A 115,343-nucleotide genomic window follows, 5' to 3' on the forward strand; every position below is an offset into this window, starting at 1 on the left:
CACCCCCGGACCGGTCACACCATACGAATCAACGACCCGCGAAGTACGGGTCTAGTCGGCGGAGTGACTTGGACAGGATGTGGTTCAGGCCCCCGGCAAGCCGGCGCGACACCGAGGCAACAGTGACGACTGAAGCTTCAGGACACGCGCAGCACTACCGGGGACTGTTTTGCCCTCGGAGTCTTCGCGCGGGCCTGGCCACGTGCGAAGGCTTTACCACGCCCAAGCCTGTCCCGTGCGGCCGGATCGGTCACACTGCATCGATGTCGGGCTGGATCTCCACGGTGAAGGCCGCGTCCTCGGGGCCGTCGCCTTCCTCGCTCTTCCAGACGATCACGCGCACGTGCCTCTGTCCGGTGCCGCGCACCTCCCACTCGGTCACCAGGTCGGTGACGACGAGGGCGGCGACGTACTCGGCGGTTTCTTTGGGATCATCGGTGATGATGGTCCCTCGCCACCGCTCGGGATGGCCGCTGTAAGGGCGCCAGCCCTGCGAGCCGTGCGGCTCGTCGACCCGGTACACCCAGCCCTTCTCGGTGCCCATGGCACCGATCCTTCCACTCAAGGAGCATCACCCCCGCATCGGATCGACACTGCCTGCCGAACGCGGGTCGCCCGGCTGCATCAACTGTCCCGACGGCATCGAACCGAAGGCAGCCCCGTTGGTCATGCTTCGGCGTGGATAACGGTGTCGGATGGTTCGGCAGCGACGATGGGGACTCCTTTGACCTCAGAGCCCGCTGCGCGGCCGCGCTGGACCACGACAGCGAGCAGTGGGCCAAGCGCACCCTTACGGACGAGGCGTCCTCCCGCTGGGCCGGGTCGATCACGAAGGCCGGTCACGACCAGTGGGCACTGGCCCACCGCGGTCACCTCGCGCACATCCAGTCCCTGGAAACGGGCGTGCACACGATCACGCACCGGCTGTCCCGGCCGATCGGAGAGAAAGGCACCAAGAACGCACCGGGCGGCTACCGCAGCAGGCATGAGTGGTTCGCCAAGTCCCGCCGCCTGCACGTCCTCAGCGACCGGCTGGAGCGGGAACAGGCGGACCGCGCGGCCGGGTGCGTGCATGTTGTACGCGGCGGGAAGCGGCTGCTGCACACCCGCCACGACCTCGACGCCGCCGGGATGACCGAGACTGCCTGGCGGCAGCGGTGGCAGGCCGAGCGCCGGTTCCTCGCCGCGGACGGGGAGTCCGGCAAAAGGTTCGGCAACGAGACCATCCGCGTCACCCCCGACGGCGAGGTCTCGATCAAGCTCCCCGCGCCGCTGGCGCACCTGGCGAACGCCCCGCACGGCCGGTACGTGCTCACCGGCCGCGTGCGGTTCAAGCACCGGGGCGAGCAGTGGCGCGACCGCATCACCGCCAACCGGGCCGTCGCCTACCGCCTCCACGAGGACACCGCCCGGGGCCGCTGGTACCTGACCGCCTCCTTCACCATCCCACCGGTCCAGACCGTGCCCCTGGCCACGGCCCGCGCGAGGGGCATGGTCGGCGTCGACACCAACGCCGACCACCTCGCCGCCTGGCGCCTCGACGCGCACGGCAACCCCGTCGGCGTACCACTGCGCTTCGGCTACGATCTCACCGGCACCGCCGACCACCGCGACGCCCAGGTCCGCCACGCCCTGATCCGCCTGCTGTACTGGGCCAGGCGCCACGGCCTCGCCATCGCCGTCGAGGACCTCGACTGCACCGCCGAGACGACCCGCGAGAAGCACGGCCGCCGCAAACGCTTCCGCAACCTCATCTCCGGCATGCCCGTGAGCAAGCTGCGGGCCCGGCTCGCCAGCATGGCGGCCGAACTCGGCATCCCCATCGTCGCCGTCGACCCGGCCTACACCAGCAAGTGGGGCGCCCAGCACTGGCAGAAGCCCCTCACCACCAAGACCAGGAAGACCACCCGCCACGAGGCGGCCGCCGTGGCGATCGGCAGACGCGCCCTGGGACACCCGATCCGGCTGGGGGTACCTCCCAGGCTCTTAAGGCACTGGGGGAGGACGGCACCGCCCCACGACGACCAGAGCGATCGTCGTGGGCATCGGACCATCCAGGCCCGACCGGTGGCTTCCGAGGGTGAGGGAACCCGCCCCAGGTCGTCGACAACCTTCGGCCGCCTGTCCTGCATCCGCACCAGGGCGTAGAACAGGTCGTTCAGGCCGGTGTGCTGGTGGGTGAGCTTGTTGCGCTTGAGCCCCGCCTCCTGGGCGAGGGACTTGATCGTCAGCCGGCCGTCAGAGCGCAGAGGAATGCCGACCAGCAGACGGATCATCGCGTCGGTGAAGGCGCTTCCGGGGTCCCCGCGACGGCCTCGACGATGCCGTGAAGAGAGCTGTGCGAGCTGCGCTCATCAGGCATGACGTCGACCGCGCTCGCGCGGACCCGCGGGCTTGGGCCGGGGCGACCTTCCGGTCAGAGGCCGGCAGAGTCGTCCCGGTGGCTGGACCGGCTCCCGGCCACCGTGTTCAGGTGCGACTGCGAGTCGCGCTCGGCCGACAACGGTCCCGAGACGGTGAAGTAACGCCGACCGGCGACCAGCAGCTCCTCCGCCGGGAACTTTGTGATCACCTCACACCCTTCCGCGGTCACCACGAGCTCCTCCTCGATCCGGGCCGCGCCCCAGCCGTCCTTTGACGGCCAGTAGGTCTCCAGCGCGAACACCATGCCCTCTTCGAGCACCTCGGGGTGCTCGAAGGACACCAGTCTGGAGAACACAGGCTTCTCCCAGATCGACAGCCCGACTCCATGGCCGTACTGAAGCGCGAAGGCCGCCTCCTCATCGGGGAACCCGAACTCCTGCGCCGTCGGCCACACCGACACGATGTCGGCCGTCGTGGCTCCGGGGCGGACCAGGCTGATCGCTTCGTCCATGTACTCACGGCACCGCGTGTAGGCGTCGCGTTGAGCGGAAGAGGCGCTGCCGACGGCGAAGGTGCGGTAGTAGCAGGTGCGATAGCCGTTGTAGCTGTGGAGGATGTCGAAGAACGCCGGATCCCCGGGCCGCACGATGCGGTCCGAGAAGACGTGGGGGTGTGGTGCACACCGTTCCCCGGAGATCGCGTTGACGCCCTCGACGAACTCCGAGCCGAGGTCGTAGAGAGTCTTGGCCACCACACCCACGCACTCGTTCTCACGCACACCCGGCCGGAGGAACTCGTAGAGGTTCTCGTAGGCGGCGTCGACCATCGAGCATGCATGGGTGAGCAGGTGGATCTCGTCACGTGTCTTGATGCGTCGGGCCTCCAGGAAAACCTGCTGGCCGTCGACCACGGTGATGCCCGCGTTCTGCAGGGCCATCAGGACCGGGAGCTCGACGACGTCGACGCCGAGCGGCTCCCCCAGGAGTCCGTAGAGCTCGAGTTCATGCTTGATCTTCTCGGCGACGGAGTCGGCCATCCCGACCAGGGGGTTGATGGCGCCGCGCAACGTCGAGATGCCGGCGCGAGCGCCGCTGGGGTTGCGGGCATCGGCTCCGTGGTGGGCTCCGTGCGGATCACCGTCCACGTGGGCGTTCGAATAGTCCAGCCAGGGGTTGTACAGCTGGTGGTGCTTGGCGGCTGAACCGAAGTCCCAGACGATCGGCTCACCTCCCCTGACCAGCAGGGAGAACCGGATCATCTTGTCGATCGCCCAGGTCCCGATGTGGGTCGAGGTCATATAGCGGATGTTGGCGAAGTCGAAGGCCAGGACCGCGCCGAGGTCGGACTGCTCCAACGACTTGCGGAGACGGGCCAGTCGCTCGTCGCGGAGCCTGTTCATGTCGACCCGGGTCTCCCAGTCGACCGTGTTCGGTCCAAACGTCGGAATCGCCATCACAAGTCCTTTGCCGGCGTGTAGTTACGGGGATGGAGGGGTGGCACGCGCGCCGTGTGCACTCGGCATGGGCGCACGTTGTCAGGTGGTGCTGAAACAGGCAGGGGTGGGTGACGTCAACTTCCGCTGGGCCGCGGTTGTCGCGAGCCGCCTTCCTGCAGAGCTTCAGGGATGGGCAGGTTTATGTGCAGCGTCACTGAACGCTTGCTTGCTTCACGAACGTCACCTCCACAGTGGTGCCGGTGGGCGCTGCGCCCATGGCGGCCACCGTGTGATCCCGGCACACTTCAAGCGTGCAAGGGTGACCGTCCAGGCATCCGAGATAGAGCCCGGGTGCGGGACGCGCGAACCTGGACGAGATGAGCAACCGGCCTTCGTCGGCAACGACTGCCGGAAGGGTGAGGGAGGCTCCCAGCAGGTCAGCGGCCGATTCGAGGTCGCCGTCGGAGACGAGCCGACGGATGCGCGTGGAGGAGACCGGCTCACCGGCCGGGCCCCGCGTGACGAGAGGGACGACCTGGGTGCTCAGCTCGGGATACCGATCGAAGGTGGCTGCCGTCCCGGCGCCCCAGGCGCCGAACCGGAAACCCTGGCCGACGCTGACGAACTGCGCACCGAGCCGGTCGAGCACGACGCTTTCGACGAAGTCCTCAGCCGAGACTCGCGACCAGGCATGGTCGAACGGGACGATCACCACCTGTCGGATCCCCAGTGAGCCGAGCTTGTGCAGCTTCTGCCGGCGATCGCTCAACAGGCCCGGAACACGGTGCGGTTCGAGTACCTGCATCGGGTGAGGGTCGAAGGTGAGCACGGTGTCGCACCCCTGAAGGACCTGACGGTGACCGAGGTGAACGCCGTCGAAGGTCCCTATCGCGACCTTGGTGCGCGAGCGGGCTCCACCAGCGAGGCTGTGACCACGGAGGCCCCGTCTTCCCTGGGGTGTCTCGAGGCTGAAAACCTCCATCACCCATCCCTCCTTCGTCCTAGGGGGCAGGCTGAGCGCAAGCCAGTATGAGCCTCGCGCCGTTAGCAGTCGGGAAAGCGTGAGGCGGCCCGGCGCTCTCGTGTGAGTCCTGCGTTAACCGCACTTGCCGAGGGCTCGGGGCTCGGTTCTTCTCTCGGAGAAGGACGGAGCCGCCGACTGCAGAAACGTCGGCGTGGTCACAGCAGGATCTGTAGCGGGTGTTCAAGAACGTCCACGAACGCCTTCATCCACTCGGCCGCGGTGGCGCCGTCCACCGACCGGTGGTCGACGGCGAGCGTCAGTCGCAGAACGGACGCGACGGTGACCGCACCTTCCTCGACGACCGCCGCCTGCTGCACCGCGCCGACAGCCAGGATCGCGGCCTGTGGCGGGTTGATGATCGCTGCGAAGTCGTCGGTGCCGTACATGCCGAGGTTGGTGATCGTGATCGTGCCGCCCTCCAGTTCTTCCTGTCGCAGTCGGCGCTCCTTCGCACGGGCGATGAGGTCCTTCGTCGCCGTGGCAACGCCGCTCATCGACAGGGAGCCCACGTCGCGGACCACCGGGGTGACCAAACCGCCGTCGGTGGCGACGGCCACGGCGATGTCGACGCCCGAGAACTGCCGGATCGAGGTGTCGTTCCACTGCACGTTCATCGCGGGAACGATCCCGTGCGTGGACGCGATCGCCTTGACGAGCAGGTCGTTGATCGACACCTTCACACCCTGGCCGGCGTTGATCCGCCGCCGCAGCTCGAGCAACGCGTCGACGCGTGCGCCGGCGCGTAGATAGAAGTGCGGTGTGGTCTGCTTGCTCTCCGTCAGCCGACGGGCGATGGCCCGACGCATCCGCGTGACGGGCACGTCCACGAACCGTGGATCGACTGCCGAAGTCGCCGTCGTCCGGAAGTCTTCGCGCGTGTGGGCCGGCACCTCCTCCTGCGGCTCCGCCGACCTGGCGGCGGCCGCTTCGACGTCGGACCGCCGGATCCGTCCGTGCGGACCGCTCCCGACCACGCCGTTCAGATCGACTTCGAGCTGGCGCGCCAGACGGCGCGCCAGTGGGCTCGCGAAGAGGCGTTCACCCTTGTCCTGTGCCGCCTCCGTGGGCGCCTGAGCGGTCATGGCTGTCGGCGTCGCGCGCTCTTGAGGCGCCGACACCGAGGCGGAGGAAGCCGCCATGGGCACCGCTTCCGTTCCCAGTGAAGCCACCAGGGCGTCCACCGCGGACGCCGACTCGCCCGGCGCCCCCCAGATCGCGATCGGTGTACCCACCGCCACGGTCGAACCCGCATCCACCAGGAGGCGCAGGAGTACGCCGTCGCCCTCGGCCTCCACCTCGACCACGGCTTTCTCGGTCTCCACCGTGACGATCGGATCCCCCGCCGTGTAACGGGCGTTCAAGCCGACGTTCCAGGATTGCAGGATTGCCTCTTCGGTGTTGGCGGCGACCTCGGGCATGCGCAGGACCTCAGCCATCGTTCCGCTCCCCAGAGATCTCGCGGAGCTTGGCGACGACTTCCTCCGTCGAGGCGAACGCGGCACGCTCCAGCACTTTGCTGATACTCGGCGACGCCTCGCCACCGGTCACCCGCTCGATCGGGGCGTCGAGCCAGTCGAACAGCCGCCGCTGGATCTCGTCCGCGAGCCAGCCGCCGTAGGAGGTGCCGATGGCGCCCTGCTCGGCGATGAGCACGTTGTTGGTCTTCATCACCGATCGGGTGATCGTGTCCCAGTCCAGACTGGCCCGGTCCAGCCAGCGCAGGTCGATGACCTCGGCGTCCACGCCCGTCTGGTCGACGGCCGCCAGAACGGCCGGCGTCATCGCCAGATAGGTGAGGACGGTCAGGGCCGCTCCCTCGCGGCGTACGGCGGCCTTGCCGACGGGAAGGTAGTGATCGTAGTTCTCCGGCAGGCCCGGACCGGTCGAGTTGTACAGGTCCACGTGCTCGAGAACCACGACCGGGTCGTCGCAGGCCAAGGCCGTGTTCATCAGGCCGACGTAGTCGAACGGCGTCGACGGTGCGACTATGCGCCAGCCGGGTGCGGTCGCGAGGATGCCGGCCGGGTCCATCGAGTGTTGTGATCCGTAGCCGGTACCCATGGCCACCTTGCTGCGCAGGACGAACGGCACCTTGCCCTCACCTCCGAACATGTGGCGGGCCTTTCCGATCTGGTTGAACAACTGGTCTGCCGCCACCCACATGAAGTCGGCGTACATGAACTCGACGATGGGGCGGAACCGGCCGTCCAGAGCCAGTCCGCCACCGAGGCCGGCGAACGCGTTCTCCGAAATCGGGGTCCCGATCACCCGGTCGGGGAACGCCTCGCTCAGGCCCCGGGTGGCGCCGTTGGTTCCGCCGTTGAGCTTGTGCACGTCCTCGCCCATCACCACGACGCGAGGATCGCTGTCCAGGCGGCGTCCCATCACGCCGGCGACGGCGCCCAGGAACTTGACATCGGTCAGGTCGCCGGCGAAGTCCTCGGTGTCGGTGAACTCGATCCCGGCCAGCTCCGAGAGGTCGCCCCGGACGCCTTCGTCGACGAACGCCGGGTCAGGCCACTCCGAAGGCACGATGCGTCGCTCGCCCGGCTTGCCGCCCGGTCGCGGTTCCAGGAGGACGTCGCCGAGCTCGGACATCAGGGTCCTGGCGCGCTTGATCGTCTCCGCGATCGCCTTCTTGGTGAGGATTCTGCGGCGTACCAGGTGTCCCGCCATGGTGTCGATCGGGTCGCGGGCACGCCACTGCGCTTCCTCTTCCTTGGTGCGGTAGCGGAACGCCGAGCCGGGGAAGGGTCCGTTCTGGTGGAAGTAGCGGTACACATCGGCTTCGATCATCGTCGGACCGTTGCCGTTGCGCATGTGCGCGAGGGCCTGCTGCGTCACGAGGTACACGGCCAGCGGATCCATGCCGTCGACCTTCCAGCTCCGGATGCCGAAGCCCGGGCCGCGGCCGGACAGCCGTGGTTCGGCGGTGACTTCGGACACGTGGGTGGAGACGGCGTACAGGTTGTTCTCGACGAAGAAGCACAAGGGCAGCGACCACGCCGCCGCGAGATTGAGGCTCTCCAGCGTGGATCCGATGTTGATCGCTCCGTCGCCGAAGAAGGTGAAGGTCACCGCGTCGGTGCCGGCCTTCTTGTGGGCCCAGGCGGATCCGGCCGCGAGCGGTACCCCGCCACCGACGATCGCGTTGGTTCCGATGGCGCCGGCCTCGTGCCACTGCAGGTGCATGCTGCCGCCGCGACCGTGGCTGAAACCCCGGTCGAGTCCGCAGATTTCGCGCAGGCTGCGCAGGAGCACGGCCCGCACATCCTCCGGGAACGGCTTCGTCGGGTCGATGCCCTTGGGATGGAGGTGGGCCAGCACCTTGGCGAGGAACTGGTGATGGCCGCGGTGCGAGCCGTTCACGGTGTCCTGCGACGAAAGGGCGAAGCACGCACCGACCGCGCCGCCCTCCTGGCCGATGCTGGAATGCGCGGGGCCGTGGATGAGCCCGTCCGCGGCGAGCTCCAGGACGTACTCCTCAAAGGTCCGGATCAGCACCAACTGGCTGAACATGCCTGTCAGGAGGTCGGGGTCCGCGGCGTCCCAGTCGTCCTGGGTGGCGACGGACTCCGACCATGCGGCCTTTGCTTGGAGTTGGTGTTCGGCAGGCATCGGGAGCCTCCTTCAGTCGACCGGAGTGCACCGACCCTGCCACAGGATTGGATCCAATAACAAGACTTCCCTCGACTTCTGGCGTCGACAGGGTCACTATGGAGCCCACTTTGGATCCAAAGGAGGAAGATCATGGCTCTACCCGGTCTCACCCGCCTTGACCACATCGGCTTCACGGTGCCGGACCTGGAGCAGGCGCACGCCTGGCTCGTGGACGTCCTGGGCTGTGAGTATCTGTATGCGATCGGCCCGTTGAGCTCGGCGGACGACTGGATGTCGGAGCATCTCGACGTGGACGCGCGCACGGTGCTGCGTCAACTGCGCTTCTACCGGTGCGGAGAGCAGGCCGTGTTCGAGGTCTTCGAGTATCGGACGGCTGAGCAGCGGACGGCTGTCCCGCGCAACAGCGACGTCGGCGGTCACCATGTCGCGCTCTACGTCGAGGACCTGGACGAGGCGGTGTCGTGGCTGAGGGCGAGGGGCGTTCCCGTACTGGGAGACCCGACCGTGAGTGCCGGACCGTCCAAGGGGCAGCGGTGGGTCTACTTCCTCTCACCGTGGGGGATGTACTTTGAGCTGGTGTCCTATCCTGACGGCAAGGCCTACGACCACGACCCGTCAGCATTTCAGAGGTGACCGCACTTGAGTCCTGCGCACGCTCGTGATCCGCGCGGGTCGGACAGTGTCAGGAGCCAGCGCATCGCGGGCATCCTCCGTGACGAGATCCTCGCCGGCGATCTGACACCCGGCACGTGGTTGCGCCAGGACGAACTCGCCGCGCGCCTCGGCGCGAGCCGTATCCCGGTCCGCGAAGCGCTGCGGATCCTGGAGTCGGAGGGCCTCACCGAGTCGTTCCCCAACCGGGGTGCGCGGGTTCCCGTGCTCAGCCTCGAGGACGTGAACACGTACTACCGGATGCGTGAGCGACTCGAGCCGCTGACTCTGACGGAGAGCCTCTCCCGTCTCACCGACCAGCATCTCGCCCGCCTCGAGCGCATCCAGGACGAGATCGAGAACCAGAGCGACATCAACCGGTTCCTGCTGCTCGACCGTGACTTCCACATGACCAGCTATTCGGCTTGCCCCAGCGGCCACCTGCTGGCCATGACAGAGCGGCTCTGGAACTCCACCCAGCACTACCGCCGTGCGTTCATGGTCCTCGCCGACCCCGACCGGGCGACGATCGTCAACGCCGAACACCGGCTGATCCTCGACGCCGTGCGGCGCCGCGATCCTGAGGACTGCGAGCGGTACCTCACGGGGCACATCCGCCGGACCAGGGTCGAACTCACGGCCCATCCCGAGCTTTTCGTCGACAGCGACGACGCGAGCGGGAGGCCCGCGGTCTCCTGAGCGGACGAGCAGGATTCCGCCGGGGCGGTTGAAACGGTCCGACCGGTCGAGCCGTCGGCGGACCTGCTGGACGACGAGTCGACCGGGCAGCCGGTCCGGCACCCGATACCGCGACGACGGTCCCCGTCGTGCGCCTTCGGCACATGCGGCGAGGCCGGCTCCCACCATGCGCCGTTGATCGGTCTCTGTCGGCCGGCCGACTGGAATGTATCCAACTTGGTGCGAGCGCATGGTGTTTGCGCCGCAAGAGTACTAGTCCACGGTGAATGCGAAGCCTACGATGGATCCAATCGAGAATCATTGGTGCCCACGCCACGAGGAGAGCGCCGTGCCCATCGCCACCGTCAACCCCGCTACCGGGGAGCTCATCGAAGAGTTCACCCCACTCACGAAGGAGCAGGTCGACCAGCGACTGACGCAAGCAGAGGCTGCGGCCGCGATGCTCCGGGCAACCGACTTCGGCACTCGCGCCCAGTGGATGCGGGCCGCTGCTGACCTGGTCGAGGCCGAGGCGGCCCACACGGCGCGAAGGCTCACGATCGAAATGGGCAAGCCGATCGCGCAGGCCCGCGCCGAGGTCCTCAAGTGCGCGCACGCAATGCGCTTCTACGCCGACAACGCCGAAAGCCTGCTGGCCGACCAGCCGCTCGCCGACCCGAGCACAGTCAAGGCATCGGTTGCCTACACCTCCTACCAGCCTCTCGGCGTCGTTCTGGCCGTGATGCCGTGGAACTATCCGATGTGGCAGGTGATCCGCTTTGCCGCGCCTGCGCTGATGGCCGGCAACGTCGGCCTGCTCAAGCACGCGTCGAACGTGCCGCAGTCCGCGATGTACCTCGACAAGCTCTTCGAACGGGCGGGCTTCCCCGCCGGCTCGTTCCAGACGCTCCTCATCGGAGCAGCCGACGTCGAGGCGGTCCTGCGCGACCGGCGCGTCGCCGCCGCGACGCTGACGGGTTCCGAGCCGGCCGGGCGGTCGGTCGCCGCTGTCGCCGGCTCCGAGGTGAAGAAGGTCGTGCTGGAGCTGGGTGGGTCCGACCCGTTCATCGTGATGCCTTCCGCCGATGTCCGCGCCGCCGCCCGCACCGCCGTGACGGCTCGTACGATCAACAACGGCCAGACCTGCATCGCGGCCAAGCGGTTCATCGTCCACACGGAGGTGTACGAGGAGTTCGTCGAGGCCTTCGTCGCGGGCACAAAGGCGCTGACCATCGGCGACCCGCTCGACGAGGAAACCCAGATCGGGCCGATCGCCACGGAGTCCGGCCGGCGCGAGCTCGTCGAACTCGTCGACGACGCCGTCGCGAAGGGTGCCGTCCTGCGGTGCGGTGGGTCGGCGGTCGGTACCGAGGGGTGGTTCTTCGAGCCGGCGGTGCTGGAGGAGGTCACCGGCGAGATGCGGGTGTACCGGGAGGAGACGTTCGGCCCGTTGGCAGTGGTCCACCGGGTCGACGACATCGAGCAGGCGGCGGAGCTCGCCAACGACACTACTTTCGGTCTCAGTTCGTCGGTGTGGACCACTGACCCGGACGAGGAGCGGTTCCTGATCAACCGCCTCGCGGCCGGTGCCGTCTTCGTCAACGGCATGAGCGTCTCCTACCCCGAGCTGCCCTTCGGCGGCGTCAAGGACTCCGGCATCGGCCGCGAGCTCGCAGCGGAGGGCATCCGGGAGTTCTGCAACCTCAAGTCGATCTGGAAGAGCTGACGCGGACCTTCGGTTTCCTCGGACCGGGCGCGATGGGCGCGGGCACCGCCCGTGGCTCCTCGCACCCGGTCCTGCTGACAGCGCCGGGCGATGTGCCGCACCGCGAGGTTGACTCGCGGTCTCCCCGAAGCATCCCGATCCCGGATTGACGTGTTCATGCCCCGAGAGGCGGTGTCGGCCGCGGCCGGCGCGACCGGGCCCCTCCCGCAACGCCCCGGCCCGCCGTCCGGTCGCAACACAACTCCCAGGGAATCCCCACCCCTTCGAGAACGAGCTCAGGAGAACCCTATGACCGAAGCACCGCCCTCGGCCGCGCCGACGGCCGCCGCGTCCCCGGAAGCACCCTTTCCCCGCTGGTACCACTCCATCCCACGCGAGCACCGGCCCGCGTTCTGGGCCGGGTCCGCCGGATGGGGCCTGGACGCCTTCGACTTCATGACCCTGCCGCTGGCCCTCGGGTCCATCGCCGCGGCATTCGCGCTGACTTCCACCGAGTCGGGCATGATCGTGACCGTGACCGTGCTGGCCTCGGCGGTGGGCGGTGCCCTCGCGGGCATGCTGGCGGACCGGGTGGGACGGGTGCGGGTCCTGATGATCACTATCGCGACCTTCGCGGTCTTCACCGCACTGTCCGGCTTGTCCCAGAACTACGGTCAGATGCTGCTGTTCAAGGGGCTCCAAGGTCTTGGATTCGGTGGCGAGTTCGCAGCCGGCGCGGTCCTGATCGCCGAGATCGCCCCCGCCCGGCATCGCGGCCGGATCATGGGATTCGTCGCCAGCTCCTACGCGGTCGGCTGGGCCCTGGCCGTCCTGGCCTATTCCGTCATCTTCAGCCACGCCGGCCCTGACGCCTGGCGCTATCTGTTCATCCTCGGCATCATCCCCGCCTTCGCGCTGATCTTCATACGGCGCAACGTCAAGGACTCGGACGCCTCGAAGGAGAATCGCCGCCGGGTCAAGGAGGCGTCCGCCACAACGGTGTGGAGCGGATTCGCCGAACTGTTCCGCCGCGACCTACGGCGCACCACGCTGCTGACCCTGCTGGTCGGGATCGGAGCGCAGGGCGGGTACTTCGCCATCTTCACCTGGCTGCCGTCCTACCTGCACAAGGAGCGCGGTCTGACGGTCGTCGGGACCAGCGGCTACCTCTCGGTCATCATCGTCGGCTGCTTCCTCGGCTACACGACCGGCGGGTACCTGCACGACTGGATCGGCCGCCGGAAGACGTACATCCTCTTCGCGTTCAGCGGCGTGGTGTGCGTGGTCGCCTACACCTGGATCCCCGAGGGGGCCAACAGCCTGCTGCTGGTGCTGGGCGTGCCGCTGGGGATGGCGGCGTGCGGATTGCTGGCCGGCTCGGGCGTGTTCTTCAGCGAGTTGTTCCCCAGCCGGGTACGCGGCGCCGGCGTCGGCATCGCCCACAACTTCGGGCGGGGCGTCGCCGCCTTCTTCCCCGCCCTCGTCGGCGTGCTCTCATCGATCCTCGGACTGAAGGCGGCCATGGGCATCGGAGCACTGGGGTACGTCCTGGTGATCGTCGGCGTGCTGGCGCTCCCGGAGACCCGGGGCCGGCAGATCGCGTAGATCCGAGGCCAAGAGGAAGAAGCAGAGCCCTCTGTGCGACGTCCCGGCGAGAACTCACGGGACGTCGCACGGACGTACGCTCCACGCACCGGACCGGGAAAGCGCAAGGTGACGACTACGACGTCGTCATGCGCTTCAGGCGCAGGGCGAGAGCGTCGTGACGGTGGAGCAGGGCTGTGGCGACGCGGGGAAGTTCGGTGGCGCCGCCGCCAGGTACGGCCGCGGTCCGGTTGCCGCGGAGATCCCGGAGTTCGCCCCGCCGGTACGGGGCGAAAGGAAGAGCGCCACACGGCGAGCCGCTCGTGTGACGCCCCGCCCGTGTGCGGTCAGTCGGTGGTCTCAGGTGCGATGTTCTTGTTGAAGCGGAGCAGGTTCTGAGGGTCCCAGGCGGCCTTGATCGAACGCAGCCGCTGGTGTTTGGCCTCGCTGCCGTGCACTCCGCGGCGCCACTCTTCGCCCAGGTCGTCGGTGAGGTTGGCGTAGCCGTTCGTCAGCGTGTGCGGCCGCATCGCCTCGGTGAGGGTCGTCGCCCACTCGTCGTACTGCGCGTCGGACTCGGGTTCGTCCCACTTGCAGATGGCTTCCCACAGCCAGCCGGCTCCCGCACGGGAGAAGGCCACGGCGTCCTCGTCCATGTCCTCGGAGATCGCACCGCCCATGAACGAGATGTTGATCGAGTAGATGTCGCCGGGTCCGGCCGGCACGGTGGCAACGTGCTCCAGCAGCACGTCGACGGCGTCGCCGGACAGTGTCGGCAGGTACCCACCACGCAGGTTCATGCGCATGCCGTAGGGGGCGACGGCGTCGAGCATGCTGTTCGCCTGAACCCACGTGGTCTTCGTGACCAGGTTGGCCAGCGGTTGGCCGAGCGCGGCGAGCGACTCGACGACCTCGTCGGCCGTGGCGGGCTCCCCGGTGTGGACCACGACGAGAATCAGCGCCGGCTTCCCGTGCACTTCATCGGGCAGCATCGGAAGCGGGGGAGCATCAGCGATCGCGACCAGCAGGCCCAGCTCCCGCGGGGCTGTGGCCAGGTGCGCCGAAAGCTTGCCGAGGACATCGGCTGCCTGGTCGAACGGGAATATCAGCTGTCCTGCGACGACGTCGGGGCCGACCGGGTGCGCGCGGTACTCGAGCGAGGTGACGACTCCGAAGTTGCCGCCCCCGCCGCGCAGCGCCCAGAACAGCTCGGAATTCTCGGTCTCGTCGGCGCGGACCTTGCGGCCGTCCACAGTGATCACGTCGCAGGCCAGCAGATTGTCGACGGTGGCGCCGTAGCGGCGCATCAGGAAGCCGATGCCGCCGCCCAGGGTCAGCCCGGCGACGCCGGTGTTGCTGACCGTCCCGGCGGGTACGGCCAGGCCGTGCTGCTGTGCGGCGGCGTCCATCTCGCCGAGCCTGACGCCAGGTTGGGCCCGTACCACCCGGGTCTCCGGGTCGACGATGACGTCCCGCATCGCCGAGAGGTCGATGACCAACGCGCCACCCGGCATCGCATAGCCGTCGGAACCGTGCCCGCCACTGCGTACGGCCACCGGGATGGTGTGTGCGGTGGCGTAGCGCAGGACGGTGGCGACGTCCTCCTCGTCGGCGCACTGCGCGATCAGCGCGGGACCCTCGTCGGCGGCACGGCCTTGGTACACCGCACGTGCCGCGTCGTACTGGTCGTCGCCGGGCCGCAGCACCGCGCCGCGGAATTCGGTCGGGAAGTCGGAGTGAGTGCGGTGGTCTGTCGACACGTGCATGGGGGGCTCCTGTGTCAGGGATGTACAAGACGATGGATGTTCGTCGCCGATGGGCGGCGCCTTCGGCGAGACGCGTATCGGAGGACCCGCAGGACGTGCGCTTCGGCATCCACCCGGTCGCGGGCCGGCTGCTCCGTGACGGGCGGTGCTATGAACCAGCACCACCCGTCACAGCAGCGGCTTGGCAGCAAGATCAGTAATCGAACACCTCGATGAAACGTGGCAGCGAAGCGTCGAGCGCGTCGTCGTATGACATCGATGCGAATTCGTAGACCGAGCGACGGCCAGGGGCACCTGCGCCAGCCGCCCTCAGTGCGTTGTCGAGCCACTCCTGGGCAACCACAGCTGCTCGGCCGGCCTCAACCACGGCCTGCACGAGACCGACCTCGCGGGCTCTCTCGGCGGTGAACGGCTTGCCGGAACCGATGTTCTCGATCGCCAGGCGCGGCCCAAGCCGATGAATGATGGGCACCTGCGCGATCATCGGCCACATCCCGGCGCTGACCTCCACCGTGCCGATTCGCGCACTGTCCACTGCGACGGCGAAGTCGCAGGCCGCTACGAACGAAGCGCCGCTGGCGAGCGCGTCGCCGTTGACGGCAGCCGCGACAGACAAACCCAGATGAGGGAAGATCCGGAGGGCGTCCAGCAACGCCTCGCCGAACAGAGCTGGATCTGCACCAGCTTTGATGGCAGCGATGTCGAGACCGCCGCAGAAGGTGTCACCTGCACCGGTGAGCAGGACGGCGCGGATGTCCGGGTTGTCGTCACACTCCTGCAGGCGGGTGCGGATGTCGGTGAGGATGCCTGGGTTCAGCAGGTTCCGCTCGCCATTGTGAATGGTCAAGATGGCGGTAGCACCGACCGTTTCTTGCTCTACGCCGCCGCTCCAGACGTTGTCCACGCTGTTCATAATCCGAGTCCTCTCACTTTGTTGACGAGGTGCGGTCCGTCTGTCGAAAACGGCGCGCTCGATTCCTGGCATGTCGGACTCACTGCGTCGCGATGCGTCCTACTGCGTCCCCGCCCAGGGCGCTGCGTCACGGTGCCGGAATGCTCGGCGACCTCAGCGTCCTCGACGCGCTTGGAAGAGGTGACCAGCTCGGCGTCTCCGAGCCGCGGGTGGCTCTCGCCTGCCAGTGCTGCCGTCACTCGTGGCCCCTCGACCGTCACGAGCGCGTGGACCGGCGTCGAACTCCCGGAGCCCGGATTGCGCGCCAATCTCGTTGCTGTGCCTGGTCAGTTGCTGACGCCTGCAGCAAGACTTGTATTAGAGGACCCGGAGGATGTCGTCGACGCGGTCCTTGGCGTCGCCGAAGAGCATGGCGGAGTTCTCGCGGTAGAAGAGCGGGTTCTGGACGCCGGCGTATCCGGAGGCCATGGAGCGTTTGAAGACGATGACGTTCTCGGCGTTCCAGACCTGCAGGACGGGCATGCCGGCGATGGGTGAGGCGGGATCCTCGGCGGCGGCCGGGTTGACGGTGTCGTTGGCGCCGATGACGAGGACGACGGCGGTGTCGTCGAAGTCGTCGTTGATCTCGTCCATCTCCAGAACGATGTCGTAGGGGACTTTGGCCTCGGCGAGCAGGACGTTCATGTGGCCCGGCAGCCGGCCTGCGACCGGGTGGATGCCGAAGCGGACGTTGACATCTCGGTCCCTGAGTTTGCGGGTCAGCTCGGCGATGCCGTACTGGGCCTGGGCCACGGCCATGCCGTAGCCGGGGGTGATGATCACCGAGTCGGCCGTCCCGAGGAGCTCGGCGACGCCCTCGGCGGTGATCTCGCGGTGCTCGCCGTAGTCCTTGTCGTCGGCCGGGCCGGCCTCGATGCCGAAGCCGCCGGCGATCACGGAGACGAAGGAACGATTCATCGCCTTGCACATGACGGAGGACAGGTAGGCACCCGAGGAGCCGACCAGGGCGCCGGTGATGATCAGCAGGTCGTTCTCCAGCAGGAATCCCGACGCCGCGGCTGCCCAGCCGGAGTAGGAGTTCAGCATCGAGACGACCACCGGCATGTCGCCGCCGCCGATCGAGGCGACCAGGTGCCAGCCCAGGGCCAGCGCGACGGCCGTGACGGCGATCAGCAGCCACAGCGCCGGGTCGATGACGAACCACGTGGTCAGCACCGCGAACGCGGCCAGGGCACCGAGGTTGAGGTAGTTCTTGCCGGGCAGCATCAGCGGGGACGACTTGATACGTGCCGAGAGCTTGAGGAACGCCACGATCGAGCCGGTGAAGGTGACGGCGCCGATGAAGACGCCGATGAACACCTCGGCGGAATGGATCCCGAGGAGTTCCTGAGCCACCAGCACCTTGACCTCGGCGCTGACAGGGCCGTCAAGGGTGGCCTCGACGTGCAGGTAGCCGTTCCAGCCCACCAGCACCGCAGCCAGACCCACGAACGAGTGCAGCAAGGCGATCAGTTCGGGCATCCCGGTCATCTCCACCACCCGGGCCCGCCACAGCCCGATCGCGGCCCCGACCGCCATGGCGCCGATCATCAGTGCCAGACCGACTCCGGAGATGTGATGGTGGATCGCCAGCGCGATCGTCGCGGCCAAGGCCACCGCCATGCCGCCAACGCCGAAGGACTTGCCGGCCTTGGCGGTCTCGTGACGGGACAGGCCGGCCAGCGCCAGGATGAAGAGCAGGGCCGCGACGATGTAGGCAGCCGCCGCCGCTGTCTCGACAGTCGTCAGATCAGACATGACAGGCCCCCTCAGCTTCTCGAGAACATGGAGAGCATCCGACGGGTCACCGCGAAGCCACCGAAGACGTTGACCGCGGCCAGCAGGATCGCGATCGTCGACAGCACCGTGACCAGCGTGCCGTTCGGGGTCCCCTCGTGCCCGATCTGCAGCAGGGCGCCGACCACGATGATTCCCGAGATCGCGTTGGTCACGCTCATCAACGGCGTGTGCAGGGCGTGGTGCACCTGCCCGATCACGTAGTAGCCGATCACGATCGCCAGGGCGAACACCGTCAGGTGCCCCAGCAGCGCCGCCGGGGACAGAGCCGCGCACAGGAACAGCACCGCGGCGCCGACCCCGGCCACGGTGAACCGGCGCCGGCCCGACATCGGTGACTCGGTTCCGGAAGGGGTCGGCTTCACCTCGGTGCGAGCCGATGCGGGAGCGGCCGCCGGCGCGGCGGAGACCTGGACCGGTGGCGGCGGCCAGGTCAATTCGCCGTCGCGCACCACGGTCATGGACCGTTGCACCACGTCGTCGAAGTCCAGCACCAGCCGGCCGTCCTTGCCCGGGGTCATCAGCTTCATCAGGTTGACCAGGTTGGTGCCGTACAGCTGGGACGCCTGCGCCGGCAGCCGGCCCGGCAGGTCGGTGTAGCCGATGATCGTCACGCCGTTGGCCGTGACCACCGCTTCGTCCCGGACCACGCCCTCGACGTTGCCGCCGTTCGCGGCGGCCATGTCCACGATCACGCTGCCCGGCTTCATCGACGCGACCATCTCCGCGGTGATCAGCGTGGGCGCCTGCCGGCCGGGGATCTGCGCTGTCGTGATCACGATGTCCGTCTCCGTGATCCGCTCTCTGTACAGCTGGGCCGCACGGGTGTTGTAGTCCTCCGACATCTCCTTGGCGTAACCCGTCGCGGACACCTCCACCTCGCCGGTGTCAGCCGCCTCGACCGAGAGGTACTCGCCCCCCAGCGACCTCACCTGGTCGGCGACCTCCGGCCGCGGATCGGTGGCGTGGACGACGGCGCCCAGGCTGCCTGCCGCTCCGATCGCGGCCAGACCCGCCACCCCCGCCCCACAGACCAGCACCTTGGCGGGGGGCACCTTGCCCGCAGCTGTCACCTGACCGGTGAAGAACCGGCCGAAGACGTGCGCGGCCTCCACCACCGCCCGGTAGCCCGCGATGTTCGCCATCGACGACAACACGTCCAACGACTGCGCCCGCGAGATGCGAGGCACCGCATCCATCGCCAACGCCGTGATCGGCCGCTTCGCCAGGTCCTCCACCAGCGCGGGGTTCCACGCCGGGCTCATGATGCCCATGACCGTCGCACCCGGCTTCAACCCGTCCAACTGCTCCGGCGTGAGAGCGTCCACCCCGAACACGATGTCTGCCGCGAGCGGGTCACCAACCCTCGCACCGGCCTCGATATACGCGTCGTCCGGGAAGCTCGACAGCGCACCGGCGCCCGCCTCCACGACGACGTCGTATCCCAGTTTCACCAGCTGGACCACGGTGGCGGGAGTCGCGGCAACGCGCGTCTCGCCACGGTGGGCTTCGCTCACGATTCCGATCAGCATTCCCAACACTCCAGGGTGTCGATGTTGCACAGCACTCGGCGGATACCCACGTGCGCAAACCAGGAGCGCCATCCAAGGCGAGTGCGGGCCTTGGATGGCGCTTGCCTGTGGGCCTGCGATCAGGCGACGGGCTTCGTCATCCCGCCGTCGACGCGCAGCACCTGACCGGTCACGTAGGAGGCGTCGTCGGACGCCAGGAACGCCGCCGCGGCGCCGATTTCGGCGGGCTCGGCCCAGCGGTTGAGGCGAATGCCAAGCCCCTGAGCCATGCCGGCCCGAACCTCTTCGGGGCTCTTGCCCTGCTGCTGGCCCATGGCCTCGGTCTTGGTGAGCCAGCCCTCGGTCTTCGTCATTCCGGGGGAGATCCCGTTGACCCGGATGTTGCTGGGAGCCGCCTCGGCCGCCAGGTAGCTCGTGAGCGCGACCACACCCGAATTCACGATGGCCGCAGCACCGGCATTGGGAATCAGCATGTGTGCGGTCGCGCCGACAACATTGACGATGCTGCCGCTGCCAGTCCGGCTCAAGAACGGGAGAGCGGCCTGCGCGACGCGAATGAACCCGATCAGCTTCGTGTCGAAGACCGACGCGACGATCTTCTCGTCGACCTTGTCCAGGGGGGTCGGGGCGAGCTGCGGACCTGCGTTGTTCACGAGGATGTCGAGGCCGCCCTGCCACGCGTGCGCCTCTGCCAGCGCGCTGTTGACGGAATCCGCGTCGGTGACGTCCGCGACGACGGGGAGCACGCCCTCCGCGTCGGATCCAGTGATGAGGCGACCGGCCGCAGCCTTGACAGCCGCCTCGTCCCTCGCTGCGATCGCCACCTTGGCACCACGCTCGAGCAACGCCTGTGCGATGGCGAAGCCCAGTCCTCGACTACCACCGGTCACAAAAGCCGTGCGGCCTTCCAAGTTCCAACCTGCAGCCATGTTCGGCCCCTCCAGTCAGCGGTCCATTCCTTGCTGCGGAGAGTGGATCCGACGAGCTGAGGCCGCTGCAAGCGCGGCTAACGGAGGGTTCACACGTGGGCAGTCGGGCCACCTCGCACCTTCCCGAGGGTTAACGGTGGGAGGCGCACACTGGCCTGCGTTCAGCCTGTTCCGAGGGTGAAGGAGGGGTGGGTGATGGAGGTCTGCTGCCTCGAGGCACCCCGCGGGAGACGTGGCACGAACGATGGTGGCGTGAGGCCGGAGCGTTGAGGGACACCATGAGCCGGCCTGAGCAAGACCCGCGAACGGAGACTCCCCCTGTCGCCTGGAGCGTGGCGCTGCGCAGTGCCGTACGGGGCAGGTCACTGACGCAGACGATCGTGGCCGCCCTGGCGGTCGGCTCGGTTCTGTTCATGGTCAACCTGTACTCGCAGGTCCGGGACGGCCCGTTCACCTGGGTGCTCGCCTCGCGTGTCGCCCTGACCTTCCTGGTGCCGTGGCTCAACGCGACGATGGGGATCGCGATCGGCCTGCGGAAACCCGGCGCTTCACCGCGCCGCCGGACCTCGCCCGCAGACACGGCCACTCCCTAGGCGTGCCGCCCAGACCTCAACCCGAGCCCAGCCGCTCACCGGCAGGGCCTGTCGAAAGGTGATTCCCATGTCGCTGGTGCCGATCCTCACATCCGATCAGTTCTCATCGGCCGACCAACCCGCCCTCGCCCAGGGGGTGAAGGCTTACGGTGAAGTGCTGAACACTTGGGGCGCCATCGGGAACAGTCCCGGCCTGCTCGCCAAGTACCTCCCCTTCCTCGGGCAGCTCAACGGCCCGGGGGCGTTGGACGGGCGCTTGAAGGACCTGGTCGCCGTACGCATCGCCGTGCTCAACCACTGCCGCTATACCGCGAGTCACCGCTGCACGTCGGCGTTGGCCAAGGGGGTGGAGGTCGACGAGCTCGCGGCCGTTGCGACCGGCAAGCTCGAAGGTTTCGCCAGGCAGGAGCAGTTGGCACTTCAGCTGGCTGAGGAGATGACGGTCTCCCTTCCGACGGTCCCCGCGGACGACGGCCTCACCGGTGTCCCGGCGGGTCTGCGCGACGAAGTGCACCGGGTGTTCGACGCGGCACAGTTGGTCGAGCTGGTCATGTGCATCAGCATGTGGAACGCCTTGTCACGCTTCCATCGTGTCATGGCCTTCGAGCTGGACATGCCGGCGCCGCCCGCACCGGTGGAAGCCCAGCTCTGAAACGTCAGGCCAAGGAGGCCGGTCGGACGGAAGTCCGGCCGGCCTCACGCTGTGCCGGACGAGGAAGGCCTGAAGCCTCTCGGCAGCACTCGTGCGTGACCCCGTCCACCTGTTACCCGTCGCGGCCGTGAAACAGGCCGGCCATTCATGCGCCGGTCGAGCTCCCAATGCCCTGTTACCGGGCTCCCTAACAGAATTGACGGCGCTGTTTCGTAGCGGTTAACACCCCACTAACATCCTGCGGCTAAGCTCAAGGGAATCAACGGCCGAGCGAGTCCCCACTTCTGGGAAAGATGCGCTTTCGTCGATTCTGATCGAGCAGTTCGAGTGCTCAGTCGATAACAGCGCCGATTTCCTGGCTCCTAACGCCTTGAGGCTAAGTTCACAAACGGGTTCGCGGCAGTTTCCCAGTGACGTTCTGTCGAGTGGAACGTGACCGACGGCCGGCAACAACAGTCCATGCACGACGGTACTTGGGTGAAGTGGAGAGGTGGCACTTGATGCGAACTGGCGAGCAGTATCTGGAGTCTCTCAGGGACGGGCGCGTTGTCTGGGTCGGAGGTGAGCGGGTCGACGACGTCACGACCCACCCGCTGACCAGGGCGCAGGCCCAGCGCATGGCGAAGTTCTACGACCTGCATCACGAGCCCGAGATGCAGGACGTCATGACCTTCGTCGATGACGACGGAGTGCGTCGTTCGATGATGTGGTTCACGCACACGGACGCCGCGGGGCTGCGGCGCAAGCGTGTGTATCTGGAGACCGTGGTCCGGGAGCTCGACGGCGGCTCGACGGGGCGGACTCCGTGCGCGAACAACTACGGCCTGATCACCTACGAAGAGGACCCGCAGCCGTGGAGCGACCAGTCCGTGGGCACCGGCGGGCGTGACCTGACCGTCGGCATCCGAAAGTTCCTGGATCAGTTGAAGGAGGAGGACTGGAACTGCGCCTTCGCCTTCATCGACCCTCAGATCGACCGGTCCAAGACACACGCGGCCAAGAGCGCGCTGCGCATCGTGGAGACTCGCGACGACGGCATCGTGGTCAACGGTGTCAAAGCCGTGAGTACCGGTACGCCGTTCGCCGACTACATTCACATCGGCGTCTTCTACCGCCCGGGAATCGAGAGCGAACAGGTCATCTACGGCGTGTGTCCGGCGAACGCGCCGGGCGTCGCGATGGTTTCCCGCGAGGCGACGGTTCGTGACGACCCCGAGAACCACCCGATTTCTTCGGCCGGTGACGAGCTCGAATGCACCGTCATCTTCGACAACGTGTTCATTCCGTGGGAGCACGTTTTCCACATCGGCAGCACCGAGCACGCTTCTCTGTACCCGCAGCGCATTTTCGACTGGGTGCACTACGAGGCGCTCATCCGGACGATGGTCCGGGCCGAGCTCATGGCCGGCCTCGCGATGCTGATGACCGAGCACCTCGGCACCTACCAGCTTCCGCCGGTCCAGGCACGCGTGGCGCGTCTCGTCGAGTTCTACCAGACGATACGAGCCCACGTGATCGCGTCCGAGACGGAAGGGTTCATCTCGCCGGCGGGGCTCTACAAGCCGAACGTCCTGCTCTTCGACTTCGGCCGGTCGTACTACCTGGACCATTACGCGGAAATGAGGAACGAGGTGGTCGACCTCGCCGGTCGTGCCTCGCTGCTGTTCCCCACCGAGGAGCAGTGGAACAATCCCGAGCTCCACGACTGGCTCGCGCCGCTGCAGGCGGGTGCGGTCGGCGAGCCCTACGACCGCATGCGCATCTCGCGTGTCATCCGTGACCTCTTCCTCTCCGACTTCGGCGACCGGGTGAGCACCTTCGAGCAGTTCAACGGGACCCCGTTGCTCCCCACTCGGATGCTCACGATGAAGCGCTCGGAGCTGTCGCCCTCCGGACCGATGGCACAGCTTGCCCGGAAGGTCTGCGGCCTTCCGGAGCCTGAGGCCCCCGAGGTGACGGCTTACACCGAGCAGGCCGAGTATGCCCGACGCCTTGACGGCGTGCGGGCTGAGGGCTCACGGGTCCGCTGAGCCGACGACGGTGCAGGGCGGTCCGCGGCCGTGGCCGGCCGCGGACCGCCGACCTCAGCGTTCTCTCGGGCAAAGGCCCGATGAGGATCAGCAGCAACTGGGCGAGGAATGCCAGCCAGGGCATCTTCGCGTTGGACGGAGGGGTTGACATGGCTTACTACATTGCACGTGCGGCGGATCGGAAGTTCTTCGATGTCGAGGGCGTGCCGGGTCTTCGGCAGGCGCTCCTGGTCGGGCATGAGCAGGGTGCTTCGCACCTGGAGGTGAGCCTGTACAAGCTGGCTCCCGGGGCGACGACGGGCTGGACCCGCTGCCCGTTCGAGGAGTCGTGGTTCATCACGGGCGGAACCGGCGAAGCCGCCTTTGCCGGGCTGCGCTACGAACTCGGCTCCGGCGACTACGGTGTGGCGCCTGTCGGCGTCGCCCATGTGCTGACCGCCGGTGACGAGGGGCTTACGTGGCTCGGAGTACGCGCACCGAAGCCGCCGACGTTCGACGGAGCCCGTAGCAGCATCGCCGCCAAGCCCACTCCGGGTGAGAATCTCGGTCGCCCGTCGGAGACGGACCCCCGGCATCGCTTCGTCGGGCACTTCGAGGACTCGGACATGGCCCCGTACGCGCAGCTGTCGATGCCCGGCTACCACGGTCCCAACGTCAAGAACATCAGCCTCAGGATGATGGTCGACCAGCTCCTGGGGGCACAGCATCACACCGTCTTCGTGTGCGAGATCGCGCCGAAGTCCGGCCCGGGCCAGGCGGCCAAGGTCCACTACCACCCGTTCGAGGAGATCTACTACTTCACCTCCGGCGGCATGCGAGGGACCCTCGACGGCAACGACGAGGTCGTCGAAACAGGCGATCTGGTGTGGGCGGGTACCAACGGCACACATGGGTTCGTCAACGAACATGACGAACCGGCCCGTTGGATCGAAGTTCAGTCGCCGATTCCTCCCACGTCGGATGGGTTCTTCTTCCCGGACGACTGGCGTAAGCTCCCGGAAGAGCACTGAGGATCACGGAGGCGCGACGATCGATGGGTGACTCCGCTCCCGATCGGCCAAGCGGCTCAAAGGGGCCGGGTCGACAGCATCGCGCAATCATCAGGCGAAAACTGGCCATGCCGGAGCCGGCGAAGGACATCGTCGTTCGCGAAAGGCTCAGTCAACGGCTGAGAGGGTTGCTCGACCGCCACACCGTGGTGAACGTCTTCGCGACGGCCGGGGCCGGCAAGACCACGGCAGTGGCTCTGGCCGTCCGCGACCTCGACAGGCCCGTTGCCTGGCTGTCACTCGACGGTACGGAGCAGGCGGCGGGCCGCCTGCTCGTGTACCTCGAGGCGGCCGTCGAAGGCGCCGTCCCCTGCGCAGCCGATGTGGCGTCCGACGCCCTGAGCAGCAGTCTCCACATCGGCGAGGCAGCCGGACTGCTGGCGGAAACCCTTCAGGGGAGTCGGCTCATTCTCGTGTGCGACAACGTGGAACGAATCGCTCCCGACGAGACCTGCATCGCCGTGCTGTCGTTTTTCGCCCGCTACCTGCCGCCCGGCGTCAACCTCGTACTGATTTCGCGCGTCGACGTCAGTCTCGACACGGGCTCGACGAGCGAGCGCGACCGGGTGGGTGAGCTGGTCGAGAGCGATCTCTCTTTCGACGCCCAGGAAGCCGCCGCAGCCCTGCGAACCGTCGGCCGCGTAGACGTGAGCCCGGTTCAGGCGGTTGCGGCGACGGGGGGCTGGGTCACGGGCGTCCTGTTCGAGGGCTGGTGCCATACAAGCTCTCACACGATGGATCCCGATTTGCTGCGGTCCTATGTCGCAGCGAACGTCTTCAACTCGCTTTCCCCGACGGAGAGAACGTTCCTCCTGCACACCAGTCTGCTGGAAGAGGTGTCGGTGGGCGGCGCCCGGGCCCTGGGCCAGGAGAACGCGGCGCAGGTCATGGCGGACCTCCGCGCCCGGCACCTCCCCGTGACGTGGTCCTCGGACGGTTCGCGTATGGCGCCGCACCCGGTGTTCCGCGACTTCCTGCTCGAGGCTCTGGGCCGGGAGGACGCCAAGACGATCAGCGCCGTGCGTCGCAGGCACGCCGAGCTCCTGATCGCGCGCGGCGAGCACGAGGAAGCCATCGACGAGTTGCTCCTGCTCGGCGACCTGGAGGCGGCCGGGCGGCTGGCTGCCGTAGCCCTCCCCAGCCTTGTCGCCCGGATGGACTTCGCGCCGGCGGCACGCTGGCTCGATGCACTGGGGGCGTTGGCTGGGACTCCGCCCCCGGAGATCGGATCGGTCATCCTGCGCGTCGCGTTCGCACTCGAGCAATGTGACCGCGGAGTGGAACTCGTCGATCGCCATGGATACGACTGGCTTCCCAAGCCGGAGACCCCCGACTTCGAGGAGGCCCACGTCCTGGCCTGTTGGTGTCTTTGGCACCATGGGCGGATCGAGGAGGCGCGATCCATCGCCGATCAGCTGCCCCCGGGCCGGAACCGGCACATCGCGTTCACGCTGATCGCAATGGCCACCGGCGAGGAGCCACCGCCCTTCCCCGAGTACTCGACTACGCCGTCCGGCCCGCTCGACGGTCTGCTGATGCGGCTCGCCTTCCTGCGCGGTCGCCTTGAGGGACTCGACGACCCGGGATCGTTCGATCCGTGGCGCACGATACTCGGCGGCCCTTGGGCCGTCGCCGCACTGCGCGCCACCGGGCGACTCGACGCCGCGATGGCGATGTTCGAGCCTCGCCGTGGTTCATCGCAGCCGGTCTGGCTGCATGCCGTCGACGCTGTCGATCTCATGCTCGACCTCGGCCGGGGAGACGAGGCCTGCGCCTCCATCCAGCGAGGCAGAGAGCTCATCTCGGCAACCGGCTCGCAGGTGTACAAGAACATGAGCCTGCTCGTCGAGGCCAAGCTGTGGCTGCGCCTCGAGGGTGACACACAACGTGCCGACGGCGTGCTGGCGGAGGCGGCCGCCAACGGATCCTCGGCGTACACCCTCACACGGGAGACGTGGCAGATGTGGTCGGGTCTGTCGATGCTTCTGCAGAACAGGGATGCCGAGGCGCACGACTACCTCGCGGAATGCCTCCGCAGCATGCAGAAGGGAGACCGCCATCTCGATCTCCCGACGGCCGCCGTGTACCTTGCCGAGGCGCAGTGGCGCCTCGGACTCGAGGACGAGTCCGACGCCACGGCCGACCTCGCGATGGTCTCCGCCTCGGCACATGGAACACAGCACCTGCTGCTGACGGCCCTTGCCGACGTCCCGTCGGTTGCGGCGAGAGCTGCGGACACCAAGTCCAGTCGTATGTCGCCCTGGCACGAGATCCTCGCCGTCCTCTCCGGCCAGCATCCCGTGCGCGTGCACGTGAGTACGCCCCGACTCGTCCTCGAGGAGTTCGGCGAGCCGGCCCTCATGGTCGACGGAAACCTGACCCAGCCTCGGCTGACGAAGAGTGTCGAGCTCCTCAGCTATTTGCTCTGGGCCCCCGACCGCAGGGCTACCCGCGAAGAGCTTCTCGGGGCGCTCTTCGGTGGCCGCAATGATGCTGCCGGCCGCAGCTATCTGCGGCAGGCGCTCTACCGGCTTCGCGAGGTACTGCCCGACGGCTTGGACCCGGCGCAGGACGGTGACGTCTTCCAACTGGTCGGCCCCGCGTTGGCCATGGGTTCGGCGCAACAGGCGGTCGACCTCGTCGCCCAGGCTGGGAGACAGGACGGAGAGATCCGTCTCCAGACGCTGTCGCGCGCCCTCAGCAGCGCTGAGAGGGGGCCCTACCTTGCGACGGTTTCAGGTGAGTGGGTCGCCGAGCGTCGCATCGTTCTGTCCGAGACCTTCTTGGCGGCCCGAGTCGACGCAGCCAGGCTCGCCTATCGAATGAACCGATATCGCGAGGCGAAGGAACTGGTCGACCGCGTGCTCCGCGAAGATCCGTACCGCGAGCAGGCATGGCAGCTCGCCATCAGGCTGGCGCATGCCAGCGGCAGCGATGACGCCGTGCTGGCGCTTTACCAGCGGTACGTCGCGCGGATGCGGGACCTTGGCGTGCCGCCGTCCGACGAGGTCCGCCGGCTCGTCATGCAGTTGCGCCGATAGGCCTGACCGATTTCGCGTCGGTAAACACGTCGTCAGTCACACTCAGGGCACCTGATGACAGGAACGCTCAAGCCATCTCGTTACAGGCAACGGAGGGCATCATGGGTGCATCGACCACGCAGGAAATGAGTGTTATCTATCGCGGAGCAATGGCGAGGTTCACGACCGGCGTCACGATCGTGACCACCAGGACTCCGAACGGGCCGGCAGGGATGACGGCCAGCGCTGTGGCGTCCGTTTCACTGGATCCGCTCATGCTGCTGGTGTGCGTCGGAAACACGCTTGCCACCAGGGACGCGATCTCCGGCTCCGGAGTCTTCGCCGTCAGCGTCCTTTCCCGGGGCCAGGAACGGCACGCGCTTCAGTTCGCGAGCCGGTGTGACGACAAGTTCGCCGGCGTCGGGCTGCGAACCGACCACGATCTCCCCGTGGTTGACGGCTCAGTCGCTCACTTCGCCTGCAACGTGAAGGAAGAGATCGCCGGGGGAGACCACACGATATTCATCGGCGAGGTGGTCAGTTGCGGCTACTCCGCCGACTCGGACCCCCTTGTGTACTTCGGTGGGAAGTTCGGCAGCCTCTGCGATCTCAATTCCCATGCGCAGCTCGCGTTCGACTGGCAGCTCGCTGCGTCGATGTAGCGGGAGGCCGCCGAGGCGCCCGGGCCGGCCATGCGCATCACCTCGCATCGTGGCCCGGGTGCGATCAACAACCCTGTGCGCATGTCGCGCACCTCATACCCAGGAGATGAACGTGGACGTATCCGTGCTGGGTCTCGGTCAGATGGGATCCGCCATTGCCGAACGACTCATCAGCGCGGGCCACAAGGTCAGCGTCTGGAATCGGTCGAAGGGCAAGGCGGACGGCTTGGTTGCCAGGGGCGCGTTCGAGCTGGACGCGCCCTCCGAGGCGTGGGCCCGGTCGGATGTCTGTATCACGATGGTCGCCGACTCCCACGCCTTTGCCGATGTCGCGCTCGCACCCCACGGCGGGCTCGTGCACGCCGCAGCCGGCAGGGGGAAGACGCTCATCGACATGAGCACCGTCTCGGCCGAGGTCTCCGGTCACGTGGCCGCCGCGGCCGCCGTCGGCGGCGTCCGGTACCTGCGCGCTCCGGTGAGCGGAAACCCGGGTGTCGTACGTGCCGGGAACCTCACGATCCTCGCCTCGGGCGAGGAGGCCGTCTTCACGTCCGTCGAAGGTCTCCTTCGCGACATCGGTCCCCATGTGTTCAACGTCGGCGAGGGGGACGCTGCCCGCATCATCAAGCTGGCTCTCAACCTCATGGTCGCCGGGACTGCCGAGCTTCTTGCCGAGTGCGTCGCCTTGGCCGAGGCTCACGACGTACGACGGGACAAGCTTCTGGAGGTCGTCGGAGCCTCGGCGGTGGCGTCGCCGTTGGTCAAGTACAAGATCGGGCCTCTCCTGGCGGACGACTACACATCGACGTTCAGCTCGCGGCTCATGCGCAAGGACTTGGACCTGGCCCTTGAGTCGGCGGCAGCCGGCGGGGTTCCGCTGCCCGTCACCGGCGTCGTGCAGCAGCTGCTTCAGGCGTGCATATCGACCGGCTTGGGTGAGCTGGACTTCATGGCCCTGCTCATCCGGCTGCAGCGTGAGGCTGGTCAGACGTCTGCCTGACCGGCGTCACTGAGCCCTTTCAGCGTTGACGCTCCAGGGTGAGGACGGCCTTGGCGATTGACGTCATTCGATTCGGGCTGCATCGCGCCTTGCGGAAGATCTTCCAGGTCTTCAGGCGGGCCGGTCCGCGTTCGACGGCTGCCCGGGTCCGCGACAGCGCTCGGTTGACGGTCTGCTGGGTCGGGGTCAGCTCGCCTCCGGGAGGGCGCCGTCGTGGGGTGGTGACCCAGGAACCGGCCCCGATGTAGGCGCAGTCGGCCAGGATCGGAACGCCCTGGCGCTCGCAGATCCGGATGATCCGGTGGGTGCGGGCGGCGGTCAGGTCGTGGGTGCGTCCGGGCAGGGCCGGGGAGATCCACAGCAGTCGTCCGTCCGGGTCGCTCACCAGCTGCAGGTTCACTCCGTGCCGGCGGTGCTTGGCGGAGTAGTCGCTGCGGCTGTCGCCGACCCGGTCGCACTCGGCGAGCGTGCCGTCGACCAGCACGTAGTCCGGGTCCGCCTCGCGCAGGGCCTTCAGCAGGCCCGGTGCCCGCTCGGCGAGCAGGCTGACGGCGGCGAGGTGTAGGCGTGGGCCGTGCCGACCGAGATCTGGAAGGCCGCGGCGATCTGTGCCAGGGGCTCGTGCTTGCGCAGGTAGACCAGAGCGACCAGCGCACGCTGGGACGGACGGAGTTTGCAGCGGCGGTCACCCTCACGGGTGACGATGAGCATCGTGAGCCACTCGACGAGAGCGTGCGGCAGGTCGAGTACGGCAGGATGGGGAACCAACAGGGCTCCAGCGCTGATGAGTTGAGACTTCGAACACCTCCCTCAACAGCACCGGGGCCCTGTCGGTTTCGCACCCGCAGCCCGTCACCCGATCGGTGGCCACCCTGAAAGGGCTCACTGACGACTTTGGTGACGATCCACCGTCCAGCAGTTTCTTCGTCTGCTGGTGGTACGCCCTGTGCGGAGCTGTGACCGGGCAAAACGATGGTTGGGCCTGCGGTGCACGGAGTGTTGGCCCGCGTGTGGTCCGGATCTTGGGCTTGGTTTGGTTGGCATCCTCCCCCTCTTAAAAGAGGGGGATTCCAACCCAGTTGGGTTGAGGTTCACGGACGCTCGACCGCTGTGTGGGCGGTGTCGTCCCTCCGGCACAGGCTGAGCGCCCGGGGCGGGGGATTCCGCCCTGTCCTGCCGCGACGTTGTTGGCCGCGTTCTCGTCCGCGTTGCAGGTGAAGCCGCAGGATACGCAGACGAACTCGGCTTGGCTCTTGCGCGAGTTCTTCTCGCACCAGTCCTTGCGCCGGTCCGACTCCCGGGCCTTGACCTTGGCGTACTCGGCGGCCTTGGCAGGGCTGCCCTTGGGCGCGCGTGCGGCTCGGCGCTGGTGCTTGCGGATCTGCGCGCGTTCGTGTCGGGTCTGGGCCTGATGCTGGGCGGTTCGGGTGTAGTGGCGGTGGGCGATGCCGCCGGTGAGGATGATCTCCTCCGGCGGACGCCGCAGCGCGGCCTCGCCCAGCTCGGGCAGGGTGCCGTGGTCGAAGGAGAAGATGAAGTACGACTTCGGCTTCACCTCACCGCCCTCGTTGTCGCTGAGCGCGGACGGGTCGAAGGCCACACCTCCGCGGAGCAGGTCCTCTTTGAAGACGGCCTCCCGCGGCACATGCGGGAAGCGCTCCATCAGATCCTCGACGAGCGCGGTGCGGCTGCCCATCACGTGTCTCCTCCTTGTGGCGATTCCCTGGTGCGACGTTCGACATCTCACGGTATGCCCCCTGCCTCCTCAGGTGCGCAGCCGGGTCCGGCACGGCATGGATGTGTCCGGCATTTCGGGTATCTGGCTGCCTCTGACCGGCGCCCACCGCATCGGCGCCGGTCACCGCAGTGATGTGATGGCCCCGACGTTCTCGACACCTCGGAGAGGGGCCGCCGTATGACCGGGACCGTGACCAACTGGGCCGGCAACATCACGTACACCGCCAAGGAGCTGCACCGCCCGCCCACGCTGGACGCGTTGCGCTCGCTCGTCGCGGACAGTGCGCGGGTGCGGGTGCTGGGCAGCGGGCACTCCTTCAACGCGATCGCCGACCCCGGCACCGAGGGCGCGCTGGTGTCCCTGACCGCGCTGCCGCCCGGGGTCGACGTCGACACGACGGCCCGTACGGTACGGGTCTCCGGTGGCGTCCGGTACGCCGAACTGGCCCGCCGGGTGCACGACCACGGTCTCGCCCTGCCCAACATGGCGTCCCTGCCGCACATCTCGGTGGCCGGCTCGGTGGCCACCGGCACCCATGGTTCGGGGGTCGGCAACGCACCGCTCGCGGCTGCCGTACGGGAGGTGGACCTGGTCACCGGCGACGGTACGACGGTGACCATCGGCCGGGGCGAGGAGCGGTTCGGCGGTGCGGTCACCTCGCTCGGCGCGCTCGGCGTCGTCACCGCGCTCACCCTCGACCTGGAGCCGGCCTTCGAGGTCGAGCAGCACCTGTTCACCGAACTGCCGCTGGCCGGGCTGGACTTCGAGACGGTGATGGCGGCGGCGTACAGCGTGAGCCTGTTCACCGACTGGCGCGAGCCGGGCTTCCGGCAGGTGTGGGTCAAGCGGCGCACGGACCAGCCGCTGCCCGGCTTCCCCTGGGCGGCGCCCGCGACCGAGGCGCTGCACCCCGTGCCGGGGATGCCCGCCGTCAACTGCACCGAGCAGTTCGGCGTGCCCGGGCCGTGGCACGAGCGACTGCCGCACTTCAGGGCGGAGTTCACGCCGAGCAGCGGCGCCGAGTTGCAGTCGGAGTACCTGATGCCGCGCGCGTACGCCGTCGACGCGCTGCACGCGCTCGACGCGATCCGTACGGTCATGGCGCCGGTCGTGCAGACCTGCGAGGTGCGGACGGTCGCCGCCGACGATCAGTGGCTGAGCCCGGCGTACGGACGGGACACCGTGGCCGTGCACTTCACCTGGGTCGAGGACGTGGCGGCCGTGCTGCCGGTGGTGCGGCGGGTGGAGGAGGTGCTGGAGGCATTCGAGGCCCGGCCGCACTGGGGGAAGGTGTTCGCGGTGCCGGGGGCGCAGTTGCGGGAACTGTATCCGCGGCTGGGGGACTTCCGGACGCTGGCGAAGGAGCTCGATCCGGCGGGGAAGTTCACCAACGCCTTCGTCCAAGCCATCCTGCGCGACTGACTCCCCGACTTTCTCCACCCCCTTTCCTAACCCCTTGTCGAAAGGCGCACCAGCCCATAGCCTTGCGCCGCGCCGGTGCCGACGTCGTCCCGGCCTGGTCTGGAAGGGATGGGGGCACCTGCGGTGAAGACTCCGGAGCTGTGCTTTCCCGGGGGACAACCCCCGGATCTCCGGCCGAAGTTCAGCGACCGGTGCTTGTCAGTGAGGGGAGTTCGATGAAGCGCAGCACGTCACGCGACATCCGCACCGCGAACCGCTACGAGGTGCTGCGCCAGATCATCGCCACCTCCCCCACCTCACGGCAGGAGCTCGCCGCCGCGACCGGCCTGAGCCTCGCCACGGTCGCCACGCTCGTCGGGGAACTGCTCGACCTCGGGATGATCACCGAGGTCGGGTTCGAGGACTCGGCGGGCGGCCGGCCGCGCGGCCTCGTGGCCGTCAACGGGTCGGGCGGCGCACTGATCGGCGTCGACATCGCGGAGACATACGTCCATGTCGAGCTGTTCGACCTCGCGCTGACCGTGCTGGCCCGCGCCGACGAGGACATGCGGCCCGGCGAGAGCCGCCCGGAGCAGGTGGTCAGCCATGTCGCCGCCGCCGTCGGCTCGGTGGTCGCGCAGGCCGGGATCGAGGGCGCCCGGGTGCTCGGCGTCGGGGTGAGCGTGCCGGGGCAGGTGGACCGCGACACCGGTGTCTCCGAGTACGCGCCCAACTGGGACTGGCACGACGTGCCCCTGCTCGACCTGCTCGCCGAGCACATCGCCTACCCCCTCTACCTGGACAATCCGCTGCGCGCCTGCGCGGTGGCCGAGCTGTGGTTCGGGGCCGCGCGGGGCCGCGGCGACGCCGTCGTGGTCAACCTCGGGACCGGGGTCGGCGCCGGGCTCGTGCTGGGCGGCGGGCTGCACCGGGGTGTCAGCAACAGTGCCGGCGAATGGGGCCACACCACCCTCGTGCTGGACGGCCGGCTGTGTCACTGCGGCAACCACGGCTGCGTGGAGACCTATGTCGGCGCGCCCGGAATCATGCAGCACCTGCGGGAGTTGAGCCCCGGCAGCACCCTGCTGCACCCCGAGGACCAGACCGCCACCATCGACGCCCTCGCCCGCGCCGTCACCGCGAACGACCCGGTCGCTGTCAAGGTCGTCCGGGACACCGCCCGTTATCTGGCTGCCGGCATCGCCGATCTGGTCAATCTGTTCAACCCCGAAGTGGTCGTGCTCAGCAGCTGGGTCGCGGCCACCCTCGGCGAACCGCTGCTCGCCGAGGTGCGCGAGGCCGTCGCCCGGCACGCGCTGCGCCGGCCGCTGGCCGCCACCGAGATCGTCCTCTCCCCGATCCCCACCGACCCGGTCTCCCTCGGCGCGGCGACGTTCGCGCTCGAGGGCGCCCTGCAGTCCGTCGGGCAGAGGAGTGCACGACGTACCACCACCCCCGCAAGGAGCCGTACCGCACCACCTTCATGACGACGGAAGGGATGCACGTTGCGCACCAGCAGATCGATCCTCACGACAGCCGCGGCCGCACTGGCTGTCTCCGGAGCCCTGATATCCGCACCCCCCGCAGGCGCCGCCGACTCCGCACCCGCCCAGGTCTCCCCCCACGCCGCCCAGACCATCGACAACATCGGCGCCTCGGGCGCCTGGTGGGTCAACGATCTCAAGAACTTCGACCCCAAGGTCCAGGCCCGGGTGGCGAAGCTGCTGTTCTCCTCGAAGGGCCTGGACCTGAGCAGCTACCGCTACAACATCGGCGGCGGCGGTACGGCGGTCACCACACCGTCGCGCGCCCCCGAGGACTTCCGTAACGACGACGGAACGTACGACTGGAGCAAGGACAACGGCGGCCGTACGTTCCTCAAGTACGCCGCCGCTTACGGTGTCGAGGACCTCATCGCCTTCGTCAACAGTGCGCCCGCCGAGTGGAAGACCAACGACAAGAGCTGCGGCGGCTATCTGAAGGCGGAGAACGAGCAGGACTTCGCGGAGTACATCGCCGACGTCACCGACCACTTCGCCGCGCAGGGCGCGAAGTTCGACTACATCAGCCCCTTCAACGAGCCGACGAACAGCTTCGACAGCTGCGGCCAGGAGGGCATGCTCGTCGACGTCCCGCAGCGCGACGACATCGTGCGGGCGCTCGGCGCCGAACAGCAGGACCGGCACCAGAAGACCGGCATCATCGCCGACGAGTCGACCAGCACGGTGAAGTTCAACGACGAGGTCCCACAGTGGATCTCGCAGCCGGGCACGGCGCAGTACGTCGACAAACTGGCCCACCACACCTACGACAACCCGTCCGACGCCAACCGGGCGAGGGTGTACGAGACGTCCAAGTCGGTCGGCAAGACGTCCTGGTCCACGGAGATCTGCTGCTTCGGAAAGGGCGGCACCGGTTGGGCGCAGGAGTACGACCCGACCATCGACGGCGGCCTCAACCTCTCCCGGATCATGTACAAGGACTTCGCCGTCGCCCACGACTCGGCGTTCCACTGGTGGGTCGCCCTGTCGGAGATGATCGGCACCGATCCGTACGCGAAGAACGACCAGGGCTGGAACGACGGCCTGATCTACTACGACCCGGACTACGCCACCAACGGCAACCAGACCCTGTACTTCACGAAGCGGTACTACGCGCTCGGCCAGTACAGCAAGTTCGTGAAGCCCGGCGCGGTCGCGCACAACGTCACCGGCGCGCCCAGCAGTGTCGAGGTGAGCGCGTATGACAGCAAGGGCAAGTGGGTGGTCGTGGTCAACAACCACAACGCCACGGAAACCGCCCTCGATCTGAACTTCAACAGCAAGTCGCCGCTGCGGGCGAGCAAGGCCGTGCGCACCTCGGCGGACGAGAACTGGGCGAACGTCGCGAAGCCGGCGGTGAGCGGTTCGACCGTGTCGGCAACGCTTCCCGCCCGTTCCATCACGACGTACGTCCTCGACCAGAAGGGCCGCGGCAGCTCGGCCGTCACCGGCGCCTGGCAGGGCGAGCAGTCCGGCAAGTGCCTGACGGCGGATGCTTCCGGGGCGGCGATCGGCACCTGCACGGGCGGCGCCGAGCAGTCGTGGTCGTATGACGCGAAGGGTGGCCTGAAGGGCGCGGGCGGGTATCTGACGGCCGGGACTTCGGGCCTCACGAGCGCCGCCGAGTTCACGGGTGACGCCGCGCAGCGCTGGCTGCTGAACTCCAACGGGCAGATCGTGAACGAGGCGTCCGGGAAGTGCCTGGACGTCAGCGGTCAGGCGACGGCCGACGGCAGCCAGGTGATCCTCTACAGCTGCACGGGCGGCACCAACCAGGCCTGGTTCCAGCAGTAGTTCATCCCTTGTGAGGGTCGGCGGGCCGCCGGTGCGGTGGCCCGCCGCTCCCTCACGTTCGGCATCCCGAACCTTACGCAACGCTTCGAACAGGCTTCGTCCAACCCCTTGCCGAAGCCTTAACCGAAGGTTAACGTCCCGCAGCGCAAGTCCATTTGAGCCATCTGGCGCTGAGCCAACCGAGCCGCAGCCGTACTCGAGACAAGGACGTCAGCATGTCGGCATTCAGCAACACCAACTGGGACCGCCGATCCGTACTCCGGGCCGCCATGGGCCTGGCCGCCGCCGGCGGGCTGGCAGCCTGCGGGAGCAACAACGGGCGTGGGGGCGGCTCGGGTTCGGGCACGAACCTGGTGCAGTACTTCCACGCGTACGGCGAGGCGGGGACCGAGCAGGCCATCAAGAAGTACGCGGCGGCCTATGACAAGGCACGGGTGACCACACAGTGGATCACCGGCTCGAACTTCGAGAGCAAGCTGTTCTCCGCGCTGCTCACCGACAACGCGCCGGACGTCTTCGAGTTCCACCCGCAGATCCAGCTCGTCAAGAGCGGCCAGGTGGCGGATCTGAGCGACATCATCAACCCGGTCAAGGACGACTTCAACCAGGCCGACATCGCCTCGCACACCATCGACGGGAAGATATGGGGCGTCCGTATGATCGACGACCCGCAGTTCTTCTACTACCGCAAGTCGATGCTGGAAGACGCGGGCATCGAGCCCCCCGCCACGCTGGACGAGCTGGTCGAGGCGGCGGCCAAGCTCACCACCGACAAGGTCAAGGGCGTCTTCCTCGGCAACTCGGTCACCCCGGTGATGAACCCGCTGATCTGGTCGGCCGGCGCCGACACCCTCGATGACAAGAACCAGATCGCGTACCACACGGACGCGGTCGCCGAGGGCCTGGCCAAGCTCCGCACGATGTTCAAGAGCGGCCACATGCTGCTCGACGCCCCCGCCGACTGGTGGGACCCGTCGGCGCTCACCCAGGGCCTGGTCGCCATGCAGTGGTGCGGCATGTGGGCGATGCCGGTGATCCAGAAGGCGCTCGGCGACGACGTCGGCATCATCCCGTTCCCGTCCTCGGCGGACGGCGCCAAGCCCGCGGTCACCAACGGCGGCTGGTCGATGTTCGTCAACGCCAAGTCGAAGCACCTCGACGAGGCGAAGGAGTACGTCAAGTGGCTGTGGATCGACCAGAAGGAGTACCAGGAGGACTGGTCGCTCTCCTACGGCTTCCACATCCCGCCGCGCACCTCGCTCGCCGAGTCCGCCGACAAGCTGAAGTCGGGTCTGGCCGCCGAGGGCGTGAAGCTCTTCAACGAGTTCGGCCACTTCGACAACCCGGCCTGGACCCAGGCCATGATCGTCGCCCTCGAAGGCGTCATCGCCGACTCCGTCCGTAAGGGCGGAAACCCGGAGGCCGCGCTCGACAAGGCCGACAAGACGGTGAACCGCGAGCTGAAGAAGCTGTTCGGATAGGCCGGCGGACGGACCACGACATGTCGACCACCACCACGCCCGGGGTCGCCAAGAGCCCCGCCGCCGCGCAGACCCCCTCGGTCCCGCGGCGGCGCGGCATCCGCGGCCGCACCCTCAACTTCTGGCTCTTCACCGGCCCGTTCCTCATCGGGCTCGTGATCTTCGTCTACATCCCGATCGGCTGGAGCGCCTACCTCTCCTTCTTCGAGGCCCGCTTCACGGTCACGCCCAGCGAGTTCATCGGCTTCGACAACTACAAGTACATGCTGACGAACGACAAGTTCGTCGACTCCCTCGTCACCTTCACCGTCTTCGCCGCGATCGTCGTACCCATCACCTGGGCGCTCTCGCTGGGCCTCGCGCTGCTGGTGCACCGCATCCGGTTCATGAAGGCGTTCTTCCGGTCGGTGTTCTTCCTTCCGACGGCGGTCAGCTTCGTCGCCGCCTCGCTGATCTGGAAGATGTCCATCTTCAGCGGCGTCCGCTTCGGCCTGATGAACACCGTCCTCAGCTGGTTCGGCATCGACAACATCGCCTGGCTGGCCAACCCCGACCCGCCCTGGTACTGGCTGGTCATCGTCACCGTACGCCTCTGGCTCCAGGCCGGCTTCTACATGATCCTGTTCCTGGCGGCGCTGCAGAACATCCCGAACGAGCTGTACGAGGCCGCCGCCATCGACGGCGCCAAGCCCGGCTGGCAGACCTTCCGGTACGTCACCCTGCCGCAGCTGCGCGCGACCTCGACGGCCGTGATCCTGCTGCTGCTCGTCGCCGCCTACCAGGCCTTCGACGAGTTCTTCAACCTGCTCGCCAAGACCACCTGGGGCCGCCCGCCACTGGTCGAGCTCTACTACACCGCTCTCGGCGAGAACCAGGACTACGGCGCCGGCAGCGCGGGCGCGATGATCCTGACCCTGCTCATCTGCATGGTGACCCTGCTCCAGGGCAGGATCATGGGCTTCGGAAGGGGTGAGGAGTCCAAGTGACCACCACCACGCCCACCGTCAGGAAACCGCGCAAGATCAAGCGCGGCGGTGTCCTCGGCTCCACGGGCCTGTACATCGCAACCGGTATCGCAGCCTTCCTCTTCCTGGTCCCCTTCTATCTGATCGTCCGCAACGCCCTGTCCACGGACGCGGAGATCACCGGCGAGAACTGGAAGTTCTTCCCCACCGACATCCAGTGGGGCAACTTCACCGAGCTGTTCGACGACCCGACGGTCCCCTTCGCCCAGTCCCTGTGGAACTCCACGGTCGTCGGCGTCCTGCACACCATCGGCACCCTCCTGGTGTGCTCGCTCGCCGGATACGGCCTCGCCCGCATCCCGTACAAGCACGCCAACAAGATCTTCTACGCCGTTCTGGTGACCCTGATGGTCCCGACCGCCGTCACCTTCGTCCCCAGCTTCGTGCTCGTCTCGTCACTCGGATGGGTGTCCACACTGCGCGGACTGGTCATTCCGGGGCTGTTCAGCGGTTTCACCTGCTTCCTGTTCCGGCAGTACTTCCTGGGGTTCCCCAAGGAGCTGGAGGAGGCGGCACGCGTGGACGGACTCGGCTACTGGGGCGCGTACTGGCGCATTGTCGTGCCCAACTCGCTGAACTTCTTCGCCGCCATCGCGACCATCACGTTCATCAGCGGCTGGAACGCCTTCCTGTGGCCCCTGGTCATCGGCCAGGACCAGGAGGCGTGGACGGTGCAGGTCGCGCTCTCCTCGTACATGACCAACCAGACCGTGAACTTCCATCTGATCTTCATGGCCACCGCCATTTCCATCCTGCCCCTGGTGTTCGTGTTCCTGTTCCTGCAGCGCTGGCTGGTCCAGGGCGTCGCACAGACCGGCATCAAGGGCTGACCTAGGAGACCGATGTCCTTCCGCACCACCTCCCCCACTCTCGGCTTCGCTCGAGCGGGGGCACCCCCATCCATCGACTACGTCGAGGACGTCGCACCGGGCAGCGGGGCCCTGCCGCCCCGCGCCTGGTACGCGTCCTCCGACGCGGCCTCCCTGTCCCTCAACGGCACCTGGCGCCTGCGCCTGTCGCCGACCGCCGACGCCGAGGACGACTCCTTCGCCGAGCCCGGGTACGACGCCGGCGCCTGGGCGGAGGTCGCCGTCCCCGGCCACTGGGTCCTCCAGGGTCACGGCTCACCCATCTACACCAACCACCTCTACCCCTTCCCGGTCGACCCGCCGCACGTGCCCACCGAGAACCCGACCGGCGACCACCTGCGGGTCTTCGACCTGCCGGACACCTGGCCGGGCGACGGCGACGCCGTCCTGCGCTTCGACGGCGTCGAGTCCTGCGCCCGCGTCTGGCTCAACGGCACGGAGCTCGGCCAGTTCAAGGGCTCCCGCCTGCCCCACGAGTTCGCGGTCGGGCACCTGCTGAAGCCGGCCGGCAATGTGCTCGCCGTCCGGGTCCACCAGTGGTCGGCGGGCTCGTACCTGGAGGACCAGGACCAGTGGTGGCTGCCGGGCATCTTCCGTGACGTCACCCTGCTGCACCGTCCGGCGGGCAGTGTGCGCGACTTCTTCGTGCACGCCTCCTACGACCATGTCACCGGCGAGGGCACCCTGCGCGTCGACTCCGACGTCGAGGGCCGGGTCACCGTGCCCGCCCTGGACATCGATGTCGCGACCGGCGAGCCGGTGACGGTCGCGGTCGAGCCGTGGAGCGCCGAGACACCTCGGTTGTACGACGGCGAGCTGGTCACGGGAGGCGAGCGCGTACCCCTGCGCATCGGCTTCCGCACGGTCGTCCTCGAGGACGGCCTGATCAAGGTCAACGGCAAGGCGATCCTCTTCAAGGGCGTCAACCGCCACGAGTGGCACCCCGAGAAGGGCCGCGCCCTCGACCTGGAGACCATGCGCGAGGACGTGCTGCTGATGAAGCGGCACAACCTCAACGCCGTCCGCACCTCGCACTACCCGCCGCACCCGGCCTTCCTCGACCTGTGCGACGAGTACGGCCTCTGGGTGATCGACGAGTGCGACCTCGAGACGCACGGCTTCACCGAGCAGGCCTGGCGCGACAACCCCGTCGACGACGACCGCTGGACCCCGGCCCTGCTGGACCGCGCGGCCCGCATGGTCGAGCGCGACAAGAACCACCCGTCCGTCGTGTTCTGGTCCCTCGGCAACGAGGCCGGCACCGGGCGCGGGCTGACCGCGATGGCCGAGTGGATCCACGGCCGGGACCCCGACCGGCTCGTGCACTACGAGGGCGACATCAACTGCCGTGACACGGACGTGTACTCGCGGATGTACGCCTTCCACGACGAGGTCGAGAAGATCGGCCGGAAGCTCGACGGCGGCACCCATCAGCGCCGCGAACTCCCCTTCATCCAGTGCGAGTACGGGCATGCCATGGGCAACGGCCCCGGTGGACTCGCCGACTACCAGCGGCTGTACGAGGCGTACAACCGGCTCCAGGGCGGCTTCATCTGGGAGTGGATCGACCACGGCATCAAGCACCCCGAGCTGGGCTACGCCTACGGCGGCGACTTCGGTGAGGAGCTGCACGACGGGAACTTCGTCTGCGACGGGCTGATCTTCCCGGACCGTACGCCCTCCCCCGGGCTCGTCGAGTACAAGAAGGTCATCGAGCCGGTCCGTATCGAGGGCGACGGCGCGGACGGCACCGTACGCGTGACCAACAAGTACGACTTCGCCGACCTGTCGGCGCTGGCCTTCGAGTGGTCGTACCAGGTGGACGGCGAGACGGTCGAAGCGGGCGCGCTGTCGGTGCCGGCCCTCTCCCCCGGCGAGTCGGCCGACGTGAAGCTGCCCGAGCCGCCGGCCGACGCGCGGGGCGGCTCGGAGACCCAGTGGACGGTGCGGGCGCTGCTGGCGTCGGACACGGCGTGGGGCCCGAAGGACCACGAGGTCGCGTGGGGCCAGTTCCCCGTCTCCGCCCGTCCGTTGCCCACGGTGGCCGCGACCGACCGCCCCACCGCGAGCGAGCAGCAGATCCACCTCGGCCCGGCCGCCTTCGACGCCCGCACCGGCGCGCTGAAGACCATCGGCGGCGTCGAGGTGAGCGCGCTGCGCCTGGATGTGTGGCGGGCGCCCACCGACAACGACGACGGCGCCGAGTGGCAGACCGACACCCGGTACGGGCTGTTGTGGCGCAAGTACGGTCTGCACCGTATGCAACACCGCCTGGATGCCGTGGAGTCGGGCGACGACGCGCTGACGGTACGGACCCGGGTGGCGCCCGCCGCCTGGGAGGTGGGCCTGAGCACGGTGTACCGCTGGACCTCCGACGGCACCAGGCTGCGGCTGACCGTGTCCGTGGCGCCGGAGGGCGACTGGACGGTGCCGCTGCCCCGGCTCGGCATCCGGTTCGCTCTCGCGCAAGCAGACGCTGTGCGGTGGTTCGGCGGCGGTCCGGGTGAGGCGTACCCGGACACCAAGTCCGCATCCATGCTGGGTCGTTGGCACTCCACCGTCGACGAGCTGCAGACCCCGTACGTCCGCCCGCAGGAGAACGGCGCCCGCGCCGACGTCCGCTGGGTGGAGATCGGCGGCCTGCGCATCGAGGGCGACCCGGAGTTCTGGTTCACCGCCCGACGCTGGACGACCGAACAACTGGACGCCGCCCGCCACCGCACCGACCTCACGCCGGGCGATACGGCATGGGTCAACCTCGACCACCGCCAGCACGGCATCGGCTCGCAGTCGTGCGGCCCGGGCCCGCTGCCGCAGTACTTCCTGCGGGCGGAGCCGGCGGAGTTCTCGTTCGTGTTCTCGACCGCCGAGTGAGAAGACCGTAAATCGATTGACCGATTGATCGACTTTCCGACACTGTCGGGACGTCGCCAGCGGCCGGTCGGCAGACATGCCAACCGGCCGCAATTTGTGTTCGTCACAAGGGAGTTGATGTCCATTGAGTGGCAGCATCGAGGTTCGTGACCTCTCCCGAACCTTCCACACCACCGTCCGCCGCCCCGGTTTCGCAGGCGCCCTTCGCTCGCTGGTCAACCCGCAGAAGGTCGCCAAACACGCCGTCAGCGACGTGACCTTCTCCGTCGCCCCCGGTGAACTCCTCGCCCTGCTCGGCCCGAACGGCGCCGGCAAGTCCACCACCATCAAGATGCTCACCGGCATCCTCACCCCCACCGCGGGCGAGGCAAGGGTCGCGGGCGTGGTGCCGTACGAGGAGCGGGAGCGCAACGCCCGCAACATCGGCGCCGTGTTCGGGCAGCGCACCCAGCTGTGGTGGGACCTGCCGGTGCGCGAGTCGTTCGCGATCCTGCGGGACGTCTACGAGGTGCCGAAGGCCGAACACGCCGCACGCCTCAAGGAGTTCGACGACCTCCTCGACCTGTCCTCCTTCTGGGACACCCGCGTACGTCACCTCTCCCTCGGCCAGCGGGTGCGCTGCGACCTCGCCGCCGCCCTGCTGCACGACCCGCAGGTCGTCTTCCTCGACGAACCGACCATCGGCATGGACGTGGTGGTCAAGGAGCAGGTGCGGGAGTTCCTGCGGCACCAGGTCGAGGAGCGCGGCCGTACGGTCCTGCTCACCACGCACGACATGACGGAGGTCGAGCGGCTCGCCGAACGGGTGGTCCTGATCAACCACGGCCGCCTGATGCTCGACGGCACGCTCGACGAGATCCGCCGCAAGTTCGGCTCCACCTGGCAGGTGCGGGCCACGCTCGCCGACGCGCACACCGATGCCGTACCACTGCCGGGCATCGCGCTGCTGCGGCAGGACGGCCCGCGGGTGGTGTTCGGCCCGGACGGGCCCGAGGCGCCGACCGTGCACCAAGCGCTGCGGGCGATCATCGAGCGTTACGACGTGACCGACATCGCCATGGACGAGGCGGATCTGGAGGACGTGATGCGGACCGCGTACGTCCAGGCAGTGGGCGACGCCTGATGGCCGTCCTGCACGCCTGGCGAGCCGCCCGCGTCACACCACTCGGCGAGCTGCACGCCCCACCGCGCATCACCGCGGCCCTGCTCCGGCTGACGGTGCAGGTGGTGCTGGTCTGGTCCCTGTGGCGCGGGCTGTACGCGCAGACCGGCAGCACCGCCGGACTCGACCGCGACCAGGCGGTGACATACGCCGTCATGGCCGTACTCGCCCTGCGTCTACGGGAGTTGGACCAGTACGCGGGCCGGGACACCGTGCTCCAGCACATGCACTTCGGCACGATCGTGTACTGGTACCTGCGCCCGCTGCCCCCGCAGCGCTACTACGCGCTGCGGGCGCTGGGCGAGCAGTTGTACGGCCTCGCCTGGGCGCTCACGGGATACGCCGTGTGCCTGGCGGCGGGTGTCGTGGAGCCTCCCGAATCGCCCGCAGTGGCCGGCGTGTTCGCCATCAGCATGCTGCTCGGCCAGTGGGTCCTGTACTACGTCATGCTCGTCATCGACCAGCTGTGTTTCTTCACGCTCCGCAACGGCGCCGCGATGCTCATCCTGATCTTCGCGCAGAACCTGCTGGCCGGGGTGTACGCGCCGCTGTGGTTCTTCCCGGACTGGTTCATCACGCTCAGCGGCTTCCTGCCCTTCCAGGCGACGCTGAACGTGCCGCTGTCGCTGTATGTGGGCCGGATCCCGCTGTCCGAGGCGGGAGCCGAACTCGCCGTACAGGCGGCATGGGTGGTGGCGCTGGCACTGTTCACCCGGCTGGTGTGGTGGCGGGCAGCCCGGCGTGTGATCTCGCAGGGAGGCTGACAAGGTGAACGCGGTGCGTATCGTCTGGCGGATCACCCGCCTCAACTTCCGCGCGCAGCTGGAGTACCGCTCCGAGTTCCTGATGATGATCGCGATCGGCGCGGTCTGGCAGGTCTCGGTGATCGTGTTCGCGACCGTGCTGCTCACCCGGTTCACCGGGATGGGCGGCTGGGACAGCTCGGACGTGCTGCTGATCCCGGCGACGCGGATGCTGGCGCACGGGCTGTTCGTGCTGTTCCTGGGCCGGGTGCACGGTCTGGGCCGGCACATCCAGGAGGGGAGGATCGACGTGTACCTCCTGCGTCCCATGCCGGTCTACCGTCAGGTCCAGCTGGAGTTCTTCCCGACCAACGCGATCGGTGACCTGACGGTCGCGGCGGGCCTGATGTGGGGCGCGCTGGCCCGCTCCGACCTGGACTGGACGGCGGGCCGGATCGGCTATCTGATCGCCGCGGTCCTCGGGGGCATGCTCCTGGAGGCGGCCCTGTTCACGGTGGTGGCCTGCGCGTCGCTGCGCTTCCCGGCCGCCGACTACTGGGGCCGCTGGCTGGAGGAACTCCTCGGCACGTTCGGCAGCTACCCGCTCAACGTCCTCCCGAGGGCGGTGGGCGGCCTGCTGACGTACGGCCTCCCCCTCGCCTTCGTCGCGTACTTCCCGGCGGCGGTCCTCACCGGCCACGACACGAGCGTCCCCCACTGGCTGGCGGCGGCGTCACCGCTGCTGGGTCTGGTCGGGTACCTGGGGGCGAGGCTGCTGTGGCGGTGGAGTCTGAAGCACTACGCGGGGGTGAACGGCTAGGGCGGTACGGCCCCCTGGGGCCGGGTCCGTGATCTGTTCCGACGCACGGCCCTCGCCGCCCGAGCCGATGTCACACGCCGCGCGGCGCGCGCTCGAACGATTCGAAGGACTCCCGCGCCACGCACAGGGACCAGATGATGAACCCCGAGATGGCGATCATCACGACGGACCAGACGGGGTAGTACGGCAGGGAGAGGAAGTTGGCGATGATGACGAGTCCGGCGATGGCCACGCCGGCGACGCGTGCCCACGTCGCCCCCTGGAACAGCCCCAGGCTGACGATGACAGCGAGCGCGCCCAGGGCGAGGTGGATCCAGCCCCACCCGGTGAGGTCGAACTCGAAGATGTAGTTCTGCGTCGAGACGAAGACGTCGTCCTCGACGATCGCCGCGATGCCTCGCATGATGTCGAGCACTCCGGCGATCATGAGCATGACGGCCGCGAAGGCCATCAGGCCGGTGGCCCACGCCTGCTGGGTCGTGTGCGCGCGTGCGGGTTGTGTGGCAGCCATCCTGTTACCTCTTTCGATGTCGTGCTGTCCGGTTGGTGGTCGTCCGGCGATGTTCAGCGACCGGAGGTGGGGTGTGGCGGGTCGGGTGCTCCATGGGGCCCGAGCCGGTCAGGACCAGTTCTTTCGCCCGGCGGAACTCCTCATCCGTGATGTCGCCGCGGGCGCGGATCTCGGACAGTTTGGCGAGTTCGTCGACGCTGCTGGGCCGTCCTGCGCCGCCCTTGGCGGTGTCGCGGATGTAGCTCTCGAACGCCTCCTGTTGCATGCGCGCCTGCGCGATCTCCCGGCGGCCCATGTTCTTGCCGCGGGCGATCACATAGACGAACACACCCAGGAAGGGCAGGACGACGACCAACACCAGCCAGCCGGCCTTGGCCCAGCCACTCAGGGAGTCGTCACGGAAGATGTCGACGACGATCCGGAAGAGCAGGACGAACCACATGATCCACAGGAAGAACCACAGCAGGGTCCAGAAAGCGCTCAACAGCGGAAAGTCGTACGCGAGGTACGTCTGCGCGCTCATGGTCTCGTCTCCGTCCCGGGCGTGCGTCCGGTAGGCGGTGGGTGCCGTTTCTCAGCGTGCCCACGGCAAGGCCCATGCGCCTCACCCGAGGCGGGTGAGCGTGCCCGCCGCCCACGGTCGGCGGCGGGCGTACCGTGCGGCCTGATCACCGTTCGGCATCTGTCGGCCATGGCTCACGGGGCCCGTCGCCCCGGCTCCCCTGCGGCGGTCGCGGCCGGCTCCGGTCCCGCTGCGGCCGCGAGCACCGCCACGACGGCCAGCACGACCAGGACCAGGCCGAGGACGAGCACCACCGCGCCGACCGTGGGGTGGTTCCAGAGCACGAGTGCCACGGCGCCCGCCCCGATGACGACTCCGGTGATCCACGACCGGTGGGCGTCCAGCCACCGTCCGGTCGAGCCGGTGTGCACCCCGACGCGGTGCAGTCCCCGCCCGGTGGCCGTGGTGCCCCGCTGGGCGAGCGTCCGTACGCCGCGGGCCGCGCGTCCGGGACCGAAAAGGTAAGCGGCCAGTGCCGTGATGACGGCCACGACGAGGAGGGTGCGGGTGCTGTCGCGCAGGAAGCGCACGAACGTGTCGAAGATCACCGCAGCGGCGTCGGGGGGCAGGGCCGACGGTGGGACGGCATCGAGGTAGACCCGTCGTACGACGGCCAGCGCAACAAGCAGCACCACCATCATCACGCCGACGCCGATGGCCGCGATCAGGAGCATCACCCGGTGTGCCGGAGCGGTCCACACGGCGAGGGCGGCGAGCAGGACGGTCAGCACGGGCAGCCAGGTGCCCACGATGTCCAGCAACCGCATCGCGTCCTGGGCCTTGCCCAGTTTCTCCGTCTCGAACAGCGTGACCGTCCGGTCGGTGTCCGGGATGGCGGCGGCCTTGTCGAAGCCCGCGTCGACGAGGCGCTGGCGCACCTCGTCGACGACCGCTCCGAGGTTCAGCTTGACGGCGTCGCCTTCGGCGCGCAGGACACCCTCACGCTCTCCGGTGAGCATGTTCACCACCGCGGCGTGGGCACGCCGGTTGGCGCCCTCCCATGCCTGCTCGAAGGTGTCGCTGGTGACCACTCGGCGGATGACGCGGTCGGCCACGGACCTGACCGCGGAGCGCAGCGGGCCGTCGAGCGCCTCGGCTCCCTGCACCACGCGCGGTGGCGCTCCGGCGTCCGCGAGCGCCTTGGCGAGCGCGTCCGTCACCGCCTCGACGCCCACGTTGTCCACCACGCGGTCGGTCAGCCGGTCGATCAGGGCCTCCTGAACCGCCGGATCCGCTGCCAGCGGCGCGACGGTCTGCACGTACCGGTCGGTGTCGGAGACCTCGTCGTCCACCCAGGCGGCGACCACGGCCGCGGGGCGAGCAGCAGGGCCAGCAGCAGGAGGACGGAGGCACCCACCTGGCGCGCCCACCGGTGGCGTGCCTGCGCTGCTCGGCGCAGACGCTCGTACTCCGCGTGTTCGGCGGCCGTCAGAACTCGGCCCTTTTCCGGAGTTCCGCCGGAGGGGGAAGGCCCGGAGGCGTTGTTCGGGACCATGGCTGCTCCTTGGTCGTGCCTGCTGCCCCGGCAGGCGCAGGCACACTGCCACCAGGTGACGGAGGGGGTGGCCACCACCCGGCCAGGCCCGGCCCGGGGCCGCCTGACTCCGCACCGAGCGGGGTGTCACACAGTCGCGGTGGTTCCGCGCGGTGCCGCGGTGCGCGACCTCCCGAGTGCGGCTCGCCGGGCAAGGGCGACCGCCGTCTCGAACAGGCCGGGCAGCCGGGTCGGCGCGCGAGCCGAAGACGTCATCGCGTCAGCGTCCCGCGCGCCGTCAGCCATGTGGTCACCCACAGCGGGTGATCCGTCGGCGACACCTGGGCGATGAGGTGGGAGCGGACGCGTTCACCGGTGTCCGGCAGACCGAACGAAGAGGGCACGAGATGAGCGATCCCCCGGCTGTCCGGGCGGAGGACACCCGGCCCGGCCAGGGCCCCGGTCGGCGGGCGGCGGCCGTGGCCGTCGCGCGCGTCATGTTCATTGCGGCGGGCCTCGTCACCGCGTACTACCTGCTGCCCCTGGAGCGGAGCGACACGATCGGTGCGGCGGCCGTGCTCGCGTGCGGCCTGCTCGTGGTCGCCCTGGTCTTCTCGTGGGAGGTGTGGGCCATTGTGCGCTCGCCCCACCCCCGTCTGAAGGCCGTCGAGGCCCTGGCCGCCACGCTGACGCTGTATCTGGTGCTGTTCGCCGACGTCTACTACCTGCTGGAGCGTTACCTCCCGGGTTCCTTCAGCGAACCGCTGACCAGGACGGACGCCCTGTACTTCACGCTCACCACGTTCACCACTGTCGGCTACGGCGACATCACCGCCCGCTCTCAGACCGGGCGGGTGGCGACGATGGTGCAGATGGCGGGCGGTCTGCTGCTCGTGGGCGTCGCCGTGCGGGTGCTCGCGGGCGCGGTACGGGCAGGGCTGCGGCGGCAGGGCCGGGAGCCGCCGGAGTAGGACTCCCCGGCAAGAGGACGGCGGCCCAGGAGGTTGAGCCATGACCATACCGAGCGCGTTCACGGCCTCTCTGACACCGGCCGAGAGAGCGGCGTACGGCAGGAACGCGCGCAAACGCGCCTCGCGTTCCTGCCACGGCCGGTTCGAGGCAGGACAGGAACGGCCCGACCCCGTCGAGGTGCTGGAGCGGCAATCGGCCACGCGGGTACCGGAATTGGTTCCGATCCGCTACGGCCGGATGCTCGAGTCCCCCTTCCGCTTCTACCGGGGTGCGGCGGCGGTCATGGCCACGGACCTGGGGCCCGTCCCGGACACCGGTCTGACGGTGCAGCTCTGCGGCGATGCCCACCTGCTGAACTTCCGGCTGCTGGCCTCGCCGGAGCGTCGTCTGGTCTTCGACATCAACGACTTCGACGAGACGCTGGCCGGGCCGTTCGAATGGGACGTCAAACGGCTGGCGGCAAGCTTCGCGATCGCGGGCCGTGCCAACGGTTTCCCGGTCAGGGAACAGGACAGAGCGGTGGAGGCATGCGTGCGGGCGTACCGGCGGCGGATGCGGGAGTTCGCCGGCATGCGCACCCTGGACATCTGGTACGCGCAGGACGACGCCGACCACCTACGGGATCTGCTGGCCGCGTCGATGACCAGGGAGGCCAGGAGCCGTACCGCCGAGGCGATGGCGCGCGCCCGCACCCGTACCCATCTGCAGGCCTTCGCGAAACTCACCCGGGCCACGGCCGAGGGCCGCCGGATCGCACCGGACCCTCCACTGATCACCCCGCTGCGGGACATGATGACCGACCCGTCCGAGCAAGCGCAGGAGAAGCTGCTGCACCGCGTTCTGGAGGGATACGCCCGGACCCTGTCGTCCGAGCGCCGGCACCTGTTGCACCACTACCGTCTGGTGGACATGGCCCGCAAAGTGGTGGGCGTCGGCAGTGTCGGTACCCGCTGCTGGATCCTGCTCCTGCTCGGCAGGGACGACGACGACCCCCTTGTGCTGCAGGCCAAGGAGGCGCAGGAGTCGGTGCTCGCCGCCCACACCGGCGGCGATCACTACGACAACCAGGGCCGCCGGGTGGTGGCCGGTCAGCGGCTGATCCAGACGGCCGGCGACATCTTCCTGGGCTGGACGCACGCCGAGGGCCTCGACGGGCGCGGACGCGACTTCTACGTACGCCAGCTGCGGGACTGGAAGGGCATCGCGCGGCCGGACACCATGAGCCCTGCCCTGCTGTGCCTGTTCGCGCGGCTGTGCGGGGCCTGTCTGGCGCGGGCCCACGCCCGCTCCGGCGACCCCGTCGCCATCGCCGCCTACCTGGGCGCCGGCGACCGCTTCGACCGGGCTCTCGCCGGGTTCGCGCAGGGCTACGCCGACCAGAACGAGCGGGACTTCGAGGCGCTGGGCGCCGCCACCCGCTCAGGAAGGATCAGTGCGGAACGCCTCTGACATGCCGATGCGGCCGCCGCGCGGAGGGATCACTCCGGCACCTGGCGCATCTCCACGATCCGCAACCCCAGCGACTGGCAGCGGGCCAGCAGCCCGTACAGGTGCGCCTCGTCGACGACAGGCCCGTACAGGATGGTCTGACCGGACATCACCACGTGGTCCAGCTCCGGGAATACTTTGGCCAGCACCTCCGACATGTTTCCGTCAATGCGGATCTCATAACGCATGAGCTGCTCTCCCCGGACCGCCAAGGGCAGCCGGACGGCGCCCTTGACTGCGATCGTGCGCCTCGATACGCCTCCCGCCCTCACCCGGTACAGGTGATCCGGCGCCGCCGACGCGGACGACCTCTGTCAGTTGTCAGTGCAGGATGATCTTGAACAGGATGATCAGTAGACCCAGCAGCAGGTTCACCAATGCGGTGACGGCCGTCAGACGCCAGGACGTGCCGGCACGCCGTGCCGCGGCCATCGACCAGCCCACCTGCCCGGCCACGGCCACGGCGAGCGCCAGCCAGAGGGCACCGGGCACGTCCAGGCCGAGCAGCGGACTCACGGCGACGGCGACGGCCGGCGGGATCGCGGCCTTCACGATGGTCCACTCATCCCGGAACGCGTGCAGCACGGCCCGGCGGTCCAGGGTCTGCTGCGCCAGGCGCGCCCCGAACAACTGGGCGTGCACATGCGCGCCCCAGAACACCCCGCCGGTGAGCAACAGCAGCAGCACCAGCTGCACACGTGGAAACGAGCCCAGGTGACCGGCGCCCACGATCACGGAGGCGGCGAGCATGGAGCCGTAGACGCCACCGGTGTAGTCGGCGTGGGCGCGGCGTTCGATTCTGCGCTCCCTGGGCGTGCTCTGCTCTGTCTGGTGCATCGCGGTCTCCCTGCGGACTCAGCGCGTCGAGCCCGGCACCTCGGTCGGGGCACCGGTGGCGGGGGTCTGCGTCCCGCTTCCCCGCCCGGCCGGCAGACGCGGGGTGACCAGGAAACTGGCGAGAGTGATCCCACCGGTGGCGAGGATCGCCGCCTTCAGCCCGTCCAGCTGCGCGGATGCATAGGAGTCCGCGAGGGCGTCGACCTCGGCAGGTGGCAGCCCGGCGCGTTCGGCCGCCGAGCGCACCTGCTCGGTGGGGACGAAGCTGATCCCGGCTTCGAGGGCCACGCCCGTCTGCCGACGGGCTTCCTCCGACAGCCGTGGGTCGCCCTCCACGTACGTGGTGAAGGCGTGGGCCAGGGCGCCGATGAGCAGCGACCCGATGAGTGCGGTGCCCAGCGCGGAGCCCAGGTTCTGGGCGGTGAACTGCAGCCCACCCGCCTCGCTGCGCTCCTCCTCGCCCACGCTGGACTGGACGACGTTGCCCAGCTGCGAGGCCAGCAGGCCCATGCCCACGCCCAGCAGGGCCATGGCTGCGGCGAACTGCGCGTCGTCGATGACCGGGTCGATGGTGGCCAGCAGCCATACAACGGCTGCCGCCAGGGTGCCCAGGGCCAGACGGACCACCCGGCGCGGTCCCGCCACCCGCCCCAGCCGGGAGCCGACTGTGGAGGCGACCAGCATGGTGGCGGACACCGGGAGCAGTCGCAGACCGGTCTGGAAGGCGTCGAAGCCCTGCACCACCTGCAAGTACAGCGGGATGGTGAAGAACAGCCCCAGCAGGATGAGGTTCTGGCTGAGCAACGACAACAGTCCGGAGCGCAGCACGGGTTGACGCAGCAGGGACAGGTGCACCAGGGGATCGGTGCCGTGGGCCTCCCGCCGCCGCTCCCAGTGCGCGAAGCCGGCCAGTACGGCCACTGAGGCACCGATGAGGAACAGCGTCGGAGCGAAGCCCAGGACGGTGAAGGGCGGGTTGCGGGGCCGCACCCAGCCCCAGGTGCCGCTCTGCAGCACCCCGAGCACGCCCAGCCCCAGACCGGCAGCCGAGAGGGCGGCGCCGACACCGTCCAGCCGGGGGCGCCGACCGGTCCGGGGGGACACCGCGATCACACGGTGGAAGCACAGAACGGCCACGACGATCACCACCTCACCGGCAAAAACCAGCCGCCAGGTGAGGTACGTCGTCACCCAGCCGCCCAGCAACGGGCCGACCGCGATCCCCGCCCCGGCCAGTCCGCCGATGACGCCGTAGGCGACGGCCCGGTCCCGCCCCCGGTAGTTCTCGGCGACGAGGGCCGCCATGGCCGGCAGCACCATCGCGGCCCCGAGCCCCTCGATGACCGACCAGCCCAGCGCCAGGACCCACAAGGTGGGGGCCATGGCGGTCAGGGCCGACCCGATGGCGTAGACGACGAGCCCCAGGAAGAACATGCGCCGCCGTCCGAGGATGTCCCCGAACCTGCCGCCCACGATCATGAACGCCGCCATGACCAGCGCGTACAGCGTGATGACGGCCTGGATGGCGGTGACCTCGGTGTCGAAGTCGTCGACCAGTTGGCTGATGGAGACGTTCATGACGGACGTGTCCAGGACCATCAAGAACTGGGCGGTACCCAGGGCGATGAGAGCCCGCCAGTGTGTCACGGTGTCCACCTCGCCGAGTCGGCCCGGGCCACGGCACGGGTATCCCGGGCGGCGCCGGGCAGGCCCGCCGCCGCTCCCATCGCACCCGAAACGCCCACCCGGCACCTCACCCGCCGTGGGGGAGAGCGCCGCAACCGCATGGATCCGCCGCGGCTCAGGGCCGGCGCGCGGTCATCGGCGAGTGGGTCACAGCAGCCCCAGCTCCCGTGCCCGCCGCACCGCGTCGTGGCGCCGATTCACCGCCAGCTTTCGGTAGACGCTCTTGAGGTGGGTCTTCACCGTGTTCACCGACACATACAGATCGGCGGCGATGTCCTCGGTCGACATCATCCGGGCGAGCCGCTGCAGCACTTCGCGCTCACGTCCGCTCAGCCGCTCCACCAGCAGGGGCGCCGGCTCGGCTGCGGGACGGAGCGGCTCGCCTCGTGCCGGGGGGCCCGGCGTGAGCCAGCCGGCCGCCAGTTGCTGCAGCGGTGCCGATGCCAGAAAGGGCCCGAGCCACGGTCCGGCTTCCAGGAAGGGACGGCGCAGCCTCTCGCGCCGGGCTTCCTGGAGCGCCTCGGCCAGCAGCCTGCGGGCGGTGGCGACGTCTCCCGCCGTGTTCGCGGCCTGCGCCCGGACCAGCGTGGCGCGGACGCGCACCGCCGGGCCGACGCGCCCCTCGGCGGCGATGCCGTCGAGTGCGTGGACGGCCTCCAGCCGATCGCCTGCCGCGAGATGCGCCCGTGCCGCGCCCACAGCACACGCCGGCTGCCCTCCGGCCACCTGCCGCAGCACCTCGGCGGCCGCGTCCGGGCGGCCTTCGGCCAGGTGGGCGGCCGAGGCGACCAGGGCGGCGTGGCCTTCCGCCCAGGGCGAGGCGACGTCGGCCGAGACGGCCGGATCCGCGGCCGCCAGCGCGGCGCGCGCCTTGCCCCGGGCCAGGAGCAGCCGGGCCGTCACGACGGCCCGGCCCGCAGCCGTCACCGGGTCCCGTGTCACCGCGTCGGGCGTCTGGTCGAGGAGTGCCTGCGCCCGGCCCAGTTCGTCCCGGTCGACGGCCACCGCGGCCAGGACCAGCCGTCCGAGTCCGGAGCCGCACGGCTGGGGCAGGCTGAACCGTTCTGCCTCACTCGTCGCCGCACAGGCGTTGCGCTCCGCCCTGCTCGGCCACCCGTCGAGGTAGTCGATCAGCGCCAGGTGCCCCAGGGACTCTTCCCGAGCAATCGCCGTGGAGGCACCGCCGGGGCTGCCGGCCACCGCGGTGAGGGCGGCTCGCGCCTCGTCGAAGCGCCCGGCCCACAGCTGCGTGGAGGCCAGATGGGTCAGCAGCAGAGCGGGAAGTTCCGGGTGCCGGTCCAGCAGATGGGCGGGGACTTCCCGCTGCAGCTCCCGGGCCGCTGCCGCGGCCTGCTCCGCCCGGCGAGGGGATCCGGCCAGCCGGGCCGCCAGGACCTCGAGCAGGGCGCAGCTCAGCCGGGCCGCCGCGGGCCCGGAAGCGTCCAGCTGCTGCTCGGCATGGTGGAGGTGGGCCAGACCGCGCTCGAGGTCGTGCCGGGACAGCTCGCAAGCCGCGCGGAGCAGGTCCGTCGCGGGGCTCGTCGCCTCAGGTCCCATGCCGGCGAGCAGGTCGGCCAGGTCGTCGGAGCAGAGGCGGGTGAGCAGCTGTCCGATCGCCAGGTCGTCGACCAGGGCACGGGCGGTGAACTCCCAGTCTCCCGCGGCGGCGCCGTGGGTCAGCATCTCCGGCAGCCACCCGGACCGCCGCAGCCACTGCGCGGCCCGTCGGTGCAGTTCCGGCTCCAGGCCGGGACAGCGCTCCCGCAGATGGGCCCGGAGTATTTCCCGGAACAGTGGATGGAGGCGGTACCAGCCGTGTCCGAGGTCCTCGACGAACGCGTTCTCGCGGTGCAGGCCGGCGAGGACGGGCTCGGCATCGGTCCGATCGGTCAGCGCGTTCGCCAGGTCGGCGCAGAAGCGGTCCAGGACACTGACGCGCAGCAGGAGGTCCTGGGTGTGCGGCGTCTGCCGCTTGAGCACCTCGGCCAGCAGGAAGTCGGCGACCGTGCTGTGGCCCGCCTCGAACTCCTTCAGATAGACCTCCGGGTCCGGGCTCTCCTGCGCGGCCAGGGCGCACAGCCGAAGGCCGGCCGCCCAGCCCCGGGTGCGGTCCACCAGAGCACGCGCCGCCGGCACGGAGAGGTGCAGTCCATGGAGCTCCAGCAGCGCGACCGCCTCCTGAGGGGTGAAGGCCAGCTCGGCGTTCCTTATCTCGGTCATCGTGCCGGCCGCCCGGTACCGGTGCAGCGGCAACAGCGGCTCGGTGCGGGTGACGAGGACCAGGCGCAGTGCCGGCCCGGCGTGGTGCAGGACGAACTCCAGCTGTTCCGCGATCTCCGGGGCGATCACGCGGTCGTACTCGTCGAGCACCACGATCACGATCCGGTCGCTGCCACTGAGCTGCGCGGCGAGCCGGGTGAGGAACGTGTGGTTCACCTCGCCCGCGTCGACGGGGAAGCCGGTCTCGCCGGGCACCGTCACACCGCCGGCGCGCAGGGCCTGGAGCAGATGGGCCCAGAACATCACCGGGCCCTGGACCGCCGCGTCGAGGGTGAGCCAGGCGACCGGCCGCCCGAGGCCCGCGGCCCAGTCGGCGACCAGCAGGGTCTTGCCCGCACCGGCGGCACCGTTGACCACCGTCAGGGGTGTCAGCAGGGCCTGATCGAGGTGATCGGCCAGCCGTTCGCGCCGCAGGAACGTGACGGGTCTCGCCGGCACGGCGAACCGTGTCCGCAGAAACGGGTCTCCCAGCGGATCGACGTACGGAATGGCAGGTCCGTGCGGGGTTTCGTCGCTCACTGCCACGACGTTCACCACCCCTGTCTGCGGGGGACTGCTCTCTCCCACCAGCATCACAGTCTTCCCCCGTACGAGCGCGCCGCACAGGGCCGAGGGTCCCTGCCTCAGTCGTCCCGCCGGGAGGCGCCCCGGGTGGGTCGGCCGCTCGTGGGAGCCGGTCGTGAGCGGTGTTCGAGGTACCGACGGCCGAGGACCGCTCCGAGGTGGATGACCACGCCCACCGCCACCAGCCAGGACAGGATGATCATGACGACGCCGATGGGGCCGTACCTCTGCTCGTTGGCCACGATCGCCGCGGAGAAGTAGAAGGCGGAGAAAACCCCGAGGCCCGCCCAGCAGACACCGGTGGCGAGGGCCGACGGGAAAAGGGTGCGCCACCGGACGGCTCCCGCCAGGAGCACATGCATGCTCCACCACCAGAAGAACGTCGCCACAACCAGGCCGCACAGGCTCTGGAGCAGCGGCCCGCCGACGGCTCTGCCGATCGCTGCCTGCGCCGCAGCGTACGCGAGCAGTGTCGCGAGCCAGTAGAGCCGTGCTGCGATGTCCCGCCATCCCCGGACCGGGACGCTGAAAACCATCTGGTACCAGCTCTGCAGGACGCCGGCGACCGCGACGGCCCCGAGAACCAGCAGGAATGCGCTCGGTACCGTGAGGGTGGCCGGACCATGGCCGGGCACGAAGAGGGACGCCACGGCCTGGGCCGCCTGCTTGTTCAGTCCCAGCCAGTTGGCGACCACTGCAGCGGCGTCACGGCCGGCCGCGGCAGTGACGACGATGAGGAAGGGGAAGAAGCACAGCAGGGCGAGTGCGGCCAGTTGGAACGAGTGGCCGAAGAAGTCGACCGCGGTGAGCTGACTCCACAGCCTGCCTGCCTCGCCGGTTCTCAGGCGTTGGGCTGCCGCCCAGCGCCTCGGATCCAGGGACATCCGCTGCACAGGCTTGCCCCCGCGCCGCCCGCGCGGGCCGGGGGACGTCCCGCGGCCTGCCATGGAATCAAGTCAACCTGCTTCCCGGTGCGTCCGCACCAGGCCGACAGGTACTTGGGTGAACGGATGACGTCGGCTGGACGCCGGGTCGTCCGCCGACGAGCGGAAAACAGTGTGATGACAAGAATCACACTGTCTTGAGTAGTCACTGTGCTTGGCGGAGCATCTGGCAAGGCCACACCACGACGGTGAAGAACCGTCGGCGGATGACCGCTCAGGCTCTGTGCAGGGCGATCAACTGATCGTGCACTGCCCGGTTCTGGGCCGCTCGGTCAGCCGACGACAGCGATGATCATCGTGCTGCACAGGCCGAGCATCATCACGGTGATGAGAGTTGCCGCCAGGTATGCGCTCCGGCGCAGCTGTGTACAGCGCTTGGCGTGGTGATCTTCCACCGCGGTGATGTGCTCGGTGATGTGCTGCGTCATCATCCGGCACACCCGGACCTGCTCTTCCACGTACCACCGCTCGATCTCGGCTTTCTGTCTCTCGCTCAGCCCGGCGACCCGTGCGGCGAATGTGGCCGCACGACTTTGAGCGGTACGGCGGTGGGCTTCCCAGAACAGGAATCCTTCAATGTCGGTCAGGCCGCGTGCGGCCTCATCGCTGGCGTCCACAAGGCCCTCCAGGCGGGTGAGGAATTGTCGATCTGCACCGCGGCGCAAGGCGCATCACAACAGGCCGTTCGGACGTGGAAGCAGACCGACGGAACACATGTTGTGACCAGCCACGGATGCCCACGCATGAACGATGCATGACGACAACGCGTCGACTCTCTCCCCGCGCGGAGCACCGGATCAATACCGAAATTCAGCATATCTCCCTGGTGGAAGCGGCAGAGAGTGGGGGGGGCACCGCCGAGTCCGATCCTCCTGGCCGAGATCCCTTGTGCCGGCCCGGCACACATCGTCTTCTGACATCACACGTTATGAAACACACTTTTTCCGTACTACTATGCCTGCGGTTCCGCCCAGGCCGAGAACCACGACCCCCCTTCTGCGTCCGCCCAACCGCACGAGTCCCCCCGTGCTTTGGCTCGGCTGACCGTGCGGATACGGCTTTCGGACGGGGCGTCCGGCCCGCGCGGCACGTTCCCACTCTTCACATCAGAAAGATTCGGATGCGAATCAAAGACGTGAGCATGATGCTCGCCGGCTCCACCCTGATCGCCACGCTGGCGGCCTCCCCTGCCGTCGCGGACAGCTCCGCCCCTCCCGCCCCGGACACCGCTGCGGTGCGCTCCGTTCAGAAGACGGCCGTAGCACAGGGCGCGCCCGGAGCGCTCACCCGGATCGACGATGGCTTCAGGAGCTACCACATCGTCACCGGGGAGGCGAACACCGCCACCCACACCAAGATGGACACCGGCCGCAGGTTCCGGGTGGGCAGCGTCAGCAAGACCTTCACCACCGTGGTGCTGATGCAGCTCGCCGCCGAAGGGCGCGTGGACCTCGACGCCCCTGCCAACAACTACCTGCCCAAGTCGTTGCCCGACGACCGCATCACCCTGCGGCACCTGCTCAGCCACCGCAGCGGCCTGTACGACTACACCAACGACATGTTCTACTACACCGTTCCGGGCTTCGAGTCGGTCCGGAACAAGGTGTTCAGCTACCAGGAGCTCATCGATCTGTCGACCGCCCGCCCTCTGAACAACGCACCGGGCGCGGCCTACAGCTACTCCAACACCAACTTCGTCGTGCTGGGGCAGCTCATCGAGAGCATCACCGGCACGCCCATGGCCACCCACTACCAGCAGCGCATCTTCGGTCCCCTGCGGCTGAGGAACACCTCCTACGTCCACCCGCAGACAACCATCGCCGGCTCCTATGCCCGCGGTTACCTCCGTCAGGACGACACCACCCTGCCACTGGTCGACTCCACCGAGCAGACCGTCTCGTGGGGGCAGTCCGCAGGTGCGGTCATCTCCAACGCAGCAGATCTGAACCGCTTCTTCTCTTCGCTCGTCTCCGGGAAGCTCCTCCCCGCCGAGCAGCTGGAGCAGATGATGACCATGGTTCCGGTCAACGCGGACGGCAGCCAGTCCTACGGCCTGGGTCTGCGCGCCAGGAAGCTGTCCTGCGGCACCACGGTCTACGGCCACACCGGCACCGTGCAGGGCTACTACACCTACGCCTTCACCACCGCCGACGGCACCCGAAGCATGACCTCCCTGGCGAACACCTCCAACAACGGAACCGTCAACGCGACACTCGGTGCGACGCTGGAGGCCACGTTCTGCGGAGCCACCGGCACAAAGGCTGCATCCCCCTCCGGATCCGACACGAACGGATTCACCGAGGACATCGCCCCCCAGGTCGTCCGCCGCTGAGTCAGCCCTCCACCCATGACGGCCCGGTGCGACGTGAGGCTCGCTGTGCGCGGCTTCCCCACCGGGCCGTCCCGTCGCTGCCGCCTTCGCCCGATCGAAGGAATGGTTCTCGGGCTTGTGGTGGTACGGCAGCACCTGTCACACCGTCGCGGCGATGCTGGTCTTACTTGTCGTCCCCTCCGGGCGGGGACGGTTCGGTCGACTACAAGGAGAGAACCTTGACGGTTCGGTCCAAGGAATTCAACTTCGGTATGCCGTGGGAGTCTCTTTACGGGTTCAGCCAGGCCGTGCAGGCCGGCGACACGCTCTACATCTCCGGGCAGTTGTCGCACGACATGACCGGGGCCTTCGTCGGGGCGGGCGACTTCGAGCTCCAGGTGAGGACGACTCTCGACAACCTCGACCGGGTGCTGGAGCACTTCGGCGCCACCCGCGACCAGATCGTCGAGACCACCGTCCTCGTCAGGAACCTTCGGGAGCACTTCGACACGGTCGCCCGTCTGCACGCCGCGTACTGCGGCGACCACCGGCCCACCAGCACCGTCATGGGGGTCTCCGACCTTGCGCTGCCCGACCAGCTCGTCGAGATCGGCGCGGTCGTCCGCCTCGACGTGACGCACCAGTGACCTCAGTGGTCGGCGCAGCAGGGGGTCGGGGCCGGGACCTCGAACGGGACGAGTGTGCCGCCCGCCGCCGGCATGACGGCCAGGACCAGCTCGCCGTTCTGCCACTGCGGGCGTATGTGATCCCGGGTGACGACAGAGGTTTCCGCCGCGGTTTCCGAACCGGCGCCCAGGACCGTCACGCGGTCGATCGCGGAGCCGGACAGCAGCTCCGCGATCGTCAGCGTGCCGGTGAGGGCTTCCGAGCCGGGGTAGAGGACCGCACGGCCGGCCTCGTCGGGGGCGCCGTCCGTCACCTCGTACCCCTTGGCCGTCAGCCACTCGCGGGCCGCGTCCAGGACCTCCTGCGACTCGACCGCGAAGGAGAGGGCCACCCGCGGCCGGTCCCCCCGCACCAGGTGCGTACAGCCGAACGTGCCCTCAGGGAGGGCGAGTTCGGCCGCGAGCGTCAGGAGCAGGTGATCGGCCGCGCGCAGGTCCTGCGTCCCCGCGTCCACCGTGAGGACGTACGGCGTCACGACGGCAGGACCCACACCGGGTTCGAGTAGAACCACAGGTCCGCCCACGGGTCGGCGTCACCGACGACGTCCAGAGCCGGGCCGCCCGGGTCCACGGCCGCGCCCATCGGGCCGACGGCGGTGCGGTTGCCGTCCGTGCCGCGCAGGCGGACGTAGACGGGGCGGTCGACCTGGCCGAGCTCGTAGCTGAGCCGGACGGTGCCGGTGGACTTGTTCACCTCGTACGACTTGACGACCCTGGCCGTCGGCGCGGTGAAGGTGTCCTTGTCGGCGACCTCGCCGGTGACATCGCCCTGGATGACGTCGACGCGGGCCAACTGCGGGACGAAACCGGCCCAGTTGGGGCCGCCGGCCAGGGCCACGTCCACGGTCAGCGTGACCTTCGTGCCCTTGCGGACGTGCAGCGCGCCGCCCAGCGTCGCCCAGCGGCTGCCGCCGGACACCCGGACGTCGAGGCCGCTGATCAGCTGGCCGTGGTCGACCCAGATGCGGCCCGCGCGGATGCCGTCCATCACGGCGGCGTAGGAGAAGCCGTCCGCACCGACGTGGGTGCGGCTGTAGTAGCCGGGCCAGTAGTCGCCCTGGGTGAGGTCGATCTTGCCGCCGTAGACCGGGTCCTCGTACTTGCCGTTGGCGTTGTAGTCGCTGTTCGGGCCGCGCATCGCGGTGTCGGCGTAGACCTGGTGGGAGTCGGAGTTGGCGGTGATCCACCACGGCTTGCCCTCGGCGAGAAGGCTGTCCCACAGGCCGCCGACGGTGGAGGTCATCCAGTCGAAGCCGCCCCAGGTGCGGTAGGACTCCAGGGGGTAGCCGGGGAAGGAGTTGGCGCTGGGGTTGTTGTCGTAGATGCCGCGGGCCCGGGCCATGCCGAGCGGCGCCGGGATGCCGGCGGCCTGGTGGCCGGGCGCGCCCTCGAAGCCGACGGCGATCTGGTGGCTCGCGGGGGTCGCGTCGCGCCAGGCGCGTATCTCGTGCGGGGAGTCGACACCGCGCCGCGCCGGGTGGTTGGCGAGCATCAGCGCGTCCTTGACCTTGCGCCGCCGCACCTGGTCGGAGAGGAAGGCCAGACCTGCGACGGCGAGCGCCTCGTTGGCGGGCGTGGAGTCGGAGGCGCCCTTGACGCTGCCGTCGTAATCGGTTTCGAACTGCTTGAGGACGGAGACCTCGTTCTTGCCGGGGTGCACAAAGACCGTGCCGTGCTCGGCGGCCGGGATGTTCCACTCCAGGCCCTGGAAGACGAGGGTGTCCTCGTACGCGGAGCGAGCCTCCCGGATGTCCGGGTTGACCTTCTCCACACCGATCTTGGCGTGCGTGGCGTTGCCGTGGTCGGTGATGACCAGCCAGTCCATGCCGTGCTTGGCGCCCTGACGGACCTGGTCGACGACGCGGTACTTGCCGTCGTTGCTGTACTGGGTGTGGATGTGGTGGTCGCCGGCCAGCCACAGGAAGCCCTTCCTGCGGCTGCCCGAGGAGGCGGCGTGCGCGGCGGCCTGCGGGGCGAGAACGCTCCCGGCGGCCAGGCCCGCGCCGAGGAGACCGGCGCGGCGCAGCAGCGAACGGCGTGACTGCTGCTCGGGGTTCAGCGCCTCGTCGGGCACGGAGGTGTCGAAGGCGGCGGGGAGCGCCGCGTGCTCGTGGTCATGGTCGTGGTGGTGGTGATGCCCGGGTCCGTGACTGTGGCCGTGCCCCATGATGCGCCTCTCTCACTCCACCGCTGTCTTCTGCGGTGGCCGCCTCCAACGGCACTGCTGCGCCGCGTGAGGAGAATCGAGGCAGAAGATGAACATTGAACGACCGCGGGGTGTGCGGTGGGCGACGCGGGCGCGGCGGCTCATACCGGCATGCACAGTTTCCTCAACTCCCCTTGTACGTCACTCTGGTTGGGCTGGAACCTGAGCACCATTCAACTCTCTTTCGCCTCCCCCACCGGAGACACCCCCCATGAGAAGACTCCTCGGCGCCCTCGCCGCCGGCGCGCTCGCCCTCACCGGCCTCACCGCCACCACCACCCCCGCCCAGGCGGCCACCACCACCGGCACCTTCAACGTCCTGACGTACAACATCGCGGGTCTGCCCCTGGGCCTCGGCGACAGCGACCCGGAGACCAACACCCCGCTGATCGGGCAGCGGCTCGGCGGGTACGACATCGTCAACGTCCAGGAGGACTTCAACTACCACGCCTCCCTCTACGCCAACGACACCCACCCGTACCGCACCGCGACCAGCGGCGGCGCCGGGATCGGCGACGGCCTCAACACCCTCTCCGACCACACCTTCGAGGACTTCCAGCGCGTCGACTGGAACGACTGCACCAACGCCGACTGCCTCACCCCGAAGGGCTTCACCCTCGCCCGCGTCCGCCTCGCCGAGGGCGTCTTCGTGGACCTCTACAACGTCCACACCAACGCCGACGTGACCGACGCGGCCCTCGCCGCCCGCCGCGCCAACATCGAGCAGCTGTCGGACTTCATCCAGGCCAACTCCGCGGGCAACGCCGTGATCGTCATGGGCGACACCAACACGCGGTACACGCGCGCGGGCGACAACATCCGCACCCTCGTCAGCGAGAACGGCCTCAAGGACCCGTGGGTCGACCTGGTCAAGGACGGTACGCCGCCCGCGCAGGGCAGCGACGCACTGGTCTGCGACGCGGCGGCGCCGACGAACGACTGCGAGGTCGTCGACAAGGTCCTCTACCGCGGCAGCGACCTCGTCACCCTCGACGCCACCCGCTACCACAACGAGTGGGCGTCCTTCCTCCGCTCCGACGGCGAGCATCTCTCCGACCACTTCCCGCACACGGTCGACTTCTCCTACACCGTCAACCCGTCCCTGAAGGCGAGCGACTTCTTCGGCGGCCCGCACGGCACGGCCTTCAACGACGCGGACGACCTGCCGGCGGCCCCGTCACCCCGCACGCTGACCCTGCGCGGCGGCTCCCGCCTGGACGCGGTGTCGCTGACGCACGACGGCGGCAGGGTCCTGTCCCACGGCGGTACGGGCGGCACGGCGACGTCCCTGACCCTGGCCTCCGGCGAGCACCTCACCTCGGTGAAGCTGACGCAGGGCCAGAAGGACGGCCGTACGCGGCTCTTCTCCGCGGCATTCACAACGGACAAGGGCCGCACCCTGTCGGCCGGTACGGCGACGACGGCCACCAAGAGCTTCACGGCCCCGTCCGGCTGGCAGATCGTCGGCTTCACCGGCCGCTCCGGCGACGAGATCGACAAGCTCGGCGTGCTGTACGCGCCGATCAACTGATCGGCCGGGGCAGGGTTCGCCCTGGTCGTCGAGGCCCATGACGACCAGGGCGAACCGGATTGTGACGAGGTCACCGCTCACTCACTGTGCAGCGCCTCCGAAACCGTCAACCGCCCCGCCCTCCGCGCCGGAACGAACGCCCCCAGCACCGCGATCGCGAGCCCCGCGAGGGCGAGGAGGCTCAGCGCAGGGACCTGCCAGACGTCCGTCATGTACGACGGCAGGGTGAGATCCACCGCCTCCGCCATCCGCGGGACGACCACCTGGTGGCCCACCACGCCCAGCGGGATGCCGAGCAGAGAGCCGAGTGCGCCGAGCACCGCCATCGACGTCACCGTCATCACCGTGACCTGCCGGGGCGTCATGCCGATGGACTTCAGCATGCCCAAGTCCCTTCGTCGATCATGGGTGTTGAGGACGACACTGTTGAAGACTCCGAGGGACGCGACCACGGCGAGCATCAGGGTGAGCACCGAGGCCGAGCCGACGATGGTCTGTGTGATGGAGTTGGAGCCGTGGACTGTCGGGCTGATTCCGGCGTCGGCGGCCCTGGCCGCGCGGACGTAGGCCGCCGGGTCGGCTCCGTCGCGGAGCTTCACGTGGTAGGCGATGGGCTTCTCGTGCGGGGACAGGGCCGTCATCGTGGACCAGTCGGCGACGATCTGCCGGGCGTTGCTCTCCATGAACTCCCCGACGACGACCGCCGTTTCGTCCCGGTCGCCCTTCTCCAGGACGAGCCGGTCGTCGACCCGCAGGCCGTTCTGGCGCAGGAAGGCCGATCCGGCCACGATCTCGCCGGTGCCGCGCATCCAGCGGCCCTCGGTGAGTACGCCGCCCAGCTGGAGACGGTCACCACGACGGCCCTCGAGCTCGACCTCGTGTGCCGAGCCCGCCACGCGCACGTCGGTGTTCGCCCGGGCGGTGACCTCGAGCGCGCCGGGCAACGAGCCCAACAGCGACTGAAGTTCTAGGTCGTCGTGCTCCGGCTTGATCTCCTTGCCGTCCTTGACGTTGAAGGCGTACGCCGTGACCTGGAAAGCATCCTGGCCCGCGTTCCCGAACCGGGTCATCGTGGTGGCCAGGCCCGTCGCGAACGTCACCGTGGTCACGCCGAGGACCACGGCGGCGAGCGTGAGGGCGCTGCGGCCCGGCCGGGCGAACGGCAGACCCATCCCCAGGCTCACCGAGCGCGGCAGCCTGCTGCTCGCCAGCCGGCGCTGGATGCCGAGGGCCCGCCCGGCGCGCGGTGCGGTGCCCGCGCTGATCGCCCGCGCCGCCGACAGGCGGTGTGCGCGCACGGCGGGGGCGAGCGCGGCAAGGAGGCACACGGCGGGCATGCCGAGCAGGGCCACGGCGTTCACCCAGGGCGCGATGGACGCACTGCCGTGGAACACCCCGGCGTCGGGCCCCATGAACACGAACTCGAAGAAGGGCTGCGCCAGCAGATTGCCGAGGGCCGTGCCGAGCGCGCAGCCGAGGACCGCCGGGACGGAGATCATCGTGAGGTAGACGGCGACCACCTGCCCCGGCGTGAACCCGATGGCCTTGAGCACGCCGATGTGCCGGAAGCCGGAGATCACCGCGCCGCTGACCACGTTGCCGATGATGAGCACGGCCACCGCGATGCCGAGGATGCCGAAGGCCATCAGGTAGGGGGTGTACGCCCGGGCCGAACCGCCCACCTGGTGCTTGAGCGCGAGATACGACCGTGAGGCGGTCAGCGCGTCCGCCGGGAGCCCTCCGGTCACCGTGGCCAGCTGTCCGCGCAGCCGTTCCTCCGACGACGCGTCCGCGAAGCGGAAGAGCACCTGCGTGGTCGTCGGGTGCAGGGCTGCGATCTGGTCGGGCGCGACCCAGGCGTCCGAGGTCCGGCTCAGGTCGAAGGCGAAGCCGACGACGGTCAGGGTCGGGCCCTGCGGCACGTGGATCTTCTTGCCCAGGTCGTCCGGGGTCCAGCCGGGATCCCGGTTCAGGACGACCTCGCCGGAGCGGGTGGCCCAGCGGCCCGCCCACAGGTCGAGCCGGTCCACGGGGCCGTCGGGGTCGGCGCGGCCGACGACCGTGATCTCGCTGCCGAGGCCGAAGTTCATGCCCCCGTCGCCCGGCAGTTCGACCGTGGCCTGGGCGAAGGGCCCGGCGGCGGCCTCGACACCGGGCCCCCGGACCGCCCGCGTCAACTGCGCGTCCGACACCTTGTCGGGGTCGAATGCGGCGACGACATGCGGGCCGCGCTGCTTTCCGAAGGCCTTGTCGAAGGGGGCGGAGGCCGCGTCGAGCAGGCCGAGGGCCACCACCATCGCGGCCGTGGACGTCAGCGTGACCAGGGCGATGACGAGGGTCTGCAGCCTGCGTCGCCGTACCGCGGCGCGGGCCGCATGCCATACCGCCCTCATGCGGACGGCTCCAGGGTGTGATCGCCGGTCACCCGGCCGTCGGCGACTTCGACCAGCCGGCTGGCGCAGCGCCGGGCGAGGTGCTCGTCGTGGGTGACGAGGATCAGCGTCTGGCCGATCTGGTTGAGGTCGAGGAGCAGGTCCATCACCTGCTCGCCGGACCGGCTGTCCAGGGCACCGGTCGGCTCGTCGGCCAGCAGCAGGGCGGGGCGGTTCATCAATGCCCGTGCCACGGCGACGCGTTGCCGCTCGCCACCGCTGAGCACCGCCGGGTAGGCGTGGCGCCGGTCGATGATGCCGAGTTCCTCGAAGAGCTCCAGCGCGCGGCGCCGGGCCTGCCGGGCGGGTGTGCCGGTCAGCTGCGCGGCGAGCGCGACGTTGTCGAGCGCCGACAGGTCGTCGATGAGGTTGAAGAACTGGAAGATCATGCCGATCCGGCGCCGCCGGTACAGGGCGAGCCCCTTCTCGCTCAACTCGCCCACGTTCTCGCCGTGTACGACGACCGTGCCGCCCGTCGGACGGTCCAGACCGGCGATCATGTTGAGCAGGGTGGACTTGCCGCACCCCGAAGGTCCCATCACCGCGACGGCCTCCCCGGCCCGGATCTGCAGCGACACCCCGTCCAACGCGGTCGTCTCGCCGTACTCCTTGCGCACACCGTCGAGCCGAACGACGGCGGCGGCCTCTCCCCTACTGCCCTCAATGACCATGCACAGGACGCTAAGAGGCGGACCCGTGCCTGAACATCCCTCCCCGGATGGCACATCGGCCGCGCATCGTCCTGGAGATGCAGGCCCCTGCATCCACAGGCCGATGCGGATCCGGTGGTCGTCTGCCAAGGTGAACGCGTGTGGGAGTGGGAGTCGAACGGGTTGTGGGCGGCGCTGGGGGTGGTGTGTGCGGCGGTGGCCGGGCTGACGGTGGCGCTGGTGCGGATGCGGCGCCGCTGGCAGGCGGCCGTCGGGGAACGCGGCTGGCTCCTCGAACGCGAGCGGGAGAGCGCGGCCCGGGCCGCGATCGCGGCCGAACGCGACCGTATCGCCCGCGAGTTGCACGACATCGTCAGCCACAACGTCAGCCTCATGGTGGTGCAGGCCGGCGCCGCCCGTGAGGTGCTGGGCACGATGCCGGACGAGGCGGCGACGGCCCTGCGGGCCGTGGAGGACGCCGGCCGGGGCGCGATGACGGATCTACGGCATCTGCTGGGCCTGTTGGCACCGTCGCAGAGCGGCGAGGACGCGGAGGAAGAGGATGGCGAGGGTTCTGGTGTCGGCACCGCACCCGATCTCTCACCCCAGCCCGGCCTCGACCGCCTCGGCGCGCTCGTCGACCGGATCTCGTTCGCCGGGCTGCCCGTCGAGGTGCGGATCTCAGGGGAGCCGCGCCCGCTGCCACAGGGGATCGACGTGACCGCGTACCGGATCGTCCAGGAGGCGCTGACCAACGCGCTCAGGCACGGCGACGGCGGCAAGGCGGAGGTCACCGTGCGGTACGCGGACCACGCGCTGCGCGTGGAGGTGCTGAACACCGGCCCGAGCGTGCTGACCGGCGACGCGCACACCCAGCCGTCACCGAAGCGCCACCGTGAGGGCACGGGCCGCGGCCTGCTGGGCCTGCGGGAGCGGGTCGCGGTCTACGGCGGCGACCTGGACGCCCGTCGCCGCCTGGGCGGGGGCTACCGGGTCCGGGCGCGCATTCCCCTGGACCGCCCATGAGGACGCCGGAAGCCGACCGAGGCCCCCGTGTCCTCGTGGTCGACGACCAGACACTGATCCGGACCGGCTTCCGGCTGATCCTGACCGCCCGCGGCATCGAGGTGGTGGGCGAGGCGGCCGACGGGGCGGAGGCGGTGGCGCTGGCACGCGAACTCGCTCCGGACGTCGTGCTGATGGACATCCGCATGCCCACCATGGACGGCCTGGAGGCCACCAGCCGTATCCTCGAACAGGCCCCGGACTGCCGGGTGTTGATGCTGACCACCTTCGACCTGGACCGCTACGTCTACCAGGCCCTGTCGATCGGCGCGAGCGGCTTCCTGCTGAAGGACGTCACGCCGGAGCACCTGGCGGCGGCGGTACGCCTGGTGAACACGGGCGACGCCCTGCTGGCCCCCTCGATCACCCGCCGTCTGGTGGAACGCTTCGCCACGGAGCCCCCGGTCCACTCACCGGTCACACACACCGACCTGGCGCCCCTGACACCCCGCGAACTGGAGGTCCTGACCCTCCTGGGCCGCGGCCTGTCCAATACCGAACTGGCCGACCGGCTCACCCTGAGCGAGGCCACGGTGAAATCCCACGTGGCCCGCATCTTCGCCAAGCTCGCCCTGCGGGACCGCGCCCAGGCCGTGGTGCTGGCGTACGAGACCGGACTGGTCAGACCGGGCGACTCGAACGCCAGGAGCTCCCCAGAACAATGAGGCGTAGTTGCGGGGGCCGAGGCGGCTTCCGGCGGGGAGCCGCCTCGGCCCGGCCGGACGGCTCAGCCGCAGGAGCCGGAGATCCACCGGTGGGAACGCAGCTTGTACGTGCCCGCCAGGTTTCCGCCGTGCTGCTGGCGCGTGCAGCCCTTACGGTTCACATAATTGGCGCCGCTGTAATAGGCCACACCGGTCGCGCTGGACGTGCCGGCGTTGAACACCGACTTGACATTGTGGGTCGCGGACCAGGAACAACGGATGCTCCCGCCCTGCCAGTCGGGGTCGGCCACGTCCCATTGGCATTTGGAGCCGGTGAAATTGGACCCGGTCCAGAAGCAGACGTATCCGCTGGGACAGCTCACCGCGGCTCGCGCGAGATCGTCCCTGCTCACAGTCGGGGTATTGGTACCAGCGTGGGCGCTCGGAGCGGCCAGTGCCGTCGCCGCGGCGACGGCCGTCCCGACGGCCATCACTCGAATTCGATTCGACTTCAATATTCGCGATTTCACCTTTCCCCCTTTCTCGTGGAAAACGCCGTCCGGCGCAGCAAGCGACGATATAAGCACCGCCATTCCACCCCAAGAAGGAAATGCGCCACACATTTCCGTCCGCCGGCCCGCACCTCACCCCGTGTCCCGGGACCGGGCCGTCGACGCCCTGCACGCGGCGCCGGAGCACTGGCTCGCTCAGCCGTAGGTGTCCCGTCTCGCTGAAGTTGAGGCAGGGCAGCGCTCTGACCTGGGGTGCCTCAGGCAGAACGAGACGTCGGGTGTTCGTCGGGTCTCGCTCAACCTGAGGCTTTCCGTCACGATTCCGTGGGCTTGTCGGCGGGGTCCTTCTGGTACAGCAGGACGTAGCGGCCCACCACGGCATCGAAGCGCTCCGTGGTGTCGAAGTCGTCGAGTTCGGTGACCTCGAAGTCGAGGCTTCCGTCGAAGGCTTCGTTCCGTGCCCTGCGGCGGGCCTTCTCCGTGGCCGCAGGATCGCGGTCGATGCCCAGGACCCGGCCGCGCGGCCCCACGATCCCGGCGGCCAGCATGGAGACATCACCCATCCCTGAACCGAGGTCCAGGACGGACATGCCGGGCCTCAGACCGCCCAGGCGCAGGAACCGATCCGTCGAGGAACGCAGGATCCGTCCCTGCGTGGGACGCGAACCAGAGACGCGTCGACGGTAGGAAAGCCGGTACCACCCTCGCACCCCCAAGAAGGGGAGAAAGCCGGTCGTGCCCGCGGCGCAATGCCGTGCCAAGGGTCTCGTCCACCCGACCATTGTGTCCGCCGTGCAGCCGTTGTGCCTGGTACTGGCAGTCCTACCGTCGCAGAGGGCACTGGTTGTCCTCTCGTCACGGGCCGAGAGTGGACGCATGACTACAACATTCATCACCGGAGCCAACAAGTCCCTCGGGTATGAGACCGCCCGCCGCTTGATCGAGGCCGGCCACACCGTCCTCATCGGCGCTCGTGATCCAGAGCGCGGTCAGGCGGCCGCCGACGCACTCGGTGCCCGTTTCGTCCAGATCGATGTGACGGATGACGCGTCGGTGGCTGCGGCCGCCGCCGACATCGCGGCTCGCGAGGGCGGCATCGACGTCCTGATCAACAACGCCGGTGTCTTCGGGACGCACAGCCCCGCCGACCAGATCACGGCCGCGGACGCGTCCGCGGTGTTCGAGGTCAACGTCGTGGGGATCGTCCGGGTGACGCACGCGTTCCTGCCTCTGCTGCGCAAGTCCGCGAGCCCGGTCATCGTCAATGTCTCCAGCGGCATGGGGTCGTTCGCGGCCACCCACGACGCCGAGCGCGTCGAGTCGAGGAACCTCGCGCCGCTCTACACGGCATCGAAGGCTGCCGTGACCATGCTGACCACGCAGTACGCGAAGTCCTGGCCGGAGGTGAAGGTGAACGCGGCCGACCCGGGCTACACCGCGACCGACTTCAACGGGCACAGCGGCCCGCAGACGGTGACCGAGGGGACCGACGCGATCGTCGAACTCGCCACCATCGGGGTGGACGGGCCGACCGGGACCTTCCGGGACCGTCACGGTGAGATGGCCTGGTGATCCACCTCTGAATCCGGGGCGTGCCCGGCACGGACGAGGACGGCCGGAGTGCGGCTGCAAGGCAGTAGGTCGCGATCCGGCCCCTCGGGGTCGTCCCCCGCCCCGGATGTGGTCGGTGCGGCGGCGAGCCGGTCGCGTTCCGTATCAACACGGACTGCTGGCTGAGCTAGGGCTGACGGTGTGCGAAGAGGATCGCCCCTGGAGCGCTCTCGTCGAGGTCGAGGAGCATGTGGGCCTCGACCGTGAAGCCAGCATCGTGTAGCCAGGTCGTCACTTGGTCAGGCTGGCGGCGGTGGACGTAAACGTTCATCGGGTGACCACCGTAGCCCTGCGTCTTCAGCCTCGACTCGTCACCGACATGGAAGCCGAGCAGCAGTGGTCCGCCAGGGCGTAGCACCCGGTAGAAGTGGCTGAAGACCGTGGGCACGGCATCGTCGGGGACGTGTATCAACGACCAGAAGGCGAGCAGGCCGGCAAGGGCCTCGCCGGCCTGGACGAGCACCAGGTCCACCGCCACACCCCCTGGCTGCGCTGGGTGACCCTCGCGATGCTCGCCCACGCCTTCCTGGCCGTCATCCGCGCCGACGAGCACCGCGAACACCCCGCCCCCACCGGACTCATCGCCCTCACCTGCAACGAAATACAGCGACTATTCGCCCTGCCCGCCGCATCCCCGAACGGCCAGCGCGACCATCGCCTGCGCTGGTCCTTATGGCGTCGCCGACACCAGGCCCGCGCCCGCGACTGCCACTGCCGCCGACGCGAGGCCACAACATGAAGATCCACAACTGCGGATGGAGTATTAATTGACCGACCTCAGAAGCAACCGACCGAAGTCAGCGCGGCCCGAGGGGCCCCTCAGGCCGCCGTTAGTGCCGCCAGGGCGCGGTCCATCGCGGCGTTGAACTCTTCCGGCGTCAGCGGCAGCCGGGACTTGACGTCCCGACTCCACTGGTCGGCGAGGACCTCGGCGGAGCCCGCCTCGACACCGTCGAGCGCCGCGTCGGCCAGGTCCGACGGCGCGATCTTGTCCACGGGCCAGCCCGCGGCCATGTCGGTGTCGGCCAGGCCGAGGTGCACCGCCGTCACGAGCGTGCCCTGCTCGGCGAGCTCCAGGCGGACGCCGTTGGTCATGGCCCAGGCGGCGGCCTTGGTCAGGTGGTAGGCGCCTGCGCCCTTGCCCCCGAACCACGACATGGCGGAGAGGACGTTGACGATCGCGCCCCCGCCGTTCCTGGCGAGCGCCGGCGCGAACTCCCGGATCATTCCCAGGTGGCCGAACACGTTGGTCTCCATCTCGTGTCGCACCGCGTCCAGCGAACCGGTCACCAGGTCGGTCCCCGTCTGGATCCCCGCGTTGTTGACGAGCAGCGAGACGTCCGGGGCGGCCTCGGCGGCGGCCCTCACGGATGCGGGATCGGCGATGTCGAGGGGCAGCGCCTCGACCCCGGGCAGGTCCACGGTCTCCGGTCGGCGGGCCGTCGCGTAGACCTTGCGGGCGCCCCGTTCGAGCAGGCGCTGGGCGAAGGCACGGCCCAGGCCGCGGTTGGCTCCGGTGACAAGGGCAACTGAGTTGTTGATATCCATGTCCAGTACGCTAAAACCTGACGTTGACGTCAGAGGCAAGTGCTGGTCGTCAGGACCGGGGTGAGAGGAATCACCATGACCGTCACGGAGGCCGCGGCCGATCGGCTCGTCCGCATCGGCGAGGTGGCGCGGGGCGCCGGTGTCTCGGTGCGCGCCGTGCGCTACTACGAGCAGCAGGGGCTGCTCATCGCGGAGCGCAGCCCATCCGGCCAGCGCCTCTACCGGCAGGACGCCGTCACCCTGGTGCGCTTCTTCCAGCAGATGTTCGCCGCCGGCCTGACCAGCCGAAGGATCGCGGAACTCCTTCCGTGCTGGGACTCCGGACACACCGACGCCGAGCAACGAGCCATGCTGCGCGCCGAGCGCGACCGCATCCAGGCCAAGGTCGACGACCTGCAGGCCGCCCTGGACCGCCTCGACGAGGTCATCGCGATCACGGACACGCACCCGTAGGTGGGACGACCGTAGAGGGGCGGACGAGGCCAGCACCTCGGATTGATCGAGACGTCACACGAGATGCCCGAGATTGAGCGAGACGTGCGGGCCGATGCCTCACGAAGGCCGGGACTGCCTCAACTTCGCAGAGACAGGTCAGTAGGCGTGTGGGAGGACGAAAACAGCGGTACGAACGAGGAGTCGGGGACGAATCCATAGACTGGAAACTTCACAGTCGTCACATGCTGCCGCGGGGGAGGGATCGCGCTGTGAGCCAACAGCTGGGACGCGGTCCCGTGAGAACCACCGGCCGTCCGGACCCCGCACCGCCCGGCGGTCCGGACGACGGCGGCTCGCCGTCGGCGCGTTTCGTCGGCTGGCTCGGCAGCCTGGGCTGCGCGGCTGCCGGGTACGCGGTGTTCCAGTTCCTCTTCCAGGTGCTGCCCTCCTCCCTCGACGGCGAGCCCGCCAAGTACCTCATCGCCGGCATCAGCGGGCTCGGCACGGGCGTGGCCGCCTGGCTGGCGGCGGCGCTGCTGCGGGCGCGGGCACGGTCGGCCGCCATGCCGCCGGCCCCGACGGCCGGAGCCCGGCCGCAAGAGCCCGGTCCGCTTCCCGGGGTGTTCAACGCCGCGTACGAGACCCTCGTCGGCCAGGTCACCGTCGTCGACGACCCCGGCGTCGGGCTGCTCACCGGCTGGCCGCACTCGCTCGGCGAGAGCCCCTCGCGGCCGACCCCGGTGGGAACCGCTTACGGCCTGCACATCATGCTCGACCTGGGCGTGCCCGACGGGCAGCTGAGCACGGGCGACCTGGTGGACACGCTGTGGCGGCTGCGGCTGCCGGACGGCGGCTGGTCGGCGCGGTCGCAGGGGGCCGAGGCCCGCCCTGAGGTCACCGCGCTGGTGCTGGGCGCGCTGGCCCGGGCCGGGGCGTCCCGGGAGCGGCTGGCCACGGAGGTGGCCCGCTGCACGGCCGCGTTCACGCCGGAACTCGACCGCGCCGGACGGGAGTCGACGCATGTCGTGACGACCGTGCTGCGCGGGCTGCTGCGCGCCGCGCCCGCCTCCGCCGTACTGCCCCGGCTGCGCGAGGCGATCGTCGACGGCGCCATCAGCGACCCGGGCCGCGCGCACCTGCGCTGCTGGGGCTACCGGCTGGACCCGCCGCACGGCCCGCCGTCCCCGCTGCACACCGCGCAGGCCGTGGTCGCCCTCGACCGGACCGCCCGTGTCCTCGGCGAGTCCGCGGGCGCCCGCGCCGCCCGGGAGGACGGGGTCCGCTGGCTGCTGGCCTGCCCGGACGCACCCCACCACGGCTGCCTCGACCTGGAGAACCTCAGGGAGGAGGTACGGCGCCCGCGCACCGACGAACCCGCGCGCCACGAGGTGCTGAACGTACGGCACTTCACGTCCTCCTGGGTTGCCCGCGCCCTGCTGACCCCGGCAGCCCGGCGGATCGCCGAGGAGGACGGGCTGGAGGCGGAGTGGCGGGAGCGGCTGGACGGCGCGGTCGCCGCGGTGTGGGCCGGGCAGACCGACGGCATCTGGACCTGGGAGCGCGGCGACGGCACGGACCTGCGCAAGCCGATCTGGATGACCTATCAAGGTCTTTGCGCACTGCGCGCCCATGCCGTATGGATGTATCAGCCGGTTCAACCGGATCACTGAACCCGTCCGGCAGGGGCGGGAGTTGGGGGATGATGCATGGGTGGTCACCACGTCCGCGCGGCTCGGCGACTGCTGGCCAGGGCGCTCGACGGTGAACTGCCCGAGCACGAACAGGTGATGGCGGCCCGCTCCGTGATCGCCGAACTGGGCTCACCCGACCGCCTGCTGGAGCTGATCGACGAACTCGCCTCCGAGGAGGGTGATCCCGAGGGCTGTGCCCGGCTGTCGTACCGACACGTACTCGGTTTCGACAAGTTGCTGCTGATCGACGGCGGCCCCCGCCACATGCTGCGCGTACATGTGTGGCATCCGGGCGCGGGCGCGATCGGCAAGGAGGACATCCACAACCACCGCTCACCGCTGGCCTCCTACGTCGTCCGCGGCCGGCTCGCGATGGAGCTGTACGAAGTGGGGGACGACGGCGGGATCGAGGCCGCGCGCTACCAGGAGTCCCTGGCGGAGCGGTCGGCCGACTGGCGGCTGGAGCCGACGGGTCCGGCTCGGCTGCGGCTGACGCACACGGGCCAGTACGCGGCGGGCAGCGCCTACGCCCTGCCGGCGCACACCCTGCACCGGGCCTGGTGCGACACGGACGTACCGACGGTGACGCTGTTCCTGGAGACGGGCAGCGGACGGCGCCCGCACACCGACGTGTTCACGGCCGCGGGCCCGCATCCCGGGGCGGTCGCCAAGGTCCCGCTGGACGTACCGGACTACCTGGCGGCGCTGAGCGGGCTCGCCGAGCTGCTCAGAAGCTCGTGAGGGCCTGTCGTACGACGTCGAGGTTGTAGTCGTCGATGGCGACGCTCGTCAGTTCGGCGGGCCGGAGCCAGGCGTAGGCCTGGTCCGGCTTCGGCAGGGTCACGTCCAGGGACAGCGGGCGGACCAGGAAGTTCTCCTGCCAGCTCTTGACCTCGTGGCCCCGGTAGTCACTGACGAAGGACGACTCGCCGACCTTGCGCACGATCTCGCCGCGCAGCCCGGTCTCCTCCTTCAGCTCGCGCAGCGCGCCGTCCGCCGCACTCTCGTCCGGCTCCAGCTTCCCGCACGGCACGCCCCACACCCGCGGCAGGAACCGCTCCGTCTCACTACGCCGCACCAGGAGCACCCGCCCCCGCTTGTCCACCACGACGGCGGCCGCCAGTCGCATCTCGCCGGGGATGTCCATGGCCATAGCTTCCTCGGTCCCTGGGTCAGCAGCCGGAGTTGAGTCCAAAGGGTCTGATACCCATGAAAACCTCAACTCTACCAGTCCGCCCGCTACGAGGCTGTGCAGCCGGTCTCACTCTGCCCGGCCGGGTTACTGCCACCGAACGCCTGGACGTCGGCGTACGTCGGCACGGTGCCGTGCGGCGGTCGGCCCACCCGGATGTCGGCGAGCATCTCCAGGGCAGCGCCCAGGGAGCGCCGGTACAGCAGGGAACCGAGGCTGACGCGGCGCACGCCGAGGTCCGTGAGGTGGGCGACGGAGGGACCGGTGGGTGAGTAGAGGATGTTGAGGGGGACGTCGAGGTGCCGTACGAGGGTGGTGATCTCGGCGGGGTCGGTGAGGCCGGGGACGAACACGCCGTCGGCTCCCGCCTGCTGGTAGGTGTCGAGGCGGGCGAGCGTTTCTCTTCGGTCGCCGTCGCCGGTCCAGTAGGTGTCGGTGCGGGCGTTGACGAAGAGGCCGGGGACGGCCGACTTGACGGCGGCGATCTTCGCGGCATGACGGGTGACTGGCCCGAGCCCGTCCTCCAGGTTGATACCGACGGCCCCGACGGCCGCCAGTTCCCGTGCGAACTCCGCCACCTCCTCCGGGTCATCACTGAAACCGCTCTCCGCGTCGACGGAGAGCAGAAACGGCTCCGTCCCGAGAGCGAGAGCGAGCCGGAGGGTCTCGTCGCGGATCGCCGACGCGCCGTCGGGCACACCGGCGGCCGCGGCGACACCCAGGCTGGTCGTCCCGATCGCACGAAACCCCGCGGCGGCCAGGGCTGCGGCCGAGGCGTGGTCCCAGGCATTGGGCAGCAGAAGGGGCTCGTCGGCGTGATGCAGGTCGGCGAGCGCGGTCACGACAGATCACCGATCGCGTCGGCGTAGTACGTGGATTCCTTGAGGTGCAGGGCGAGTTCGCGGAAGGTCCAGCCCTCACCGGGCGAGTGGTCGAGCTGATCCTCGGTGAGGACATCGAGCCGGTTCGCCCAGATCCGGGCGAGCCGGGTGAGGCGGCTGCGGGCCTCGTCGAGGTCCTCCTGGGTGAACGGCGCGAAGTCCGCCTCGGTGGTGCTCGCGGACGCGTGCCAGTGGTCGGGCTGCGGGGGCTCGCCCACGAGCCTCGCCTCCAGTTCGGCGAGGTGATCGACGAGGTGATCGGCGACACGGCGGATCGCCTTGTGCGGGGTGTAGACCCGATCGTCGACGTGCGCGGGCTTGCCGTCCCAGTCGGTCCAGGTGGCGGCGAGGGAGAGGACGTGGTCGACCATGCCGGTGACGGCCTGTGCGGGGGTTTCCTGCGGGTTTTCGGTCACACCGGCACGCTAGGCGCACATCACTTCGGCGCCGGCCGAAGCGTGCCAGGGCCTGTCCGGCGGATCAGGTCTGCCTTAAGGCGGAGTTCGAGTGCCCGTCGGCCACCGTTCACCTGGACTGCCGGTCCGGTACACCGAGCCCGACTGGGATGCGGAGAGCGGGCGGGGCATCTTCCTGATCGCGCCTGTGGCGGACGTGTGGGGCGTCACGCCCAGGAACGGCGGCAAGCAGGTGTGGGCGCAGTTCACTGCCGTGAACTCTTGACCCGTCCGGTGATCCCGGACTTGGGGTGGCCGCCCCGAACAGGAGCACCCTACTGATGACCAGCCTGTATGTGCGGGAGATACCGCGCCAGGAACATCTGGCCCACCTACGGCTGTATCCCGATGCGAGCCATCTCCAGATCCCCGAGTGGGGCGATGTGAAGCCCGACTGGCTGCCGGAGAGCGTCGGCTGGTTCGAGGACGGGGAGATGATCGCGACGGCGCTGGTCCTGTACCGGCCGCTGCCCGGGACGCGGCGCTTCCTCGCGTACCTTCCCGACGGACCCGCGATCGACTGGCGGACCCCTCGTCTGGAGCGGTGGCTGGACCCGCTCGTCGCCCACCTGAAGCGGATCGGGGCGTTCTCGGTGCGGATCGGGCCGCCCCTGGTCGTACGTCACTGGGACGCGGCCACCGTGGCGGCCGGCATCGCCGACCCCGACGTACGTCATCTGCACGATCTGCCCGCGGCCGGCATCGACGGATACGCGTTCGACGTCGCGGAGCGGCTGCAACGGCTCGGCTGGCGGCGGTGCGAGGAGGACGACGGGAGCGGTTTCGGCCTCGGCCAGCCGCGCTACGGCTGCGAGATCCCGTTGGCGGGGCGCTCGGTGGACGACCTTCGCGGCGCCCTCGCACCGCATTGGGAACAGTCCTTGCGCACGGCCGAGACGGCAGGCGTCCGAGTGTCGTGGGGCTCGGCCTCCGACCTGCCCGAGTTCCACCGCCTGTACACCGCGACCGCCGCCCACGACGGTTTCAAGGCCCGCCCGTTGGACTACTTCCTGCGCATGTGGAAGGCCCTGAACGCCGAGGACGACGACCGGCTCAGCCTCTACCTCGCCCGGTACGACGGAGAGGTGCTCTCCGCGGCCCTCATGATCAACGTCGGCTCCCGAGTCTGGCACTCGTACGCCGCATCCGGCCGCCGAGGGCGCCAACTGCGGCCCAGCAGCGCGCTGTTGTGGCGCATGCTGTGTGACGCACGGGCGGCGGGCGCCGAGACGTACGATCTGCGCGCCATCACCCCCGCTCTCACCGAGGACCGCCTGCTCGGCCGACTCCGCTTCAAGACAGGGACCGGCGGCCGGGCCGTGGAGTACCTCGGGGAGTGGGAACTACCGGTGGGCAGCCAGGGCAAGGTGCTGCAGCGGGCGTTGGGGGTCTACCTCGGACGCAGGTGACCCTGGCCGCAGCGGCCGTCGTCGACGCCGATCCTGGCCGCTCCGGTTCAGTCCCCGCGTTCCGCCGCGCTGCGCTCCACGCAGAACTCGTTGCCCTCCGGGTCGGCGAGGACGGCCCAGCCCGTGCCGTCGGGGTTGCGGCGGTCGTCGAGGAGCGTGGCGCCGAGGGCGAGGATGCGGTCGACCTCCTCGTCACGGGTGCGGTCCTGCGGCTGGATGTCGAGGTGCACGCGGTTCTTGACGGTCTTGGCCTCCGGAACGGCAATGAAGAGCAGGCCGGCGCCCTCGATCAGCGCATACTCGTCGCCCGGCTTGTCGTCCTCGTGCAGGGGGAGGTCCAGGACCTGGGACCAGAAGCCCGCGAGGGTGTAAGGGTCGCGGCAGTCGATCGTGACGTGCCGGATGGCGGAGGTCATGCTGGGGATTGTGGTGCACGCCCGTCGATCACGGCAACGAGGAAACGCGGAAGGCAACCTTCCCTCCTCCGGCGGCGACAGGAAGGCATGACTTCAGCACGACGCACCACACGTCACCGCCGTATCCGGGGTGCCCGCAAGCCCCTGATCGGCGGTCTCGCCGTGACCAGCACCGCCGTGAGCCTGCCGGCCAAGTTCCCTTACCTGTCAGCGGGTTACAACAACACCCGCGAGTGGACCCGGACGGCGACCGCAGTGGCCCCGAACGGCACCCTGCGCGTGGCCTGGCCCGCCTCGGACGGCATCCATGTCACCCCGCTCACCTCCGCCGGGAAGCGCTCGGGCGCGGACACGGTCGTCAAGGGGGCCAAGGAGGTCGGCGGGCTGGTCGCGCACAACGACGGCTTCGCGCTGCTCACCCGGGTCTCCGACAGCAACAAGTGGAAGGAGACGGCGGCCGCGATCGTCCGCTACACGGGCGGGAAGAAGACCTGGACCACCAAGCTCACCGGCACCTCCACCAACGACACGGCCCCGCTGCTCGACGGTCAGCTCACCTGGAACGGCAAGAAGTACGGCGCGTACTTCGTCGTGCACGGCGCCGGAGGCTTCGCCGACGGACACTACGGCGACAAGTTGGCCTACGTCAGCGCCATGGGCGCGAAGCTCAGCGGCGGCTGGAGCTGGGGGTGCAGTCACAACGAGGGCATCGCCCTGCACGCCGAGTCCTCCGGCGCGTTCACCTCCCTCTGTTTCGACGACTGGCGTTCGGGTCTGTTCGTGTCGACGGGGATCGGCGCGCCCGACACCGCGCCGGTCGTGCAGCGTGAGCAGTGCTGGGCGGGGTACTGCGGCGGGACGTTCGCCGGCCGTACCGGCGATCTCGTCAAGTCCTCCACCGGCCGCTACGCGACCGCCTTCGCCTCCCGCGGCGCCGCGTCCGCCAAGAAGAACCCGGACGACGCGAGCGGTCGCGGCTGGACGGCCAAGCCGAGGACGAGCACCCACCAGGTAGCCGTGGCCTTCCTGAAGAACCGTAACTCCGGCCCCGGCAAGGCGATGTACCTCACCAGCGCGAAGGGCACCGAACACGTCAACGTGCGCATCGCCCCGTACGGCAAGGACCGTCTCCTGCTGTCCTGGGAGTCCTTGAAGAACGCCAAGTGCACGAGCGGCACCTGCACGAGCACCTTCACGGGCACGCACCTCAGGCTCATCGACTGGAACGGAAAGTTCCAGAGCGCGGACAAGGTGGTGAACGCGCGGATCACGGGCGATATCGCGGTCCAGAAGGACGGGACGCTGACGTGGGCGTACGCCCCGGTCACACCGTCGTACGCGACCGCGCTCACGGGCGCGTCCCCGTCCTCGACGAAGCTGAGGATCGCCCGACTCACTCCGTGAGGGGCCCCTGCCGGTGGAGCCGGCGAACGCCTCGGCGATCACGCTGTTCCGGTCCCTGGCCCCGGGACCACTTCCACCCCGGAGCCGTCCAGCCGAACCCGCACCTCGGATTCGCCGCTCCACCGCACCCTCAGCTCCCCCGCCCCCGTCCTGTGCACAGTCACCGTCTCCTCCAGCGGCACGGGATCCGGTTCACCGGTGAGCCGTGCCAGGGCGACGAAGAGGGTGCCGCCATCGTCACCGGTGACGCCCGCGAGGGAGCCGGTCAGCCCCAGGACAGGCAGCAGTTCGGCGCGCACACCGTCCCCCGTCGCCCACCCGGTGACCCGCACCGTCGTGCCGGGATCGGCGCCCGTCACCAGATGCGCCCGCACCTCGGCGGCCCCGTGCGCGAGCACCACGCTGGTCACCCGTACCCCGTCCCCGACTGTGTGCCGGGACGCCGCCCAGCCTCCCCGACCCCCAACGGCACGATGTCCGTCCGGCTCGGATCGTCGCCGACGATCACGCTGTTGTCGTACGCCCCCTCGTACGACGCCGAGGGCTCCGTCACCGTCGAGTACGCGAGTCGCGTGTAGTACGGGTCGTAGCGGACGTCCTCGCTGCCGTGGTTGTGGAGGCGGACGACGCCGTCCGAACGTGTGGACTGGAGCAGCCAGTTGGGGGCGGCGATCGGAGTGACCGCGTCCGCGCGCTCCGCCGGGGCCGGTTCCTCGGCCGCCGTCCACACCTCGTGGTCGGGCGGCAGCAGCAGGCCGAGGAAGCCCTTGCTGGCCCAGTACGGGGACGCGGGGCCCGAATAGCCTTGCAGTACGGTGGAGTTGGGGCCGTGCCAGCCCAGCGTCAGCAGGCCCCGTCCGTCCACCGCGCCCCGCTCCAGGAAGTACCGCAGCGCCCCGGAAGCCAGCCGCCGCGTCTCCCCCGGTGCCAGCGGCGTGTGGCCCGTCAGCGCGCCCAGCCACAGCGGGGCCGTGGTCGCGAAGCGGTACGTCAGAGAACGGCCCTGGTGCATCGGGGCACCGTCGCCTCCGAACAGGCGGGCGTAGTCGTCGAGGTGGCGGGAGAGCCGGCCGCCGTACAGGTCCAGCAGTCGGGTGTCATCCGCCAGCCATGCGTGCAGCACCGGATACAGGTGCATCGCCCAGCCGTTGTAGTAGTCGAACTTGCGGCCGTCGCCGTCGGTGTACCAGCCGTCTCCGACGTACCACTGCTCGATCCGCTCCAGCCCCCGCTCGATCGCCTTCCCGGACGCCTCCGGCTCGTGGCCGATCTCCTGGAGGAAACCGGCGACCGTGACCGGGAACAGCTCCCAGTTGCAGGGCCAGGCCTCGGCGGTCAGCGCGTCGCCGAGCCAGGCCGCCGCCCGCTGTCGTACGCCGTCGTCCAGGCGGTCCCACAGCAGCGGCCTGGTCAGCCGTAGCGCGAGGGCGACGGAGGCCGCCTCGACGAGCGGCTGGCTGCGGTCCTCGATGCGGGGCCAGACGCCGTCCACTCCGGAGGCGAGGCCGTCGGCGTACCGCTCGAGCGCGGTCTCGTCCCTGCGGAAGGCCGCGAGGAGCAGCGTACGGGCGTACCCCTCCAGTCCGTCGGAGAGGCGGCCCGACCAGCTCTCACGATCACCGGGGAAGTGGTAGAGGGCATGGTCCTCGGTGGCGTACGGCGCCACGGCGGCGAGCAGGGCGTCGGCCGCCGCCTCCCAGTGGCGGCGGGTGTACCCGGTGTGCGGGCTGAGGGCGCGGTCGTCCCGGGGCAGATCCATCGGAAACGGTTTCCTTCCAGCTGGGCCTGGGCCGCCCCGGTTCCGGTCAGGGCGGCCCAGGGGCTCATCCCACCCTCACCCTGCCCGCGGGCACCAGACGCTGGGCGACGAGTTCATCACGGACCAGCTCGGCGTAGGCGGTGGCGCCGCGCACCGAGGTGTGGGTGTTGTCCCGTTTCTCGTTGTAGAGGTACAGCGCCTTGGAGGCCTCGACGCCCAGGGATTCCACCAGTGCTTTCGTCTTTGCCGTGAGGTCGATCAGTGGGGCCTCGCGGTCGGCGGCGACCGAGCGGATGACGGCCGGGTGGTCGACGCCGAGGCCGTTGACGAGGAGGGCGGTGCCGTTGTTCAGGGTGCCGTCGGCGTTGAACCAGCGTCGCACGACGGGGGTGACGAGGACCGGGCGGCCGCCCTGCGCGCGGACGCCGTCCACGAGGGCCTCGAGGTTGGCCCGGTAGGTGGCCTCGTCGGTCGTCTTGTCGTTGTGGGCGAGTTGGACGAGCACGAGGTCGCCACGGCGGATCTGCGGCTGGACGGTGGCCCAGAGCTTCGGGTTCTCCAGATACGTGACCGTGCTTTCGCCGGAGTCGGCGTAGTTCGCGACGGACGTGCCCTTGCGCAGGTACTGCGGCAGCTGCTGGCCCCATCCGTAGTAGGGGTCGCCGGGCTGGTCGCAGACGGTGGAGTCGCCGACGAGGAAGATCTGCCGGACGTGCCGGGCGGGGGTGACGCGGATGTCGGCGAGTGCGGGGGCCGTGCCGCCGAGCACCAGGTCGAGGCCGGCGACGCCGTCGGCTCCCGTCGGCTCGCCCTCGGGTGTGCGGACGTTCACCATGAAGCTGCGGGCGGCACGCTCACCGGCCGCGACGGCCGTCTCGGGGAGCAGGGCGCGCCGGGTCTCGCCGCCGATGCTGGTGCTGGACGCCGTCTCGCCGCCGAGGAGCACCTGGACGTCGTACGTGCCGGGCGGGACGTCGAAGTGGCAGGCGGTGGCGGTGCAGTTCACCGGTGACGAGACCGGTCCCGAGGACGACTCGGGGGCTGCGTGGGCCGGTACGGCCGTCAGGCCGGCACTCAGGGTGACCGCCGCCAGGACGGCGAGGTGGAAACGTCTCATGCGCGACTCCTCCGACAGGTCGACAAAGCCTGGCTGCTGGACGGTACCGCTCACAGCAAGCGCTTTCCAACCCTTGCGGTGAGCGGTTCGTGGGCGACCGGCTGTCTCAGCGCGGGCACGTCGATCGACGCGATCGATCCGCCGGCCTGATCCCGAGGCGGATCATGTCTCGCGCGTCCACTGCTGATTGGTTCCTCCGTTGCAGGTGTACGTGATGATCGCGGCGGAGTTGGCGGTGGACGCGCCGGACACGTCCAGGCACTCGCCGGTCGCGCGGGATCTGACGTGCACGTAGCTGCCCGTGGTGGTGAGCGACCACTGCTGACTGGTGGCCGACGCGTTGCAGTTCTCCTGGGTGACCGTGCTCGCGTTCTCCTGCACGCACAGGGAGCTGTTGCGCACCATCAGCTGGTAGTAACCGCTTCCGACGGACTTGAACCAGTACTTCTGGTTGTTGCCGCCGTTGCAGTCGTACTGCTTGAGCTGGGCGCCCTGCCACAGCGACTGGCCGGTGACGTCGGCGCACCTGGAGCTGTGCCGGGCGATCAGCGTGTGGTACGTGGCACTCGTCCCGCTGATCGTCCCGGCCGCCGCGTCGACGGTGACCTCCGGGGACCAGGACATCGACAGCGAGGTCGAGGTGGGGAAGGTCAGCGGCAGCCAGACGTAGCGGGAGTCGTTGACGGTCCCGCCGAAGGAGTTGCCCCAGCGGTCGCCCAGGTACAGGTACGAGGTGCCCGAACTGCCCTGCACCGGAAGGACGTACGTGGTCTGGGAGCCGTACGCCGTCGAGTCGCCGACGTTCGTCATCGCCGACCAGGGGCCCGCGAGGTTCGTGGCCGTCGCGTACTGCTGCTGGTTGGGGCTCCAGCCGGTGGCGCCCGACGTCAGCATGAAGTACACCCCGTTGCGCTTGAACAGCGCCGGGGCCTCGCGGTGTCCGCCGTGCCAGGGGTCGGCGACCAGGGCGGCGATGCCGGTGTAGTCGCTGGTCAGGCGGTAGATGTGCAGGTCGTAGTTCTCACGGGCGGCAGAGACCATGTAACCGGTTCCGTCGGTGTCGACGAAGACCGTGATGTCCCGGGACATGTGCTGGCCGAGCGGGCGGAAGCTGCCCTGCCAGGTGTAGTTGCCGTCGACCGTGTCCGAGACGGCGACGGCGGCACGGGCCTCGCTGTAGTCGGAACCGTTTTCCTTGTGCATCCACATCACGAACTTGCCGGTGGACGCGTTGTACATGACCTTCGGCCGCTCGATGTTGGCGACGGCCAGCTCCGAGTGGGTGGACTGGGCCAGGACGTGGTTCCTGAACTCCCAGTTCTTCAGGTCGGTGGAGCGGTAGGCGTCCACGTAACGGAACGTGTTGTCGGCGTTGCGGTGCTCGCCGAACCAGTAGTAGTACGAGCCGACCTTGATGACCCCGCCGCCGTGGGCGTGCACGGGGTTGCCGGACATGTCCGTGAACTGGGTGCCGTTGGCGATGGTCTGGGGTGCGGCGCTCGCCGGGGCGGCGGTGACCAGGGCACCGGCGAGCGCACAGCACAGCGCCAGGAGGATCGCGTACGCGCGTCTCATCTCACGCCCCCTGCCGCAGCGGTGTCGGCGACGGGGACGCCGAAGTCGGGCGTGCCGTCCGGCTTCCAGCCGAGGGTCTGGACGCGGGTGTGGCGGTTGGGGTCGTTGAGCGGATCGCCGTTGATCTCCTTGTACTGGCGGGCGTGGTACACGAGGACGTCGGTGCGGCCGTCCTCGGCGACCGTGAAGCAGTTGTGGCCCGGGCCGTACTGCTTGGTGGTGTCGTTGCTGGTGAAGACCGGGGTCGGGGACTTCGACCAGTTGGCCGGGTTCATGAGGTCGCTGTCGGCGGGGGCGGTGAGCAGGCCCATGCAGTAGTTGTGGTCGGTGGCGCTCGCGGAGTAGGTCATGAAGACGCGGCCGCCCCGCTGGAGGACGTACGCGCCCTCGTTGACCTTGTAGCCGATGCACTCCCAGTCGTACTCGGGGGTCGAGAGCCGGACCTGGGGGCCCGTCAGGGTCCAGGGGTTCGCCATCCTGCTCAGCCACAGGGCGGTGTTGTTGTCCATGCCGGGCTCGTGCTGGGCCCAGGCGAGGTAGCGGGTGCCGCGGTGGGTGAAGGTGGTCGCGTCCAGGGAGAAGGTCTCCCACGCCGTCTTGATCCGGCCCTTCTCGACCCAGGTGCCGCGGAAGGGGTTGGGGTGGGAGTTCTCCAGGACCCAGATGCGGATCTGCCACACGTCCTCGGCGGGCGCGGCGGCGAAGTAGATGTACCACTTGCCGCCGATCCGGTGCATCTCCGGCGCCCAGATGTGGGCGCCCATGTCGCCGGTCGGGTGCGCCCGCCAGATGACGGACTCGGCGGCGGTCGTGAGGCCGTTCAGGGTGCGGGAGCGGCGCAGGATGATGCGGTCGTACTCGGGGGCGGTGGCGGTGAAGTAGTAGAAGCCGTCGGTGTGGCGGGTGATGTGCGGGTCGGCGCGGTGGGGGACGAGGGGGTTCACGTAGGGGCCTGCTGCCTTCGGCTTCGCGGTGGGGTGGCTGCCAGGGCCGTTGCGGGTGCGGCGGCCAGGCACCCGCGGCGAGGGCGGCGCCTCAGCACCAGTCGGCGGTCGGGGGTGGGGGGCAGGTCGTCGGCGCGGCTCATGCGGACTGCCTCTCGGTCTCGGTGGCCTGTCGACTCTCTAGTTCGAGATTTCGTACGACATCTGTTATTCCGAACGCCGAAAAGGTAAGGGTGTGTTACGAGGAGGTCAACGGGTCCGGCGAGACAAAGAGGAACGCGAATTTCTGTTATCGGCGGCAGCCTCCGCCCGTCCCCGGTCACGTGCGCAGCCTTACTCACAGGACAGCAGCGGCCGCCGGCGCCCTCGCGACGGTCGCCCTCATGGTCACCGCTCCCCCGGCGACGGCCGCCGGCCCCCGGGACGTCACCCCTGACGTGCTCGCGGACCGGGACGTGACGCTCACCGGCGACACGGTCGTCACCGTCCCGTCCGGGACGACGACATACGACGGCGTCTTCCGCGGCGAGGGCACGCTCACCGTGCGCGGCAGCGGGACGCTGGTTCTGACCAAGGACAGCGACTTCACCCTGCCGAAGTCCCGGCAGCGGCAGAAGGTGACCACGCAGGGCGGCAACCACCCGTACGTCACCACGACCGACCCCGACCCACCGGCGATCACCGTCGAGCGCGGCGCCACGCTCCAGTACGGCAACGGCGGGACGACCGGCCTGATCGGCCACTTCCCGTACAACACGCCCGCGTTCCGGCTCAACCAGGACAACATCCGGGTCGACGGCACCCTGCGCCTGTCCCTGAAGAGCGCCTATAACCTGGGCACCATCAGCGGCTCGGGGCTGATCACCCAGCCGAGGTTCCTCTGGGGCACCTGGGACCTGTCGGGCACCCACCCTTTCTCCGGGGTGATCGACAACGGTACGCAGGTCAACGCCGGACGGCCGGAGTTCGCGACGTCGCTGCCGAGCGTACGCAAGATCCTCAACCAGGGCACGTACACCGTGGACACCCCACTCGGCCGGACCGTCACCATGGGGATGGACTTCTACCAGCGCGAGTACGGCAGCGACATCAACGTCCAGTCGCGGCCCGGCAGCAAGGTCGTGCTCACCGGCCGGTACAGCTGGTCCGACCAGGGCGGCGACACGAACCCCTCGCTCAGCGACCCCGCGCTGAACTGGACGCCCGCGCGCAAGAACGTCAACAAGCGCGGCACCAACATCAAGGGCGCGAACGTCCAGTGGGGCGACGGCACGACGAACAAGATCTTCATGCCGGGGACCGCCGAGACGGTCTACATCAACCTGCTGGCCGCTCGGTCGCGTTCCCTGCTCACCTTCGACTACAACGGGCCGGTGACGCTGGGCGCCCCCATCGGCGGCGGCCGGTTCCACGACACCCTGGCCGCGCCCGGCGCCGGGGACGTCGTCATCGCGGGAACGCGCGGGAACGACGTGACCTTCGCGGCGAAGCAGTACTACGACGGCTCGACCACCGTCGAGAAGGGCGCGGTGCTGCGGCTGGGGTCGGCGCAGGGTGACGGCTCGCTGTGGACGGACGGCGACCTGTGCCGGGTGGTGAACGACGGCACGCTCGTGGTGCGGAACGCGTCGACGCCGGTCTCGCTGTCCCGGGTCAGCGGCTCCGGGGCGTTCGTGCAGTCGGGCGCGGCGACCACGACGCTGGCCGGGAACGGGGTGACGTACACCGGCACGACGACGGTCAGGAAGGGCACGCTGGCGCTGCGCTCGGGGGCCACGCTCACCCGCAGCAGGGCGATCCGGCTGACGTCGGCGGGCGCGCGGCTGGACGTCGGTGCCTCAGGGCTGCGGGTGACGACCACACTCACCGGCAAGGGCACCGTGAAGGGGGCGGTGACCAACGAGGGCGTGGTCGCGGGCGGGCTCACGGTGACCGGGGGCTACACGCAGCACTCGGACGGTCAACTGGTCCTGGGTGGCACGCCGTTGAAGGTGACCGGCGGATCGGTACGACTGGCCGGCGACCTCGACCTGTCCGCCGCCGGGAACGACCCGGACCGCGAGATCACCGTCCTCGACAACAAGGGCCGGGGGACGACGAAGGGCGCCTTCGAGGGCCTGCGCGAGGGCACCGAGGTGAAGCTCGCCGACACCGCCTATCGCATCACCTACCGGGGCGGCGACGGCAACGACGTCGTCCTCACCGCCGCCGCCGAGAGCCCGTCGGCGTCCCCGGCCCACGCACCGGCATCCGGCGCGCCGACGCCGGGCACGCGCAGCGCGAGCACCGCCGACGACTCCGGGCTGGGCTGGTGGCCGTACGTCCTCGCCGCCGGGCTGCTGGGCGGGCTCCTGATCCCGGCGACGCGACGCACCCGCCGCGGGCGACGGCGCGGCGGACGGCACGCCGCCCACGGGTGACTCCTGGTCCGCGTCGGCCGGTCGGTGGTGTGCAGGGGGCATCACCGGCCGGCCGGCGCCTGACGTGCTGCCGCAGCGCCCCGAAGGGGCGCGGGGCTGTACCGACATGCGGCTCCGCCGCGATGGGGGTCCCCCCGCTCATGGGGGTCCCCCCGCTCGAGCGAAGCCGAGAGTGGGGGAGGAGCCGAGAGTGGGGGAGCGACCAGCCACGACGCACCCGCAGGTGATGTACCGCATTCCCAGCGGAGCGCTTAGCGTCGTGACATGACCAGCAACACCCCCGACACCCCGCTCGGTCTCGCAGACGCCCTCGCCGCCGGCACGGTCGTGCTCGACGGCGGCATGTCCAACCAGCTCGAGTCGGCCGGGCACGACCTGAGCGACGAGCTGTGGTCGGCGCGGCTGCTCGCCGAGCGGCCCGAGGCGATCGCCGAGGCGCACCTCGCCTACTTCGAGGCGGGCGCGGACGTGGCGATCACCGCCAGTTACCAGGCCACCTTCGAGGGTTTCGGCAAGCGCGGGATCGGCCGCGAGCGGGCGGCCGAACTCATCGGCCTGAGCGTGGGGTTGGCGCGCGAGGCGGCGCGCCGGGCACGCGCCGCGCGCCCGCTGTGGGTGGCGGCGTCCGTCGGCCCGTACGGGGCGATGCTCGCGGACGGCTCCGAGTACCGGGGCCGTTACGGGCTCACGGTCGACGAACTGGAGCGCTTCCACCGGCCCCGCATGGAGGTGCTGGCCGCCGCCGCGCCGGACGTCCTGGCGCTGGAAACGGTCCCCGACGCCGACGAGGCAACGGCGCTGCTGCGGGCGGTGCACGGACTCGGGGTGCCGGCCTGGCTGTCGTACACCGTGACCGGCGACCGCACCCGCGCCGGGCAGCCGCTTCAGGAGGCCTTCGCCCTGGCCGCCGACGTGGACGAGGTGATCGCGGTGGGCGTGAACTGCTGCGCCCCCGAGGACGTGGACGCCGCGGTGGAGACGGCGGCGCGGGTGACCGGCAAGCCGGTGGTCGTCTACCCCAACAGCGGCGAGACCTGGGACGCGGAGGCCCGCGCCTGGAGCGGCCGCTCCACCTTCACCCCGGAACAGGTCGAGGGCTGGCGCTCCGCCGGGGCCCGGCTGATCGGCGGGTGCTGCCGGGTGGGACCGGAGGCGATCATGTCCATCGCGCGCACGCTGACGGCCTGACCGACGGCTCGTCGGCTGTCGGCGTCCTGGCCTTTCCCCTCCTCCGCCGCTCACCTCGTCCTGCCCCCGCGCTGCTAGCCTCACCGCACCGGGAACCGGTTTCCATCGTTGTTGCCGCAGTTCCCGGAGGGGAGCAGGGATCGGGGCGAGGGGCGGGGTGGGGTATGACGCGCAAGAGTGGGAGCGCGAGCCGGAGCACGATCCGGGACGTGGCGTTGCGGGCGGGGGTGTCCGCGTCGACCGTGTCGCGCGTGCTCGGCGGGGCGTACCCGGTGAGTTCGGCGACCCGGACGCGTGTGATGCGGGCCGTGGGCGAGCTGGACTATGTCGCCGACGCGCGCGCCAAGGCGGTCGCGGGCGTCGGGACGCCCACGCTGGCGTTCGTCCTGGAGGACATCACCGGTCCGTCGTTCGCGCACATGGCGCACGGCGTGGAGCGCGAGGCGACCCGGCTCGGCCATCTGTGCCTGGTGTGCAGCACGGAGGGCGACGTCCAGCACGAGCTGGACTTCGTGGAGATGATGCGCGCCCAGCGGGCCGCCGCGGTGATCCTGGTGGGCGGCGGCGCCGACACCCCGGAGTACCGCGAGCGCACCCGCCGGATGGCCGACTCACTGGCCTCGGCGGGTTCCCGGCTCGTCCTGTGCGGCCGCCCGCCACTGGGCCCGGGGGCGCCGGTCACGGTCATCGAGTACGACAACGAGGGCGGCGCCTACGCCCTGGTCGCGCACGTTCTGGCCCAGGGCCACCGGCGGATCCTCTTCCTCGGCGGCAAGCCCGACCACAGCACCGCGCTGGGCCGCGAACGCGGCTACCTCGCCGCCCACCGCGCCCGCGGCGTCGACCCCGATCCGGCCCTGCTCCTGCACGGCGACTTCACCCGCGACTCCGGACACCAGCTGATGCGCCGAGCCCTCGCGGAGGGGCTGGAGTTCACCGCGGTGGTCGCCGCCACCGACATGGTCGCGGCGGGCGCGCTCACCGCCCTGCACGAGGCGGGCCTCGACGTCCCCGGCGATGTTTCGCTGGCCGGTTACGACGACATTCCCTTCGCCCGCGACCTGCACCCCGCCCTGACGACGGTGCACGTCCCCTACCAGGAACTGGGCCGCCTGGCGGTCCGCACCGCCCTCGGCCACACCGCGGACGCCCCGGCCGAGCACCTGCTGCTGGGCACGCATGTCGTGGTGCGGGACTCGGTGCGGGCGGTGAGCTGAAGCCTCCTACCTCCGTAGTCCGGCCTCGGTCACTGCCGACGGACACCGCTCGAGCGACGGAGCAGACGGGCGACCGACCGCAGTTCCGCACGGTGCGCGGCCGCACCGTCGGCAGGAACGGCCGGGGGCGCGGATTCCCGAACCGTGGCGTCGGCCGTCCACAGGGCCAGCTCGCGGTCGCGCGGGCCGTACACGGTGTACGGCTCTCTCAGCGCCCTCTGCTCGCCCGACGCCCCCCGATCACCGGCCTCTCCCGCCGGCCCGGCTTCACCGAAGATCCGCACCGGATGGGTGGCGTCCCACGCCTCCCAGCCCGGGTCGCCGTCGGCCGCGAAGCGCACCCACGCCGTGTGCATCGCGTCGGCCAGCTCGGTCGGCGCCCCCCAGCCCGCCAGCTTGGCCGCCTCGGGCACCTCGCCGGTGTCGAAGACGAACCCGAGTTCCAGGGCGTGGCAGGCGCCGAGGCCGGGCAGCAGGGAGGGCCAGGCGAACTCGTAGACGTACGACGATCCGGGGCGGGCGTCGGCCAGGCGGTGCAGCGGAATGCGCAGCAGGTGGTCGGTGACCAGCTGGCCGACGGTCTCCGCGGTGCCGGCCTCGGGGTGCAGGGCACGGTAGCCGCGCGGGACCTCGTGCCCGCAGTGGCAGCGGGCCATGGCTCCGGCCAGGGCGACCGGGCCGAGCCGGTCGATACGCTCCAGCAGCCCGCCGGGCACGAGCCACAGCCGGTACTCGTCGCGGGTCCAGCCCATGAGCAGGTCCACGCCCTCGGCGACCCGGCCCTCGACCAGGGCCTGAAGGGGATCGCGGGGGACGATGTCGTCGTCGACGACGATCCCGAAGGCCGGCCCGCCCAGGACGGGGCTGCTGAGCCGGCTCGCCTCGGCCTGGGTGTGCAGCAGCAGGTCGCGGTCGACGGCGGCGAAGGCCTCGGCGGTCGCGGGCACCTTCAGCCGGGTCGCCATCCGGCGCACCATCCGCCGTACCTTGTCCCGCTCGGCCGCCTCGGGCGGCCCGCTCTGCAGGATCGCGCGCCGGAACAGGCCCTGGGCCTGCGGGGCGACGATCAGGGCACCGATGCTGATCGCGCCGGCCGACTGTCCGCAGAGGGTCACCCGGTCGGGGTCACCGCCGAAGGCCCCGATCGACTCGTGCACCCAGCGCAGGGCGGCGAGCTGGTCGCGCAGGCCGGGGTTGGCGGGGGCGTCCGGGAACAGTCCGTAACCCTCCACTCCGAGCCGGTAGTTGAGGGAGACGAGGACGATCCCGTCGCGGGCGAAGGTGCGTCCGTCGTACACGGGCACACACGACGAACCCCTGGTCAGGGCCCCGCCGTGCAGCCACACCAGGACCGGGAGCCGGGCGCCGGGGCCCGGCTCGGGGGTCCACACGTTCAGGTTGAGGCAGTCGTCCCCTGGCACGACCGGGTCCGAAAGATACTGGGCGAACGCCTCCGAGTACGGCGGTTTCGGCGGCGTCGGCCCGAAGGCGCCCGCGTCCCGCACACCGTCCCAGGGCTCGGGTGGCACCGGGGGCCGGAAGCGGCGCGGCCCGAAGGGGGGTGCGGCGTACGGGATGCCCCGGAACACCGCAATGGAACGCTCGTACCGGCCGCGTACCGCCCCGTACTGCGTGCTCACCACGGGGCCCGTCAGGTCTGCTGCGGTCATCCGCCCACCAGCCCTTCGCCGTGCTCGTGCACCGTTCACATCAGAGCATCACATCGCTGTGAGGTATTCCGGTGCACGAGCCGGTTCAGCGCCTATTTGGCGTACATCAGCGTGCCGAAGCCGAGCTGGTCGAAGCCGCCGCTGGTGGAGCCGTAGTCACCTCCTCCGCCCTCGGGGGCGACCGAGAAGCACATCTGAGAGATGTACCTGTCGTCGAGGTACAGGCGCCGGTTGTAGTGGTAGTGGAGCATGGCCCACACCGGGCGGACCTGGCCGCGGGACCCGGAGCCGATGACCGTCTGTGACTGCTGGGCGCAGTTCTGGCCGCTGCCCCAGGTGTAGGTGGTGTAGGGCACGTTCATGCCCAGGTTGTACTTGGCAACGTACTGGGCGGCCTTCATGAAGCGGCGGCCGTCGTAGGAGTACAGGTCGTCGCCCTGGTTCCAGGCCATCTCGCACAGGGCGCCCATCTGGCCCATGCCCATGACGGTGTGGCCCTGGTCGCGGCCGGACTCCTGCCACTGGCCGAGGTCGTAGCCCTCGACGTTCGGGTACAGGAACGGCACCGCCCGCTGGATCTGGCCGTTGCCGCCGCCGCCCTTGAAGTAGTTGACGGCCTGGTCGTACTTGGCGCCGTCGTCGCAGAGAATCCCGATGGCCATGATCGAGGCCATGTTGCACAGGTCCCAGTTCGCCCAGTAGTTGGTGATGCAGGCGTCGTTGTGCTCGCGGAGGAACCGGTCGTTGAGCGGGTAGAAGACGTTGAGCATCATCGTCTTGAACCGGCCCAGGTCGAACCCGGCGTAGCCGCGCATGAGCTCGGCGACGTTCGCGAACTGCCAGCCGTAGAGGCCGGCGGCCAGGTACCGGTCGGCGTTTCCGGTGATGGTGGTGAGCGTGGACGACCACGCGTTGAGGATGCGCACGGCGCAGTCGCCGTTCGCGGCGGTGCCACCCACGTGCCAGCGCAGCGCGTTCTGGTAGGCGGCGTGGATGTCGTTGTAGAGCTGGGGGTAGTTCTGGCCGTCGCCGCCGCGGATGATCGTGGCCGTGGGGCGGGGCGTCCAGGTGGACTGTGAGTGGGAGTTGGCGGTCAGCCGGTTCCAGCCGGACAGCCAGGGGTCGTTGCCCGCGGCCACCCTGACCTTGGCCCGGTTGATGTCGCCCCAGTTGTGCAGCATGCCGGGGTGGGTGAAGGTCGCGGGGGCCGCGTCGGCCGTGCTGCCCGCCAGCACGGCCGCGGACCCGCCGACTGCGAGGGCGGCGGTGAGGCCGCCGGCGGTCTTCAGCAGACCGCGGCGGCTCAACTCTGGTGTGTGGAGGTGCCTGTGGGGGGAAGTGCGGCTCATTCGTGCATCTCCATTCCTTGGAGGATCTACATGGCGGTGATGCTCACCTCGTCGAACTCGGTGGTGCAGCGGGCCAGGGGGCTGCGGGAGCAGACCACGAGGCCCACGTAGTAGGGGGCGTCGCCGAAGCCGGGGATCTCTCCCTCGGCGAGGGGGGTCCAGCTGACGCCGTCATCGGTGGACAGGGCTGCGGTGAAGGCGGTCCCGGTGCGCTTCAGCCGCAGCAGGCTGGGGAGTTGGGCCGTGCCGTTGCCGGTGAACGTCGACCGGCCGGCCACGGTGGTGCGCAGCATGAGCTGCGCGGTCGTCCCGCCGGAGACGATCGCCCCGGCGGCCTGGTCGAACGGCGACAGGGACTTGGCCATCAGCAGACCCACCCGGTCGGCACTCGCGCCCGTGCGGGAGACCAGCCGGGCGGTGATCTCGCAGTCGCCGGTGACCGGCCGGCGTACGAACTGGCCCGTCATTCCCTGGTTGTTGAGGGTCAGATCGGTTCCGGCACCGCGCACCACGAAGGTCCCGTCTTCGTATGCGGTGCTGCCGGGGGTGCGAACGTACACCACGCCGTAGGCGCCGAGTTCGTGTTCGTCGAGTACGACGTCGCCGAGGTCGCCGTACGACCAGGGTGCGGACGGCGGGGTGCCGACGGTGAGCGTGAGGGTGGAGGTGGCGGTGCCCGCCGCGTTGGCCGCGGTGGTCGTGACCCTGAACTCTCCCTTCTCGGTGGGTGTTCCGGAGATCAGGCCGGTGCGCGGGTCGAGGCGCAGGCCGTCGGGCAGGCCGCGCGCGGTGAACCGTACGGGTTCGTGCGCGGCCCGCAGCAGATGACGGAACTCGTCGCCCCGGTTCGCGAACGCGGTGTCCTGGGAGACGAACTCCGGCTTGGCGGGGGTCGGCATCTCGGCGTGCGCCGGAGCCGAACGCGGGCCGCGTCCGTCGGAGTTGGTCTTGACGACGGCGTAGTGGTACGTCGTGCCGGGTCTGCCGGTGGCGTCCGCGTACCGGATGCGGGTGCCGAAGCCGACCGGGCCGACACCGTTCGCGAGCGTCGTGTACGGACCTGCCGCGTCCTTGGCACGCAGCACCGTGTACGTGGCCGAGAGGTCCGGGTCGCTCCAGCCGAGCTCGACGGCGTCGGCACCGGTGGCCGCCCGCAGGTCGGTGGCGGTGCGCGTGGGGCGTGGCGTGTGCCAGACCTCGCCGGTGGCCGACGATGTCACGCTGACGTTGTCGAAGGCGCCGGTGCCGGTCTCGGCGTACGCCTCGTCGACGCCCAGGCAGGAGGTGAGGACGAGCCCCGCGTATGTCTCACGCCCCAACTCGACCTCGGTGGAGCCGACTTCGGTCCACCGGATGCCGTCCGGGGAGAGGGAGCCGGTGCAGCGTCGGCCCTTGCGCTCCACGCGCACCCAGTACGGCATCCGCAGCCGGTAGCCGTCGCCGGCGCCCTCGACGTACGGCGCCTGGAGGGGGGTCGCCGACTCCGGCAGCGCGCCGAGGTCGGAGATCGGGAACGCCGCGGCGTTGGTGATCGCCTGCTGCTGGGAGGGCGGCACGGGCGTGCTGCCGGTGCTGGAGACGGACGCCCCGGCCGACGGGCGGACGGACCACACGCCGCTCCAGGTGTGCAGCGGCAGCCCCTGGATCAGCATCGAGGCGTGCGCGGCGTCCGGGTCGAGCAAGTCGCGGACGGTGACGCCGATCTTGGAGTACTGGGAGCTGAGCGGGAACACGATCCGCGCGGTGACGACGCCGTCGCCGTACAGCGGCAGGTGGGCGAGCCGGTAGGTGTCCGCGGTGCCGCTCGCCGTCAGCACGAAGCGCTCGCCGTCGAAGGATGCGGAGCCCGGAATCCTCACGTTCCCCAGGTCCCGGGTCGACCAGGGCGCGGGGAGACCGGCAGTCACCGCGGTCCAGGCGGAAGCCGCGCTCGTGCCCAGGGAGTTGGTGGCGGTGACCGTGTAGTGGTACGTCCGTCCCGGGCGGACGTCGTGGTCCGTGAACCTCGGCGCCTCGACCCCGGACGCGAGCCGCTTGTACGGTCCCTCCGGGCTGGTGGCCCGCCGGACCGTGTAGCCGGTCGCCCACGCCGACGGCAGCCAGGACACAGTCACGGCGTGGTCGTCGCCGACCGCTGTGATCCCGGCGGGTGCCGTCGGCGCGGCGGGTGAGGCGGGCTCTGTCCCGGCGTAGGTGAGCGTGCCCCAGCCCGGGTGGTCCTCCTGGTAGCCCTCCATCACACGTGCTCCGTCCGTGCCCCGGAAGATGGCCTTCTCGGTGTGGGGGGCGGGTCTGCCGAGGCGCCCCGCGTAGTGCGCGTACGCCATCTCCCACAGGGGCCGGAACACGCCGCGCTGCCGGTCGGAGACGGTCAGCTTGATGTACTTGCCGGTGCGGTCGAGGTCGGGGGTGAACGGTACGGAGTTGTCGCCGAGGTTGTAGCGGGCGAAGTACTCGAAGTTGGCGAGGATCCGGTCGTCGGCGAAGCCGTACAGGTCCACGCCCTGCTGCCAGGCGACCTCGGCCGCGTCCGCCAGCAGGCCGACCGCGAGCTGTTCGTGGGCCTGGTCGCGGCCGGACTCCTGGCCCTGGCCCGCGGCGGTGACGATGCGGTGCAGCACCGAGCCGTTGCCGGACCCGGCGGCCGCGAACCGCAGGGCGTCCTCGAACATCACCCGGTTGTCGCAGAACACGGCGATGGCGAGGATGGTGCGCAGCGCGGCGATGTCCCAGTTGCCGTTGGCGTACAGGCAGTAGCCGGACAGGGCCGGATACCAGACATCGGTGAAGGAGCGCTCGCAGCGCAGCACGGACTCCCGGGGCCAGCCGTCGTAGCCGCTGTGCCGCAGGATCTCGGCGGCGTTGACGAACTTGAAGCCCTGGATCCCGGCACCTAGTTGCCCGTCGGCGCCGGTGATGCCGGTGAGGGAGGCGGCCCAGACGTCGAGGATGTCGCGGGCCTTGTCGGCGTGGCGTACGTCGCCGGTGACCGCCCACATCAGGGCGTTCTGGTAGGTGGCGGCCGCGTCGGTGACGGTCTGGCTGGTGTTGTCGGTGGGGCCGCGGCCCCAGGTGGTGATCTGTCCGGTGTTGCGGACGGCGTAGGTGTGCTGGGAACGGAAGTCGGCGGCCAGCGCGGCGAAGCCGGAGGTGATCGGGGCGCGTCCCTGCGCCACCGCGGACTTCATCCGGGCCAGGTCCGCCCGGGAGTGCAGCAGACCGGGGTGCGCGAAGGCGAACGCCGCTTCGGCGGCCTGGGCCCACGCGGGCGTGGCGGCGGCGGACAGCAGTCCGCCGCCGGCCACGGCCGCGAGTCCCGCCGTGCCGAGGAGCGTCCGTCGGCTGAAGGAAGGCACGGGTCACTCCTGGATTACGGGTTCTGCACGGTCAGTACGAGGGCCTTGGTGGCCGTGCCCGCGCTGTTGGTGGCCGAGACAGTGACCGTGTGGGTGCCGCGTTTCTGCGGGGTCCCGGAGATCAGTCCGGTCTTCTCGTCGATCCTCAGGCCCTCCGGCAGCCCCTCGGCACCGAACGACGTCGGCAGCGCGGTCGCAGTGACGAGGTGGTTGAAGATGCGCTTCTTGGTGGTCGTCACCTCGCCCGCGCTGGTGATCTCGGGGGCCACGGTGGCGGCCGGCGTGGCGGCGTCCAGGAAGCGGAGGTCCTTCACGTGCTCGTTGACGAACATCGGGACCATGTCCGGGATCAGATACCAGCCGGGCTTGCGCATCTTGTCGTGGATGACCGTGCCGTTGATCTGCAGGTTCTGGAAGGTGAGGTTCTTGATGGCGCGGTCCGCGTCATAGCCGACGACGATCGGCATGATGGCGTTCCTGCCGTCGTACGACAGGTTCCGGACGTAGACGTCCTGGATGCCCCGGCCGGGCGTGGCGTTGTACCGGTTGGCCATGACCCGCATGTTGAACAGCTGGCCCCAGGTGAAGTCCTCCACCCGGACGTCCTGGATGCGCACGTTCCGGATGAGGTTGCTGTCGCCGGGGTTCAGGGCGAAGCAGCCCTGGTAGAGGACCTGCGGTTCGCGGTGCTGGAGGACGTCGATGTTGCTGAAGACGATGTTCTCGATGACCTCGGGCTTCTCCGGGTTGCCGTGTGTGCCCATGTTCACGGGGTGCGCGACGTCCGCCCACAGGGTGGAGTTGCGGACGGTGACGTTGCGGCAGTCGCCGTAGTAGTCCCAGCGGTGGGCGTAGATGGCGATGCAGTCGTCGCTGTTGCGCATCCAGACGCCCTCGATCAGGACGTCCTCGCTGCTGAACACGTCGATGCCGTCGCCCCACTGGCCGGAGCTGTAGGAGTGCAGGTTGCGGACGGTGACCTGCTTGGACTGGCCGATGGTGCACGAGTAGCCGGTCTTGAGGTTCATGACGAGGACGCCGTCGATCTCGATGTTCTTCGAGAACGCCACCGTGGTGCCGCCGTCCGTCTCGGCGATGATGCCACGGCCAATCAGCCGGGCGTTCTCCACGTTGTTGAACGACACCTGGGCCTTCAGCACGGCGCCGCCGGCCAGGTAGACCGTCTTCCCGCTGGGCACCTGCAGCACGTTGTCCGGGACGGTGTGGATACCCGGGCCGAAGTAGATGACGTCCTCGTCGTCCTCCTCGGGCCGCCTCTTCTCGATCGGGTTGGCGTGCAGTTGCAGGTTGCCGTAGATGTCACCGTCGATCTCGATCGAGAGGTTGCGCGGCTCGGTGAGACTGAAGGTGATGGTGTCGCCGCTGACCTCGTGCGGGATGGCGTACGACAGCGGGCGGATCCGTGCGGAGCCGATGGCGCCCTTGGACGAGGTGACCTGGACCTCGACGGTGCCGGTGAAGTCGAGGCCGGCGACCGAGGTGTGCCGGATGATGCCGGCGCCGGTCTTCTCGTTGATGGTCTTCGTGCCGACGCGCAGGACCGGCACCGGCTTCCACTGGCCACCGGGGGTGCGGGCCTTGACGACGAAGCTCGTGTTGATCGGCATCGCGCCCGGCACGGGGTGGATCACCAGCCGGTCGCCGGCCTCCGGTCTGTCCTCATCCGCTGCCGCGGTGCCTGCTGCCGCTCCGATCAGGGAGTAGGCCGCTGCGGCGGCTCCCGCGGCCTGGATGACGGTGCGCCGGGTCAGGCCGGTGCTCTGGGTTTCGTTCATGGTGAAGTTCCTTAAGAAAAAGGGAAGTTGGCTACTTGAGACCGGAGGTGGACATTCCGGCGACGAAGCCGCGCTGGGCGACGAGGAAGATCAGCAGGATCGGGACGACGTACATCACGGAGGCCGCGGCCTGGAGGTTGGCGACGGGCGCGCCGGCCCCGTTGACGTAGGTGGTCATGACGGCGACGGCGAGCGTGGAGTGGTCGGTGGACAGCAGCAGCTGCGGGGCGATGTAGTCGCCCCAGGTCCAGGTGAAGGCGATGATGAAGCTCGCGGAGAGCACCGGCCAGGACTGCGGCAGGAAGATCCGCCAGAAGATCTGGATATAGCCGGCGCCGTCGATGATCGCGGCCTCCTCCAGTTCGCGGGGCAGGCCGGCGAAGAACTGCCGGAAGAGGAAGACCAGGTACGGCGCGGCGGACAGGCCCCACAGCACCCACGGCCAGTAGGTGTCGACCATGCCGAGCTTCGCGAAGATCAGATAGGTCGGGAAGAGCGTGATGAGCTGGGGCAGCATCATCGAGCCGAGCAGGATGCCGAACAGGATCTTCTTGCCGGGGGCGTTCAGGCGGGCGAAGCCGAAGCCGACCCAGGCGGAGCTGAGGGTGACCAGCGTGGCGTAGATGAGGGCGATGACGAGGGAGTTGCGGGCGTAGCCGAGGAAGTCGATGAGGTGGAAGGCGTCGGCGAAGTTGTGCCACTGGATCGTGTCGGGCAGCCAGTGCACGGGGGACGCGGCCAGTTCCTCCGGTGACTTCAGTCCGGCGAGGACCAGCCAGCCGAAGGGGCCGAGGAAGAGACCGGTGACGGCGACGAGGACCGTGTAGAGGACGAGGCGGTTGACGCGTACCCGCACCCGGGCAGCGGACTTCGGCGGCAGGCTGGTGACGGTCACTTCTTCGCCTCCGGGTCGACGTTGTAGAACACCACGCCGGACGAGAACCTGAAGATGAGTCCGGTCGCGACGAGGATCAGGACGAAGAGCACCCACAGCAGCGCGGAGGCGTAGCCGTAGCGGCCGACCGCGAAGTACTGCGCGAACACGTGCATCATGTACTGGTAGTTGGACTGCGGAATCGCGGTGACGCCGGCGGTGGTGGCGTCGGCGGACAGCAGCAGCGGCATGATGGTCTGGACCGAGGCGATCACCCCGGTCACGGTCTGGAAGAGCAGCACGGGCGACAGCAGGGGCACGGTGATGCTGCGGAAGGTCCGCCATGCGCTCGCCCCGTCGATGCGGGCCGCCTCGTGCAGCTCGCGGGGGACGTCCTGGAGCCCCGCCAACGAGATGATCATGATGTTTCCGGCGCCCCAGAGCACCACCATCAGCAGGACGTAGCGCGCGTAGGGGTCGGCGAGCCAGCCGAGGGCGTCGAAGCCGAAGATGTTCAGGGCACCGTTGGTGGCACCGGAGTTCGTGTCGAAGAGCTGCTTGAAGGCGATACCCGCGCCCACCGGCGGCACCACGGCCGGCAGATAGAGCAGGGTGCGGAACAAGCCGCGCGCCTTCAACGGCCGGTTGACCAGGACGGCGAGCCCGAGCCCCCCGATGATCGACAGCGGCACCGAGGTGATGGCGAACAGGCCCGTACGCCCCAGGGCGTCCCAGGTCACCGAGTCGGACAGCAGCTCGCGGTAGTTGTCGAGCCCGACGTAGCGCCAGTGCGGCGAGATGCCGTCGAACGTGGTGAAGCTCAGCCACAGCGCGTACGCCATGGGGGCGATGGTCAGCAGCAGGAAGCCGATGATCCACGGCGAGGTGAACATGTAGAAGGCGCGTTGCCGGCGCGCGTTCATGGAGATCCGCGGCCGGTTCGCCGCCGCGGGCCGGTCGGCCGCCTTGGCCGTATCGGTGCCGCCCTGCGCGGAGGATATCTGCCCGACGGTCATCCCACCTGCTCCTTACCGCGCTTGAGCTGCTCGTTCATGGCCGAGTTCAGCCGCCGGGCGAGGGTGTCCACGGACATGTCGCCCCTCATCGCCGCAGGGGCGATCTGGTTGAAGATGGACTCCAGGCCTTCCCACTTGGCGTAGGGGGTGAAGGAGGCCACGGAGAAGTGCTTCAGTTCGGCCTCCTGCACCTTGAGCACCTGTTTCTGGTGCTCCTCCTGAGCCGGCATCAGGGAGCGCAGGGACTTCAGGGTGGGGATACCCCAGCCGCCCGAGGCGCGTGCCTTGGCCGGTGCCTCGCCGAAGAACCACTCGAAGACCCGCCACGCGGCGTCCTTGTTCCGCGCCTTGCGGGGCATCCACAGGCCGGTGCCGCCCTGGCAGGTGCTGATCCGCGGACCGCCCTCGAACACCGGGGCGGGGGCGAGACGGGACACCTCGGCCAGTTTCGGGGCGGTGTTGATCAGGCCGCCGAGCCAGTAGCCGCAGTTCGACATCGCCATGCGGTTGGCCTGGTAGGTGGGCCCGTCCCAGGTGTTGGGGTCGGGATCGATGATGCTCGGCCCGACCCTGACCCGGCAGTAGTCGATGTACCAGCCCAGGGCCTTGCGGGCCTCGGGGCTGGAGAAGTCGACCTGGGAGAAGTCGTCGGTGAACAGGTTGCCGCCGGCGGCCGCCGTCAGGCTCGTCAGCAGGATGGCCTTGCCGAGACCGTTGTAACTGCCGCCGAACACGGTTGTCTGCCCGTTCTTGCGCTGCACCAGCCGCTCGGCGTTGTCCAGCCACTCCTCGTAGGTGACCGGTTCGGTCTCCGACGGGTAGTCGACGCCTGTCTTGTCGAAGAGCGCGGTGTTGTACCAGTACATGGAGTCCTGGGAGAAGTCCTTCGCCATGCCGTAGCGCGGACCCTTGCCCTGCGTCCTGCCGTCGTAGCGCCACAGGTCGTTGACGGGATCGAGGTCGTCGAGCCTGAGGATGCTGCTCCTGGCGAAGTACGGGTCGAGCTCCTCGGCCACGTCCCGCGCCGCGAAGTACGCCGCGTCCACGGCGCCGATGCCGCGCACCAGATCCGGCGGGTTGCCGTTGGTCAGCATCGCGATCAGTTTGGTGATGTCGTACTTCACCGTTCTGATCTTGACGCCGAGGTCCTTCTGGGCCTGCTTGATCAGCTCCGGGGTGAGGTCGTCGGGGTTGATCATCAGTGTGACGGTCTCCCCCGAGCCGCTGACTCCGGAGGACACCTGCATCGCACAACCGCTCAGCGCCGCCGCACCGGCCACGGCGCCGCCGGCCGACAGGGCGAGAAACCGGCGGCGGCTGGGGGGAGCACCGGCGTGGGAAGGCATGGGGGCCTCACCTTCTGGTTCGGGGAGCACGGCACGGCCGGATCGCGGATCTGGCCGCAGTAACAAGTAGCAACCGGTTGCTATGACCGAGTGGCCAGAGCTTCGGCCCGTCCGGAGGGCGCGTCAAGAGTCCTCGCGGAATTTCGAAAGGTCCACGAAACGCCGATGACCCGCCCCAAGAGGCCCGACGGCGAGCCTCAACTGACCGCTGACCAGCGCGGACCCAGGATCGCCGCACGGGCGCGAAACCGGGCGGCCACTTCGACAACCGGTTGCCCACATCTCGCAGGGCGGACGCGCTCGGCACCCGTCCTCCGTCGTGACGTCGGCTTCCGTGGCCGACGACCCGAAAACTTGCGGATCTTCCGCCGCGTTCCGCCGATTGACCCTCCGTCGACTGCGGATCTACGGTAGAAGACGCTTTCAGAAAATGTTTCCGCCCACCCCTCGCTCTTCAGGAGACTCATGCCCAGCGCCCCGCTGCCCCGGGCCGTGTTCGCCATGGATCCGGTACATCTCCCGCTGCTCTTCCCCGAACCCCTGATGGCACGGCTGCAGCAGACGGCCGAGATCGACCCCACGTTCGTCGTACGGGACTTCACCGCCCCCGGCGCCGCAGCGCAGCTGGCCCGCGCCGACGTGCTGATCACCGGCTGGGGCTGCCCGCACCTCGACGAGGACACCCTCACCGCGGCACCCGGCCTGCGCGCGGTCCTGCACGCCGCCGGCTCCGTCCGCTCGCTGGTCGGTGAGGCCCTGTGGAAGCGCGGCGTCACCGTCTCCAGCGCGGTCACCGGCAACGCCCTGCCGGTCGCGGAGTACACGCTCGCGATGATCCTGCTGGCCGGCAAGGACGCCTTCACCCACCGCGAGCGCTTCCGCGCCACGCACGCCCACCCGACCCCCGCCGAGACCGCCGCCACCGGCAACCTCGGCCGCCGCGTCGGCGTCATCGGCGCCTCGCGCGTGGGCCGCAGACTCCTCGAGCTGCTGCGTCCGTACGACTTCGAGGTCCTGCTCCACGACCCCTACGTGAACGCCGCCGAGGCCGCCGCGCTCGGCACCCGGTCCGTGTCCCTGGAGGACCTGCTGAGCAGCAGCGACATCGTCAGCCTGCACGCACCGGACATTCCCGAGACCCAGCACATGCTGGACCGCGAACGCCTCGCGCTCATCCACGACGGCGGCGTCCTCATCAACACCTCCCGGGGTGCCCTCGTCGACCACGACGCCCTCACCGACGAGCTGCTCTCCGGCCGCCTCAGCGCGGTTCTCGACGTCACCGAACCCGAGCCGCTGCCCGCCGAGTCGCCCCTCTACCGGCTCCCCAACGTCTTCCTCACCCCGCACATCGCGGGCTCGCTCGGCAACGAACTCGAGCGCCTCGGCCGCATCGTCGTGGAGGAGCTGGAGCGCCTGGCCGCGGGCCTGCCCCTCGCCCACGAGGTGCGCCAGGCGGACCTGCCCCGGGTCGCCTGACGCCCACCGCGCGAGGGTTGTCCACAGGCGTCCTACCTGGAGGAACGATGGGATACGGTTTCCGCACCGGAAGCGAGCGCGCCCGCCCCGGTGTTCGGGTCACGACGGTGAAGGAGCCGCAACGGTGAGTCAGCGCAAGGCACCGGGCGACGCCGGCCGGGCGACCATCCGGGACGTGGCGGAACGCGCGGGCGTCTCCGTGGCGAGCGTGTCGCGCGTGCTGTCCGGCAACTATCCGGTCTCCGACGACCTGCGCCGCAGGGTGATGAAGGTCGTCCGGGACCTGGACTACGTGACCAACGCCCATGCCCGCTCCCTGGCCGGTGGCGGGACCCCGACGGTCGCGATCCTCATCAACAACATCACCGGCGCCGCCTTCGCCCATGTGGCCAAGGGCGTCGAGGGCGCGGCCACACTGCGCGGCTGGCTCTCGCTGGTCGGCACGACGGGCGACGACCCGGAGCGCGAGCTGGCCCTGGTGAACCTCATGCGCCAGCAGGGCGTGGCCGCCGTCGTGCTGCTCGGCGGCGCCTACGACTACGACGAGTACCAGCTACGCATGGCCCGCTTCGCCCGCTCCCTGGACGCGGCCGGCTCCCACCTCGTCCTGGTCGGCCGGCCACCGCTGGAGGGCGACGTCCCGGCGACGACCGTCGACTACGACAACGAGTCCGGCGCCTACGCGATGGCCAGCCACCTGCTGTCCGCCGGCCACCGGGACATCCTCGTGCTGCCGGGTCCCGCCGAACTGACCACCGCACAGGGCCGGTTGCAGGGCGCCCGGCGCGCCTTCGAGGCGTACGGGGTGCCGTTCGAGCCGGGCATGGTGCGGCACGGCCCGTACGACTACGAGCACGGCTACGAGGCCGCCGGGACGGCCCTGCGCGAGAAGCTCGACTTCACCGCCGTGCTCGCCGGCACCGACGTGGTCGCCGCGGGCGCCATGCAGGCCCTGCGGGCGGCCGGACTGCGCGTGCCGGAGGACGTGTCGATCGTGGGCTACGACGACATCCCGCTGGCGTCCCAGCTCACCCCCCAACTGACCACCGTGCACGTGCCGTACGAGGAGATGGGCCGGGTCGCCCTGCGCGCGGTGGCCGACCGGCGCGAGGGCGGGGCAGGGCGGCGCAAGGGGACCGACGGGGAGCATCTCGTGCTGGGCACCCATGTCGTCGTACGCCACTCGGTACGGCCGCCCCGGCGGCGCGGTTAGCCGCCCAACGGCCCGATCCTGTTTCCGTAAACGTTTTCCACCATTCCACCCAAACAAATTGCCGCAGACCTCTTGCTAGAGCCCAGGACTACGGCCTACCTTCCCAGCAACCGGTTTCTATCACTTCTGCCTGGCCGCCCCGTCCGCCGAGCCGACGGTTCTCAGACCGCCCTCGCCGGCCAGTACCGAGCCGCCGCGTCCTCCCGTTGCGAGACGCCTACTTTCCGAAGGAACACGGTCAGATGAACTTCACCAGCCCCCGGAGAAGGTTCGCCCGCGCCGCAGTCGCGGGTCTCGCGCTCACCGGTCTGCTCGCCGCCTGCGGCGGCTCCGATTCCGACTCCGGAGACTCCTCGGGTTCCGGCCCGGTGACCCTCCCCTTCTGGGGCTGGGCGAACGGCCAGGAGGCGGTCGTCAAGGCCTTCAACGCCAGTCACGAGGACGTCAAGCTCAAGTACACGAAGGTCACCGACCAGCTGACCATGCAGAAGCAGCTGACCAACGCGGTCAAGGCGGGCAACGCGCCCTGCCTGGTGCAGAACACCGCCGAGTACGTGACCAGTTGGGTCGCGGAGGGTGCGCTCGCCGACATCACCCGGTACGTCGAGGGCGAGAAGGACAAGTTCAACGCCGGCTCCTGGGCCGGCGCCCAGGTGCAGGGCAAGCTCTACGGCGTCCCGACCAGCTCCTCGCCGAACTTCACGATCTACCGGGCCGACATCTTCGAGAAGTACGGCATCGAACCCCCCGCCACCTGGGACGACTTCATCGCCGCGGGCAAGGAGCTGAAGAAGCACAACATCAAGATCACCAACTATGCCGGTGAGGACCCCAGCACCCTGGAGGTGCTCGCCATGCAGGCCGGCGCGCACTGGTACGCCGTCGACGGCAACTCCTGGAAGGTGAACTTCCAGGACGAGGGCACCCTCAAGGCCGCCGAGGTGATCCAGGAGATCATCGACAACGACCTCAACTCCAAGCTGTCCTTCGCCGACTACGCCGCCGTGCAGCGCAACTACGACAAGGGCGGCACCGCGACCCGGCAGATCTCCACCTGGCAGATGGCCGGCATGGTGCAGAACTTCACCGAGTCCTTCGGCGACTGGGCGCTCTCCCCCTGGCCGACGTTCACCGGCGAGGCGCCCAAGACGCCTGCCGGCACCAACCTCACCGGCAGCGTGACCCTGGTGACCGAGCAGTGCGAGCACCAGGAGCAGGCCGCCGAGGCGGCGCTGTGGATGTCGACCGACGCGGGCGCGGTCAGGACGATGGCGAGCCCGGAGACCGGCAACGGCGTGATGCCGGCCCTCGCCGACAGCGAGGCGTACGTCAGCGAGTCGATCTCCGAGAAGCTGCTCGGCAAGAACTACGAGCCCGCGCAGAAGATCGTGACCGACAGCCTCGGCACCGTCACCACCGACTGGACCTTCGGCCCGAACTGGACCGCGATGTTCACGGAGATGCAGGCCGGCTGGGCCAAGGTCGTCAACAAGGAACAGAAGGTCACCGACCTCCTGGCGCACATGCAGGAGTGGACGGTCAGCGACCTGAAGTCCCGCGGTATCAGCGTCAAGGGCTGAGGCAGCTTCCGATGATTCGCTCCCTGCGCTGGAAGGGCGCCGCCTTCACGGTGCCCTTCCAGCTCGGCTTCGTCTTCCTCTACCTGCTCCCGATCGGGTACGCCGTCCACCAGTCCCTGTTCACCGAACAGAGCTCGGGCCTCGGCCTCGGCGGCTCCACGGAGACGTTCTCCGGGCTCGAGAACTACCGACAGGGCCTGACCGACTCCGCGTTCATGGGCTCCGTCCTGCGTGTGGTGCTGTTCGCCTGTGTGCAGATCCCGGTGATGCTGCTGATCAGCCTGATCCTGGCGCTGTTCCTGGACGCGCTCACCGCACGCGCGGCCGGCCGCTTCCGGATCCTGCTGCTGGTCCCGTACATGATCCCGGGTGTGGTCGCCGCGATCGTCTGGATCAACCTCTACAGCCCCGAGGTCGGCCCGCTGACCCCGCTGGGCGAGGCCTTCGGCTTCGACTGGAACTTCTTCGCCCCGTCCATGGTCTGGCCGTCCATCGGCAACCTGCTCACCTGGCACGGCATCGGCTACAACATGGTGATCATCTACGCCGCCCTGCAGGCGGTGCCCCGCGAACTCTTCGAGGCCGCACGCCTCGACGGCGCCTCCGAGCGCCGGATCGCGCTCAGCATCAAGATCCCGCACGTGCGTGGCGCACTCGTCCTGACGGGCATGCTCTCGATCATCCAGATGCTGCAGATCTTCAACGAGCCGGCCCTCTTCCGCAACGTCACACCGCAGACGGTGGACGACAGCTTCACCCCGATCATGATCATCTACAACCAGGCGTTCAACGCCGGCGACTACCACTACGCCGCGGCCCTGTCGGTACTGCTCGCGCTCATCCTCGGCGTCGCCTCCTTCCTCTTCTACCGGCTGACTTCGAGGGAGGCCGACTGATGGTGCTCACCGAGGACCGTACGAAGAAGCCGCCCACGCGCACGGTGCGCCGCCTGGGCCGCCCTGACCGCGCTGCCCGTTCACGGGGCGGGCAGCGCTTCCTCCTCATCGGCCTGCTCCTGGCAAGCGTCTACAGCCTCTTCCCGGTGTGGTGGCTGATCGTCGCCGCCACCAAGGACCGCACCGGGCTGTACCAGAGCAACGGCCTGTGGTTCTCCGGCATGCACCTGTGGGACAACCTGCAGCAGCTCTTCACCTACGACGACGGCATCTTCCTGCGCTGGACGGCCAACTCGCTGCTGTACGCGGGCGTCGGCTCCCTGGGCGGCACCCTCATCGCCCTCGCCACCGGCTACGGCCTCGCCCGCTTCGACTTCCCCGGCCGCCGGCTGGTCTTCGCCTGCGTGGTGGGCTCGTTCCTGATCCCGATCGCGCTGCTGACGCTCCCCCTCTACCTGATGTTCTCGGAGATCGGCCTGGTCGACACCCCGTGGGCGATGCTGATCCCCTGCCTGATCAATCCGTTCAGCGTGTACCTGGCCAAGGTCTACACGGAGTCGGCCATCCCGTTCGAGCTGCTGGAGGCGGCCCGCATCGACGGCGCCGGCGAGCTGCGTATCTTCTTCAGCATCGTGCTGCGCATGATGACGACCGGCGGCGCCACCGTCTTCCTGCTCGCCTTCGTCAACACCTGGAACGCCTTCTTCCTCCCCCTCACCGTCCTGCGTGGCGAGGAGAACTGGACCCTCAACCTGGGCCTGTACAACTGGTCCGGCAAACGCCTCGAATCCGGCGTCGACCTCACCAGCCTCGTCCTGACCGGTGCGCTGATGTCCATCATCCCGATGGCGATCATGATGGTCGCGATGCGCCGCTACTGGCGGACGGGCGTCACGCTGGGGGCGCTGAAGTGACCCTGCTGCACAACCCGTCATCCGTGGCTTCGCCCTGACGTGCACGCCGTAGCAGGCGGAGGTCTTCACAGTCCTGCGATTCCGGTGTCTTCACGTCTCCGTGCCGCACACTTACTGTAGGAAGCGCTTTCTATCCCGAGGTCGGTGTGCCGACCCACGAAAGCAGTGCTGGTCGCGACTTTCGATGGCCCTCGGGCGGGCCGGAGGGGCGGTTTCCGATGGGCCGTACGGCAAGTGCGAGCGCTCCGGCCGGGCCGACGCTGGCGGTGGTGGCCCGTGAGGCGGGGGTGTCGGTGCCGACCGCGTCCAAGGTGGTCAACGGCCGCGAGGACGTGGCGCCCGAGACGCGCCGCCGGGTCACGGAGGCGCTGGACCGGCTCGGTTATGTGCGCAGACCGCGCTTCGACGCGGCAAAGGCACCCCGCCTCGTCGACCTCGTCGTGCACTCGCTGGACAGCTCCTGGTCCGGTGCGGTGCTGCACGGCGTGGAGCAGGCGGCGCACGACGCCGGCCTGGACGTGGTCGTCTCGGCAGGCCTCGCCCGCAGCCGCTCCGGCCGCCCGGAGCGCGGCTGGCTGGACAAGCTCACCGCGCGCGGATCGGCGGGCGTGCTGTTCAACCTGGCCGAACTGACGGAGCCCCAGTACGCGTGGCTCGCACAGCACCGCATCCCCTTCGTGATGATCGACCCGGCGCACGAACCCCCGCCCGGCGTGGTGTCGGTGGGCGCGGCGAACTGGCAGGGCGGGGTGACGGCGGCCCAGCACCTGCTGGGGCTCGGCCACGAACGCATCGCCGTCGTCGCCGGCCACCGCCGCACGATGTGCAGCAGCGCCAGGATCGCGGGCTACCGTTCGGCTCTCGCCTCGGCCGGGCTGCGGCACCGCCCGGAGTATGTGCGGCACGCCGGGTTCGACGAGGCCGTCGCCCGCGGACGCATGCGCGAACTCCTCGACCTGCCGGAGCCGCCGACGGCTGTGGTCGTCTGCTCCGACCGTATGGCCCGGGGGGTGTACGACGCCGTGGCCGAGCGGGGGTTGAGGATCCCGGACGACATCAGCGTGGTCGGTTTCGACGACCTGCCCGAGGCCCGCTGGGCCTCCCCTCCCCTGACCACGGTCCGTCAGCCCATCTCGGAAATGGCGGCCACGGCCCTGCGCCTGCTCGTCCGCATGATGGCCGGCGACCGCCCGGAGAGCACCCGCACCGAACTGTCGACCCGCCTGGTGGAAAGGTCGAGCACGGCTCGGCTGCGCGGGTAGGGACTGTCCGGCGGATCATCCTCGTGCGAGGGCCCCGGCGCCGCTTCCCCGTAGGGCGGCGCCGGGGCCGGTCTCTCGTGCGACTCGCACGTGGCTGTCGCGCAGCGAGCAGGCGGTCGGAACGAGGGCTACCCGGCGTCCGCCGTGCCGTCCGGTTCCTGGTTTCCGTCCCCGGCTCCCGGCTCGTCGGTCGGGTCGCCGGGCGCCTCCTCCGCGGCCGTCACGGTGACCGTGGCTCCCGGGGCGACGGTGGTCCCGGCCGCCGGATCGGTCTGCTGGACAAGGGCGGTGGCGGACTGCGCGGAGTCCGGGCCGTACGCGGGAACGAGTCCCAACGCCTCGAGCTCCGCGAACGCCTCCGGGACCGGTCGGCCGGCCAGGTCCGGGACCAGGACACCGTCCTCCGGCGGCTGCGTGGAGTCCTCGGCGGCCACGTGCAGGGTCACGGTCGCCCCCGCGGCCGCCGTCCCCCCGCCCTCCGGTTCCTGACCGACCACTGTGCCGGTCGTGGCACCGTCGGCCGGCACCTCGACCGGCTCGACCAGGAACCCCTCCTCCTCGAGCCGCCCGGTCGCCTCGTCGAGCGAGCTGCCCAGCACATCCGGAACCGTGACGTCCCCCGCCGTCCCGGCATCGGGGTCCGCGGGCAGTGCGGTGTCCTGACCGCCGTCGGTACCGACCGGCCGCTCGATCCCCCGGTCCGGGGCGTCCACATCGACTAGGGCTACCTTCTCCAGGCCGGAAGGATAGAGCGCTGACATGCCGGAACAGGCGGAAAAGGAACCGACTCCGCTCATCCGAACGTACGCCGCAACCACGGCACCGCTCGAACCTGGCCGGCCTACTCTCCGAGCCGGGCCGCCCAGATGATCCCGCCCCTCAGATGGGCACGGAAGTCCGGGTCGGCGTACGCCTCGGAGGCGTGTCCGAGCGCGGTGTAGAAGACGCGCCCGGCCCTCTGCTCCCGGCACCACACCAGTGGATGGTCGTCGCCCATCCGCCCGCCCTGGTACGACGACTCGTCGGCGGACACGAGCACCCGCACCGAACCCCGTGGGTTGGTGCGGAAGTCGTACCACTCGTCGGTGAAGTCCCAGACGGCCGGCAGGTGGCGGGTGGCGGGGTGATCGCGGTCCTCGACGAGGGCCTTTCCGGGCTGGTACTCGGGGTGCCGGTCGAATCGGGCGCCGAGCAGTTCGCCGTAGTACGGCCACTCGTACTCGGTGCAGGCGGCCGCGTGTACGCCGACGAATCCGCCGCCCGACTCGACGTACGCGGCGAGCTGTTCCCGTCCGGCCTCCGTCAGGACCTCGCCGCTGGTGGAGAGGAAGACGACGGCGGCGTATCCGTCCAGCGGGATCTCCAGGTCCGCGGGCTCCTCGGTGTGGTGCACGTCGAAGTCCCCGAGCGCACGGAGGGCGGCGACGGCGGCCGGGATGGAGTCGTGGCGGTAGGCGGTGGTGCGGGTGTGGACGAGGAGTCGGGGAAGCATGCTGCCGAGCGTAGACGGACCGGGACGGCGGTCCCCCTGCCCATGGAAGGTCCGAAAGTTTTGGATCCCGGCGCACACACCCGCTCATCGCGCTGCCGGACCTGGTCCGACCGGCGATCACTTCCGTCGGCCCCGGTCCGGCACCACGGGCCTACGAGTCGGCCCCGTAGGTCCCGTACTCCGGAAGCCCCGTCGATTCGAAGATGTGCACCGAGAGGCCGCCCGGCGTCGTCCGATGGCTGACGAGCCGCAGGCCGGCCGGTGCGCCGCCGTCCGGGAACAGGCGACGGCCCTGGCCCACCACGACCGGGGCGATCACAAGCCGCAACGTGTCGATCAGCCCGGCGGCGAGCAGGGACTGGGCCAACTGGGCGCTGCCGTGGATCTGCAGTTCCCGGCCGGGCTGCCGCTTCAGTTCGGCGACCTGGGCGGGGATGTCGCCGGACAGGATCGTGGTCGGGTTCCACTCGGCCTTGGTCAGGCTGTGGGAGGCCACGTACTTCGGCAGGCCGTTGAGGATGCGGGCGTTGGGGTGGTCGGTCATCTTCGGCCAGTCCCGCGCGAAGTTCTGGTAGGTACGGCGGCCGAACAGGAACGCGTCCGCCTCGCGGAGCCAGCTACCGGCCAGTCGGTCGAACTCCTCGTCCAAGTTCGGCACGAACCAGCCGCCCCGCGTGAACCCGTCGCTGGTGTCCTCGTCCGGGGACCCCGGCCCCTGGGAGACACCGTCGAGCGTCAGGAACTCCTGCACAACCAGTTTCATCACGCACCATTCTCTCTTCGGCCTCGATGGCCGATTCAACCTCCTCGGAGGGGAGACGCGACCGCTCCCACACCAAGTAACAGGCGTGATCCATTAGGTGACGCCCGGTGAGAGGCAGCAACTGCCCAGTGGTCGGGTTGCTGCGGGGTGCCTCCTGGATGGGAAATGGAGAAACCCTTGATGTCCTTGCAACGCGGCGAAACGCGGAGACCAGTTGTCGGCGTCCGGCGAGTCCACAGGGGCAGGCTCCTGGCCACGGCAGGGTTGTCTCGTCCGCGCATTGGTCATCGAGGACATCGGCGCCGAGATCGGTGACGACCTCTCCTTCAGCCTCTCCTGGCCCCACCGGAAACCGGGGATCCCGTCGCATTGCGCCAGGGCATTGCAGAAGTGGACCACGTCTCTCCAAGAGATCCCCTCGACGGGCAACTGGTCCCGCGGGCGGTGCCCGCCGCCGGCCGGTGATCTGTGCGTACAGGCCTGGTGATCTGGAACGTCGCCAGCTGGTACGGCGCAAGCTCGACGGACCAACTGCGTTGCGTCCGCCGGTCCGAGAGCGTTACCTGCTCCGGCGAGCCAGCGATCGTCTCGCTTTCTGCGGCCGGCTTGGTCACGTCCACGGACGTGGTGTACGGCGGCTGCTCAAGGGGAGGTAAAGCCGCAGGTGTTACACATCTCCCGAATACGTAACACCTGCAGCCGGTACACCAGCTGCGTGGACACGGCCGTCGGCTTCCGTGCAGACGACCGTCTGGGCGCGCGAACACTCACCGTGAACCGGGTCGGCGCGTCCTCAGATGCGGAAGAACCCAATCGCCCCCGAGTCGATGCTCCCGTAGGGTGCGCGGGTTGTCGTGGTGGAGAGGTGGTTCGGAGCGTGGCAGCCAGGGCAGTGGCGCGGGAGCAGTTGGCGGGTGCGGCGCGGGCCGCGTTGGGGGGCGGACGGCGGCTGGAGGCGGTTGAGCGGGTCGCGGGTGGCAGTAAGAAGGGCGTGTACCGCCTGGTGATGGACGACGCGACGACCGTGATCGCCTACCTGTGGGCCGATGCCGAGAACTACTGGCCGGCGGCCGAGGGTGACGACGACCTCACCGATCCGTTCTCGCCCGGTCTCGGGCTCGACCTGTTCGAGGCCGCGCACGCGCGACTGGATGCGCTCGGCGTCCGCGTCCCGGCGATCCGTCTCGTCGACCGTGATGGCGCCCACTACCCGGCCGACCTCGCGATCGTCGAGGACCTCCCCGGCGAGAACCTGGAGGAGGTGCTTGCTCGCGACCCACGCGCGGCTGCCCCCGTCATGGCCCGGCTCGGGGAGGCGCTGGAGGCGATGCGGCGTCATCGGGCCTCCACATACGGCAAGGTGGCCGTGGTCGACGCAGGAGGAACGTCGCGCGGGACGTCGTGCGAGGGGGTCGTCCTGGAGCGTGCGCTGCGGGACCTCGCCGAGGCAGGGGCGCGTGATCCGCGGATCGCGGGAGCCCGCGACCGGCTGGAGGAGCGACTGCTGGGCCTGGCGGCGGCGGTACGACCGCGCACGGAGTACGCGGTCGTACACGGCGAACTGGGGCCCGACCATGTGCTGGTGGGCACGGACGGGCACCCGGTGTTGATCGACATCGAGGGCTCGATGTACTTCGACGTCGAGTGGGAGCACGTCTTTCTGCGGATCCGCCTGCACGACGCCTACCAGCCCCTGGGCGTGGACGGACTGGACGAGGACCGGCTCGCGTTCTACACGCTGGCACAGCGGCTCTCGCTGACGGCGGGCCCACTGCGGCTGCTCGACGGAGACTTCCCCAACCGGGCGTCCATGGCGGGCATCGCCGAGTACAACCTGCGGAAGGCGCTGGAACTGGTCCGCGCCTGAACGCCCCTCACCCGTCGGCGAACTCGCACCACACGATCTTCCCCGGATCCCGCTCCCCCACGCCCCACTTGTCCGCCAGCTCCGACACCAGCAGCAGCCCGCGCCCGCCCGCGCCCTCGCCGGGCTCCCGCGCGTTCGGCACGCCGTCCCCGCTGTCGTGGACCTCGACGCACACCCCGTCGTCGTACGACAGCCGGAGCAGGAAGCCGCGGCCGGGCGGTACGCCGTGCACGAGGGCGTTGGTGGCGAGTTCGCTGACACACAGCACGACGTCGTACGCCCGCTCCCGCACACCCCAGTCGACGAGCGCCTCGCGCGTGAACGCGCGGGCGGCGGGGACGGACTGACGTTCGCGGCGGAAGAGGCGTTCCCGCGGGGACGGGTGAGGAATCTCTGCGTTCACGTGACGAGAGTCACAGGCTGTAGCCATCATGAAACAGTGCGTGCGCTCGTACAGCCGGTTTGTACGGGTGCGCGACGGTGAACGTACGTGGGCAGGTGGGGAGTTGGACCGCATGAGCACGACTCGACGGTCACGGAGGAACGCCTCGGCGATGAAGATGGTGGGCGCGCTGCTCGCCCTCTATCGCGAGGCCGCCGGATACACGCAGAAGACGCTGGGTGAGCGGTTCGTCGTCGGCGAGCAGCAGATCGCCTCGATCGAGCAGGGCCGACGGCCGCTGAAGCCGGATCTCGCCGAGCAGTTCGACGAATTCCTGCAGACCAAGGGAGCGTTGACGACTGCGTTGAGCTGGATGCCGGAGGTGGATCTCGTCCCGATGTGGGCCGAGGAGTACTTGGATCGGGAGCGGGAGGCGATCACCATCTCGTGGTACGAGAGCCTGCTGGTCCCGGGTCTGCTCCAGACCGAGGCATACGCACGAGCGATCTTCGGTAGCCGCGTGCCGGTCTACGACGAAGACGAGATCGAGCAGTTGGTGGCGAAGCGCATCGAGCGGCGGGAGGTTTTGCACCGCAAAGTGCCGCCGACGACGAGCTTCGTGATCTGGGAGGCGGCGCTGCGCGACCGCCTGGGTGGGGACGAGGTGTACTTCGAACAGGTGCGGCACCTACGCGAGTACGCCGATCTACCCGGTCTCGCACTCCAGATCTTGCCGCTCGGTCGCACCTCCCACGCCGGGCTCAATGGCCCGTTCATCCTGCTGGAAACTCCCGAGTACCAGCGGCTGGCGTACAGCGAGACCCAGCGCGGCAGCCAGTTGATCGCCGATCCTGACGGCGTGGGGATCCTCACCCAGAAGTATGCGATGCTGCGGACGCAGGCCCTCAACACCGAGGACACGAGGGACTTGTTGGACCGTCTTCTGGGAGAGCAATGAGCGGCACCGCACTTGAATGGTTCAAGTCCAGCTACAGCGGCGACGAGGGCGGCGCATGCATCGAAGTCGCCCTCCAGCCCACCACCATCCACATCCGCGACTCCAAGCCCCCACACCCCCACCTCACGTCACCCCCGCCACCTGGACCGCCTTCCTGAAGCTTGCCAACAACGCCGGTTGTTGAGTTGCTTCAGTCAGCCGCCCGCCCCCACGTCGTTGTTGGGCGCCCCGTCACCGACCGGCGGCAGATCACCGCGTTCCACCGGCTCCGTGGCATCGGAGGCGGTCGGCAGGAGGGTGTCGAGTTCGTCGGCAGACGGGTGGTGGGCGTCGAGGGCGGCCTCCCGCAACACGTCACGGGAGACGCCGGGACCGCCGCTGAGCCGCAGCACGTGCCCGTCCTTCGGCACGGCGTACTCACGCTGCTCTCCGGCGCTGCGGTACCAGGCATCGCCGTCGCGCGCGCAGTCGGGACAGTTGGCGGAGGTGACGGTGCCCCGGTCGACGGTGAGCTGGATCTGCGCGCCGGCCTGCTGTGACACGTACACGGAGGAGAAGCCGTCGCCGCCGTACACGCCGACGGACTGCTGGGCGAGGGTGAAGCCGTCCGCCTCGGTGACGTAGACGTGTTCCGGTGCGATGCCCAACGCCGAGGCGCGGGAGGCGATTTCCGCCGGATCGGCGGGCTCCTTCTCGGTGCCGCAGCCGGTGAGGAGTACCGGAATCAGCAGGGCGGCCAGGGGCAGCGCACGTACGGGACGCATCATGCGTCCATCCTGCCGCACAGGTGTTCCACAGTTGGGTAGGGGTTGCGTAGCCTCGGTGACGATGAACACGATTCCGGCACACCTGGACCATCTCGTCCTCGCAACGCCCGATCTGGCGGCGACGGTTGCCGACTTCACCCGGCGCACCGGTGTGGCACCGGCGGTCGGCGGCACGCACGTCGGTCTCGGGACCCGCAACTATCTGGTCGGTCTGGGCGGAACCGCTTACCTGGAGATCATCGGTCCGGGCCCGGAACAGTCCACGCCCGACGGGCCGCGCCCCTTCGGCGTCGACGAGTTGCCGGGACCGCGCACGCTCACCTGGGCGATCAGCCCTCCCGACCTCGACGCGGCGATCGCGGCCGCCCGTGCCCGGGGCTACGACCCCGGCCCGCCACTCCCGATGAGCCGCCGCACTCCTGACGGCACGCTCCTGCAGTGGCGCCTGACCGACGGCGTGGCCGCCCACCCCTCCGGCCTGGTCCCCTTCCTCATCGACTGGGGCGCCTCACCCCACCCCACGGTCGGACCTGCCCACCACTCCCCTGGGCCCTCTCGGCCACCACCCCCGACCCGGCCGAGCTCCGCCCCCTCCTGACCGCCCTGGACACGGAACTCACCCTCGCAGAGGGCCCGGTGGGCCTGACCTTCACGGTGGACACACCGCGGGGGCCGGTGCGGTTCGACTAAAACGACCCCTGAGCCCGACCTTGCTGCCCATTAGCATGCAAGCTTCCTATCCGACCGGGCAGCCGACGGCAAACCAATAAAAGATCGCCTCAGTTGTGTAGAGGCGGTAGCAGATGAGGGCGCCAGCGAGGTAGATCGCGCACCGGGACCAATCGACTTCTCGAACACATTGCACAAACCCCACACCCGCGTCGACGCGCTGGTGCCGGCCGTGTCGCTGGGCTGCGCCTGGCTGATCGAACCCGGGGCCGAAGTCCCCGCCCGACGGCCGATCCTGATGCGGCGCCTCAGTGACTGCGATGGGTCCGGTGGACTCAGTGGAGCAGAGCAGAACGGATGCCGCCGGGTCGCGTAAATCCGCCAGTTGGCCTCCGGGCGGAGGTCGTCCGCTCCAGCACGGTCGCGCCGAGGGCGAGCGCCCGCTTCTCCTCGCCCTCGAGGTCGTCCACGTCGAAGTCCAGGTGGAGCTGCTGCGGGCGCTCCTGGCCGGGCCATTCGGGCGCTCGGTAGCCGTCCACCCGCTGGCAGGCCAGCGGCGTCCCCTCGAACCCCTGCACCTCGACC

93 protein-coding genes and 7 pseudogenes (1 of these 100 running past the window's edge) are annotated in these 115,343 nt (G+C 69.5%); 50 read left to right on the forward strand and 50 right to left on the reverse strand.

Annotation, left to right across the window (positions count from 1 at the left end):
- Positions 1–250 precede the first annotated feature (250 nt).
- Positions 251–544, reverse strand: a complete 294-nt coding sequence (locus tag StrepF001_RS31960; protein ID WP_129801657.1) for a hypothetical protein — start codon at positions 542–544, stop codon at positions 251–253.
- A gap of 134 nt (positions 545–678) precedes the next feature.
- Here StrepF001_RS31960 and StrepF001_RS31965 point away from each other — a divergent pair, with 134 nt between their 5' ends.
- Complete coding sequence (locus StrepF001_RS31965) at positions 679–2,148, forward strand: transposase (protein WP_240797774.1); 1,470 nt, start codon at positions 679–681, stop codon at positions 2,146–2,148.
- Positions 2,149–2,416: 268 nt separating this feature from the next.
- On the opposite strand, the gene StrepF001_RS31970 is transcribed toward StrepF001_RS31965, so the two are convergent.
- The 4 genes from StrepF001_RS31970 to StrepF001_RS31985 all read right to left on the reverse strand — a co-directional run bounded on the left by StrepF001_RS31970 (position 2,417) and on the right by StrepF001_RS31985 (position 8,441).
- Positions 2,417–3,817: a Xaa-Pro peptidase family protein gene (locus StrepF001_RS31970; protein ID WP_129801658.1), complete on the reverse strand. Its 1,401-nt coding sequence runs from the start codon at positions 3,815–3,817 to the stop codon at positions 2,417–2,419.
- A 193-nt stretch (positions 3,818–4,010) separates the two neighbouring features.
- Complete coding sequence (locus StrepF001_RS31975) at positions 4,011–4,781, reverse strand: FAD synthetase family protein (protein WP_129801659.1); 771 nt, start codon at positions 4,779–4,781, stop codon at positions 4,011–4,013.
- A 197-nt stretch (positions 4,782–4,978) separates the two neighbouring features.
- Positions 4,979–6,259, reverse strand: coding sequence for a dihydrolipoamide acetyltransferase family protein (locus StrepF001_RS31980; protein WP_129798198.1), 1,281 nt, complete (start codon positions 6,257–6,259; stop codon positions 4,979–4,981).
- Complete coding sequence (locus StrepF001_RS31985; RefSeq protein WP_129801660.1) at positions 6,252–8,441, reverse strand: alpha-ketoacid dehydrogenase subunit alpha/beta; 2,190 nt, start codon at positions 8,439–8,441, stop codon at positions 6,252–6,254. The genes StrepF001_RS31980 and StrepF001_RS31985 overlap by 8 nt, the downstream gene beginning before the upstream one ends.
- Before the next feature lie 132 nt (positions 8,442–8,573).
- Between StrepF001_RS31985 and StrepF001_RS31990 the strand changes: the two genes are divergently transcribed.
- The 4 genes from StrepF001_RS31990 (at position 8,574) to StrepF001_RS32005 (ending at position 13,083) form a co-directional block, all read left to right on the forward strand.
- A complete protein-coding gene (locus tag StrepF001_RS31990) occupies positions 8,574–9,077 on the forward strand; it encodes a VOC family protein (protein WP_129801662.1) in 504 nt (167 codons plus the stop codon).
- Between the two features lie 6 nt (positions 9,078–9,083).
- Positions 9,084–9,794, forward strand: coding sequence for a GntR family transcriptional regulator (locus StrepF001_RS31995; RefSeq protein WP_129801663.1), 711 nt, complete (start codon positions 9,084–9,086; stop codon positions 9,792–9,794).
- A gap of 328 nt (positions 9,795–10,122) precedes the next feature.
- On the forward strand, positions 10,123–11,499 hold the full coding sequence (locus StrepF001_RS32000; RefSeq protein ID WP_129801665.1) for an NADP-dependent succinic semialdehyde dehydrogenase: 1,377 nt from the start codon (positions 10,123–10,125) through the stop codon (positions 11,497–11,499).
- 288 nt (positions 11,500–11,787) lie between these two features.
- Entirely contained in the window at positions 11,788–13,083 is a 1,296-nt protein-coding gene (locus tag StrepF001_RS32005; RefSeq protein ID WP_129801666.1) for an MFS transporter, read from the forward strand.
- A 326-nt stretch (positions 13,084–13,409) separates the two neighbouring features.
- On the opposite strand, the gene StrepF001_RS32010 is transcribed toward StrepF001_RS32005, so the two are convergent.
- From StrepF001_RS32010 to StrepF001_RS32030, 5 genes are all read right to left on the reverse strand, one after another.
- Positions 13,410–14,828, reverse strand: a complete 1,419-nt coding sequence (locus StrepF001_RS32010) for an FAD-binding oxidoreductase (protein ID WP_129801668.1) — start codon at positions 14,826–14,828, stop codon at positions 13,410–13,412.
- Positions 14,829–15,021: 193 nt separating this feature from the next.
- Positions 15,022–15,741 (reverse strand): enoyl-CoA hydratase/isomerase family protein, encoded by a 720-nt coding sequence (locus StrepF001_RS32015; RefSeq protein WP_206306818.1) that lies wholly within the window; start codon positions 15,739–15,741, stop codon positions 15,022–15,024.
- Between the two features lie 357 nt (positions 15,742–16,098).
- Positions 16,099–17,538 (reverse strand): Re/Si-specific NAD(P)(+) transhydrogenase subunit beta, encoded by a 1,440-nt coding sequence (gene pntB / locus StrepF001_RS32020; protein WP_206307003.1) that lies wholly within the window; start codon positions 17,536–17,538, stop codon positions 16,099–16,101.
- Positions 17,539–17,549: 11 nt separating this feature from the next.
- Positions 17,550–19,109 (reverse strand): Re/Si-specific NAD(P)(+) transhydrogenase subunit alpha, encoded by a 1,560-nt coding sequence (locus StrepF001_RS32025; RefSeq protein WP_129801670.1) that lies wholly within the window; start codon positions 19,107–19,109, stop codon positions 17,550–17,552.
- A 119-nt stretch (positions 19,110–19,228) separates the two neighbouring features.
- Positions 19,229–20,038, reverse strand: coding sequence for an SDR family oxidoreductase (locus StrepF001_RS32030; RefSeq protein WP_129801672.1), 810 nt, complete (start codon positions 20,036–20,038; stop codon positions 19,229–19,231).
- Positions 20,039–20,370: 332 nt separating this feature from the next.
- Between StrepF001_RS32030 and StrepF001_RS32035 the strand changes: the two genes are divergently transcribed.
- The 7 genes from StrepF001_RS32035 to StrepF001_RS32065 all read left to right on the forward strand — a co-directional run bounded on the left by StrepF001_RS32035 (position 20,371) and on the right by StrepF001_RS32065 (position 29,044).
- Positions 20,371–20,631 (forward strand): hypothetical protein, encoded by a 261-nt coding sequence (locus StrepF001_RS32035; protein ID WP_129801674.1) that lies wholly within the window; start codon positions 20,371–20,373, stop codon positions 20,629–20,631.
- 67 nt (positions 20,632–20,698) lie between these two features.
- A complete protein-coding gene (locus tag StrepF001_RS32040) occupies positions 20,699–21,283 on the forward strand; it encodes a carboxymuconolactone decarboxylase family protein (protein WP_129801675.1) in 585 nt (194 codons plus the stop codon).
- A gap of 500 nt (positions 21,284–21,783) precedes the next feature.
- Positions 21,784–23,313 (forward strand): 4-hydroxyphenylacetate 3-hydroxylase N-terminal domain-containing protein, encoded by a 1,530-nt coding sequence (locus tag StrepF001_RS32045; protein ID WP_206307004.1) that lies wholly within the window; start codon positions 21,784–21,786, stop codon positions 23,311–23,313.
- A gap of 149 nt (positions 23,314–23,462) precedes the next feature.
- Positions 23,463–24,323, forward strand: coding sequence for a cupin domain-containing protein (locus StrepF001_RS32050; RefSeq protein ID WP_165396421.1), 861 nt, complete (start codon positions 23,463–23,465; stop codon positions 24,321–24,323).
- 107 nt (positions 24,324–24,430) lie between these two features.
- Positions 24,431–27,403, forward strand: coding sequence for a BTAD domain-containing putative transcriptional regulator (locus tag StrepF001_RS32055; RefSeq protein ID WP_240797775.1), 2,973 nt, complete (start codon positions 24,431–24,433; stop codon positions 27,401–27,403).
- Positions 27,404–27,504: 101 nt separating this feature from the next.
- Positions 27,505–28,044 (forward strand): flavin reductase family protein, encoded by a 540-nt coding sequence (locus tag StrepF001_RS32060; RefSeq protein ID WP_129801682.1) that lies wholly within the window; start codon positions 27,505–27,507, stop codon positions 28,042–28,044.
- A gap of 106 nt (positions 28,045–28,150) precedes the next feature.
- Positions 28,151–29,044 (forward strand): NAD(P)-dependent oxidoreductase, encoded by an 894-nt coding sequence (locus tag StrepF001_RS32065; RefSeq protein WP_206307005.1) that lies wholly within the window; start codon positions 28,151–28,153, stop codon positions 29,042–29,044.
- Positions 29,045–29,063: 19 nt separating this feature from the next.
- Here the strand turns inward: StrepF001_RS32065 and StrepF001_RS32070 are convergent.
- A pseudogene (locus StrepF001_RS32070) lies at positions 29,064–29,812 on the reverse strand (transposase family protein).
- A 679-nt stretch (positions 29,813–30,491) separates the two neighbouring features.
- Positions 30,492–30,740: pseudogene (locus tag StrepF001_RS32080) on the reverse strand (radical SAM protein); the annotation flags it as partial.
- A gap of 219 nt (positions 30,741–30,959) precedes the next feature.
- On the opposite strand from StrepF001_RS32080, the gene StrepF001_RS32085 reads away from it, so the two are divergent.
- From StrepF001_RS32085 to StrepF001_RS32130, 10 genes are all read left to right on the forward strand, one after another.
- Entirely contained in the window at positions 30,960–32,204 is a 1,245-nt protein-coding gene (locus StrepF001_RS32085) for a D-arabinono-1,4-lactone oxidase (protein WP_129801686.1), read from the forward strand.
- A gap of 215 nt (positions 32,205–32,419) precedes the next feature.
- Positions 32,420–33,670, forward strand: a complete 1,251-nt coding sequence (locus StrepF001_RS32090) for an ROK family transcriptional regulator (RefSeq protein WP_129801687.1) — start codon at positions 32,420–32,422, stop codon at positions 33,668–33,670.
- A gap of 18 nt (positions 33,671–33,688) precedes the next feature.
- Positions 33,689–35,518 (forward strand): glycoside hydrolase, encoded by a 1,830-nt coding sequence (locus StrepF001_RS32095; protein WP_129801688.1) that lies wholly within the window; start codon positions 33,689–33,691, stop codon positions 35,516–35,518.
- A 215-nt stretch (positions 35,519–35,733) separates the two neighbouring features.
- Positions 35,734–36,999 carry a sugar ABC transporter substrate-binding protein gene (locus tag StrepF001_RS32100; protein WP_129801690.1) on the forward strand — a complete coding sequence of 422 codons (1,266 nt, stop codon included), beginning with the start codon at positions 35,734–35,736 and terminating at the stop codon, positions 36,997–36,999.
- 20 nt (positions 37,000–37,019) lie between these two features.
- Positions 37,020–37,985: a sugar ABC transporter permease gene (locus StrepF001_RS32105; protein ID WP_129801692.1), complete on the forward strand. Its 966-nt coding sequence runs from the start codon at positions 37,020–37,022 to the stop codon at positions 37,983–37,985.
- Complete coding sequence (locus StrepF001_RS32110; protein WP_129801694.1) at positions 37,982–38,854, forward strand: carbohydrate ABC transporter permease; 873 nt, start codon at positions 37,982–37,984, stop codon at positions 38,852–38,854. Before StrepF001_RS32105 ends, StrepF001_RS32110 begins: the two co-directional genes overlap by 4 nt.
- Before the next feature lie 12 nt (positions 38,855–38,866).
- Positions 38,867–41,767, forward strand: a complete 2,901-nt coding sequence (locus tag StrepF001_RS32115) for a glycoside hydrolase family 2 TIM barrel-domain containing protein (RefSeq protein ID WP_129801696.1) — start codon at positions 38,867–38,869, stop codon at positions 41,765–41,767.
- Between the two features lie 124 nt (positions 41,768–41,891).
- The gene (locus StrepF001_RS32120) at positions 41,892–42,890 is read left to right on the forward strand and encodes an ATP-binding cassette domain-containing protein (protein ID WP_129801698.1); all 999 of its coding nucleotides are present in this window, start codon (positions 41,892–41,894) and stop codon (positions 42,888–42,890) included.
- Positions 42,890–43,693: an ABC-2 family transporter protein gene (locus StrepF001_RS32125; RefSeq protein ID WP_129801700.1), complete on the forward strand. Its 804-nt coding sequence runs from the start codon at positions 42,890–42,892 to the stop codon at positions 43,691–43,693. The genes StrepF001_RS32120 and StrepF001_RS32125 overlap by 1 nt, the downstream gene beginning before the upstream one ends.
- A 4-nt stretch (positions 43,694–43,697) precedes the next feature.
- Positions 43,698–44,492 carry an ABC-2 family transporter protein gene (locus StrepF001_RS32130; RefSeq protein ID WP_129801702.1) on the forward strand — a complete coding sequence of 265 codons (795 nt, stop codon included), beginning with the start codon at positions 43,698–43,700 and terminating at the stop codon, positions 44,490–44,492.
- Between the two features lie 70 nt (positions 44,493–44,562).
- On the opposite strand, the gene StrepF001_RS32135 is transcribed toward StrepF001_RS32130, so the two are convergent.
- The 4 genes and pseudogenes from StrepF001_RS32135 to StrepF001_RS49690 form a co-directional block, all read right to left on the reverse strand.
- Positions 44,563–45,003 (reverse strand): hypothetical protein, encoded by a 441-nt coding sequence (locus StrepF001_RS32135; RefSeq protein WP_129801704.1) that lies wholly within the window; start codon positions 45,001–45,003, stop codon positions 44,563–44,565.
- 4 nt (positions 45,004–45,007) lie between these two features.
- Complete coding sequence (locus tag StrepF001_RS32140; protein ID WP_129801706.1) at positions 45,008–45,526, reverse strand: SHOCT domain-containing protein; 519 nt, start codon at positions 45,524–45,526, stop codon at positions 45,008–45,010.
- Between the two features lie 173 nt (positions 45,527–45,699).
- A pseudogene (locus tag StrepF001_RS32145) lies at positions 45,700–47,060 on the reverse strand (hypothetical protein).
- Positions 47,061–47,311: 251 nt separating this feature from the next.
- Entirely contained in the window at positions 47,312–47,443 is a 132-nt protein-coding gene (locus StrepF001_RS49690; protein WP_276322858.1) for a hypothetical protein, read from the reverse strand.
- A gap of 3 nt (positions 47,444–47,446) precedes the next feature.
- Between StrepF001_RS49690 and StrepF001_RS32150 the strand changes: the two genes are divergently transcribed.
- Positions 47,447–48,010, forward strand: coding sequence for a potassium channel family protein (locus StrepF001_RS32150; protein WP_240797776.1), 564 nt, complete (start codon positions 47,447–47,449; stop codon positions 48,008–48,010).
- Between the two features lie 40 nt (positions 48,011–48,050).
- Positions 48,051–49,460, forward strand: a complete 1,410-nt coding sequence (locus StrepF001_RS32155) for a DUF2252 domain-containing protein (protein WP_129801707.1) — start codon at positions 48,051–48,053, stop codon at positions 49,458–49,460.
- Between the two features lie 29 nt (positions 49,461–49,489).
- Here StrepF001_RS32155 and StrepF001_RS32160 read toward each other — a convergent pair whose 3' ends face one another.
- The 6 genes from StrepF001_RS32160 to StrepF001_RS32185 all read right to left on the reverse strand — a co-directional run bounded on the left by StrepF001_RS32160 (position 49,490) and on the right by StrepF001_RS32185 (position 56,427).
- On the reverse strand, positions 49,490–49,687 hold the full coding sequence (locus tag StrepF001_RS32160) for a hypothetical protein (RefSeq protein ID WP_129801708.1): 198 nt from the start codon (positions 49,685–49,687) through the stop codon (positions 49,490–49,492).
- 133 nt (positions 49,688–49,820) lie between these two features.
- Positions 49,821–50,336: a hypothetical protein gene (locus StrepF001_RS32165; protein ID WP_129801709.1), complete on the reverse strand. Its 516-nt coding sequence runs from the start codon at positions 50,334–50,336 to the stop codon at positions 49,821–49,823.
- Between the two features lie 18 nt (positions 50,337–50,354).
- Positions 50,355–51,983: an MFS transporter gene (locus StrepF001_RS32170; protein WP_129801710.1), complete on the reverse strand. Its 1,629-nt coding sequence runs from the start codon at positions 51,981–51,983 to the stop codon at positions 50,355–50,357.
- Positions 51,984–52,169: 186 nt separating this feature from the next.
- The gene (locus tag StrepF001_RS32175; protein WP_129801711.1) at positions 52,170–54,875 is read right to left on the reverse strand and encodes a LuxR C-terminal-related transcriptional regulator; all 2,706 of its coding nucleotides are present in this window, start codon (positions 54,873–54,875) and stop codon (positions 52,170–52,172) included.
- Positions 54,876–54,925: 50 nt separating this feature from the next.
- Positions 54,926–55,750 (reverse strand): ribonuclease BN, encoded by an 825-nt coding sequence (locus StrepF001_RS32180; RefSeq protein WP_206307006.1) that lies wholly within the window; start codon positions 55,748–55,750, stop codon positions 54,926–54,928.
- Positions 55,751–56,082: 332 nt separating this feature from the next.
- Positions 56,083–56,427 (reverse strand): hypothetical protein, encoded by a 345-nt coding sequence (locus StrepF001_RS32185; protein ID WP_129801712.1) that lies wholly within the window; start codon positions 56,425–56,427, stop codon positions 56,083–56,085.
- A gap of 503 nt (positions 56,428–56,930) precedes the next feature.
- Between StrepF001_RS32185 and StrepF001_RS32190 the strand changes: the two genes are divergently transcribed.
- Positions 56,931–58,142, forward strand: coding sequence for a serine hydrolase domain-containing protein (locus tag StrepF001_RS32190; RefSeq protein ID WP_129801713.1), 1,212 nt, complete (start codon positions 56,931–56,933; stop codon positions 58,140–58,142).
- A 218-nt stretch (positions 58,143–58,360) separates the two neighbouring features.
- Positions 58,361–58,768: a RidA family protein gene (locus StrepF001_RS32195; protein ID WP_129801714.1), complete on the forward strand. Its 408-nt coding sequence runs from the start codon at positions 58,361–58,363 to the stop codon at positions 58,766–58,768.
- A gap of 2 nt (positions 58,769–58,770) precedes the next feature.
- Here the strand turns inward: StrepF001_RS32195 and StrepF001_RS32200 are convergent, their stop codons facing one another.
- Both StrepF001_RS32200 and StrepF001_RS32205 read right to left on the reverse strand, forming a co-directional pair.
- A complete protein-coding gene (locus tag StrepF001_RS32200; RefSeq protein WP_129801715.1) occupies positions 58,771–59,283 on the reverse strand; it encodes a hypothetical protein in 513 nt (170 codons plus the stop codon).
- Positions 59,280–60,974, reverse strand: a complete 1,695-nt coding sequence (locus StrepF001_RS32205) for a PHP domain-containing protein (RefSeq protein ID WP_129801716.1) — start codon at positions 60,972–60,974, stop codon at positions 59,280–59,282. Before StrepF001_RS32205 ends, StrepF001_RS32200 begins: the two co-directional genes overlap by 4 nt.
- 250 nt (positions 60,975–61,224) lie before the next feature.
- Here StrepF001_RS32205 and StrepF001_RS32210 point away from each other — a divergent pair, with 250 nt between their 5' ends.
- Positions 61,225–62,544, forward strand: coding sequence for a jacalin-like lectin (locus StrepF001_RS32210; protein WP_129801717.1), 1,320 nt, complete (start codon positions 61,225–61,227; stop codon positions 62,542–62,544).
- A gap of 77 nt (positions 62,545–62,621) precedes the next feature.
- Here StrepF001_RS32210 and StrepF001_RS32215 read toward each other — a convergent pair whose 3' ends face one another.
- Both StrepF001_RS32215 and StrepF001_RS32220 read right to left on the reverse strand, forming a co-directional pair.
- Positions 62,622–64,937: an FtsX-like permease family protein gene (locus tag StrepF001_RS32215; RefSeq protein WP_129801718.1), complete on the reverse strand. Its 2,316-nt coding sequence runs from the start codon at positions 64,935–64,937 to the stop codon at positions 62,622–62,624.
- On the reverse strand, positions 64,934–65,647 hold the full coding sequence (locus tag StrepF001_RS32220) for an ABC transporter ATP-binding protein (protein ID WP_129801719.1): 714 nt from the start codon (positions 65,645–65,647) through the stop codon (positions 64,934–64,936). The genes StrepF001_RS32215 and StrepF001_RS32220 overlap by 4 nt, the downstream gene beginning before the upstream one ends.
- Positions 65,648–65,785: 138 nt before the next feature.
- On the opposite strand from StrepF001_RS32220, the gene StrepF001_RS32225 reads away from it, so the two are divergent.
- Complete coding sequence (locus StrepF001_RS32225) at positions 65,786–66,652, forward strand: histidine kinase (protein ID WP_206307007.1); 867 nt, start codon at positions 65,786–65,788, stop codon at positions 66,650–66,652.
- Complete coding sequence (locus tag StrepF001_RS32230; RefSeq protein WP_129801720.1) at positions 66,649–67,356, forward strand: response regulator transcription factor; 708 nt, start codon at positions 66,649–66,651, stop codon at positions 67,354–67,356. The genes StrepF001_RS32225 and StrepF001_RS32230 overlap by 4 nt, the downstream gene beginning before the upstream one ends.
- A 62-nt stretch (positions 67,357–67,418) precedes the next feature.
- On the opposite strand, the gene StrepF001_RS32235 is transcribed toward StrepF001_RS32230, so the two are convergent.
- Both StrepF001_RS32235 and StrepF001_RS49695 read right to left on the reverse strand, forming a co-directional pair.
- Entirely contained in the window at positions 67,419–67,928 is a 510-nt protein-coding gene (locus tag StrepF001_RS32235; protein WP_240797777.1) for a peptidase inhibitor family I36 protein, read from the reverse strand.
- Positions 67,929–68,161: 233 nt separating this feature from the next.
- Complete coding sequence (locus StrepF001_RS49695) at positions 68,162–68,812, reverse strand: methyltransferase domain-containing protein (RefSeq protein WP_346656973.1); 651 nt, start codon at positions 68,810–68,812, stop codon at positions 68,162–68,164.
- On the opposite strand from StrepF001_RS49695, the gene StrepF001_RS32245 reads away from it, so the two are divergent.
- Complete coding sequence (locus StrepF001_RS32245) at positions 68,724–69,419, forward strand: SDR family NAD(P)-dependent oxidoreductase (protein WP_129801721.1); 696 nt, start codon at positions 68,724–68,726, stop codon at positions 69,417–69,419. The genes StrepF001_RS49695 and StrepF001_RS32245 overlap by 89 nt on opposite strands.
- 466 nt (positions 69,420–69,885) lie before the next feature.
- A pseudogene (locus StrepF001_RS48585) lies at positions 69,886–70,197 on the forward strand (IS701 family transposase); the annotation flags it as partial.
- Between the two features lie 80 nt (positions 70,198–70,277).
- On the opposite strand, the gene StrepF001_RS32260 reads toward StrepF001_RS48585, so the two are convergent.
- A complete protein-coding gene (locus tag StrepF001_RS32260; RefSeq protein ID WP_129801722.1) occupies positions 70,278–71,006 on the reverse strand; it encodes an SDR family oxidoreductase in 729 nt (242 codons plus the stop codon).
- A 75-nt stretch (positions 71,007–71,081) separates the two neighbouring features.
- Between StrepF001_RS32260 and StrepF001_RS32265 the strand changes: the two genes are divergently transcribed.
- From StrepF001_RS32265 to StrepF001_RS32275, 3 genes are all read left to right on the forward strand, one after another.
- Positions 71,082–71,459, forward strand: coding sequence for a MerR family transcriptional regulator (locus tag StrepF001_RS32265; protein ID WP_129801723.1), 378 nt, complete (start codon positions 71,082–71,084; stop codon positions 71,457–71,459).
- 278 nt (positions 71,460–71,737) lie between these two features.
- Positions 71,738–73,111, forward strand: coding sequence for a hypothetical protein (locus tag StrepF001_RS32270; RefSeq protein ID WP_240797778.1), 1,374 nt, complete (start codon positions 71,738–71,740; stop codon positions 73,109–73,111).
- Between the two features lie 36 nt (positions 73,112–73,147).
- On the forward strand, positions 73,148–73,873 hold the full coding sequence (locus StrepF001_RS32275) for a hypothetical protein (protein ID WP_129801725.1): 726 nt from the start codon (positions 73,148–73,150) through the stop codon (positions 73,871–73,873).
- Here StrepF001_RS32275 and StrepF001_RS32280 read toward each other — a convergent pair.
- The 3 genes from StrepF001_RS32280 to StrepF001_RS32290 all read right to left on the reverse strand — a co-directional run bounded on the left by StrepF001_RS32280 (position 73,860) and on the right by StrepF001_RS32290 (position 75,576).
- Complete coding sequence (locus StrepF001_RS32280) at positions 73,860–74,279, reverse strand: NUDIX hydrolase (RefSeq protein ID WP_206307008.1); 420 nt, start codon at positions 74,277–74,279, stop codon at positions 73,860–73,862. The two genes, StrepF001_RS32275 and StrepF001_RS32280, sit on opposite strands and share 14 nt — an antisense overlap.
- A 92-nt stretch (positions 74,280–74,371) precedes the next feature.
- The gene (locus tag StrepF001_RS32285; RefSeq protein ID WP_129801727.1) at positions 74,372–75,166 is read right to left on the reverse strand and encodes an isocitrate lyase/phosphoenolpyruvate mutase family protein; all 795 of its coding nucleotides are present in this window, start codon (positions 75,164–75,166) and stop codon (positions 74,372–74,374) included.
- Positions 75,163–75,576, reverse strand: coding sequence for a hypothetical protein (locus StrepF001_RS32290; RefSeq protein WP_240797785.1), 414 nt, complete (start codon positions 75,574–75,576; stop codon positions 75,163–75,165). Before StrepF001_RS32290 ends, StrepF001_RS32285 begins: the two co-directional genes overlap by 4 nt.
- 136 nt (positions 75,577–75,712) lie before the next feature.
- On the opposite strand from StrepF001_RS32290, the gene StrepF001_RS45840 reads away from it, so the two are divergent.
- Both StrepF001_RS45840 and StrepF001_RS32295 read left to right on the forward strand, forming a co-directional pair.
- Positions 75,713–75,886, forward strand: a complete 174-nt coding sequence (locus StrepF001_RS45840; RefSeq protein ID WP_165396424.1) for an ATP-binding protein — start codon at positions 75,713–75,715, stop codon at positions 75,884–75,886.
- 55 nt (positions 75,887–75,941) lie between these two features.
- Positions 75,942–77,069, forward strand: coding sequence for a peptidoglycan bridge formation glycyltransferase FemA/FemB family protein (locus StrepF001_RS32295; protein ID WP_129801729.1), 1,128 nt, complete (start codon positions 75,942–75,944; stop codon positions 77,067–77,069).
- A gap of 47 nt (positions 77,070–77,116) precedes the next feature.
- Here StrepF001_RS32295 and StrepF001_RS32300 read toward each other — a convergent pair whose 3' ends face one another.
- On the reverse strand, positions 77,117–77,485 hold the full coding sequence (locus StrepF001_RS32300; RefSeq protein ID WP_129801730.1) for a VOC family protein: 369 nt from the start codon (positions 77,483–77,485) through the stop codon (positions 77,117–77,119).
- Between the two features lie 87 nt (positions 77,486–77,572).
- On the opposite strand from StrepF001_RS32300, the gene StrepF001_RS32305 reads away from it, so the two are divergent.
- A complete protein-coding gene (locus StrepF001_RS32305; protein ID WP_129801731.1) occupies positions 77,573–78,889 on the forward strand; it encodes a hypothetical protein in 1,317 nt (438 codons plus the stop codon).
- Positions 78,890–78,927: 38 nt separating this feature from the next.
- Here StrepF001_RS32305 and StrepF001_RS32310 read toward each other — a convergent pair.
- The 4 genes and pseudogenes from StrepF001_RS32310 to StrepF001_RS32325 form a co-directional block, all read right to left on the reverse strand.
- Positions 78,928–80,648, reverse strand: a pseudogene (locus tag StrepF001_RS32310) (DUF2264 domain-containing protein).
- Positions 80,649–80,712: 64 nt separating this feature from the next.
- Positions 80,713–81,765, reverse strand: a complete 1,053-nt coding sequence (locus StrepF001_RS32315) for a rhamnogalacturonan acetylesterase (protein WP_129801732.1) — start codon at positions 81,763–81,765, stop codon at positions 80,713–80,715.
- Positions 81,766–81,927: 162 nt separating this feature from the next.
- Complete coding sequence (locus tag StrepF001_RS32320) at positions 81,928–83,340, reverse strand: RICIN domain-containing protein (RefSeq protein ID WP_129801733.1); 1,413 nt, start codon at positions 83,338–83,340, stop codon at positions 81,928–81,930.
- Positions 83,337–84,427 (reverse strand): annotated as a pseudogene (locus StrepF001_RS32325) (glycoside hydrolase family 43 protein). Before StrepF001_RS32325 ends, StrepF001_RS32320 begins: the two are co-directional and overlap by 4 nt.
- 240 nt (positions 84,428–84,667) lie before the next feature.
- Between StrepF001_RS32325 and StrepF001_RS32330 the strand changes: the two are divergent.
- The 3 genes from StrepF001_RS32330 (at position 84,668) to StrepF001_RS32340 (ending at position 89,109) form a co-directional block, all read left to right on the forward strand.
- Positions 84,668–86,704 carry an autotransporter gene (locus tag StrepF001_RS32330; RefSeq protein WP_240797779.1) on the forward strand — a complete coding sequence of 679 codons (2,037 nt, stop codon included), beginning with the start codon at positions 84,668–84,670 and terminating at the stop codon, positions 86,702–86,704.
- A gap of 264 nt (positions 86,705–86,968) precedes the next feature.
- Complete coding sequence (mmuM, locus tag StrepF001_RS32335) at positions 86,969–87,892, forward strand: homocysteine S-methyltransferase (RefSeq protein ID WP_129801735.1); 924 nt, start codon at positions 86,969–86,971, stop codon at positions 87,890–87,892.
- A gap of 164 nt (positions 87,893–88,056) precedes the next feature.
- Positions 88,057–89,109 carry a LacI family DNA-binding transcriptional regulator gene (locus tag StrepF001_RS32340; protein WP_129801736.1) on the forward strand — a complete coding sequence of 351 codons (1,053 nt, stop codon included), beginning with the start codon at positions 88,057–88,059 and terminating at the stop codon, positions 89,107–89,109.
- 29 nt (positions 89,110–89,138) lie between these two features.
- On the opposite strand, the gene StrepF001_RS32345 is transcribed toward StrepF001_RS32340, so the two are convergent.
- The 7 genes from StrepF001_RS32345 to StrepF001_RS32375 all read right to left on the reverse strand — a co-directional run bounded on the left by StrepF001_RS32345 (position 89,139) and on the right by StrepF001_RS32375 (position 100,516).
- Positions 89,139–90,779, reverse strand: a complete 1,641-nt coding sequence (locus StrepF001_RS32345; protein WP_129801737.1) for a carboxylesterase family protein — start codon at positions 90,777–90,779, stop codon at positions 89,139–89,141.
- A 92-nt stretch (positions 90,780–90,871) separates the two neighbouring features.
- Entirely contained in the window at positions 90,872–92,128 is a 1,257-nt protein-coding gene (locus StrepF001_RS32350) for an alginate lyase family protein (protein WP_129801738.1), read from the reverse strand.
- Positions 92,129–92,154: 26 nt separating this feature from the next.
- Positions 92,155–95,484, reverse strand: a complete 3,330-nt coding sequence (locus StrepF001_RS32355) for an alginate lyase family protein (RefSeq protein WP_129801739.1) — start codon at positions 95,482–95,484, stop codon at positions 92,155–92,157.
- Between the two features lie 14 nt (positions 95,485–95,498).
- Positions 95,499–97,280 carry a putative Ig domain-containing protein gene (locus StrepF001_RS32360; RefSeq protein ID WP_129801740.1) on the reverse strand — a complete coding sequence of 594 codons (1,782 nt, stop codon included), beginning with the start codon at positions 97,278–97,280 and terminating at the stop codon, positions 95,499–95,501.
- Positions 97,281–97,311: 31 nt separating this feature from the next.
- The gene (locus tag StrepF001_RS32365; protein WP_129801741.1) at positions 97,312–98,175 is read right to left on the reverse strand and encodes a carbohydrate ABC transporter permease; all 864 of its coding nucleotides are present in this window, start codon (positions 98,173–98,175) and stop codon (positions 97,312–97,314) included.
- The gene (locus tag StrepF001_RS32370; RefSeq protein WP_129801742.1) at positions 98,172–99,170 is read right to left on the reverse strand and encodes a sugar ABC transporter permease; all 999 of its coding nucleotides are present in this window, start codon (positions 99,168–99,170) and stop codon (positions 98,172–98,174) included. Before StrepF001_RS32370 ends, StrepF001_RS32365 begins: the two co-directional genes overlap by 4 nt.
- Entirely contained in the window at positions 99,167–100,516 is a 1,350-nt protein-coding gene (locus StrepF001_RS32375; protein WP_129801743.1) for an extracellular solute-binding protein, read from the reverse strand. The genes StrepF001_RS32370 and StrepF001_RS32375 overlap by 4 nt, the downstream gene beginning before the upstream one ends.
- Before the next feature lie 465 nt (positions 100,517–100,981).
- Between StrepF001_RS32375 and StrepF001_RS32380 the strand changes: the two genes are divergently transcribed.
- The 6 genes from StrepF001_RS32380 (at position 100,982) to StrepF001_RS32405 (ending at position 107,860) form a co-directional block, all read left to right on the forward strand.
- Positions 100,982–101,995 (forward strand): hydroxyacid dehydrogenase, encoded by a 1,014-nt coding sequence (locus StrepF001_RS32380; RefSeq protein ID WP_206307009.1) that lies wholly within the window; start codon positions 100,982–100,984, stop codon positions 101,993–101,995.
- Between the two features lie 124 nt (positions 101,996–102,119).
- Positions 102,120–103,208, forward strand: a complete 1,089-nt coding sequence (locus tag StrepF001_RS32385; protein WP_129801744.1) for a LacI family DNA-binding transcriptional regulator — start codon at positions 102,120–102,122, stop codon at positions 103,206–103,208.
- A 242-nt stretch (positions 103,209–103,450) separates the two neighbouring features.
- Positions 103,451–104,788 carry an extracellular solute-binding protein gene (locus StrepF001_RS32390; protein WP_129801745.1) on the forward strand — a complete coding sequence of 446 codons (1,338 nt, stop codon included), beginning with the start codon at positions 103,451–103,453 and terminating at the stop codon, positions 104,786–104,788.
- Positions 104,789–104,799: 11 nt separating this feature from the next.
- Entirely contained in the window at positions 104,800–105,684 is an 885-nt protein-coding gene (locus StrepF001_RS32395; protein ID WP_129801746.1) for a sugar ABC transporter permease, read from the forward strand.
- The gene (locus tag StrepF001_RS32400; RefSeq protein WP_129801747.1) at positions 105,684–106,598 is read left to right on the forward strand and encodes a carbohydrate ABC transporter permease; all 915 of its coding nucleotides are present in this window, start codon (positions 105,684–105,686) and stop codon (positions 106,596–106,598) included. The genes StrepF001_RS32395 and StrepF001_RS32400 overlap by 1 nt, the downstream gene beginning before the upstream one ends.
- A 218-nt stretch (positions 106,599–106,816) precedes the next feature.
- The gene (locus StrepF001_RS32405) at positions 106,817–107,860 is read left to right on the forward strand and encodes a substrate-binding domain-containing protein (protein ID WP_129801748.1); all 1,044 of its coding nucleotides are present in this window, start codon (positions 106,817–106,819) and stop codon (positions 107,858–107,860) included.
- A gap of 128 nt (positions 107,861–107,988) precedes the next feature.
- Here the strand turns inward: StrepF001_RS32405 and StrepF001_RS32410 are convergent, their stop codons facing one another.
- The 3 genes from StrepF001_RS32410 to StrepF001_RS32420 form a co-directional block, all read right to left on the reverse strand.
- Positions 107,989–108,621, reverse strand: coding sequence for a PASTA domain-containing protein (locus tag StrepF001_RS32410; RefSeq protein WP_165396425.1), 633 nt, complete (start codon positions 108,619–108,621; stop codon positions 107,989–107,991).
- A gap of 80 nt (positions 108,622–108,701) precedes the next feature.
- Positions 108,702–109,352, reverse strand: coding sequence for a ThuA domain-containing protein (locus StrepF001_RS32415; protein ID WP_129801750.1), 651 nt, complete (start codon positions 109,350–109,352; stop codon positions 108,702–108,704).
- 151 nt (positions 109,353–109,503) lie between these two features.
- The gene (locus StrepF001_RS32420; RefSeq protein WP_129801751.1) at positions 109,504–110,115 is read right to left on the reverse strand and encodes a dihydrofolate reductase family protein; all 612 of its coding nucleotides are present in this window, start codon (positions 110,113–110,115) and stop codon (positions 109,504–109,506) included.
- An 892-nt stretch (positions 110,116–111,007) separates the two neighbouring features.
- Here StrepF001_RS32420 and StrepF001_RS32430 point away from each other — a divergent pair.
- Positions 111,008–111,982 (forward strand): phosphotransferase, encoded by a 975-nt coding sequence (locus tag StrepF001_RS32430; protein ID WP_129801818.1) that lies wholly within the window; start codon positions 111,008–111,010, stop codon positions 111,980–111,982.
- Between the two features lie 7 nt (positions 111,983–111,989).
- Here the strand turns inward: StrepF001_RS32430 and StrepF001_RS32435 are convergent, their stop codons facing one another.
- The gene (locus StrepF001_RS32435) at positions 111,990–112,412 is read right to left on the reverse strand and encodes an ATP-binding protein (protein ID WP_129801819.1); all 423 of its coding nucleotides are present in this window, start codon (positions 112,410–112,412) and stop codon (positions 111,990–111,992) included.
- 85 nt (positions 112,413–112,497) lie between these two features.
- Between StrepF001_RS32435 and StrepF001_RS32440 the strand changes: the two genes are divergently transcribed.
- Together StrepF001_RS32440 and StrepF001_RS32445 are read left to right on the forward strand one after the other, a co-directional pair.
- Positions 112,498–113,322, forward strand: a complete 825-nt coding sequence (locus tag StrepF001_RS32440) for a helix-turn-helix transcriptional regulator (RefSeq protein ID WP_165396426.1) — start codon at positions 112,498–112,500, stop codon at positions 113,320–113,322.
- Positions 113,319–113,480: a DUF397 domain-containing protein gene (locus tag StrepF001_RS32445; RefSeq protein ID WP_240797780.1), complete on the forward strand. Its 162-nt coding sequence runs from the start codon at positions 113,319–113,321 to the stop codon at positions 113,478–113,480. The genes StrepF001_RS32440 and StrepF001_RS32445 overlap by 4 nt, the downstream gene beginning before the upstream one ends.
- A 36-nt stretch (positions 113,481–113,516) precedes the next feature.
- Here StrepF001_RS32445 and StrepF001_RS32450 read toward each other — a convergent pair whose 3' ends face one another.
- Complete coding sequence (locus StrepF001_RS32450; RefSeq protein ID WP_129801753.1) at positions 113,517–114,089, reverse strand: hypothetical protein; 573 nt, start codon at positions 114,087–114,089, stop codon at positions 113,517–113,519.
- A gap of 61 nt (positions 114,090–114,150) precedes the next feature.
- On the opposite strand from StrepF001_RS32450, the gene StrepF001_RS32455 reads away from it, so the two are divergent.
- Positions 114,151–114,687 (forward strand): VOC family protein, encoded by a 537-nt coding sequence (locus tag StrepF001_RS32455; RefSeq protein WP_240797781.1) that lies wholly within the window; start codon positions 114,151–114,153, stop codon positions 114,685–114,687.
- A gap of 440 nt (positions 114,688–115,127) precedes the next feature.
- Here StrepF001_RS32455 and StrepF001_RS32460 read toward each other — a convergent pair.
- Positions 115,128–115,343 (reverse strand): annotated as a pseudogene (locus StrepF001_RS32460) (VOC family protein); its annotated part runs 116 nt beyond the window's last position; the annotation flags it as partial.

The organism is Streptomyces sp. F001, from assembly GCF_004187715.1.
GTDB lineage: Bacteria > Actinomycetota > Actinomycetes > Streptomycetales > Streptomycetaceae > Streptomyces > Streptomyces flavusporus.

Excerpts from the sequence above, each read along its gene's own strand:
- StrepF001_RS32165 (WP_129801709.1), bottom strand. The coding sequence starts at position 50,336 with ATGCACCAGACAGAGCAGAGCACGCCCAGGGAGCGCAGAATCGAACGC.
- pntB (WP_206307003.1), bottom strand. The coding sequence starts at position 17,538 with ATGTCTGATCTGACGACTGTCGAGACAGCGGCGGCGGCTGCCTACATC.
- StrepF001_RS32135 (WP_129801704.1), bottom strand. The coding sequence starts at position 45,003 with ATGGCTGCCACACAACCCGCACGCGCGCACACGACCCAGCAGGCGTGG.
- StrepF001_RS32390 (WP_129801745.1), top strand. The coding sequence starts at position 103,451 with ATGAACTTCACCAGCCCCCGGAGAAGGTTCGCCCGCGCCGCAGTCGCG.
- StrepF001_RS31970 (WP_129801658.1), bottom strand. The coding sequence starts at position 3,817 with ATGGCGATTCCGACGTTTGGACCGAACACGGTCGACTGGGAGACCCGG.
- StrepF001_RS32330 (WP_240797779.1), top strand. The coding sequence starts at position 84,668 with ATGGTCACCGCTCCCCCGGCGACGGCCGCCGGCCCCCGGGACGTCACC.
- StrepF001_RS32150 (WP_240797776.1), top strand. The coding sequence starts at position 47,447 with ATGAGCGATCCCCCGGCTGTCCGGGCGGAGGACACCCGGCCCGGCCAG.
- StrepF001_RS32155 (WP_129801707.1), top strand. The coding sequence starts at position 48,051 with ATGACCATACCGAGCGCGTTCACGGCCTCTCTGACACCGGCCGAGAGA.
- StrepF001_RS32290 (WP_240797785.1), bottom strand. The coding sequence starts at position 75,576 with ATGGTCGACCACGTCCTCTCCCTCGCCGCCACCTGGACCGACTGGGAC.
- StrepF001_RS32190 (WP_129801713.1), top strand. The coding sequence starts at position 56,931 with ATGCGAATCAAAGACGTGAGCATGATGCTCGCCGGCTCCACCCTGATC.
- StrepF001_RS32205 (WP_129801716.1), bottom strand. The coding sequence starts at position 60,974 with ATGGGGCACGGCCACAGTCACGGACCCGGGCATCACCACCACCACGAC.
- StrepF001_RS32015 (WP_206306818.1), bottom strand. The coding sequence starts at position 15,741 with ATGAACAGCGTGGACAACGTCTGGAGCGGCGGCGTAGAGCAAGAAACG.
- StrepF001_RS32005 (WP_129801666.1), top strand. The coding sequence starts at position 11,788 with ATGACCGAAGCACCGCCCTCGGCCGCGCCGACGGCCGCCGCGTCCCCG.
- StrepF001_RS32100 (WP_129801690.1), top strand. The coding sequence starts at position 35,734 with ATGTCGGCATTCAGCAACACCAACTGGGACCGCCGATCCGTACTCCGG.
- StrepF001_RS32105 (WP_129801692.1), top strand. The coding sequence starts at position 37,020 with ATGTCGACCACCACCACGCCCGGGGTCGCCAAGAGCCCCGCCGCCGCG.
- StrepF001_RS32350 (WP_129801738.1), bottom strand. The coding sequence starts at position 92,128 with ATGAGCCGCACTTCCCCCCACAGGCACCTCCACACACCAGAGTTGAGC.
- StrepF001_RS32140 (WP_129801706.1), bottom strand. The coding sequence starts at position 45,526 with ATGAGCGCGCAGACGTACCTCGCGTACGACTTTCCGCTGTTGAGCGCT.
- StrepF001_RS32435 (WP_129801819.1), bottom strand. The coding sequence starts at position 112,412 with ATGGCTACAGCCTGTGACTCTCGTCACGTGAACGCAGAGATTCCTCAC.
- StrepF001_RS32180 (WP_206307006.1), bottom strand. The coding sequence starts at position 55,750 with ATGTCCCTGGATCCGAGGCGCTGGGCGGCAGCCCAACGCCTGAGAACC.
- StrepF001_RS31975 (WP_129801659.1), bottom strand. The coding sequence starts at position 4,781 with ATGGAGGTTTTCAGCCTCGAGACACCCCAGGGAAGACGGGGCCTCCGT.
- StrepF001_RS32265 (WP_129801723.1), top strand. The coding sequence starts at position 71,082 with ATGACCGTCACGGAGGCCGCGGCCGATCGGCTCGTCCGCATCGGCGAG.
- StrepF001_RS32380 (WP_206307009.1), top strand. The coding sequence starts at position 100,982 with ATGCCCAGCGCCCCGCTGCCCCGGGCCGTGTTCGCCATGGATCCGGTA.
- StrepF001_RS32420 (WP_129801751.1), bottom strand. The coding sequence starts at position 110,115 with ATGAAACTGGTTGTGCAGGAGTTCCTGACGCTCGACGGTGTCTCCCAG.
- StrepF001_RS32370 (WP_129801742.1), bottom strand. The coding sequence starts at position 99,170 with ATGACCGTCGGGCAGATATCCTCCGCGCAGGGCGGCACCGATACGGCC.
- StrepF001_RS32360 (WP_129801740.1), bottom strand. The coding sequence starts at position 97,280 with ATGAACGAAACCCAGAGCACCGGCCTGACCCGGCGCACCGTCATCCAG.
- StrepF001_RS32065 (WP_206307005.1), top strand. The coding sequence starts at position 28,151 with ATGAACGTGGACGTATCCGTGCTGGGTCTCGGTCAGATGGGATCCGCC.
- StrepF001_RS32415 (WP_129801750.1), bottom strand. The coding sequence starts at position 109,352 with ATGCTTCCCCGACTCCTCGTCCACACCCGCACCACCGCCTACCGCCAC.
- StrepF001_RS32060 (WP_129801682.1), top strand. The coding sequence starts at position 27,505 with ATGGGTGCATCGACCACGCAGGAAATGAGTGTTATCTATCGCGGAGCA.
- StrepF001_RS32340 (WP_129801736.1), top strand. The coding sequence starts at position 88,057 with ATGACGCGCAAGAGTGGGAGCGCGAGCCGGAGCACGATCCGGGACGTG.
- StrepF001_RS32295 (WP_129801729.1), top strand. The coding sequence starts at position 75,942 with ATGACCAGCCTGTATGTGCGGGAGATACCGCGCCAGGAACATCTGGCC.
- StrepF001_RS32090 (WP_129801687.1), top strand. The coding sequence starts at position 32,420 with ATGAAGCGCAGCACGTCACGCGACATCCGCACCGCGAACCGCTACGAG.
- StrepF001_RS32175 (WP_129801711.1), bottom strand. The coding sequence starts at position 54,875 with ATGCTGGTGGGAGAGAGCAGTCCCCCGCAGACAGGGGTGGTGAACGTC.
- StrepF001_RS32040 (WP_129801675.1), top strand. The coding sequence starts at position 20,699 with ATGTCGCTGGTGCCGATCCTCACATCCGATCAGTTCTCATCGGCCGAC.
- StrepF001_RS32085 (WP_129801686.1), top strand. The coding sequence starts at position 30,960 with ATGACCGGGACCGTGACCAACTGGGCCGGCAACATCACGTACACCGCC.
- StrepF001_RS32280 (WP_206307008.1), bottom strand. The coding sequence starts at position 74,279 with ATGGACATCCCCGGCGAGATGCGACTGGCGGCCGCCGTCGTGGTGGAC.
- StrepF001_RS32320 (WP_129801733.1), bottom strand. The coding sequence starts at position 83,340 with ATGAGACGCGCGTACGCGATCCTCCTGGCGCTGTGCTGTGCGCTCGCC.
- StrepF001_RS32045 (WP_206307004.1), top strand. The coding sequence starts at position 21,784 with ATGCGAACTGGCGAGCAGTATCTGGAGTCTCTCAGGGACGGGCGCGTT.
- StrepF001_RS32230 (WP_129801720.1), top strand. The coding sequence starts at position 66,649 with ATGAGGACGCCGGAAGCCGACCGAGGCCCCCGTGTCCTCGTGGTCGAC.
- StrepF001_RS32405 (WP_129801748.1), top strand. The coding sequence starts at position 106,817 with ATGGGCCGTACGGCAAGTGCGAGCGCTCCGGCCGGGCCGACGCTGGCG.
- StrepF001_RS32440 (WP_165396426.1), top strand. The coding sequence starts at position 112,498 with ATGAGCACGACTCGACGGTCACGGAGGAACGCCTCGGCGATGAAGATG.
- StrepF001_RS32220 (WP_129801719.1), bottom strand. The coding sequence starts at position 65,647 with ATGGTCATTGAGGGCAGTAGGGGAGAGGCCGCCGCCGTCGTTCGGCTC.
- StrepF001_RS32030 (WP_129801672.1), bottom strand. The coding sequence starts at position 20,038 with ATGGCTGCAGGTTGGAACTTGGAAGGCCGCACGGCTTTTGTGACCGGT.
- StrepF001_RS32410 (WP_165396425.1), bottom strand. The coding sequence starts at position 108,621 with ATGTCAGCGCTCTATCCTTCCGGCCTGGAGAAGGTAGCCCTAGTCGAT.
- StrepF001_RS32050 (WP_165396421.1), top strand. The coding sequence starts at position 23,463 with ATGGCTTACTACATTGCACGTGCGGCGGATCGGAAGTTCTTCGATGTC.
- StrepF001_RS32055 (WP_240797775.1), top strand. The coding sequence starts at position 24,431 with ATGCCGGAGCCGGCGAAGGACATCGTCGTTCGCGAAAGGCTCAGTCAA.
- StrepF001_RS32375 (WP_129801743.1), bottom strand. The coding sequence starts at position 100,516 with ATGCCTTCCCACGCCGGTGCTCCCCCCAGCCGCCGCCGGTTTCTCGCC.
- StrepF001_RS32125 (WP_129801700.1), top strand. The coding sequence starts at position 42,890 with ATGGCCGTCCTGCACGCCTGGCGAGCCGCCCGCGTCACACCACTCGGC.
- StrepF001_RS31980 (WP_129798198.1), bottom strand. The coding sequence starts at position 6,259 with ATGGCTGAGGTCCTGCGCATGCCCGAGGTCGCCGCCAACACCGAAGAG.
- StrepF001_RS32025 (WP_129801670.1), bottom strand. The coding sequence starts at position 19,109 with ATGCTGATCGGAATCGTGAGCGAAGCCCACCGTGGCGAGACGCGCGTT.
- StrepF001_RS32315 (WP_129801732.1), bottom strand. The coding sequence starts at position 81,765 with ATGAGACGTTTCCACCTCGCCGTCCTGGCGGCGGTCACCCTGAGTGCC.
- StrepF001_RS32245 (WP_129801721.1), top strand. The coding sequence starts at position 68,724 with ATGACTACAACATTCATCACCGGAGCCAACAAGTCCCTCGGGTATGAG.
- StrepF001_RS32210 (WP_129801717.1), top strand. The coding sequence starts at position 61,225 with ATGAGAAGACTCCTCGGCGCCCTCGCCGCCGGCGCGCTCGCCCTCACC.
- StrepF001_RS31985 (WP_129801660.1), bottom strand. The coding sequence starts at position 8,441 with ATGCCTGCCGAACACCAACTCCAAGCAAAGGCCGCATGGTCGGAGTCC.
- mmuM (WP_129801735.1), top strand. The coding sequence starts at position 86,969 with ATGACCAGCAACACCCCCGACACCCCGCTCGGTCTCGCAGACGCCCTC.
- StrepF001_RS32450 (WP_129801753.1), bottom strand. The coding sequence starts at position 114,089 with ATGATGCGTCCCGTACGTGCGCTGCCCCTGGCCGCCCTGCTGATTCCG.
- StrepF001_RS32400 (WP_129801747.1), top strand. The coding sequence starts at position 105,684 with ATGGTGCTCACCGAGGACCGTACGAAGAAGCCGCCCACGCGCACGGTG.
- StrepF001_RS32010 (WP_129801668.1), bottom strand. The coding sequence starts at position 14,828 with ATGCACGTGTCGACAGACCACCGCACTCACTCCGACTTCCCGACCGAA.
- StrepF001_RS32275 (WP_129801725.1), top strand. The coding sequence starts at position 73,148 with ATGGGTGGTCACCACGTCCGCGCGGCTCGGCGACTGCTGGCCAGGGCG.
- StrepF001_RS49695 (WP_346656973.1), bottom strand. The coding sequence starts at position 68,812 with ATGAGGACGGTGTGGCCGGCCTCGATCAAGCGGCGGGCGGTCTCATAC.
- StrepF001_RS32455 (WP_240797781.1), top strand. The coding sequence starts at position 114,151 with ATGAACACGATTCCGGCACACCTGGACCATCTCGTCCTCGCAACGCCC.
- StrepF001_RS31960 (WP_129801657.1), bottom strand. The coding sequence starts at position 544 with ATGGGCACCGAGAAGGGCTGGGTGTACCGGGTCGACGAGCCGCACGGC.
- StrepF001_RS32305 (WP_129801731.1), top strand. The coding sequence starts at position 77,573 with ATGACTTCAGCACGACGCACCACACGTCACCGCCGTATCCGGGGTGCC.
- StrepF001_RS32260 (WP_129801722.1), bottom strand. The coding sequence starts at position 71,006 with ATGGATATCAACAACTCAGTTGCCCTTGTCACCGGAGCCAACCGCGGC.
- StrepF001_RS32215 (WP_129801718.1), bottom strand. The coding sequence starts at position 64,937 with ATGAGGGCGGTATGGCATGCGGCCCGCGCCGCGGTACGGCGACGCAGG.
- StrepF001_RS32160 (WP_129801708.1), bottom strand. The coding sequence starts at position 49,687 with ATGCGTTATGAGATCCGCATTGACGGAAACATGTCGGAGGTGCTGGCC.
- StrepF001_RS32445 (WP_240797780.1), top strand. The coding sequence starts at position 113,319 with ATGAGCGGCACCGCACTTGAATGGTTCAAGTCCAGCTACAGCGGCGAC.
- StrepF001_RS32300 (WP_129801730.1), bottom strand. The coding sequence starts at position 77,485 with ATGACCTCCGCCATCCGGCACGTCACGATCGACTGCCGCGACCCTTAC.
- StrepF001_RS31990 (WP_129801662.1), top strand. The coding sequence starts at position 8,574 with ATGGCTCTACCCGGTCTCACCCGCCTTGACCACATCGGCTTCACGGTG.
- StrepF001_RS32345 (WP_129801737.1), bottom strand. The coding sequence starts at position 90,779 with ATGACCGCAGCAGACCTGACGGGCCCCGTGGTGAGCACGCAGTACGGG.
- StrepF001_RS32235 (WP_240797777.1), bottom strand. The coding sequence starts at position 67,928 with ATGGCGGTGCTTATATCGTCGCTTGCTGCGCCGGACGGCGTTTTCCAC.
- StrepF001_RS32395 (WP_129801746.1), top strand. The coding sequence starts at position 104,800 with ATGATTCGCTCCCTGCGCTGGAAGGGCGCCGCCTTCACGGTGCCCTTC.
- StrepF001_RS32115 (WP_129801696.1), top strand. The coding sequence starts at position 38,867 with ATGTCCTTCCGCACCACCTCCCCCACTCTCGGCTTCGCTCGAGCGGGG.